The organism is Reichenbachiella sp. MALMAid0571, from assembly GCF_040151475.1.
Taxonomy (GTDB): Bacteria; Bacteroidota; Bacteroidia; order Cytophagales; family Cyclobacteriaceae; genus CAXBNB01.
Window position 1 is genome coordinate 1 of record NZ_JBDKWG010000132.1, and the last position, 115,343, is coordinate 115,343.

92 protein-coding genes and 2 pseudogenes (1 of these 94 running past the window's edge) are annotated in these 115,343 nt (G+C 38.9%); 77 read left to right on the forward strand and 17 right to left on the reverse strand.

What is annotated here, in order from left to right:
• Positions 1–243: 243 nt before the first annotated feature.
• Entirely contained in the window at positions 244–1,323 is a 1,080-nt protein-coding gene (locus tag AAOP42_RS12135; RefSeq protein ID WP_349528789.1) for a metallophosphoesterase, read from the reverse strand.
• A gap of 41 nt (positions 1,324–1,364) precedes the next feature.
• Positions 1,365–3,611, reverse strand: a complete 2,247-nt coding sequence (locus AAOP42_RS12140; protein ID WP_349528790.1) for a GH92 family glycosyl hydrolase — start codon at positions 3,609–3,611, stop codon at positions 1,365–1,367.
• Positions 3,612–3,803: 192 nt separating this feature from the next.
• Between AAOP42_RS12140 and AAOP42_RS12145 the strand changes: the two are divergent.
• A pseudogene (locus AAOP42_RS12145) lies at positions 3,804–5,251 on the forward strand (sulfatase).
• Here AAOP42_RS12145 and AAOP42_RS12150 read toward each other — a convergent pair.
• Positions 5,243–6,124, reverse strand: coding sequence for a PfkB family carbohydrate kinase (locus AAOP42_RS12150; RefSeq protein ID WP_349528791.1), 882 nt, complete (start codon positions 6,122–6,124; stop codon positions 5,243–5,245). The pseudogene AAOP42_RS12145 and the gene AAOP42_RS12150 overlap by 9 nt on opposite strands.
• Positions 6,125–6,280: 156 nt before the next feature.
• Between AAOP42_RS12150 and AAOP42_RS12155 the strand changes: the two genes are divergently transcribed.
• The 10 genes from AAOP42_RS12155 to AAOP42_RS12200 all read left to right on the forward strand — a co-directional run bounded on the left by AAOP42_RS12155 (position 6,281) and on the right by AAOP42_RS12200 (position 18,372).
• Complete coding sequence (locus AAOP42_RS12155) at positions 6,281–7,303, forward strand: LacI family DNA-binding transcriptional regulator (RefSeq protein WP_349528792.1); 1,023 nt, start codon at positions 6,281–6,283, stop codon at positions 7,301–7,303.
• 300 nt (positions 7,304–7,603) lie between these two features.
• Positions 7,604–8,542 (forward strand): class II fructose-bisphosphate aldolase, encoded by a 939-nt coding sequence (locus AAOP42_RS12160; RefSeq protein ID WP_349528793.1) that lies wholly within the window; start codon positions 7,604–7,606, stop codon positions 8,540–8,542.
• A 146-nt stretch (positions 8,543–8,688) separates the two neighbouring features.
• The gene (iolB, locus tag AAOP42_RS12165) at positions 8,689–9,558 is read left to right on the forward strand and encodes a 5-deoxy-glucuronate isomerase (RefSeq protein ID WP_349528794.1); all 870 of its coding nucleotides are present in this window, start codon (positions 8,689–8,691) and stop codon (positions 9,556–9,558) included.
• Between the two features lie 9 nt (positions 9,559–9,567).
• The gene (iolC, locus tag AAOP42_RS12170) at positions 9,568–10,593 is read left to right on the forward strand and encodes a 5-dehydro-2-deoxygluconokinase (RefSeq protein ID WP_349528795.1); all 1,026 of its coding nucleotides are present in this window, start codon (positions 9,568–9,570) and stop codon (positions 10,591–10,593) included.
• Positions 10,594–10,595: 2 nt separating this feature from the next.
• A complete protein-coding gene (iolD, locus tag AAOP42_RS12175) occupies positions 10,596–12,473 on the forward strand; it encodes a 3D-(3,5/4)-trihydroxycyclohexane-1,2-dione acylhydrolase (decyclizing) (protein WP_349528796.1) in 1,878 nt (625 codons plus the stop codon).
• 12 nt (positions 12,474–12,485) lie between these two features.
• Positions 12,486–13,961, forward strand: a complete 1,476-nt coding sequence (locus AAOP42_RS12180; protein ID WP_349528797.1) for a CoA-acylating methylmalonate-semialdehyde dehydrogenase — start codon at positions 12,486–12,488, stop codon at positions 13,959–13,961.
• A gap of 34 nt (positions 13,962–13,995) precedes the next feature.
• Complete coding sequence (locus AAOP42_RS12185; protein WP_349528798.1) at positions 13,996–14,895, forward strand: TIM barrel protein; 900 nt, start codon at positions 13,996–13,998, stop codon at positions 14,893–14,895.
• Between the two features lie 40 nt (positions 14,896–14,935).
• Positions 14,936–15,970 (forward strand): inositol 2-dehydrogenase, encoded by a 1,035-nt coding sequence (gene iolG, locus AAOP42_RS12190; RefSeq protein WP_349528799.1) that lies wholly within the window; start codon positions 14,936–14,938, stop codon positions 15,968–15,970.
• A gap of 144 nt (positions 15,971–16,114) precedes the next feature.
• The gene (locus tag AAOP42_RS12195) at positions 16,115–17,689 is read left to right on the forward strand and encodes a solute:sodium symporter family transporter (protein ID WP_349528800.1); all 1,575 of its coding nucleotides are present in this window, start codon (positions 16,115–16,117) and stop codon (positions 17,687–17,689) included.
• Positions 17,690–17,733: 44 nt separating this feature from the next.
• The gene (locus AAOP42_RS12200; RefSeq protein ID WP_349528801.1) at positions 17,734–18,372 is read left to right on the forward strand and encodes an HAD family hydrolase; all 639 of its coding nucleotides are present in this window, start codon (positions 17,734–17,736) and stop codon (positions 18,370–18,372) included.
• A 123-nt stretch (positions 18,373–18,495) separates the two neighbouring features.
• Here the strand turns inward: AAOP42_RS12200 and AAOP42_RS12205 are convergent, their stop codons facing one another.
• Both AAOP42_RS12205 and AAOP42_RS12210 read right to left on the reverse strand, forming a co-directional pair.
• Positions 18,496–18,732 carry a hypothetical protein gene (locus AAOP42_RS12205; protein WP_349528802.1) on the reverse strand — a complete coding sequence of 79 codons (237 nt, stop codon included), beginning with the start codon at positions 18,730–18,732 and terminating at the stop codon, positions 18,496–18,498.
• Positions 18,733–19,097: 365 nt separating this feature from the next.
• Positions 19,098–19,946, reverse strand: a complete 849-nt coding sequence (locus AAOP42_RS12210) for a MurR/RpiR family transcriptional regulator (protein ID WP_349528803.1) — start codon at positions 19,944–19,946, stop codon at positions 19,098–19,100.
• Between the two features lie 152 nt (positions 19,947–20,098).
• Here AAOP42_RS12210 and AAOP42_RS12215 point away from each other — a divergent pair, with 152 nt between their 5' ends.
• From AAOP42_RS12215 to AAOP42_RS12265, 11 genes are all read left to right on the forward strand, one after another.
• Positions 20,099–21,586 (forward strand): amino acid permease, encoded by a 1,488-nt coding sequence (locus AAOP42_RS12215; protein ID WP_349528804.1) that lies wholly within the window; start codon positions 20,099–20,101, stop codon positions 21,584–21,586.
• A gap of 50 nt (positions 21,587–21,636) precedes the next feature.
• Complete coding sequence (locus AAOP42_RS12220; protein WP_349528805.1) at positions 21,637–23,010, forward strand: glutamine synthetase family protein; 1,374 nt, start codon at positions 21,637–21,639, stop codon at positions 23,008–23,010.
• Positions 23,011–23,019: 9 nt separating this feature from the next.
• Positions 23,020–24,408 (forward strand): aldehyde dehydrogenase family protein, encoded by a 1,389-nt coding sequence (locus AAOP42_RS12225; protein ID WP_349528806.1) that lies wholly within the window; start codon positions 23,020–23,022, stop codon positions 24,406–24,408.
• A gap of 79 nt (positions 24,409–24,487) precedes the next feature.
• Complete coding sequence (locus AAOP42_RS12230) at positions 24,488–24,835, forward strand: four helix bundle protein (protein ID WP_349528807.1); 348 nt, start codon at positions 24,488–24,490, stop codon at positions 24,833–24,835.
• 62 nt (positions 24,836–24,897) lie between these two features.
• Positions 24,898–26,070: an iron-containing alcohol dehydrogenase gene (locus AAOP42_RS12235; protein WP_349528808.1), complete on the forward strand. Its 1,173-nt coding sequence runs from the start codon at positions 24,898–24,900 to the stop codon at positions 26,068–26,070.
• A 57-nt stretch (positions 26,071–26,127) separates the two neighbouring features.
• Positions 26,128–26,925 (forward strand): type 1 glutamine amidotransferase, encoded by a 798-nt coding sequence (locus tag AAOP42_RS12240; protein ID WP_349528809.1) that lies wholly within the window; start codon positions 26,128–26,130, stop codon positions 26,923–26,925.
• 45 nt (positions 26,926–26,970) lie between these two features.
• Complete coding sequence (locus AAOP42_RS12245) at positions 26,971–28,665, forward strand: hypothetical protein (protein ID WP_349528810.1); 1,695 nt, start codon at positions 26,971–26,973, stop codon at positions 28,663–28,665.
• A complete protein-coding gene (locus AAOP42_RS12250; RefSeq protein ID WP_349528811.1) occupies positions 28,652–29,134 on the forward strand; it encodes a hypothetical protein in 483 nt (160 codons plus the stop codon). The genes AAOP42_RS12245 and AAOP42_RS12250 overlap by 14 nt, the downstream gene beginning before the upstream one ends.
• Positions 29,135–29,341: 207 nt before the next feature.
• Positions 29,342–30,415, forward strand: a complete 1,074-nt coding sequence (locus AAOP42_RS12255) for an alkaline phosphatase family protein (RefSeq protein WP_349528812.1) — start codon at positions 29,342–29,344, stop codon at positions 30,413–30,415.
• Positions 30,416–30,459: 44 nt separating this feature from the next.
• On the forward strand, positions 30,460–32,148 hold the full coding sequence (locus AAOP42_RS12260; RefSeq protein WP_349528813.1) for an alkaline phosphatase family protein: 1,689 nt from the start codon (positions 30,460–30,462) through the stop codon (positions 32,146–32,148).
• Between the two features lie 403 nt (positions 32,149–32,551).
• Complete coding sequence (locus AAOP42_RS12265; RefSeq protein WP_349528814.1) at positions 32,552–32,944, forward strand: hypothetical protein; 393 nt, start codon at positions 32,552–32,554, stop codon at positions 32,942–32,944.
• A gap of 240 nt (positions 32,945–33,184) precedes the next feature.
• Here AAOP42_RS12265 and pbfA (AAOP42_RS12270) read toward each other — a convergent pair whose 3' ends face one another.
• Positions 33,185–34,534: a (R)-1-hydroxy-2-aminoethylphosphonate ammonia-lyase gene (gene pbfA / locus AAOP42_RS12270; protein ID WP_349528815.1), complete on the reverse strand. Its 1,350-nt coding sequence runs from the start codon at positions 34,532–34,534 to the stop codon at positions 33,185–33,187.
• A gap of 178 nt (positions 34,535–34,712) precedes the next feature.
• Between pbfA (AAOP42_RS12270) and pbfA (AAOP42_RS12275) the strand changes: the two genes are divergently transcribed.
• The 12 genes from pbfA (AAOP42_RS12275) (at position 34,713) to AAOP42_RS12330 (ending at position 56,463) form a co-directional block, all read left to right on the forward strand.
• Positions 34,713–36,065: a (R)-1-hydroxy-2-aminoethylphosphonate ammonia-lyase gene (pbfA, locus tag AAOP42_RS12275; protein WP_349528816.1), complete on the forward strand. Its 1,353-nt coding sequence runs from the start codon at positions 34,713–34,715 to the stop codon at positions 36,063–36,065.
• A gap of 80 nt (positions 36,066–36,145) precedes the next feature.
• Complete coding sequence (locus AAOP42_RS12280) at positions 36,146–37,219, forward strand: zinc-binding dehydrogenase (RefSeq protein ID WP_349528817.1); 1,074 nt, start codon at positions 36,146–36,148, stop codon at positions 37,217–37,219.
• Positions 37,220–37,226: 7 nt separating this feature from the next.
• Positions 37,227–38,474: an MFS transporter gene (locus tag AAOP42_RS12285; RefSeq protein WP_349528818.1), complete on the forward strand. Its 1,248-nt coding sequence runs from the start codon at positions 37,227–37,229 to the stop codon at positions 38,472–38,474.
• A 213-nt stretch (positions 38,475–38,687) separates the two neighbouring features.
• A complete protein-coding gene (locus AAOP42_RS12290; protein ID WP_349528819.1) occupies positions 38,688–39,260 on the forward strand; it encodes an RNA polymerase sigma factor in 573 nt (190 codons plus the stop codon).
• A gap of 419 nt (positions 39,261–39,679) precedes the next feature.
• Positions 39,680–40,723 (forward strand): FecR family protein, encoded by a 1,044-nt coding sequence (locus AAOP42_RS12295; protein WP_349528820.1) that lies wholly within the window; start codon positions 39,680–39,682, stop codon positions 40,721–40,723.
• A 152-nt stretch (positions 40,724–40,875) separates the two neighbouring features.
• Positions 40,876–44,475 carry a SusC/RagA family TonB-linked outer membrane protein gene (locus AAOP42_RS12300; RefSeq protein ID WP_349528821.1) on the forward strand — a complete coding sequence of 1,200 codons (3,600 nt, stop codon included), beginning with the start codon at positions 40,876–40,878 and terminating at the stop codon, positions 44,473–44,475.
• Positions 44,476–44,487: 12 nt separating this feature from the next.
• The gene (locus AAOP42_RS12305; RefSeq protein WP_349528822.1) at positions 44,488–46,008 is read left to right on the forward strand and encodes a SusD/RagB family nutrient-binding outer membrane lipoprotein; all 1,521 of its coding nucleotides are present in this window, start codon (positions 44,488–44,490) and stop codon (positions 46,006–46,008) included.
• An 18-nt stretch (positions 46,009–46,026) separates the two neighbouring features.
• Positions 46,027–49,326, forward strand: a complete 3,300-nt coding sequence (locus AAOP42_RS12310; protein WP_349528823.1) for a LamG-like jellyroll fold domain-containing protein — start codon at positions 46,027–46,029, stop codon at positions 49,324–49,326.
• A 39-nt stretch (positions 49,327–49,365) separates the two neighbouring features.
• Positions 49,366–49,854, forward strand: coding sequence for a hypothetical protein (locus tag AAOP42_RS12315; protein ID WP_349528824.1), 489 nt, complete (start codon positions 49,366–49,368; stop codon positions 49,852–49,854).
• Positions 49,855–50,165: 311 nt separating this feature from the next.
• Entirely contained in the window at positions 50,166–53,192 is a 3,027-nt protein-coding gene (locus AAOP42_RS12320) for an alpha-mannosidase (RefSeq protein ID WP_349528825.1), read from the forward strand.
• A gap of 136 nt (positions 53,193–53,328) precedes the next feature.
• Positions 53,329–55,125, forward strand: coding sequence for a sodium:solute symporter family transporter (locus tag AAOP42_RS12325; RefSeq protein ID WP_349528826.1), 1,797 nt, complete (start codon positions 53,329–53,331; stop codon positions 55,123–55,125).
• Positions 55,126–55,191: 66 nt separating this feature from the next.
• A complete protein-coding gene (locus AAOP42_RS12330; RefSeq protein ID WP_349528827.1) occupies positions 55,192–56,463 on the forward strand; it encodes a metallophosphoesterase in 1,272 nt (423 codons plus the stop codon).
• A gap of 16 nt (positions 56,464–56,479) precedes the next feature.
• Here the strand turns inward: AAOP42_RS12330 and AAOP42_RS12335 are convergent, their stop codons facing one another.
• Positions 56,480–57,451 carry a metallophosphoesterase family protein gene (locus AAOP42_RS12335; RefSeq protein WP_349528828.1) on the reverse strand — a complete coding sequence of 324 codons (972 nt, stop codon included), beginning with the start codon at positions 57,449–57,451 and terminating at the stop codon, positions 56,480–56,482.
• 182 nt (positions 57,452–57,633) lie between these two features.
• Between AAOP42_RS12335 and AAOP42_RS12340 the strand changes: the two genes are divergently transcribed.
• A complete protein-coding gene (locus tag AAOP42_RS12340) occupies positions 57,634–58,551 on the forward strand; it encodes a hypothetical protein (RefSeq protein WP_349528829.1) in 918 nt (305 codons plus the stop codon).
• 89 nt (positions 58,552–58,640) lie between these two features.
• Here the strand turns inward: AAOP42_RS12340 and phnY are convergent, their stop codons facing one another.
• Both phnY and phnA read right to left on the reverse strand, forming a co-directional pair.
• Positions 58,641–60,080: a phosphonoacetaldehyde dehydrogenase gene (gene phnY, locus AAOP42_RS12345; RefSeq protein WP_349528830.1), complete on the reverse strand. Its 1,440-nt coding sequence runs from the start codon at positions 60,078–60,080 to the stop codon at positions 58,641–58,643.
• A 7-nt stretch (positions 60,081–60,087) separates the two neighbouring features.
• Positions 60,088–61,305, reverse strand: a complete 1,218-nt coding sequence (gene phnA, locus AAOP42_RS12350; RefSeq protein ID WP_349528831.1) for a phosphonoacetate hydrolase — start codon at positions 61,303–61,305, stop codon at positions 60,088–60,090.
• Positions 61,306–61,514: 209 nt separating this feature from the next.
• On the opposite strand from phnA, the gene AAOP42_RS12355 reads away from it, so the two are divergent.
• Entirely contained in the window at positions 61,515–62,096 is a 582-nt protein-coding gene (locus AAOP42_RS12355) for a helix-turn-helix domain-containing protein (RefSeq protein ID WP_349528833.1), read from the forward strand.
• A 74-nt stretch (positions 62,097–62,170) separates the two neighbouring features.
• Here AAOP42_RS12355 and phnW read toward each other — a convergent pair whose 3' ends face one another.
• A complete protein-coding gene (gene phnW / locus AAOP42_RS12360; protein ID WP_349528834.1) occupies positions 62,171–63,283 on the reverse strand; it encodes a 2-aminoethylphosphonate--pyruvate transaminase in 1,113 nt (370 codons plus the stop codon).
• Positions 63,284–63,436: 153 nt separating this feature from the next.
• Between phnW and AAOP42_RS12365 the strand changes: the two genes are divergently transcribed.
• The 23 genes from AAOP42_RS12365 to AAOP42_RS12475 all read left to right on the forward strand — a co-directional run bounded on the left by AAOP42_RS12365 (position 63,437) and on the right by AAOP42_RS12475 (position 92,632).
• Positions 63,437–64,729, forward strand: coding sequence for an MFS transporter (locus tag AAOP42_RS12365; RefSeq protein WP_349528835.1), 1,293 nt, complete (start codon positions 63,437–63,439; stop codon positions 64,727–64,729).
• Between the two features lie 198 nt (positions 64,730–64,927).
• On the forward strand, positions 64,928–65,773 hold the full coding sequence (locus tag AAOP42_RS12370) for a histidinol-phosphatase (protein WP_349528836.1): 846 nt from the start codon (positions 64,928–64,930) through the stop codon (positions 65,771–65,773).
• Positions 65,774–65,864: 91 nt separating this feature from the next.
• On the forward strand, positions 65,865–67,406 hold the full coding sequence (locus AAOP42_RS12375; RefSeq protein ID WP_349528837.1) for a LamG-like jellyroll fold domain-containing protein: 1,542 nt from the start codon (positions 65,865–65,867) through the stop codon (positions 67,404–67,406).
• 6 nt (positions 67,407–67,412) lie between these two features.
• Complete coding sequence (locus tag AAOP42_RS12380) at positions 67,413–68,351, forward strand: endonuclease/exonuclease/phosphatase family protein (protein ID WP_349528838.1); 939 nt, start codon at positions 67,413–67,415, stop codon at positions 68,349–68,351.
• A 60-nt stretch (positions 68,352–68,411) separates the two neighbouring features.
• Positions 68,412–69,317 (forward strand): EamA family transporter, encoded by a 906-nt coding sequence (locus tag AAOP42_RS12385; RefSeq protein ID WP_349528839.1) that lies wholly within the window; start codon positions 68,412–68,414, stop codon positions 69,315–69,317.
• Positions 69,318–69,489: 172 nt separating this feature from the next.
• The gene (locus AAOP42_RS12390) at positions 69,490–70,284 is read left to right on the forward strand and encodes a thymidylate synthase (RefSeq protein WP_349528840.1); all 795 of its coding nucleotides are present in this window, start codon (positions 69,490–69,492) and stop codon (positions 70,282–70,284) included.
• Between the two features lie 127 nt (positions 70,285–70,411).
• Positions 70,412–71,086 (forward strand): L-serine ammonia-lyase, iron-sulfur-dependent subunit beta, encoded by a 675-nt coding sequence (gene sdaAB, locus AAOP42_RS12395; protein ID WP_349528841.1) that lies wholly within the window; start codon positions 70,412–70,414, stop codon positions 71,084–71,086.
• 8 nt (positions 71,087–71,094) lie between these two features.
• Positions 71,095–72,552 carry a TolC family protein gene (locus tag AAOP42_RS12400; protein ID WP_349528842.1) on the forward strand — a complete coding sequence of 486 codons (1,458 nt, stop codon included), beginning with the start codon at positions 71,095–71,097 and terminating at the stop codon, positions 72,550–72,552.
• 4 nt (positions 72,553–72,556) lie between these two features.
• Positions 72,557–73,888, forward strand: coding sequence for an efflux RND transporter periplasmic adaptor subunit (locus AAOP42_RS12405; RefSeq protein ID WP_349528843.1), 1,332 nt, complete (start codon positions 72,557–72,559; stop codon positions 73,886–73,888).
• Between the two features lie 79 nt (positions 73,889–73,967).
• Positions 73,968–75,077, forward strand: a complete 1,110-nt coding sequence (locus AAOP42_RS12410) for an acyltransferase family protein (RefSeq protein ID WP_349528844.1) — start codon at positions 73,968–73,970, stop codon at positions 75,075–75,077.
• Between the two features lie 68 nt (positions 75,078–75,145).
• A complete protein-coding gene (locus tag AAOP42_RS12415) occupies positions 75,146–75,634 on the forward strand; it encodes a hypothetical protein (RefSeq protein ID WP_349528845.1) in 489 nt (162 codons plus the stop codon).
• 336 nt (positions 75,635–75,970) lie between these two features.
• The gene (locus AAOP42_RS12420; RefSeq protein WP_349528846.1) at positions 75,971–77,149 is read left to right on the forward strand and encodes a hypothetical protein; all 1,179 of its coding nucleotides are present in this window, start codon (positions 75,971–75,973) and stop codon (positions 77,147–77,149) included.
• A gap of 314 nt (positions 77,150–77,463) precedes the next feature.
• Positions 77,464–78,249 carry a phytanoyl-CoA dioxygenase family protein gene (locus AAOP42_RS12425; protein WP_349528847.1) on the forward strand — a complete coding sequence of 262 codons (786 nt, stop codon included), beginning with the start codon at positions 77,464–77,466 and terminating at the stop codon, positions 78,247–78,249.
• 384 nt (positions 78,250–78,633) lie between these two features.
• On the forward strand, positions 78,634–78,909 hold the full coding sequence (locus AAOP42_RS12430; RefSeq protein ID WP_349528848.1) for a hypothetical protein: 276 nt from the start codon (positions 78,634–78,636) through the stop codon (positions 78,907–78,909).
• A gap of 163 nt (positions 78,910–79,072) precedes the next feature.
• The gene (locus AAOP42_RS12435) at positions 79,073–80,458 is read left to right on the forward strand and encodes a TolB-like translocation protein (RefSeq protein WP_349528849.1); all 1,386 of its coding nucleotides are present in this window, start codon (positions 79,073–79,075) and stop codon (positions 80,456–80,458) included.
• A gap of 54 nt (positions 80,459–80,512) precedes the next feature.
• On the forward strand, positions 80,513–81,247 hold the full coding sequence (locus tag AAOP42_RS12440; RefSeq protein WP_349528850.1) for a DUF1961 family protein: 735 nt from the start codon (positions 80,513–80,515) through the stop codon (positions 81,245–81,247).
• Between the two features lie 13 nt (positions 81,248–81,260).
• Positions 81,261–82,634, forward strand: coding sequence for a sulfatase-like hydrolase/transferase (locus AAOP42_RS12445; protein WP_349528851.1), 1,374 nt, complete (start codon positions 81,261–81,263; stop codon positions 82,632–82,634).
• Between the two features lie 182 nt (positions 82,635–82,816).
• Positions 82,817–84,175 (forward strand): sulfatase, encoded by a 1,359-nt coding sequence (locus AAOP42_RS12450; RefSeq protein WP_349528852.1) that lies wholly within the window; start codon positions 82,817–82,819, stop codon positions 84,173–84,175.
• Positions 84,176–84,199: 24 nt separating this feature from the next.
• Entirely contained in the window at positions 84,200–85,732 is a 1,533-nt protein-coding gene (locus AAOP42_RS12455) for a sulfatase family protein (RefSeq protein ID WP_349528853.1), read from the forward strand.
• Positions 85,733–85,767: 35 nt separating this feature from the next.
• A complete protein-coding gene (locus tag AAOP42_RS12460; protein WP_349528854.1) occupies positions 85,768–86,976 on the forward strand; it encodes an FG-GAP repeat domain-containing protein in 1,209 nt (402 codons plus the stop codon).
• 10 nt (positions 86,977–86,986) lie between these two features.
• Positions 86,987–88,381 carry a sulfatase family protein gene (locus AAOP42_RS12465; RefSeq protein ID WP_349528855.1) on the forward strand — a complete coding sequence of 465 codons (1,395 nt, stop codon included), beginning with the start codon at positions 86,987–86,989 and terminating at the stop codon, positions 88,379–88,381.
• A gap of 10 nt (positions 88,382–88,391) precedes the next feature.
• Positions 88,392–91,001 carry a DUF4962 domain-containing protein gene (locus tag AAOP42_RS12470; RefSeq protein WP_349528856.1) on the forward strand — a complete coding sequence of 870 codons (2,610 nt, stop codon included), beginning with the start codon at positions 88,392–88,394 and terminating at the stop codon, positions 90,999–91,001.
• Positions 91,002–91,045: 44 nt separating this feature from the next.
• The gene (locus AAOP42_RS12475; RefSeq protein WP_349528857.1) at positions 91,046–92,632 is read left to right on the forward strand and encodes a sulfatase family protein; all 1,587 of its coding nucleotides are present in this window, start codon (positions 91,046–91,048) and stop codon (positions 92,630–92,632) included.
• A 107-nt stretch (positions 92,633–92,739) separates the two neighbouring features.
• Here the strand turns inward: AAOP42_RS12475 and AAOP42_RS12480 are convergent, their stop codons facing one another.
• The 4 genes from AAOP42_RS12480 to AAOP42_RS12495 all read right to left on the reverse strand — a co-directional run bounded on the left by AAOP42_RS12480 (position 92,740) and on the right by AAOP42_RS12495 (position 96,480).
• Complete coding sequence (locus AAOP42_RS12480) at positions 92,740–93,609, reverse strand: 5-oxoprolinase subunit C family protein (RefSeq protein ID WP_349528858.1); 870 nt, start codon at positions 93,607–93,609, stop codon at positions 92,740–92,742.
• A complete protein-coding gene (gene pxpB, locus AAOP42_RS12485) occupies positions 93,606–94,328 on the reverse strand; it encodes a 5-oxoprolinase subunit PxpB (protein WP_349528859.1) in 723 nt (240 codons plus the stop codon). Before pxpB ends, AAOP42_RS12480 begins: the two co-directional genes overlap by 4 nt.
• Before the next feature lies 1 nt (position 94,329).
• Positions 94,330–95,064: a 5-oxoprolinase subunit PxpA gene (pxpA, locus tag AAOP42_RS12490; protein WP_349528860.1), complete on the reverse strand. Its 735-nt coding sequence runs from the start codon at positions 95,062–95,064 to the stop codon at positions 94,330–94,332.
• 480 nt (positions 95,065–95,544) lie between these two features.
• Positions 95,545–96,480, reverse strand: coding sequence for an FKBP-type peptidyl-prolyl cis-trans isomerase (locus AAOP42_RS12495; protein WP_349528861.1), 936 nt, complete (start codon positions 96,478–96,480; stop codon positions 95,545–95,547).
• A gap of 110 nt (positions 96,481–96,590) precedes the next feature.
• Here AAOP42_RS12495 and mnmE point away from each other — a divergent pair, with 110 nt between their 5' ends.
• From mnmE to AAOP42_RS12545, 10 genes and pseudogenes are all read left to right on the forward strand, one after another.
• A complete protein-coding gene (gene mnmE, locus AAOP42_RS12500; RefSeq protein ID WP_349528862.1) occupies positions 96,591–98,000 on the forward strand; it encodes a tRNA uridine-5-carboxymethylaminomethyl(34) synthesis GTPase MnmE in 1,410 nt (469 codons plus the stop codon).
• Positions 98,001–98,019: 19 nt separating this feature from the next.
• Positions 98,020–98,427 (forward strand): nucleotidyltransferase substrate binding protein, encoded by a 408-nt coding sequence (locus tag AAOP42_RS12505; protein ID WP_349528863.1) that lies wholly within the window; start codon positions 98,020–98,022, stop codon positions 98,425–98,427.
• Entirely contained in the window at positions 98,427–98,741 is a 315-nt protein-coding gene (locus tag AAOP42_RS12510; RefSeq protein WP_349528864.1) for a nucleotidyltransferase domain-containing protein, read from the forward strand. The genes AAOP42_RS12505 and AAOP42_RS12510 overlap by 1 nt, the downstream gene beginning before the upstream one ends.
• 157 nt (positions 98,742–98,898) lie before the next feature.
• Positions 98,899–99,066 (forward strand): annotated as a pseudogene (locus AAOP42_RS12515) (hypothetical protein); the annotation flags it as partial.
• Between the two features lie 21 nt (positions 99,067–99,087).
• Positions 99,088–100,674, forward strand: a complete 1,587-nt coding sequence (locus AAOP42_RS12520; protein ID WP_349528865.1) for a DUF1186 domain-containing protein — start codon at positions 99,088–99,090, stop codon at positions 100,672–100,674.
• A gap of 267 nt (positions 100,675–100,941) precedes the next feature.
• Positions 100,942–101,241, forward strand: a complete 300-nt coding sequence (locus tag AAOP42_RS12525) for a helix-turn-helix domain-containing protein (RefSeq protein ID WP_349528866.1) — start codon at positions 100,942–100,944, stop codon at positions 101,239–101,241.
• A gap of 1 nt (position 101,242) precedes the next feature.
• Entirely contained in the window at positions 101,243–101,452 is a 210-nt protein-coding gene (locus tag AAOP42_RS12530; RefSeq protein ID WP_349528867.1) for a hypothetical protein, read from the forward strand.
• Positions 101,453–101,580: 128 nt separating this feature from the next.
• Positions 101,581–102,387, forward strand: coding sequence for a type IV toxin-antitoxin system AbiEi family antitoxin domain-containing protein (locus tag AAOP42_RS12535; RefSeq protein WP_349528868.1), 807 nt, complete (start codon positions 101,581–101,583; stop codon positions 102,385–102,387).
• Positions 102,384–103,178 (forward strand): nucleotidyl transferase AbiEii/AbiGii toxin family protein, encoded by a 795-nt coding sequence (locus tag AAOP42_RS12540; protein WP_349528869.1) that lies wholly within the window; start codon positions 102,384–102,386, stop codon positions 103,176–103,178. Before AAOP42_RS12535 ends, AAOP42_RS12540 begins: the two co-directional genes overlap by 4 nt.
• On the forward strand, positions 103,175–103,432 hold the full coding sequence (locus tag AAOP42_RS12545; RefSeq protein WP_349528870.1) for a restriction endonuclease subunit S: 258 nt from the start codon (positions 103,175–103,177) through the stop codon (positions 103,430–103,432). Before AAOP42_RS12540 ends, AAOP42_RS12545 begins: the two co-directional genes overlap by 4 nt.
• A 65-nt stretch (positions 103,433–103,497) precedes the next feature.
• On the opposite strand, the gene AAOP42_RS12550 is transcribed toward AAOP42_RS12545, so the two are convergent.
• Positions 103,498–104,439 carry a carbohydrate-binding family 9-like protein gene (locus tag AAOP42_RS12550; RefSeq protein WP_349528871.1) on the reverse strand — a complete coding sequence of 314 codons (942 nt, stop codon included), beginning with the start codon at positions 104,437–104,439 and terminating at the stop codon, positions 103,498–103,500.
• A gap of 235 nt (positions 104,440–104,674) precedes the next feature.
• On the opposite strand from AAOP42_RS12550, the gene AAOP42_RS12555 reads away from it, so the two are divergent.
• The 5 genes from AAOP42_RS12555 (at position 104,675) to AAOP42_RS12575 (ending at position 108,596) form a co-directional block, all read left to right on the forward strand.
• Positions 104,675–105,373, forward strand: coding sequence for a response regulator transcription factor (locus AAOP42_RS12555; RefSeq protein WP_349528872.1), 699 nt, complete (start codon positions 104,675–104,677; stop codon positions 105,371–105,373).
• Positions 105,360–106,736: a sensor histidine kinase gene (locus AAOP42_RS12560; RefSeq protein ID WP_349528873.1), complete on the forward strand. Its 1,377-nt coding sequence runs from the start codon at positions 105,360–105,362 to the stop codon at positions 106,734–106,736. Before AAOP42_RS12555 ends, AAOP42_RS12560 begins: the two co-directional genes overlap by 14 nt.
• 78 nt (positions 106,737–106,814) lie before the next feature.
• On the forward strand, positions 106,815–107,321 hold the full coding sequence (locus AAOP42_RS12565; RefSeq protein ID WP_349528874.1) for a hypothetical protein: 507 nt from the start codon (positions 106,815–106,817) through the stop codon (positions 107,319–107,321).
• Positions 107,322–107,328: 7 nt separating this feature from the next.
• On the forward strand, positions 107,329–107,796 hold the full coding sequence (locus tag AAOP42_RS12570; protein WP_349528875.1) for a hypothetical protein: 468 nt from the start codon (positions 107,329–107,331) through the stop codon (positions 107,794–107,796).
• A 2-nt stretch (positions 107,797–107,798) separates the two neighbouring features.
• On the forward strand, positions 107,799–108,596 hold the full coding sequence (locus tag AAOP42_RS12575; RefSeq protein ID WP_349528876.1) for a YoaK family protein: 798 nt from the start codon (positions 107,799–107,801) through the stop codon (positions 108,594–108,596).
• Positions 108,597–108,690: 94 nt separating this feature from the next.
• Here the strand turns inward: AAOP42_RS12575 and AAOP42_RS12580 are convergent, their stop codons facing one another.
• Both AAOP42_RS12580 and AAOP42_RS12585 read right to left on the reverse strand, forming a co-directional pair.
• Positions 108,691–109,779: a Gfo/Idh/MocA family protein gene (locus AAOP42_RS12580; protein ID WP_349528877.1), complete on the reverse strand. Its 1,089-nt coding sequence runs from the start codon at positions 109,777–109,779 to the stop codon at positions 108,691–108,693.
• Positions 109,780–109,858: 79 nt separating this feature from the next.
• On the reverse strand, positions 109,859–111,853 hold the full coding sequence (locus AAOP42_RS12585; protein ID WP_349528878.1) for an acetoacetate--CoA ligase: 1,995 nt from the start codon (positions 111,851–111,853) through the stop codon (positions 109,859–109,861).
• A gap of 297 nt (positions 111,854–112,150) precedes the next feature.
• Between AAOP42_RS12585 and AAOP42_RS12590 the strand changes: the two genes are divergently transcribed.
• From AAOP42_RS12590 to AAOP42_RS12600, 3 genes are all read left to right on the forward strand, one after another.
• Positions 112,151–112,756, forward strand: coding sequence for an RNA polymerase sigma factor (locus tag AAOP42_RS12590; RefSeq protein ID WP_349528879.1), 606 nt, complete (start codon positions 112,151–112,153; stop codon positions 112,754–112,756).
• 103 nt (positions 112,757–112,859) lie between these two features.
• On the forward strand, positions 112,860–113,912 hold the full coding sequence (locus AAOP42_RS12595) for a FecR family protein (RefSeq protein ID WP_349528880.1): 1,053 nt from the start codon (positions 112,860–112,862) through the stop codon (positions 113,910–113,912).
• Between the two features lie 124 nt (positions 113,913–114,036).
• Positions 114,037–115,343 carry the 5' portion of a SusC/RagA family TonB-linked outer membrane protein gene (locus AAOP42_RS12600; RefSeq protein WP_349528881.1) on the forward strand. 400 nt of this gene lie beyond the right edge of the window, so only the first 1,307 of its 1,707 coding nucleotides appear in the window; the start codon lies at positions 114,037–114,039; its stop codon lies off the right edge, out of view.

The window sequence follows — 115,343 nt, forward strand, 5'->3', positions numbered from 1 at the left end:
CCCATCAGTATTTTCAGATTTCATGTTGTCCGATGCACTTGGTTTTGGATTGGGACTTGGAATGAGAAACCTGCAACCAACCTACACCGGCAGAGTGATCCTGAAACTAAACAACAACTTCGGAGGCCGCAACTACAGACAGAAAAGCGCATACAGATACAGATAATTGGTAGTCATTTTGAAACATTACAACCAGCTTGGGCATGGGCGGCTATTTAATAGTCGTCCATGTTTTTTTGATTTTTAGTCCAATACAAAAGTGAATTCATTGTAAGCTTCCTTGTTCCATGCCAGGTGTTTGGTGCTGGGGGAAATAGCAAAAAAAGGAGAGAATGTTCGTACTTTTACTGTTTTTCCGTCAGGAAGAAATTCCAAAATCCTCAACCATCCATCACCACCGTTTCCATGCCAGCCACCACCCATAGCCTGAGCATTGAAAGTCACCTGATTCACTTTTTTGCCTCCGGTATTTTTGTCTGTTCTAAATCCGACATGTTCTTTAAAATTATCAGCTCCACCGATGTGACCAGAAAATACCATCTGTACATTTTTTGAAGGCTGTACCAATTTCTCCCAAATGGCTTTCCCGTAGTTACCGTCTGTTATAGGGTAGTTTTCTTTTTCTATGTGTTGGTTTTTTGAGTTGAGGTAAGAGTGAGTAAGTACTGCGACAGTGTGGTCTTTGTACGTCTCTTTTTTTACTACATTCTGAGCCCAATAGATCACAGTGTCTCTCGGGGCAAACTCCAGATTCATGAATAGGAATTTACGGTTGTGAGGAGAAATAAATTCAAAAGCAGCGTTTTGGAGTGTTGGTTTGCCTTCCTTGTTTTTTCCTGCTTCCTTTAAGATCTTGACGTTGGAGAGGTTTCTATGGGCAGGAAAGTATTCGTTATAGTTCGAACTTCTGTTTTCTACGCTTTTATATCCAAAATCATGATTGCCTGCAGCCAAGATATATGGCACTTTGTTGTCCAGTCTTTCAAATGCCCTTGATACGGCAATCCACTGACTTCTGCTTGGCTCATTGCCATTCACATTGTCAGGCACTAAAAGTTCATTTTGTTCCACCAGATCACCCGTACACAGCACCATTTCAATATTCAATCGATCAAGGTTGTCTTCAATCCATCCTGTCATCAATTCGAAAATTCCCTGGTTTCTGCCAAATTTCACGTACGATTGTGGGTCGGGTAGCATGATCATAGTCCATGAATCGGGATTGGAAAGAGCAAGAGGGGTATATTTTTCCTGTGCTTTTGCCGGACTTAGAACTTGCAGGCTAAATACAATAGCGAGACTTAGGTATTTTAAAAAATTCATAATTCGTTGGTTAGAAAGTGTGAGATTTTTTTCCGTAATCCTTATGGCTTGTTTTTCAATTCAAAATTGAAGATACCGCCTTTTGTGATTTCCTGATGTGAAATAAAATATTTGTTCCACGGTTTTCCATTGCGTATCATTTTATCAATATATATATCTTTAGTATCAGACTTTTTTGTATTGATCACTAGCTTTTCTCCATTATAATAGTCAGAATCAAGGTGTATGGTCACTTTGTCGAATATGGGAGAAGTGATGGCAAAATCCATATTTCCCGGACAGACAGGGTAGATGCCAATCATGCTGAATACTGCCCATGTGGACAATGTACCACAGTCGTCATTGCCAGGGATGCCATCAGGGCTGTTTTTGTAATAGGTGTTGATTAGCTTTCTAACTTGCTGTTGGGTTCGCCATTCCTCCCCTTTTACATAGTTGAACAAATAAGGGTAGTTGATATCGGGTTCGTTGGCCATATCGAAGTGCTTGTCGTCAAAAATCTTTTGAAGCGTATTGACAAATACTTTGTTGCCACCCATGAGCTTTTTTATGCCGTTGATATCGTGCGGTACGTAAAGCGTATATTGCCAGGCATTGCCCTCATGAAAGCCTGGTGATGGAGCAAAATTTTCTCCTTGTTTAGGATCAAAAGTTGGTAGAAAAGTACCATCAGCTAATTTTGGACGGATCATATTGAATTCCTTATCAAAATACTCCTTGTATCTCAAAGACTGATTGAAGAAACGAGAGTAATCGTCTTTTTTACCTAAGGCATTAGCAAACTGAGCCAGATTCCAATCTGCTATATAATACTCCAGCGCATGGGATACGGAGTTGTCAAATTCTTTCATCAGAGGTACATACCCTTTGGACAAGTAGTCATCATTGTCCGGACGTAGTTTGTTGTCTTTTCCGGTTGCCGTAGCTGATTTAAACATCGCTTCATAGGCCATTTTATGGTCAAAATCCCTTAACCCCCTGAAGTAAGTATCTACAATTACGGGGATAGATGGGTCGCCTTCCATTACGTGAGTTTCTTTGCTGTTAAGTTCCCATTTAGGAAGCCAACCACTTTCTTTGTACATGTCTATGAGTGAGTTGACCATGTCTAACTGTTGTTTTGGATAAACCAGAGACATAAATGGGTGAACATTTCTATAGGTGTCCCAAAGAGAAAATACAGTATATCTTTCTCTACTTTTTACTTGTCCTATGTCGTAAGATTCCATTTTTGGATATTGTCCATTTACATCGCTGATCACATTGGGGTGAAGGTTGATGTGGTAGAGTGAGGTGTAAAAAATGATTTTCTGTTCGTCAGTTCCACCTTCTACTTCTATTTTAGATAGTGCTTTTGTCCATGATTCTTTTGCTTGACTAAGTATTTTATCAAAATCAAAACCTGGCATTTCAACTTTCAAATTCTCACGGGCATTGTCAATACTCACATAAGAAACTCCTATTTTCACCAGTACCTCTTCATTGTCTTTTGTGTCGAATGAAAGCCAGGCACCTACCTTATCTCCTGCTATTGGAGCTGAGTATCCTTCATAGTATTTGATTTTTCCGCTGGTAGCTGACCAACTGGCTTCTGCCTGCATTTCGGGCATTTGTTTCCAAACCCCACTTGATTTGAACGGTTTGCTAAATTTTGCTACAAAATAAACAGGACGCTCCGATCCATCATTGTAGCAAAAGCTCCCCGTCATTCGCCAGCCTTCCACCTCTGTTTCGTTCACTATGTCGATGCTGCCACCCACTTCGTTGGTTAGTGCATCACCAAGATTAATGAGAATATTTGACTTTCCTTCTGGAAAAACAAACCGTGAAAGTCCTACACGTTGAGAGGCCGTTGCTTCAGTTTTTATCTTATATTTTGAAAGGAAATTAGAATAATAGCCTGGAGAGGCGGTTTCATTTTCATAAGCAGAGCCATATTTTGTAATGTCAGCCTCAACTTTACCAGTGGTAGGCATCAGTAAAATAGTGCCAAGTTCCGGACAACCAACACCACTCAGATTGACATGGGAAAATCCGGTGAAATAGCTGTTTTCATAAGCATATGGAGTGGACCACCATCGGGCGTCTTTGTCAAAAATATTTTCTTTCGAACCAGTTACGTTGAAAGGTGCCACTGAAACCAGACCCTGAGGTACGACAGCACCCGGATTAGTCGCTCCAAAATTGGAACTTCCGATAAAAGGGTTAACATAATCTATCGGGGATTGTGCGAGGCTTTTAAAAATAAAGGCTACTGCTGTCAGACAGCATAGAAAATATTTATTCATCTTAGTGGATTAAATTCTGTAATGAAGCGAAGTTAATGGCTTTTGTTTTGCTCGTGAATTTTTGAGGGCTGAAATGTTTGCTTAATCTGTGGTTTCTGTCTGATGCATTTCTCTGGGAACATTCTTCTTATAGAATGGCAAACAAGCAAACTTGAGTCGATTTTATTATTTGCTTTTTGTTACATTAGTAAAATGAATATTAACATAATAAAATCTTTCGTAATCCTATCCCTATTGTTTGTTTTGGGTTGCACCAGTCATCGCCCACCCAATATCGTCTTTATCTTGGTGGATGACCTAGGTTGGAACGACCTTGGATGTTATGGCAGTACGTTTTATGAAACACCCAATCTGGATAAAATGGCATCTCAGGGAATGATGTTCACAGATGCTTACGCTTCTTGTCCCGTTTGCTCTCCTACACGTGCTTCTATCATGACAGGAAAATATCCTTCAAGGTTGAATATTACTGACTGGATTCCCGGGCAGAATCCAAAAAACACGAAACTAATTGGTCCACAAGATTTGGATGAACTTCCTTTGGAAGAATTGACTATTGCCGAGAGACTAAAGGAAAACGGGTACAAGACTTTTTTTGCCGGTAAATGGCATTTGGGAGACGAGGGCTTCTTTCCTGAAGATCAGGGTTTTGATATCAATAAAGGGGGACACCACAAAGGATTTCCCCCCGGTGGGTATTATTCTCCATATAAAAACCCGAAATTAGAAGATGGGCCTGAAGGGGAGTATCTTCCAGATCGTCTGACCAATGAGTCAATTCAATTTATGAAAGAAAATAAGAAAAATCCGTTTTTGTTATACCTTTCTTATTACACAGTTCATACTCCTATTCAAGCCAGTAAAAGGCATTTGGAAGAGTTTAAGAAAAAAGCGAGTGAATTGTTGGATGAAGATGCTCCCAAAATGCTTGATGAACATGAAGGAAGCACGGTTTCTGAACAGTACAATCCAAGTTACGCCTCTATGGTATATGCAATGGATGAAAATGTTGGCAGGTTGTTGGATCAAATAGAAAATCTTCTGATAATACAATTGTGATATTTACGAGTGATAATGGAGGGTTATCTACTTTAGGTAAAAATAGAAAAGCACCGACATCTGTGAAGCCTTTGAGAGCAGGGAAGGGGTGGTGCTACGAAGGAGGTATCCGTGTGCCACTTATTGTCAAAGCTCCGGAAAGTATGGCGATTAATGGAACGAATAATGTGCCTGTAATCAGTAATGACTTTTATCCAACAATATTGGAGTTGGTAGGGATACCTTTGCTGCCTGATCAGATTTTGGATGGATTAAGTATTGTACCATTATTAGAAGGAGAAGAAGGGATAGAAAGGGAAGCGATATTCTGGCATTATCCTCATTATCATGGAAGCACATGGACTCCAGGGGCAGCTATTAGAGTAGGAGATTGGAAGCTGATCGAATTCTACCACTACGATAAGACAGAATTGTACAACCTGAAAGATGATTTGGGTGAAACCAAAGACCTCTCAGAGAAATATCCGGATAAAGTAAAAGAATTAAAAAGCAGACTAAAACAAATGCAAGTCGAAACCAATGCTCAGTTTCCGATTTCTAATCCCGATTATGTTGATGAAACAGTTTCGGAATTATTTTAGTACTTCATTTCCTTCAACCAATTCCAATACTTCTTGTTCAGTATTGCTAAAAGGGCCAAAAGATTGAATTTTCAGAGTTGCCATAGCTGCTGCAAAACGGCCGGATTCGTCTATAGAAGCACCTTGCCCTCGCTTGTATAGGTAGCCTGCCATGTAGGTATCTCCGCATCCTGTAGCATCTATCACTTGGTTGGGTGTATAAGCAGGAATATCATAAAAAGTATTTTCAGCATAGATGATCGAACCATGACTTCCCAAAGTTATAATTACCTCTTTTACTCCCAAATCAGCCAGTGCATAAGCCGCTTCCTTATAGTCTTTTTTACCTGATATAATAGCAGTCTCTTTCTCATTTGCTTTTAAGGTGTGAACAAATTGGAGTCCCTTTTTTTTGTCAACCCAATCAGAATATTTCACTTTTTGATTTTCTGTATAGCGCAGGAAACCTTGAATATCAAGAGATATTTTACCGTTTTCTGCTAGTTTTTCAATCAATTCGAGTGTAATATCGTCATTCAGCAAGGGTCCCAAATGGATGTAGTCTGCAGAGGTACCTGGTACATTATTAGTGGTAAACGGAGTAGCTTTTGCCAACACATTTTGTTCCCGATTGTCCTGATTTATTTCATATATATTTTCAAAAAAGACGGAATGCTCACTAGGCAGACACACGATTTTGATGCCTTCTTTTTCAAGGCCTTCTACTACACTTTTTTCTTTTTCGCCCACTGCGGTCAACAGCTTAAAGTCTCCGTTCAATTGGTTCAACGCCTTACTGAAATAAAAAGCCGTTCCTCCTGGCATATACCTTTCCGAACCAACTGTTACGACCCTATCTTTTGTAATATGGCCAATCGTACAAATTTTTGACATTATCTCTCTTTATGTATTACAGCTCGCAAAGTTACGGAAACGAATCTTTTAATATTTAGTTAATCTTAAAATAATAAAAGAAACCAAAAGAGTTTTCAAAGTAAAATTTTTGATGAATGGTTTTTCTATATTTACCGCCTTCTTAAAGAAAGCCCTATGTCAGGATCAGTGACCATTATAGATTTAGCCAGAGAGTTAAAAATCTCTCCTTCCACTGTGTCAAGGGCTCTGAGGGACCATCCTGCCATCAAAGACCAGACTAAAGTAATGGTGCAGGAATTGGCAAAAAAGTTAGGCTATCAACCAAATGCCCTGGCATTAAGCTTACTCTACCGCAAGACCAATAACATAGGAATCATTGTACCGGAAATTACGAGCTACTTTTTTTCAAGTATTATATGTGGCATTCAGGATGTTTTAGATCCGGAAGGACAGCATGCAGTAATCAGCCAGTCTAACGAATCCTATGAGACCGAGAAAAGGGGGATTGATACGCTGCTATCGTCAAGAGTTGATGGTTTTTTGATCTCCAGTACTTTTGATACTACTGATTATTCTCATTTTGAAAAGCTTCGCCAAAACAATATACCACTCGTGGTATTTGACAGGGACTGTGAAGGACTTCAGGCAGACAAAGTTCTTGTCGATGATTACGATGGTGCTTGTCAGGCAGTAGAGCATCTTATCAGCATGGGATGCAAGAGAATTGCTCACATTGCCGGACCTAAAAATCTATCTATAGCCGAGCATCGCAAAAACGGATACATTGACACTTTGAAGAAACATAATATTGAGATTGATGAGGACCTCATTGTACAGAGTCAGTTTTTTCAAATGGAAGATGGAATAGAGCCAGCTAAACGATTGTTAAAATTGAAAGAAAAACCGGATGCAATTTTTGCTGTAAATGACGGGATAGCAATAGGTACATTATCTGTTTTGAGAGAAAGCAATATCAGAGTTCCAGAAGAAATAGCTGTAATAGGTTTTGACAATGATCCTTTCTCTTCTTTTTCATATCCATCTCTTTCTACTATTGACCAGCCTACTTATGAGATGGGAATGCTGGCGGCACGGATTTTACTCAAAGCCATAAGCAGCCCCGATGAGGAGAGAGAATTTCGTCATGAGGTTTTAAAGCCAGAATTGGTAGTTCGGGATTCATCCCGAAGAAAATAAAGATAATTTTTATTGGATTCCTTTTTGCCTAAGTCTCTGGTGTTTTAAAGTTGAAATTCATCGTAGATCAAACAATACATCAACTTGCAATTCAGATGAATTAACTTCTTTTCTACTGTATTTTTAATGCCTCTCAAAATGCAAACCTTTGCAGGAATGGATTGCAAACCTTTGCATTAAATTATCCTTCAAAGCACGCTGTAAATCCACTTTTTACTTTCAAATTTATAATTCCAAAAGGTAAAAAATATAGAATTGTCTGGCGGAATGAGTCGATGAAAAAGACTATAAACTGATACAATGAAAGTCACTACAGATCAACTATTTCAAACCTGTTACGGGAAGTATGCCATAGCGGCTGTCAATGTTTTTACTATGGAACAGGTACTGGGATTGTTTGCTGCAGCACAGGAAAGTAAATCTCCTTTTATTGTTCAGACTACCCCGGTAGCAAGAAATTATGCCAATGCAGAGATGCTGTTGGCTATGATTGATGCGGCATCAAAAATCTATCCCGATACTGTGTTTGCTGTGCACTTAGATCATGGTGTAGAAGACCATGCATTTGATGCTATTAGGTCTGGGCAATATACCTCTGTAATGATAGATGCTTCTCACGAAGATTTTGAAAGCAATATTTCCAGAACCATTAAAGTAGTAGAGAAGGCACATGAAGCCAACATTAGCGTAGAAGCAGAACTCGGCGTGTTGAGTGGAGTAGAAGACGATATTTCCATTGAAGATAAATACGCAAAATACACCAATCCCGATGATGTAGTAGAGTTTGTAGAGCGAACCGGTTGTGACAGTCTGGCCATAGCAGTTGGAACCTCGCATGGGGCTTATAAATTTTCAGGAGGTCAGGGCTTGCAGTTTGATATTTTAAAAGAAATCAGGCAAAAACTAGAGGGTTTTCCTTTGGTGCTTCATGGAGGTTCTACAGTAAACCACAAAGAAATAGAAGCCATCAATTCTTACGGAGGCAAACTGAATAACTCGGCTCAGGGAGTTGACCCTGAGCAACTAAAGGAGTCCATTCAATATGGTATTTGCAAAGTAAATATTGCTACCGATACCAGATTGATCTGGACCAGAGTACATAGAGAATTTTTCAATAACTACCCTGATAAGTTTGATCCCATAGTACCAGGTAAAGTCTATATAGATGAGCAAAAAGACTTCTTGATGGAGAAGTTTGAATTATTGGGTTCTGCACGAAAAAACAGTGACTTTTTATAGTCATATAACAATATATGTCAATTCATAATTGACTATTAAAATCTTTTGTTGACTAAAGACTATTGACCGCTGGCTCTTTGGCCAGAAACCAGCGGTCAGGTCTTTTATTCAAAAGAAAAGTTGCAATCGAATAAAAATTAAGATTTATGAAAAGAGATAAAAAATACCCATTGTTGGTAAAAGGAAACTCAGGCTTTGGAATATATCAGGAAGTATTGGCAAAAGATGCCGAATGGCAATATTTGAATTTCAATGCCCGACTGATGAAAAAGGGAGAAGTGTGGAAAGGATATACTGGAGACAATGAATACGGGATTATTCTTTTATCTGGAAATTATTCGGTAAAAACAGATAAAGGCAGTTGGAAAACAGTAAACGGTAGAGAAAGTGTATTTACTGGTATTGCCCATACTTTGTACTTGTCACGTCATACAGAGTTTGAACTTACAGCAGAAAGTGAGGTATTGGATATTGCCTGTGGATGGTCTGAAGCCGATCAGGATTTTCCTGCAAGGTTTAAAACTCCTGATGAAGTAGCCATTGAAATCCGCGGAGGTGACAATGCCACCCGTCAGATCAATTCCCTGATAGAGCCGGGTTTTGGATGTCAAAGATTGGTTTCTGTTGAGGTATATACTCCCTCTGGAAACTGGAGTTCATTTCCTGCTCATAAGCATGATGAGCGGATTTTGGATGAAAACGGCAAGGTGAGAGAAGCACGATTAGAAGAGACTTATTTTTATAAAACGGATAAACCACAGGGCTATGCCATACAGCAAATCTATTCACAAGACAGGAGTTTGGATGAATTGGCAGTAGCACGCAATAATGACTTAGTGATGATTCCTAGTGGGTATCATCCTGTAGCAGCAGGTCATGGATACAATATTTACTATCTGAATTTTTTAACTGGAAGTGATCAATCTCTGGCAGCTACTGATGACCCTGATCATAAATGGATTTATGATTCATGGATGGGGAAAGATCCAAGAATTCCTATGGTTACAGCAAATTAAAACACGAAAATGCAAACAAGTAGCAATAATAATATTGTCGATGTAATTACTATGGGAAGATCATCTATTGATCTTTATTCCCAAAATGTTGGAGCCGAATTTGAAGATATAAAGGGCTTTGACGCTTATGTCGGAGGATCTCCATTGAATATAGCAGTAGGGTGTAGCAGATTGGGTATGAATGCCGCTTTGCTCACCGCAGTAGGTGAAGATAAGATTGGAGATTTTATTCTTTCTTTTTTAAGAAAGGAACACGTCAATGTGGATTACATCCCTAAGTTGCAAAATGCCAGAACCAGTGCCGTTGTGTTGGGCATCCAACCACCTGATAAATTTCCTTTAGTTTTTTACCGTGACAACTGTGCTGATAATAAAATAACAGTTGATCATGTGGACAAAGCCAATATTGCAGGCAGTCGTTTGCTCGAAATATCAGGAACTGCACTAAATGTAGAACCAACTCGTAGTGCGGTATTCCATGCTGTAGAATTGGCAAACAAGCATAAAGTTCCGGTATTACTTGACCTTGATTTTAGAGCTGATCAATGGCAGGATGTAAGGTCTTTTGGTCTGATGACCAGATCTATTCTGCCTAAAACCACCATTGCTATTGGTACGGAAGAAGAAATACTGGCTACCATGCTTCACTCCAGTGATCAGGTGACTATTAAAGACCAGCAAATTTCAGCACCTGAAATTAAAGGAGATTTACCATTAGCAATAGAGGAGATACTTTCATTGGGAGTGAAAACCCTTATTGTGAAAAGTGGAGCTGATGGCGTGACCATTCACAATGCGGATGGCACAGCTCAAAAAGTGCCTGGCTTTCCTGTTGAAGTACTCAATGTTCTTGGTGCTGGAGATGCATTCGCAAGTGGATTTATTTATGGTTACCTGCAAGGATGGGATTTATATAAGGCTTGCCGTATGGGCAATGCAAGTGGAGCACAGGTTGTGCTTCAGCCGGGATGCGCAAACTTTATGCCTTCTCTGGAAGAGTCAATGAAATTTATAGAAAACAGAGGAGGGTTTTAACTATGTCAACTATCAAACTTACTGTAGCTCAGGCTGTCATCAAATTTCTCAACAACCAATATGTAGAAAGAGATGGTGCTGAGAATAAATTCTTTGCCGGATGCTTTGGGATATTCGGACATGGCAATGTGGCTGGTCTGGGACAGGCCATTCAACAACAAAACGATCTGAAATATTACCAGTGCAGAAACGAGCAATCGATGGTGCATACAGCTGCTGCTTATACCAAAATGAAAAATAGAATGAGTGCATTGGTATGTACTACTTCTATAGGGCCAGGAGCGACTAACATGCTCACTGCAGCAGCCGGAGCTACTATCAACAGATTGCCGGTGCTATTACTTCCCGGTGATATTTTTGCCAAAAGAAATGTTTCTCCTGTATTGCAACAACTGGAATCAGGCGCATCGCAGGATATATCAGTAAATGATTGCTTTAAGCCTGTTTCCAAGTATTGGGATAGAATCAACAGGCCAGAACAATTGATTTATTCTTTGCCTGAGGTAATGAGGATTTTGACATCTCCATCAGATACCGGAGCAGCAACACTTGCACTACCGCAGGATGTACAGGCTGAATCTTTCGATTTTCCGGAACAATTATTTCAAAAGAAGGTATGGAAAATTCAACGTACACGTCCGGATAGTTCATTGCTTTCTGAAGCGATAAAATTGATCAAAAGCAGCAAAAAACCATTGATTGTTGCTGGTGGAGGAGCACACTATAGCGAGTCTTTAGGTGTATTGAAAACATTTGTTGACACTACTCACATCCCGGTTGCGGAAACATTTGCAGGAAAAGGAGCTTTGAGATATGATGATCCCCATAATTTGGGGGCAGTAGGTGCTACTGGTACTCCAGGTGCTGTTGAAATTTCAAAAGAAGCAGATGTAGTGATTGGCATAGGGACGAGGTTTAGTGATTTTACTACTGCTTCTAAAACGGCATTTCAAAACCCAAATGTCAAATTCATAAACATTAATGTCTCAGAATTTGACTCAGCCAAACACAATGGATTGATGCTTCAGGGAGATGCCAAGGTGATACTGGAAGAACTATTAGAATCTCTTAGAGACTTTCAGGTGCCCAAAGAATATCAGGATGAAGTAAAGAATTACAATCTGTCTTGGGACTCAAAAGTTTCGGAGATTTATGGTAAAAGGCATAAAGAATTGATGAGTCAGGGAGAAATCATTGGCTCAGTAAATGATTTTTCAGACGAAAACGACGTGGTGGTTTGTGCTGCGGGGAGTTTGCCTGGTGATCTTCACAAACTTTGGAGAACAAAGAGTAGCAAAGGTTTCCATCTTGAATACGGATACTCTTGTATGGGATATGAAATAGCTGGTGGATTTGGAGCTAAAATGGCAGACCCAGATAGGGAAATATATGTAATGGTGGGAGATGGGAGTTATTTAATGTTGGCTCAGGAAATCGTTACTTCCATTCAGGAGAGCTACAAATTAACAATTGTACTTATTAATAATGATGGGTACAAAAGCATTGGATCACTATCAAGGTCGCTGGGAAGCCAGGGCTATGGTACCCGATTTGTAGAGCGAAATGAAGGACAAGTAGTGACTGATTCGGTAAATGGGCAGGTGGTAAAGACATTGCCTGTTGATTTGGCTGCCAATGCAAGAAGCCTTGGTGCTCATGTCATAGAATGCAACAATTTTGACGAATTGCAGGCTGGACTGAAAGAGGCAAAAAATATAGACAAAACAACCGTGATCTATACCGAATGTGACCGGTACGAAGGAGTGGATGGATATTCATGGTGGGAAGTGCCAGTAGCTGAATGCTCGGAAATGGAAACGGTACAAGAGGCCTATAAGGATTATAGTGAAAATAAGAAAAAACAAAAATTGTATTATTAATAAGCCGGAATAATGAGTGTATTAGAAAATTATATTAGTAATAAGTGGGTAGCAAGTAAAAGCCAGTCGTCGATTGGAGTGATAAACCCAGCGAATCAGGAAGAACTGGCGCAAGTTCCTTATGGAAGTGGTACTGCTGTAGATATAGATGTTGCTGTTCAGGCAGGTGTGAAGGCTTATAATGAGTGGAAAGATGTGCCTGTGATGCAACGTGTTCAGCCCCTTTACAAATTGAAAAGATTGCTGGAAGAAAACCTGGACGATATAGCAGAAACCATTACGCTTGAGTCCGGCAAAACGTTGGCAGAATCCAAGGGAGAATTGCAGCGTGCCATTGAAAATGTAGAGACCGCCTGTGGAGCACCAATGCTCATGCAAAGTGAGTTTTCTGAAAATATAGCGAGGGGAGTTGATGAATTTATGATCAGACAACCGTTAGGTGTGACTGCTTGTATAGCTCCTTTCAACTTCCCTAGTATGATCACTTTTTGGTTCTTGCCTTATGCCATTGCTTGCGGCAATAGCATGATCGTAAAACCTTCGGAAAAAGTGCCGTTGACTATGATTAAAATCTTTAAGTTGATAGACCAGATTGGTTTACCAGAAGGTTTGGTTAATATGGTACATGGAGGAAAAGAGTCAGTAGATGCCTTGTTGGAGCATCCGGATGTAAAGGCTATAAGCTTTGTAGGTAGTACAGGGGTGGCCAGGTACATTTATTCCAAAGGGACACAGTATGGAAAAAGGGTTCAGGCGCAAGGTGGAGCTAAAAATCCTGTGATTGTACTTCCTGATGCTGACGTGGAAATGGCATCAAAAATTATTTCTGATAGTGTCTATGGATGTGCAGGCCAGAGGTGTTTGGCAGCTTCTACCATCGTAACGGTAGGGGATCAAAACAATGAAATCAAAGATGCATTGTACGAAAGTTCTAAAGCTAAGATTACAGGTTTTGGACTTGACGAAAAGGTAGAAATGGGGCCTGTTATTACCAAAGACAGTAAGGATAGAATCAATTACCTGATACAAAAGGGAGTTGACGAAGGTGCCAATATATTACTTGATGGTCGAGATGCTAAAATATCAGGTTTTGAGAATGGAAACTTTATTGCTCCAACCATATTGGAGAATGTTAACCTGAATGGTGAAGTCATTGAAACGGAAATATTTGGACCTGTGATGAGTTTGCTACACATGAATACTATTGATGATGCAATTGCATTTGTAAACAATGGCAAATACGGAAACTCCGCTTGTCTTTTTACCAACAATGGAGCTAACGCCAGAAAATTCAGAAATCAGGCTATGGCAGGAAATATTGGAATCAACATCGGAGTAGCTGCTCCTATGGCTCAATTTCCGTTTAGCGGTTGGAAAGACAGCTTCTTCGGAGATCTACACGGACAAGGAAGGCATGCCATCGAATTTTTCACACAAACCAAAGTGGTAATAGAAAGATGGCCTAAAGAATGGTCAAGGAAATTCTAAACAACTTAACCTTATTTATAAACAAACAATTTCAATGATAAAAATTGCAAATGCACCGTGTTCCTGGGGTGTCCTGGAATTCGATTTGGATGGGAAAACAGCCGGATACGAACAAGTACTTGATGAGATCAGGGAAACAGGCTATGAAGGCACTGAGCTTGGTGACTGGGGATTTATGCCGACTAAACCTCATTTATTGTCTAAAGACATTTCTGATAGAAATCTTGAGTTGTTAGGGGCTTTTGTTCCTGTGGCTTTGGTTGATAGGAAAAATCATCTTGCAGGTATAGCTGAAGCCCTAAAGATTGCAGGATTGATGTACTATGCAGGGTACGAAGGGGCTAGAATAGTATTGGCTGATGACAATGGCTCTGTTGAGCAAAGAGCTAAAAACGCAGGAAGAATTACAGGCTCTATGGGGCTTACCGAAGAACAGTGGAAAGTTTTTGCTGAAGGTGCCAACCAAATTGCTTTTGCAGTGAAGGAAGCTTTTGGTTTTCAAACTGTTTTTCACCATCACTGTGCAGGTTATGTGGAAACCCCGGAAGAAGTAGAAATGTTATTGCAACATACAGACAAAGATTTATTAGGCCTGTGTCTGGACACTGGTCATTATCAGTTTGGTGGTGGAGACCCATTACAAGCACTCAAAAAGTATAAGGAAAGAATCTGGTATGTGCATTTCAAGGATTTTGATCCGGCTATTGCTGAACTGGCACAAAAGAATGATTGGGACTACTTTAAATCAGTTCAGGAAGGTGTCTTTTGTGAATTGGGTAAGGGTGCAGTTGATTTCAAAGGCGTATTAAAGGAGCTTAACAATCAAAATTATTCGGGTTGGGTAGTAGTAGAGCAAGATGTACTTCCTGGTATGGGTAATCCTAAAAATTGTGCACAAGCCAATCGTGATTACCTTAAAACAATTGGTTTATAAGAGTCGATTTATACTTAACTGATAAAAAATAAGAATTAAAATGAACAAAATAAATGTAGGCATCATTGGAGTAGGACGAATGGGACGAATCCATTTGGACAACCTTGTATTGAAATTCCCGGAAGTAAATGTTGTGGCAATTTCAGATGTTTTAGAATCTTCTAAGTCTCTGGCTGAACAATATAACGTTCCGAACTTTTATACAGACTATAGGGATTTGATAAGCAATCCTGATGTTGAAGCTGTGGTGATATGCTCTCCTACGGACAGGCATGCTGAAAACATTCTGGCTGCTGTAACAGCCGGAAAGCAGGTTTTTTGTGAAAAACCAATGGATCTTTCACTTGAAACGGTTCAGGAACTGGAAGATATTATCGAAGCGTCAGGAGTGAAATTTATGCTCGGTTTCAACCGTAGGTTCGATCCTAATTTCAAAAAAATTAAATCGTTGATAAATGAAGGAAAAGTAGGAGAACCACACATTGTGAAGATTACCAGCCGTGATCCTGCACCACCTCCGGTATCTTATATCAAAAGTTCAGGAGGCATGTTTGTTGACATGACCATACATGATTTCGATATGGCCAGATTTATGGCGGGTAGTGAAGTAAAGCAGGTTTTTGCAGTTGGTAAAAATCTGGTTGATCCGGAAATTGGCAAGGCTGGTGATATCGACACTGCTGTGATCACACTTACTTTTGAAAACGGATGTATTGCTACCATCGACAACAGCCGGCAAGCAGTATATGGCTATGATCAGCGAGTGGAAGTATTCGGATCGGCAGGCATGGCCGGTACAACCAACAATACTCCGGATAATCATTATTATTATGATAAAAATGGGCAATCCGGGCCTCTTCCACTGAACTTTTTCATGGACAGGTACATTGATTCTTATTATAATGAAATGAGAGAGTTTATTGATTGTCTCAATAAGAATGAAAAACCTAATGTGGGAGCAAAGGATGGAATGGTATCTTTGGCTATTGGTATAGCTGCCAATATTTCCATGAAAGAAAACCGGGTAGTGGCATTGGAAGAAATCACTGAAAAGAATGTTTCAGTAAGCAGTTGAAAATGCACAACCACAATTTGTTTTCAATATGTTTAATGAGAATATGAATTAAACCGATATATTTATGACTGTCAACCTATTGAGGGTTGACAGTTTGTTTTTTCGGGAAACCGAAAATATTTGACTTAACTAAATCAACTATACATGTACACTTTTTTGACCTTTTTGGCTTTTACAGCTTTTGTAGCCATCTATTCATGGTATCGACTTAAAAATGAAAAATTAGATTCTCAGGATGGTTATTTTTTGGGAGGAAGAAGTCTTACAGGAGTGGTTATAGCTGGTTCTATGCTACTTACCAATATCTCAACCGAACACCTGATCGGAATGAATGGATCTTCCTATAAGAACGGATTTATTATAATAGGTTGGGAAGTCACATCCGCTTTAGCACTTGTTGGTGCGGCTATTTATTTTGTTCCCAAATACCTGAAGATGGGATTGACCACTATTCCTCAGTATTTGGAAAACAGGTTTGACGGCTTTACCCGTACATTAGTAGCTTTGTTTCTTATAGTATCTTTTGTAGTAACATTGCTACCTATAGTGTTATATACTGGTGCCATTAATTTAGAGAGCATTTTTAACATCTCTGAAGTTTTGGGAGTGTCAAAATCCGAGGGAATGTGGTTTACCGTTTTGGCTGTCGGGATCATAGGTTCTGTATATGCAATATTTGGAGGACTCAAGGCTGTTGCGGTATCTGATACCATCAATGGCTATGGGTTGTTGATTGGCGGAATGGCAGTTCCGGTATTGGCTTTGATCAGTATAGGAGATGGCAATATATTCACAGGGCTTTCTACTGTTTATAAGGCAGTGCCGGAAAAATTCAACGTCGTTGGAGCAAAAGATTCTGTTATGCCTTTTGAGACACTTTTCACAGGATTGATAATTAATCAGATTTACTTCTGGTGTATGAACCAGACCATCATTCAACGGGCATTAGGTGCAAAAAATCTGGTTGAAGCTCAGAAGGGACTTTTATACACAGGGGTGTTAAAAATACTGGTTCCTTTGATCATTATTCTTCCTGGTGTGATTGGATTCTATTACTTTGGTGACAGTATGTATGCTACACAGGATATGGTGTATCCAGAGCTTATCAAAAAAGTTCTTCCTACCTGGTTTATAGGCTTTTTTGCCGCAGTAGTGATGGGAGCGGTTCTCAGTACATTCAATAGTGTGCTCAACAGTGCAGCCACCATATTTAGTGTTGATGTGTACAAAAGGCATATCAAGCCGGATGTAAAAGATCATAAACTGGTGATGATTGGAAAATGGACATCAACTATATTGGCTGTGTTCGCCATTATGGTAGCACCTATGGTGGCCAATGCTCCTGATGGCTTGTATCAGTTGCTCCAGCAACTTAATGGAATATTTTTCATTCCTGTAGCCTCTATTATGTTGGCTGGTTTTTTCATTCCCAGAATATCGGCTGCTGGTGCCAAAGCCGCATTGGTGGTTGGGTTGGTTTTTTATATCATGTGCACTTTTATATTACAAGTGGATATGCACTTTATTCATATATGGGGTATTGAGTTTTTACTAAATATGGCTGTGATGTTTGGAGTATCTCATTTTTATCCAAACGTCAAAGACCTTCATACAGGTGAAATTGATTTACTAGACATGACACATTGGAAATATGCCAGGCATTTGTCCATCATTCTATGCATTGTAACCATCCTGATTTATATATTTTTGGGAGTTTAACCGAAGAAATGCGACCATAGATCGTTGAAGTATTTAAGACAGTTATGACTCATTTTCCAAAGCCGTCGATCACGGACAATACTATTTTAGTTTTTGATAAAGACGGAGTTATTTTTCATTCCGAAGATTTTAAGTTTGAGTATTTTTTTGATTTGTTTCAAGAATTTAGTGAACATCAAGAGCAGATTAAGTCTTATTTGGTAGGATCTGGTGGTACACCAAGAAAAGCAAGGTTTCAAACAATATGTAGCGATATCATCCAGATGAATGATGCGGATGACTTTGTAGAAGAGCTTATGCAGAAATCTTTTACCGAAATGGATCCTGAAATACTAAATGTTGATTTTGTAGAAGGTGCGAGAGAATTTATTGTGGAGCATAGTGAGAACAAGAAATTCGTATGTTCCGGTTCTTCTCAAAATGAGGTAAACCTTCACTTGAAAAGGCACAATCTCGATAATTTGTTTGTTGAGTTACATGGGGGAGTGAAAAGAAAATCAGATGTGCTGCTCAGTATTAAGAATAGATTTGGAACAGACATGGTATTTTTTGGAGACACCATGGTTGACTATAATGCTTCCCTGGAAGCTCAAGTACCATTTGTTGGGTTAAGGACATCCAAATACCATGATCCTTTTTCGGAATTGGGTGTCTGCAAAATCTATAGTTTTAGCGAGTTATAAGTGTAGCCTGAATAAAAAAACTCACCCATAATTCCTTATTTGCAGGGTTTACGGGTGAGTTCTGTTAAACAATTATAGTTAATTGAATTCTTGTACTTTTTTGAAGTTCAACTCAAAGAGACATTATGCAGTCTTTTTTCCCTGATTCTTACCATCCATCCACTTTCCACCTTTCACTTGGCCTAAATACGTGACAATTTTACTCTTCTCGTATTGTTTAATTGCCATTTCAATTTCAGGCATGCTATTTCTTCTTAACTTGATAGGTGAATTAGAATCTTTATTCCTTAATTCTATATAAAATCCCTCTTTTAATTCCACTTTTTTGGTCGGTGGTCTTCCTTTTTTGTTCTGTTGCATCTGTTGATTTTATCTGTACTACTTATTCCTATTACCTGTTAATAGAACTATTTTCTTGTCTTTATATTTCCTGCAAACTTACATAAAATATAAAAAAGCATTTTTTAAGCAACATAACACTCTTATTATGCTCGATTTTTTGTATCTGATTATCTGATAGTTATAATTTACTTAAAAAAAGCATGCACAATCAATGTGCGTAAGAGTGAAAACGGCTGTTAGCCTTATTTGTTCTAAAAAATCCGTGGAAAAGGTAATCAAAATATGCTTGTAAAAAAAATGATTTCTTTGGTAAGTACCATCTTATGGTTTCACATGGTTGCTTTGAGCAGAGGAAATACTCCAATTAACGGCATCAATGGCCTTTAAAGCAATTGGTTTTTTTCTGAAATAAGTTTTCCAAAACTTTCCCGACGTTTGAGTTGCTTGCGTCCCTTACTGCCTATTTTTTTTGTGGTTTGAGCCATTATTTCTTCCAATACTACCATCATGGAAGCATTAGAGTCCCATCCCGATGGAGATCCAGTGTAAACGGGAATAACGATATCCGCATAAGCTTTGGATGGTGAACCCCACGTGTCAGTAGCCAATATTATTTTCGTTCCTTTTTCTTTCACCGCTTTACACAATTCAAAGATTGAGGTATCATATCGTCTGATGTCTGTGATAAAAAGAAGTGTTTTTTTTCCGGCATTAATATAGATGTCTGCTAAAGCCCCTTCATAAGAGATAAATTCGTACACCTCTGGTCTAATCGTTTTAAGGTGTCGGGCAAAAAGAGTTGCTAAAGTTCCGGTAAGTCTTCCACCTATGCACCAAAGTCCTAATGTTTCATCAGCCAGAAGAGATGAAGCCTTTTCCAGAGTTTCTGGTTTTATGTTAGCAAAAGTAGCTTGTATGTTTTTGATGGTTTGTTGATAGGTATGTTCTTCCTGTGGTGCTTGTTTAGATTTACTCATTCGTGCCAAGGGACTGGCACCTTGTTCCTGAGTAAGTTCTAGTAATATATTTTTTCTGAATTCAGGAAAACCGGAATATCCCATATTCAATACCATGCGCTGTATGGTTGGTATGGATATTTCCACGTTCTCAGATATTTCTGATAGGTTACCTACAGCGGAAAATGGAAAATCGGAAAGCAGGTAGCTGGCAATTCTTTTTTCAGATTTGGTTCCTGAAACTAAGATTTTATTGATTTTTTCAAAACAGCTCATGTAGTGGAATATTTTTATTTCATGAAATTATGAAAAAAAAATATCATTTACAATTAAAAATGAAAAATAAATGTAATTTTATCTTTTCTCGTGAGTGAGTTTAGAAACAAATAAACAATCGGGTATTTTTATTATCAACTGAAACTTTATCTATGAGCAATCAGGTGAAAGGAGTGTCCTACAAAAAAATGGACAAGTCGTATTTTGAATCACGTGAGTTAAAACGCCACGCAGGAGTTTGGTCGCTTTGGGCATTAGGGGTAGGTGCTGTGATTTCAGGGCACTTTTCAGGTTGGAATTTGGGTTTGGCATCAGGAGGCTGGGGCGGTATGTTTATAGCCACAGTTATCATTGCGATAATGTATATAGGACTAACACAAAGTGTGGCGGAAATGTCTCCGGCACTTCCACACACAGGAGGAGCATATTCCTTTGCTCGTTCGGCTATGGGGCCCTGGGGTGGATTTTTTACTGGTTTGGTGGAGAATCTGGAATTTGTGTTGACACCTGCTGTTATTGTCTTTTTTATCAGTTCTTATATGAGTGGAATCTTCGATACCGGCCCGAATAGTTTGCCCTATTGGTGGTTCGGATTCTATACTTTTTTCACTATTCTAAACATAGCAGGTGTTGAGTTGTCTTTTCGTCTTACTGTTGTAGTGACCATTCTTGCTTTGTTATGTTTGGTCGTATTTTGGATTTCTTCAATAGGTAATATTGATTTTTTTACGAATGCACTGAATATTAAAGCAGGAGCATCAGGTAAAGCAGAGTTGTTGAATGGAGGTAATGGCGATTTTTTACCTATGGGTATTGTAGGAGCTTTGGGTGCTATGCCATTTGCAGTTTGGTTGTTTCTAGCCATAGAACAATTGCCCTTGGCAGCTGAGGAATCAGTAGATCCAAAAAAGGACATGCCTAAAGGATTGACTTATGGTATGGTTACATTGATTATTTCTGCTTTTATGATTTTGTGGTTAAACTCTTCAATACCACTTGGGGCATTTGCTCTGTCTCAATCAGGAGAACCACTATTAGATGGGTTTAAGGAATTATTTGGAAGTAGTATAGCCAAAGGATTGACTTTGGTGGCAGTCATTGGTCTTATTGCTTCTTTTCATACTATCATTTTTGCTTTTGGACGGCAGATATATTCTTTGTCAAGAGCCGGGTATTTCCCGACATTTCTATCAGTAACACATAGCAAACGTAAAACGCCATACATGGCTTTAATAGCTGGTTCGGTTATTGGTTTTGGTGTTTTGATGTTGACGAGATTTTTGTCCGGAGCAGAGGAAAGTGGTGTTTTTATAGGTGGGGCACTACTCAATATGGCTGTTTTTAGTGCAATGCTATCCTATGTATTGCAGTGCGCTTCATTCCTGCTTTTGAGGATAAAAAGACCGGATTTGGAGCGTCCCTATATTAGTCCGATGGGTAAAGGAGGTGCCTGGCTTACTATTGTTATCGCCTTGGTTACTATCTATTTCCAATTACAGGATTCATCTTACCGGGTTGCTGTTTTTAGTGCTATTGCTTATTTAATTGTTGGTTTGTTATATTTTGCAATACAAGGACGCCATCGTTTGATTCTGTCACCCGAAGAAGAGTTTGCAATGAACCAGAACTCAAACGGTTGACATTAAAGTGTAGTTAATAGTACCTGAAAACATTCAAAACAATAAATGCTATGAAGCCCGAAAATCTCAGTGACATTCAGAGTGCAAGAAAATTTATAGAAGACAATCAGATTGAAAATATAAAACTGGCAGTAACCGATAGTGATGGGGTATTGCGAGGTAAGTATGTTCAGAAGAAAAAGTTTGAGTCAGCTTTGGAAAACGGATTCGGTTTTTGTGATGTGATATTTGGATGGGATTCGAACGATGAGCTATATGGTAAAGATTCATATACGGGTTGGAAGACTGCTTTTCCTGATGCATGGGCTCAAATTGATCCTACAAGTGCCAGAATGCTTCCGACGGAAGACAATCAATCCATTTTGTTTTTAGCTGATTTTTCTGGAGGCACGGCAGAAGGAGTTTGCCCCAGGTCAATTTTGAAAAAAGTATTGGCCAGATTGAACAAACATGGATATACTGCTACTGCTTCTTCTGAGTTTGAGTTTTTCGTGTTTGACGAAACACCTGAGAGCATCAGAGAGAAGGGGTATAAAAATCTAAAAACTATCACTCCGGGGAATTTTGGATATTCTGTCCTTAGAAATTCTACTCATGCAGATTTATACCATCAGATTATGGAGATGGCAGAAGCTATGGATATGCCGATTGAAGGGTTGCATACTGAAACAGGCCCAGGGGTAATAGAGGCGGCACTTGAGCATTGTAATGCCCTTAAAGCCGCAGATAATGCAGTTTTATTCAAGACTTTCATTAAAGTATTGGCTCAACAAAACGACCTGATGGCAACCTTTATGGCCAAATGGTCTGCGAGTTATCCCGGACAGTCAGGCCATTTGCACATGTCACTGAAAAACAGCGATGGTTCTAGTGCATTTTATGATGAAAAAAATCCTCATAGCATGTCCGATGAAATGCGTTGGTTTATTGGTGGTCAACAACAGTTGATGCCACAAATATTGGCAATGGTGGCATCTACTTGCAATAGCTATACACGTTTGATCCCAGGATTCTGGGCTCCAACGGTAGCGTCTTGGGGAATTGATAATCGTACTTGTGCCATTCGAGCAATTCCCGGTACTCCAAAATCTCAAAGGGTGGAATACCGGATTAGTGCGGCAGATATCAACCCATACCTTGCTCTGGCTGCTTCTTTGGGTTCGGGTTTGTGGGGTATTGAAAATAAAATAGAACCAACAGAACCCGTAGAAGGAAACGCTTACGAAAAACAATATGCAAAAGACCTTTTGTTGCCTACCACGTTGACCAATGCTGCTATGGCATTGAAGGCGTCTGATGCCGCCAGAGATTTATTTGGAGATCAGTTCGTTGAGCATTTTGCTTATACCAGAGAGTGGGAAGACCAACAACAAAGAAAAGCCATTACAGATTGGCAATTGAATAGATATTTTGAAATTATATAAGTGAATAACATGTCCAAAGTTCAAACCATAACACCTATCGACGGTTCTCTTTATTATTCATGTGAGGAACATGGATTAAAGGATGTCGATAGTGCCATTGCTCTGGCCAGGCCAGCTTTCCAGGAATGGTCAAAGTTGCCATTAAAATCGAGATTGAAATACGTTTCTGATTTTGTGGATGCAATAGAAAAAGATAAACAAGAGATTGCAAATGAAATTACCTGGCAGATGGGAAGACCATTGAGTCAGTCGCCTTGGGAAATCAATGGATTTGTCGAGCGGGCAAGGTATATGATGGGAATTGCAGAAACGGCTTTGAATCCCTACATGCCTGAAGAAAAAGATGGCTTTGAAAGATGGATCGAGCACATACCGCTTGGAGTAGTGGCTGTATTGAGTCCATGGAACTACCCTTTCCTTACATCTGTCAATGCCATAGTTCCGGCATTGGTGGCAGGAAATGCTGTCATTCTAAAACACTCATTCCAAACTCCTTTGGTTGCAGAAAGATATCTCAAAGCAGCTAAAACAGCCGGTTTACCTGAAGGCGTATTTCAGATATTGCACCTTAATCATCATAATACCGCAGCACTAATTGGTCATCAGCAAATTGATGGAGTCTTTTTTACAGGATCTGTAGAAGGTGGTAAAGCTGTTCAGAAGTCTTTGACAGACAAATTTATTCCATGTGGGCTGGAACTGGGAGGAAAAGACCCTGCCTATGTACGTGCGGATGCCAATTTGGACTATGCCGTCAACAACCTGGTGGATGGTTCTTTTTTCAATAGTGGCCAGTCATGTTGTGGGATTGAGAGAATCTATGTACACGATAGTCTGTTTGATAAATTTGTCGATGGATTTACTGAGTTGACTAAAAAGTATGTACTGGGAAACCCGTTGGATGCAGCTACAAATATAGGGCCTATGGTGAAAACCAGTGCAGCTGACTATGTACGCAAGCAAATAGAAGATGCTGTAAAAGGTGGTGCAAAGGCTCTGATCGATGAGTCGCTGTTCAAAGCATCAAAAAAAGGAACGGCATACCTTGCTCCTCAGGTATTGATAGATGTAAATCACAGTATGGATGTGATGAGTGAAGAATCGTTTGGTCCGGTAGTAGGCATCATGAAGGTGAGTAATGATGAAGAAGCTATTCGTTTGATGAATGATTCCAAATATGGTTTGACGGCTTCTCTCTGGACAGAAGATGTGGAAAGTGCTCGGACAGTTGGAAAGGCTATAGAAACAGGTACACTTTTCATGAACCGATGTGACTATTTGGATCCGGCTTTGGCCTGGACTGGTGTAAAAAATACAGGAAGGGGCATTACACTTTCAGCTTTGGGCTACCAACAAGTAACCCATGCCAAATCATATCATTTAAGAACTAAAAAGTAAGCAAATCGGAAACAGTGGACAGTAATTAGTGGTCAGGAATTTCTAAGACTAATAAAATCAGTTTATAAAATTTGAAACGTTGGCGATACAAAAATTTGAAGATATAATAGCTTGGAAAAAAGCTCAAGATTTGGCAGTTGAAGTATATGCTTTATTTAGCAAATCAAAGGATTATGGTTTTAGAGATCAAATTTGTAGAGCTAGCGTTTCTATCTCCAATAATATAGCAGAAGGTTTTGATAGGAGCAGTCATGCTGATTTTAAACGATTTCTTTATATAGCATTGGCATCTTGCAGTGAAGTGAAATCAATGCTCTATTTAGCAGAAAGATTGGATTACGTGAACAGCGAAAAGGCAACTGTTTTAAAAGATAAGTGTACTGAGACTTCAAAAATAATTACAGGATTTATAAAAGCATTAAACTAATTACTGACAACTGATCACTAAACACTGATCACTAAAACACTGCCCCCTAATTTAATTAAAAAATGAAAACACAAAGTACAAACTGGAATTTTCCTACAACCGTTTGGTTTGGTAATGGTCGAATCAATGAACTGGTTCAAGCCTGTGAAAAGTTAAATGTTAAAAATCCACTTTTTGTCACTGACGAAGGGCTGGTTAATTTGGATATTGTTAAAATCGCTACTGAGGTATTAAAATCAGGAGAAGTCAAATTTAACATCTATAGCGATGTGCAGGGAAACCCAACCGGAAAAAACGTAACCGAGGGTGTAGAATTTTATAAAGCGCACAATCACGATAGTGTGATAGCATTTGGAGGTGGGTCTGCATTGGATGCAGCCAAGACCATAGCTTTTATGTCCGGTCAGACCCGTTCTCTTTGGGATTTTGAAGACATTGGTGATAATTGGTCACGAGCGGATGTGAATGGTATTGCTCCAATAATTGCCATTCCAACTACATCGGGAACAGGTTCGGAAGTAGGACGTGCAGCGGTTATATTAGATGAAGAAGCTCATTCTAAAAAAATAATCTTTCATCCGGGCATGTTGCCAAACCTGATCATATCAGATCCGGAACTGACTGTTGGCTTGCCTCCTCACATTACAGCCTGGACGGGTATTGATGCTATGGTTCATGCCTTGGAAGCATATTGTGCTCCCGTATACCATCCAATGGCTGAGGGCATAGCGATAGAGGCGATTCGTATGATTGCCAAATATTTACCCATTGCCTTTGCTGACGGTAAAAACTTAGAAGCCAGAGGCCAAATGCTAACAGCCTCTTCTATGGGTGCTGTAGCTTTTCAAAAAGGATTGGGATCGATACATTCGGTTGCACACCAATTGGGTGCTCTTTACAACATTCAACATGGTCTGGCAAATTCAATTTTATTGCCTTATGGCATCAAGCAAAATGCTTCTGCCATTGAAGAGAAAATGGTACACTTGTGTATTGTACTTGGATTGGGAAATCCCGGAACCGATACGTTTATCCAATACATACTTGATCTTAGAAAGCAATTCAATATCCCTAATACGCTGAGTGAGGTTAATATTGATGGCAAAATGGCAGTTGAAATAGGAAAGAAAGCATTTCTAGATCCTTCTACTCCTACAAATGCAAAACCCGTTACGGCGCAAGATTTACAGTATTTGTTTACTGCGGCTTTGGTCGGAGATTTGGGAGCATTGTAAGATACATTTTGTGCTCATTGTATTTGGATTGATGAGCCATGATCAAATTATAAAATTATGCATCTACTTGTAGTAGAAGGAAATAAACGGGAATTATGGAGTAAACGAGAAGCCAGTGGGGGAGTGCCTTACCACAAGCGTTTTGAGGTAATGCTGAAAATCCTATGCCCTGAAGCAAAAGTGGATGTGGCTTTTCCTGCGGATGAAAATGCTCTTTTGCCTTCTTTAAAGACCATAAAGGAATACGATGGAGTCTTATGGACAGGGAGTTCATTGTACGTCAATGACCCCTCGCCATCAGTCGCCCGTCAGTTGACTTTTGCGGAAGATGTATTCAAAAGTGGCGTGCCCTTTTATGGCAGTTGTTGGGGACTTCAAATCGCAGCAGTAGTCGCTGGTGGCACAGTAGGTACTTGTGAAAAGGGTAGGGAGTTTGGTGTTACCAGCCCGATCAGCCTTACCACAGATGGTGTCAATTATGATGGTTTTAAAGGTAGGATTGGAGAATTTAATGCACTCTGTATCCATTTGGATGAAGTAATCAAACTTCCTGAGAATGCAACAATTTTGGCAAGTAATGCCCACTCCAAAGTACAAGCTTTGAAGATCAATTATAAAAATTCTGAGTTTTTTGGAGTACAATATCATCCCGAGTTTATGATCTCAGATTTGACATTTATTGCAAGGTATATGTCAAAAATACTAATTAAAGAAGGGGTGTTTGATAAGGAAGAAGCATTGGAAAATTTTGTTTTCAAACTTGAGAAACCAGGTGAACTGCCTGAGTGCGTTTCAAATTATTTAATACACACGCAAGAAGTAAAGTGCTGGCTGGATTATTGTGTGAAACGTTAACTTGTGTGTGTTTTTTTAACCAACATAATTTAAAAACCTTTGTTCATGTGGACTTTATTGAGTAGAAAAATCCTGGTATTGGTTGTCTTATTTTTTTCTTTTTTAGCGGGGTATTGTGGAGGTGGCTCGAATAAAAAAAGTCATGAAATAAATGTCTATTGCAATCAAAACAATGACCTATATCAATTACTGGTCTCAAATGGTTTGCAATGCAGACAATTCTCGGAAGTGGCGACTGCCATTTCCGAGACCAACAAAAACGGGATTTTACTAATCCTAGCAAAGGATTACCCTTCTGGAAAAACAGTGCTGCCTAAAGATTTTTACAAAACAGTAAAAGAAAAGAAACTGAAGGTGTATCTAGAATTTCCGGATCAATTGGAAGCAGATGCCACGGGAGAAATTAAGCCTACCGAAAAAGAACGTCTGGTTACAACTTCGGATTTCTTTGGAAACGATCTGGCCTTAATGACTATTATGGATGCTGGATTGTTTTCCTATGTTGATGTGCCGGAAAGAACCAGCCACATCAGGGGTGCTAGTGTTGCGGGTTTTGACAAAGCCGTTTACGGGCTGGATAATACCCCGAATTTCCCGATACTATTTAATGAAGGACAAGTGCTTGTCTCAACCACTAAATTAAGTGATTTCAACAAAAGCCGCTATTCACCTCTAAGTGCCTGGCAAAAAACAATTGGAAGTATTTTATCTTTTATATCAGTAGAGGTAGAAGTTGAGAAGATGAAATGGGAACCAATTGTAAAACCAACTTACGAGGCATCTGCTTCACTTCCTGAAAATGCTTATAGATTGGCGGTGGAAAAAGGAGCGGAATGGTATATTAAAAGTCGCTTTCTCATCCATCCTGAATGGAAAGATCATTGGAAGGCTATTGATACACTAAAACTTCCTGTTGGGCCTCCAATGGATTTAAGCTTACCTTCAGGTGATGGTTCACTTGGTGTGTTGGAAGGGCATTATTCATACATCAATCCAGATGGCAGCCAGCCATATAGGTATTGGCTGAGGGCAGATTGTGTGGCAGAAACTGCCATGACTTTTGCAATGGCAGACAACATCAAAGGAAATGCTCAAAGCAGGAAAATCACGAGAAATCTCATGGATTTTTTATTTAATACCGATGTTTTCAAAACGCCAGACAGTAAGAATCCTAAAATGTCTTCTTATGGTTTGATTGGATGGGCTGGCACACATCCCTACAGATACTATGGGGATGACAATGCGCGTGTACTGTTAGGGTCTGTTTTGGCAGCTCAATATTCAGGAAATGGTAAATGGGATAAGCAAATTCTTGAATTGATCCTGGCAAACTTCAGGACTTCCGGTGAAACAGGTTTTCGCAGCAATGCCCTAAATGGTTGGGATATAGATGAGAAAACCTGGCAAACATTGATGAAGGGACAATTGGTAAACCCTGCTCCTCATTTTGAGTCTTGGTTGTGGGCTACTTATATATGGCTTTATGATAAAACCGGATACAAACCTCTGTTAGAGAAAGCTAAACGAGGTATTAGAATTACGATGGATAACTATCCCGACAACTGGATATGGACCAATGGCATCCAACAGGAACGTGCCAGAATGATCCTGCCTTTGGCGTGGTTGGTTCGTGCCGAAGATACTGCCGAACACCGGAAATGGTTGAGCACTATCTGTGATGCACTTTTAAAGAATCAGGTGGAATCGGGGGCATTGAGAGAAGAACTTGGGGGAGAATAACAAAGGGAAATATGGTGCACCTAAATCGAATGAAAACTACGGACATAATGAAGCACCAGTAATCCATACCAATGGCGATCCGGTTGCTGATATGTTATACACCAGCAATTTTGCATTTTTTGCATTGAACGAAGCAGCACAGGCTACTAAAAATCCTAAATACATAGAAGCAGTTGACAAACTTGCTGATTTTATGGTAAGGATTCAAAGTGCCTCTACCGGACGGGCAGATTTGGATGGGTGTTGGTTCCGGGCTTTTGACTATGAAAACTGGGAATATTATGGCTCCAATGCGGATCACGGTTGGGGTGCATGGGGTACACTTACCGGTTGGACTCAGAGTTTTATCACAACTACCCTGGCTCTGAAACTTAAAAATACCAGTTATTGGGAAGCCACCAGACAATCTGGTGTTGGAAACGATATAGAAACAGTGTGGCAGCAAATGTTGCCAGGGGTTGGGTATTAAATGTTAAAGTGAAGAGAGTTTAAGCTACAACTGGTTAATTTGCCATATTTATTTACATATATTCAAAAAATGTAGATAAATATGAAAAATGGTACAGTATTGGTTAGTAAAAGTGATATCATTTTTAAGTTGAAATGTGGCTTTTATTGGGAAGATGCAATACAGGGTATGGAGGTTATATTTATTAAGAAAACAAATATTTTGACAATGAAGAAAATACTCTTGGTTGTGGGATTACTGATCAGTACGATTGGTTTCGCACAAAAAACAGAAAACGTAATATTGATTACACTTGATGGCCTTAGGTGGCAGGAAGTGTTCACAGGTGCAGATTCATTGCTTGTTGATGATTCTGGATATGTTGAAAACCCTGACGAACTTGTTGCTGAGTTTTGGGATACTGATCCTGCAAAGCGACGAGAAATGTTGATGCCTTTCTTCTGGAGTACAGTGGCTGAGAAGGGTCAGTTGTATGGAAATAGAAAATATGGTAATAAGGTAGATTGCTCCAATAAAATGTGGTTTTCTTATCCAGGGTATAGTGAAATACTTTGCGGATATCCGGATGATGTAAATATTACAAGTAACAGCAAAATCAACAATCCTAATGTCACATTTTTGGAATATTTGAACAATACAAAAAACTACAAAGGTAAAGTTTCTGCATTTGGTTCTTGGGACGTATTTCCGTATATCATCAATGAAGAAAGAAGTGGGATATATGTAAATGCAGGGTTTAAGAAAGCAAAGAAAGATTTGACAGAAAGAGAGCTGTTTTTAAATAAAATACAAGATGAAATCAGAGGGCCATGGGGTGGCGTAAGATTGGATGTTTTTACCCATCACTATGCTATGGAAGAATTGAAAAAGAACAAACCCAGGGTGTTGTATATTTCTTATGGCGAAACGGATGATTATGCACACGACGGTGAATATGATCAATATTTGAAATCTGCTCATCAGACAGATGCCTACATCAAAGAAATGTGGGAATACCTGCAATCGGACGAGCAGTATAAAAACAAAACAACATTAGTGGTAACTACAGATCATGGAAGGGGAACTCAGCCAAAATCGACCTGGAAGCATCATGGAGATGAAATAGAAGGAGCTGGTCAAATCTGGGTTGCTGTGATCGGGCCTGATTCTCCATCTTTGGGTGAATTGAAGTCAGATGGACAGGTGTACCAAAATCAAGTAGCTGCTACTGTGGTGTCTGTTCTGGGAGAAAAATACAATCAACCGAAAGCAGGAAAACCTATTTCAGGTGCTATTAAATAGCAATACGTTTTTACAAATGATTTTCAAAATAGATACAAAATAGAATGTTTAGAATAAAGCAAAAAGCGGCTCTCTTTGGGGCAATATGTTTGATGATTTTTGCATGTAGCCCTGTTCAAAATCAGTCATCAGGTCTAAGGGGAAAAAGGGTAATAGTAATAGGTGTAGATGCTATGAGTCCTGACGGAATTAACAACGCTTCTACACCAGTTATGGACATGATGATGAGGGAGGGTGCATATACGTTGAATGGCAGGGGAGTACTGCCTACATCGAGTAGTACCAATTGGAAATCTATGGTTTCCGGTACAGGTCCCGAACATCATGGGGTCACTTCCAACAATTGGGAAAAAGACGACTTTACTTTACCTCCTGTAAATACTGGAACAGAAGATTTTCAGCCTACTATATTTGGGATTGCCAGACAGCAAAGGCCTGAATTGAAAATTGGTGCTGCATACAACTGGAGAGGATTTGGGAGGCTGATTGAACGAAGTGCGTTAGACTATGATATATATGAGGCTACTGGGAAAGAGGAGATCGATGAGAATGAAACTACCCAACTGGCAGTGGATTACATCAAAAATGAAAAACCGGATTTTTTGTTTGTGCATTTAGACCATGTAGATCATGCAGGGCATCATGACGGGCACAAAACGGCTGAATTTTATGAAGCGGTATCAAAAGCTGACAAATTGATTGGGCAAATTGTTCAAGCTACTAAAGATGCAGGTGTTTTTGACGAAACCATTTTTATAGTATCGGCTGATCATGGCGGTATAGGATATGGTCATGGAGGTGAAACCCTCGATGAAATTGAAATACCATTTATACTATACGGAAATGGTATCAAGAAAAACTACCTGATCAAACATCAGGTAATGACGTATGATAATGCAGCTACAGTGGCTTATATCTTAGGAGTTAAGCCTCCATATACTTGGATTGGAAGACCTGTGAAGAGTGCATTTGTAGGTGAGCCAGAACCAGATATGGGAGATAAGAAACCTTTGATTGCATCGCCGGTAATCTATCCTAAACCTGAGCTGTTTGATCCGGCTGGTGGGCTTTATGTTGACAAGGACGCTACTGTAAAAATAGAGAGTAAAGTAAAAGGTGCAGAAATAAGGTACACGTTGAATGGCAGCACACCAACCAGTCAATCTAACTTGTACTCAAAAGAATTTAAACTTGATAAAAGTGCTGTGGTACTGGCCAAAGCTTTTTACACCGGTACTGACGGGTCACAAGAAAGCAATGCGACCAAAGCGTATTTCAGGGTGGTGAAAAGCGGAGGTAAGAATGGTGTCAACTACAGCTACTATGAAGGCAGTGGTTGGTCATTTATACCAGTGATTTCGAGTTTGAAAGCCAAAAAATCAGGTAAGAAATTTGAATTTAGAATTGATGACATCAATGACAGAGGAGACCAGTTTGTAATCAGATTTGTATCTTATATCCAAATCGATAAGGATGGGTCTTATAAATTTTACACCAACTCTGATGATGGCAGTAAGTTGTACATTAACGATGAACTTGTTGTTGACAATGACGGAGACCATGGTACTATTGAAAGAGCAGGAAGTATCGATTTGAAGAAAGGACTTCATAAAATTACGGTTGATTATTTGAATGCAGGAGGTGGCGCATGGCTCGATGCTTTTTACAAAGGACCTGGTATTCCAAAGCAAATTATTCCTGCTGATAAATTGTTTTTGAAAGCTTCAAAATAAGAAGTATTGCTTCAAAAAAGAGGTGGTTGTCTTTTGTCTTTTAGTTGAAACATAGAAAAACTGGGGCATGAGATTTCTGCCTCCGCAGAAATGACGAAAACCGATTATGAGTGCGTCATACCTGCGGAGGCAGGTATCCCATAAAGAAAGAATAGCCTCTTTTTATAAGTCGTATTGACAATTAAAGCTAAGTTTCAAAGAGGTTGAAAAGTGGCACTCCAAATTTCCCCTTTCCCCGCTCAAAAAAGTATCTTTGGTGTGTTCTATTGCTCACGATCTGTGAGGACAGTTGGAAGTGGTACTATTGGAATGGGTTACTCATTACGCCGAAATGGCCAAATGCGTGCCTGTGAGAGTGATTAATTAATTTAAGTTTGAGGCTAGACGAGAAATTGACTAAAATATGACAAGAAAAATTATTATTGCTTTATTGTTGGTTTCATCCTTTGTTTCATTGATGTATGAAATTTTGGATAAATCTTATCTTTATAGTTATTCTAGGTTTTTTGGCTTGTTTTCTACTATACTTATTTTAGTAATATGGAAATTGAAAGTTGAGTTGCTTAATTATGTAATTTTTATTTCTCTTTCTCTGGGAGCTTTTAGTTTATTGACTTTTCTTCCATATAATTTAGTTTATGGGTTTGAAGGATCATTTGGATTTTTGAATGGAGAAGTTGAGATTCAAATATTACCATGTATTCTACTTGTTTCAATGATTGTAGCGGAGAGGAAGTCGATTAGCATTAAATTAAATAAAAATATCGACTTGTTGAAAAAGTGGTATAATAATTAACGGTTTGCCCCCCCCAAAGCACGTGTTTAGCCATTTCGACGTAACACGCAAGACGGATTAGAATTAATTCGAACCAACAAAACACTCTTTATGAGATTTCTGCCTCCGCAGAAATGACGAAAACCGATTGTGAGTGCGTCATACCTGCGGAGGCAGGTATCCCATAAAGAAAGAATAGCGTCCTTTTTGTAAGCCGAGGGGAAAATTAAAACGTATGACTTCAACTCGGCTTGAAAACCACTACCCGATTTTCTCCAAAGCATTTTTTAAAGAATCAATAACCAAATCACAATCGTCTTTTGTGATCACCAATGATGGCCTCATGGTGATAATATTCCCTTCTATGATTTTAAAGGCCACTCCCTGTTCCAGGCAGTCGTACATGATTTGTTCGGCTTCTTCTACGGCTCTTTCTTTGGTTTTCCTGTCCTTTACTAGATCAACCCCAATGTGAAAACCCTTTCCTGCTATATTTCCAATCAATGGATAAATTTCCTTTAACTCCTGAAGTCTGTCCATCAGATAGTCACCTAATGTTTCGGCATTCTGTACCAATTGATGTTTTTCAATGTATTCTATTTCGGCAAGACCAGCTACAGAGCACAACGGATTTTTTTCATGCGTAAAATGCCCAATAGATCTATGTTGCAATACGTTGTATTTCTCTTTGGTGGCAATGCCTGCAAATGGTACCAGGCCACCTCCCAATGATTTCCCCATGACCAACACATCAGGAGTGACAAAATGCTCTGAGGCAAACATTTTTCCTGTTCTTCCAAAACCTTCAATGATCTCATCGAAAATTAGTAGGATGTTGTATTGTTCGCATAGGTGTTGAATTTCTTGCCAATATTCGCCTGAAGGCACTACAGGAGTGGCTGAAATAGGCTCGGCTATTATGGTAGCAACATCAGGGTTTCGGTGTAAGATGTTTTTTATTTGTCTTATGTATTCTTGATTGGCAGCTTCTTGATCTGTGAATCCCCATGGGTTTCTGTAGTAATTGGGAAACTCAACATGAAATGCCCCTGGCACCATTGGTCCTTGCCCAACGGTAAAATGCTCCTCTCCTCCAACACTGGATGCTTGGAACCCAGTGCCATGGTAAGAGTCCCAGTAGGAAATGGTTTTCCATTTGCCAGTAACTTGCTTGGCGAGCATGACAGCCATCTCTATGGCTTCAGATCCTCCCGGACAAAACAATACCCTGTCCAATCCTTCAGGAGTGATTTCGGTTATCTTTTTAGCGAGTTTAATGGCAGGGATGTTCGTGTACCTTCTAGGCGTGAAAGCAAGGCTCATGTCTAATTGCGCTTTGACAGCATCAATAATATCTGGGTTGCTGAAACCGGCATTGTGTACCCCATTGCCATGTAAATCCAAGTATTTTTTACCATTTAAATCAACTATGTAAGCACCTTCGGTTTTAGACAGAACGTTCATTACAGGAGTTGACAAAGCTTGATGAAGAAAATATTTGGCATCTTCTTCAATCCAATTTTTGGTTTCCTGATCTAAGTTCTCATGGTATTTCTTTCTATTTTCCGTAGAATTGTTATCTCCTTGTTCTTTAGATATTAGCTTTTTCATCTTTTATAATGGTTATGGCTTTATACTCTTATTGTCATTTTTTTATGAGGGTAAAAATATAATATTAGTCAAATATATAGGCAATTATATTTAACATTTGTAAAATTACAGTTTAGATTTGTTTGATAAAATACAGATTATATAGCGTAATTTGAGGTAATAAAAATAGTGTTTAAGGATGGATAAAGACAAACTAAGATCGGAAGGTGATATCAATATAACTGGGAGCCGGCTTGACTACTGGGAATCAAATATTGATGAAGAGACCAACAAATTGTTGGAGATGGATAATAAGTACTTTCTGCACCAGTCTCTTTCTACTCCATGTCTCAATGTAATGGAATCTTGCAAAGGATCAATGATTACCGACACGCAAGGCAGAACCTACCTCGATTTTCATGGCAACAATGTACATCAGGTAGGCTTTGGGAATGAGGCAGTGATCAAAGCCATTACCAAGCAAATGGAAGAACTCCCGTTTTGCACCAGAAGATACACCAATAAGCCAGCCATTGAGTTGGCCAAAAAATTAACGGAATTAGCTCCCGGAGATCTTAACAGGGTATTGTTTGCTCCAAGTGGTTCGATAGCTATAGGTATGGCTTTGAAACTCGCTCGATTCAAAACAGGCAGGTTTAAGACCATTTCCATGTGGGATTCTTTTCATGGAGCTTCATTGGATGCGATATCGGTAGGAGGAGAAGCTGTTTTCAGGAGTGAGATAGGGCCTCTTTTGCCCGGTACTGAGCATGTACCGCCACCGGATGCACAAAACTGCCCATGGGATTGTGCCGGAGAGTGTAAGTTGAAATGTGCCGATTATATAGAATATGTCTTAGAGAAAGAAGGCGATGTGGGTGCCGTGATAGCAGAAACAGTACGGTCAACCCCATTTATTCCGCCAAAGGAATATTGGCAAAAAGTGAGAGCAGCCTGTGACCGTCACGGCGCACTTTTGATATTGGATGAAATACCCCATTGCCTGGGGCGTACAGGTGCAATGTTTACCGTAGAAAACTATGGAATTGTTCCTGATATGCTGGTCATAGGAAAAGGATTAGGTGGTGGTATCTTCCCATTGGCAGCACTCATAGCCAGAGAAGACCTCAATGTGATGCAAGACAGAGCATTGGGTCATTATACTCATGAAAAAAGTCCGGTGGCTTGTGCAGCTGCACTGGCTGCAATAAAATACGTAGAGGATGAGAACATTATTGATCATGTAAAAAAAATAGGTGAGTATGCTTTGGAAGGGTTGAAAAAACTGAAAAGTAAGTACAAGCTGATAAAAGATGTAAGGGGAATTGGTCTGTTGATAGGAGTGGAATTGTCTGATATGAACGGGAAAAAGGCTGTGGATGAAGCAGAAAAAATGATGTATATGGCACTGGAAAGGGGAATGAATTTTAAGTTGACTATGGGAAATATCCTTACACTTAGTCCTGCTCTGACCATTAGTTTTGAAGAAATGGATCAGGCTCTGAATATTTTGGACAGTTGCTTTGAAGAAATTTCTGAAAAGAGAGCGTAATTCTTATTTATCAAAAAGATAACATTAAAGTCACTTGTAAAAATATTCAACTTCCTATTCTTGTAAAATAAATAGACCTGATGCCTGAACAAAACTCTATTTCTGCCCATTTCCAACTCTTCGAAAAAACCGGTGAACCCTTTTTATTTGAAAACAAAGAATTTCGACAAAAATTAGAACCGGGAGAAGTACTGGTCAAAATTTTATTGTCAACAATTTGTGGGTCAGACTTACATACGATTGAAGGCAAAAGAAAGGAAGATACCCCCTGCATATTGGGACATGAAGCGGTAGGTGAAATTATCGCTGTTAATTCACGAGATGGTTTTGAGATAGGAGATCGTGTGACCTGGACAATAGCAGACAGTTGTGGCAAGTGCCCTGCATGTACCGAATACGGACTTCCTGAAAAATGCAGCGAACTGTTTAAATACGGGCATGCTTCCATACACAAAGGAAGTGGATTGAATGGATGTTATGCTACACATATTCATATTAGAAGGGGTACACATCTGGTGAAAGTACCGGATGTGGTCAGCAATCAGGCCGTGGCTTCTGCAAATTGTGCATTGGCTACTATGGTCAACGCTATCTCTAAAGTGTCTAAACAACCTAAAAGAGTGGTCATACAAGGTGGGGGGGTGTTGGGAATATATGCCTGTGCTCTTTTGAAAGAAATGGGAGTTCCACAGATTTTTTGTCTGGAAGTAAAAGAAGAACGTTTTGAGCTCATAGAGCAATTTGGTGCCATAGCTGTAGATGCCAGAGAAGCAGAGAAAGCAACTCAATATATTTTGGATCAGGTTGGTGATGGAGTTGATGCCGTTTTCGAAGTAGCTGGCATCAGGCAATTGATCCCGCAAGGTCTGGCATTGCTTCGTCCCGGTGGAGATTATATTTTGGTAGGCTTGGTACATCCGGACTCTGAATTGGGTATTACTGCAGAGCAAATCATAAGAAAATGCATTACAATAACAGGAGTGCATAATTATGCTCCATGGCATTTGGATGAATCGGTTGCATTTTTAGAACGAAACCATAACAATTTCCCATTTGATGCTTTAGTGAGTCCGCCTTATAAATTGGAAAAACTAAGTCAGGCTGTACATGAAGCCCAACAGCAAAAGTGGGCTCGGGTATCTGTAAAGCCATAAGATTTTGATGGATAAATTACATACACAAGGTTTAGATTTTAGAAAAGCCCAGTGGCAGATGCTCTTTGCTGTTATGTTTTGTTACCTGTTTTTCTATACAGGCAGGCAAAATTTTGGTTGGGCAATTATGGGAATCAGTGAAGAATTCAATGTCACCAAGCAAGACATAGGTTGGGCAGGTGCTGGTATGCTTTGGGCGTATGGTATTGGTCAATTCATTAATGGAAATCTGGCAGATAAGTTTGGTGCCCGGCGCATGATGGTTTTGGGCGGAGTGTTGTCATTCGTAATGAACTGGGCAACCAGCCTGGCAACCAGTTATATCATGGTGCTGATTTTTTGGACATTGAATGGTTTTTGTCAATCTCTTGGGTGGGCTCCAGGAAGTAAGCTGGTGGCCAACTGGTGGGGAGGTAGTGAAAGAGGCAAAGCCTTTGGATTTTATGTATTTGCAGCAGGTTGTTCATCTATATTGATTTATTTGTTGTCAATAGTAATGTTGGATGTCTATGATTTGGATTGGAGGTGGATTTTTAGAATTCCTGTATTGCTACTCTTGTTGGGATGTACAGTTTTTTATCTGGTAGTAAGAGATAAACCCCAAGACCGTGGATTTCCACCATTACCGGAAGACAATTCCGTTGATTCAAACAAATCAAAAGAGGAAGGTTTTTTTCAGCGTTATATAAAAGTACTTAGAAACAAGAAATTTATTTTGGCCTGTCTTTCAATAGGTTTTCAAAATATGGCACGCTATGGGCTTTTGGTTTGGGTGCCGCTTTATTATTTAGGAACAAAAATCAACCAATCTTCTAATGTCTGGATTGCTTTGGCCCTACCGATCGGGATGGCACTTGGTACCATATTTTTCGGACAACTGTCAGATCGGTTTTTCAAATCAAACAGATCCAAACCAATAGCCATATCTATGGCTTTGGCAGGACTCACGGTATTGTTGGTTTATGTTATTCCCAAGGACAATGTAATGGGTGGATTGATATTGATGTTTTTTGCAGGCTTTTTAGTGTATGGTCCTCAGTCTTGTTACTGGCCATTAAGTCCTGATTTGTTAGGAATTAAACGTTCAGGTACAGGTGTGGGAGTTATGAATACATTCGCTTATGCCTTTGCCGGAGCTGGAGAGCCATTCATTGGCTATATGGCAGATACCACAGGGCAGGAAAACATTGTTTTCATGGTGACAGCCATTGTCTGTTTTTTGAGTGCTACGATCATATTATTTGTAAGACGTTGATTCTAATCTGGTTGAAGTCTTCTGAGTTTACTATTGTACTTTTTACTAATGTGGGAATAGTATTTATATAAAAATCATTTAAATTGGGAGGAAAAATTGGAATGACTAAAACTTAAACTTTACTTAAAGTTCTCGTAAACTCTTTGAGTGTTATAAAAATTAACTTTACATAAACACTTTAAAAAAAACACGATTAAAAAAAGTAATAGCAGAATGCAAAAAACCTTGATGTCATCGAATAGCAATGGAGAATATGCAGGGATTGTTGAAAAAATAAAGCAAGACGATCTTAAGGCATTTGGTGAACTCTATGATGGGTTTTATAGCAGAGTGATGGGGTTTGCATTTAAGTTTTTGAAATCCAGAGAATTGGCAGAAGAAGTTGTCCACGATGCTTTTATGAAAGTATGGGAACACCGAAAAAAACTGGATTCTAATTTATCCATCAATGCTTTTTTGTTTAAGATCACACATAACCTGATGCTTAATTCTCTTCGGGTGAAGGTAGAGCAACCTAAATATTTTCAAACCATTCAGGAATCCGATGTTGTTTCTAACAAAACGGAAATTGACGTGCATTTAAATGAAATTGAGATGAGCCTGACAGGTGCTATAGAAGCATTGCCAGTGAAACGCAGACAAATCTTCATGTTAAGTAAGTTGGAAGGATATTCCAATAAGGAGATTGCCGATGAACTAAACATTTCTACAAATACTGTTGCAGGCCAATTAAGAAAAGCCACTAAAACCCTAAAGGCTACTATAAAGTTTGCTGCAACTATATAGAGTCGTCTATAAAGTACGATCCACGCTTTACTATATTGGTAAAGCTGTTTAAAACAGTAAGCTTTAAGAATCCTGAAAGGCTTCTCAAAGCACATTATAGACAGACTTTATATAGCAATCTCAGTATCATTTTAAGTAACAAATAATTAAGGTAAGTTTAGTCAATATCAACTAAAGTTGATATTTTTTTTCAATTCCATCTATCTGAAAATAAGTTGGTTATAATTATTTTATGAAAAATATAATTCATAGATAACCATTTCTTTCCTTTTTTGTGTACTACCCATAAGGCATGTAATACACGAACATTAAAATATGATAATATGCAAGGGTTTAGTAGAATTTGGTTGCTTCAACTTCAACATGTACACCTTGCTTTTGGATTGATTGGAATCAATTCAAAATAGACTCCAAATATTATGGATAAAGAGATAATAGATAAATTTTTAAGAAACGAATGCACTCAGGAAGAAGAGCAGATGGTATATGAATACCTCTTAAATTCTGATGATGAGGAAAGTATTCTGATGATTTCACAAAGTGTTTGGAATAATCCGGAAGAATCTGCTGAAATAGCAGGTAGTAAAACACGCCTGTTTCAAGAGATCGTAGATGATATTAGAAATGAACGGGAAGTGCCAGTTGTTTCAATTAATCAAAATGTAGAATCAGTTAAATCTCCTGAAAAGAGAGTCAGAGTAAGTAAAAAATGGTTAAGTGTTGCTGCAGTGGTGTTGATAGCCTTAGGTATTTCATATACACTTTTTGACTTAAATCCACCTGTAGAAGTTCCTGTAGCAGCTACATCGAATATAGAAAAAGTCAACTCTTCAGGACATAGATCTAAAATTGTGATGAGAGATGGGACAAAAATATTTTTGAACGCTGAAAGTAAAATCAGCTATTCGGACGAAAAATATGGTGTGGAACTCAGAGAAATTTATTTGGAAGGAGAGGCTTATTTTGAAGTAGCTAAAAATGCTGATATACCTTTCATAGTAAAGACCAAAAAGTTATCGACTACCGCTCTTGGTACCGCTTTTAATGTCAGGGCATTCAATGATGAGAATAGTTCACAAGTATCTCTTGCAGAAGGAAAAGTAAAAGTTTCGAGGATAGACGGTGATACACCAAATTCAGATGAAAATATTTTCCTGATGCCGGATGAGGAAATTCAATTGAATGAAGATAATTTGATCAAAAGAAAATTCGATACTGACAGAGTATTGTCATGGAAAGACGGCATCATCTACTTTAAAGAAACCGGTTTCACTGATGCAGTAAGGGTTCTTGAAAGATGGTACAATGTCAAATTTGAAATAAACAACATCAAAGACATTTCCAGCCTAAAAGGTACAGGAACATTTAAAAATGAAAGCCTGGAAAATGTATTGAAAGCACTGAGTTACTCACTTCAATTTAAATATACTATAGATGATAATACTGTAAACATAAATTTCTAATTAATGATACATAAAAGAAAAAATACCGAATAATAAAAAACCCCGAATATAAGATATCCGGGGCTGAGACTATTCCTGAACGTACATCCGTCAAAATGAGAGTTCGGGAATATTGAATTGCAAAACTTTGTTTCACAAAACCTTACAAAGGTATGAAAATTAAACTTGTACGATTAATAACTATGGCCATAAAACTATCAACTTATGGTTTGATGATCCAGGTGTTCTTTTTGAGCATGGTTTATGCCAACGACATAAACGCCCAATATAGCAGCGCTCAGGAGACGATGATCAACGTTACCGTTGAAGACAACTCTATCTTGGAGACTTTCGAGATAATTGAAACCAAAACCAATTTTAAGTTTTATTATAAAAAGGGTGTTTTGGATAAAGATGTCAGAATGACTCTGGATGAGTCAGGTTCAAGGAAAGTTTCCGATATTTTATTGGAAATCTCGAAAAGAGCCAAGCTTAAATTCAAACAAATTAATAATGTAATTGCGGTTTCTAAGATGGAACCATCTGACTCGGCAGATGATGCTGACAGATTAAAAATAATAGTAAAAGCTGATATCGAAATATCAGGAACTATTACTGACGCAGACAATGGAGATACATTGCCTGGAGCTACTGTGCAGGTCAAGGGCACACAAATTGGTACTGTATCTGACATCAATGGCAATTTCAAATTGAGTGTACCGGATGATGCCCTCACCCTTGTAGTGAGCTATATAGGTTATGATGAAACTGAAATAGCCATTGCAGGAAATACAGGTCAGGTTTTCAATATTAAACTCAATGCTTCAGCTGAGTCTTTGGATGAAGTAGTGGTTACGGCACTAGGTATCGAAAGAGAAAAACAATCTCTTGGTTATGCTGTTCAGGAAATTGATGGCGACAATTTAAATCAGGCAAGGGAAAGTAATTTTACAAATGGTTTGTCAGGTAAGGTTGCCGGATTAAATGTACAATCAAATGCTGGTGTGGGGAGTTCTACTCGCCTTATCCTTAGAGGTGAATCTTCTTTGGGGATCAATGGTAACCAACCATTATTTGTGGTTGATGGTGTACCTATTAGTAATGAAATCAGCAATTACACCTCAGCAGATTATGGAAATGCAGCTTCGGAAATCAATCCGGCGGATGTGGAAAGTGTCAATGTCTTGAAAGGGCCGGGTGCAGCTGCACTGTATGGTTCCAGGGCCGCTAATGGTGTTATTGTAATCACTACCAAGTCAGGTAAGAAAAATAGAGGAATTGGGGTTTCAGTAAATACTTCTTTTACTTCAGAAGATGTGTTGAGGCTTCCTAAGTTCCAGAATGAATTTGGTGGAGGTAACAACGGATTGTTTGAAGGTTCCAATTTTGGGTATTCTGCTGGGATTTATCCCAATGGAGTACAAGATGGATATGACGAAAGTTGGGGCCCTAGGTTAGATTTTGGACCAAATCGTGCCCAATTCAACTCACCAACTACAGGAGGTTACCGAGGTGGAGATGTGCATTTGAGTGATCGTGGGCATGTAATTCCTACACCATGGGTATCTCAACCTAATAATGTAAATGACTTTTTTGAAACAGGGAATACAGTATTTACCAACGTAGCTGTTACGGGAGGTAGTGATGGTGGGTCTTTCAGAGCATCTTATACCCGTACTGATCAAAAAGGCATAGTTCCCAACAATGATTTACAAAGAAATACTTTCGCAATTAACACCAGCTATAAGCTTACCGATAAGTTTACAGCGGCAGTTAAGATGAGTTACATCAAGACAGAAAGTACCAACCGGCCGGATCAGGGGTACGGTAGAAATACTCCAATGTATTTTATATTGTGGATGACTCGTCAGACAAATATGAATAGCCTGAGAGACTACTGGCAGCCGGGATTAGAAGGTGTACAACAGTTTCAGTACAACTATGGAGAAAACCATAACAATCCTTTCTTCTATCAGTATGAAAATACAAGTGCACAAAACAAAGACAGGGTACTCGGAAATGTTTCGTTGACTTATGACTTTACAGATAATTTAAGTCTGACAGTACGTACGGGTACAGATTTTTACAACGACAATAGACCGACCAGAAATGCCGTAAGTACAGTCAATGTACCAGATGGTTCATATCGTGAGGTAAACATCTTTTTTGAAGAGAGAAATACAGACATGTTATTGTCTTATGATTTCAAGGCAGTGGGTGATTTTGGGATTAAAATATCCGCAGGGGCTAATAGAATGGAACAAAAGGGAAATTCTACTAATAGTTTTGCTCCATCACTTCTTTCTCCCGGTATTTATAGCTTAAGCAATGCAGGATCGGCTTTGGTAGTTGGTCAATCAAGGTTTAAGAAAAAAATAAATAGTGTGTATGGTTTGGCACAGTTTGATTATCAAAACAAGTTATTTATGGATGTCACCGCCAGAAACGACTGGTCAAGTACATTGCCAGCAGGAAACAATTCTTATTTTTATCCTTCGGTTTCTACTAGTGCTTTGTTCAATGAAATATTTGAATTGCCATCCTTCATCAATTTGGTTAAGTTGCGTGCAGGATGGGCTGAAGTAGGAAAAGACACAGGGCCTTATCAGTTGTATAACGCATACAATACACAGAATCCATTTGGAAGCACACCTGTTTTATCAGAAACCTCAGGACTTAAAAACCCGGGACTCAAACCGGAATCAATTAATACCTATGAGTTAGGGTTGGAGTTGTCATTTCTTGAGGATAGAGTCGGCTTAGATTTTACCTATTATGACATTCGCTCTCGTGACCAGGTAATTAATATTCCTTTATCCAGTACATCCGGTTATAGTTCCAGAGCAATCAACGCCGGGGAAATTAAAAACCAGGGTATTGAGGTAATGTTGAGAGGAACACCGCTTAAGTTGGCCAATGGGTTTAAATGGAATATAAATGTGAATTTTGCCAGAAACAGGAGTTCTGTGGTTGAGTTGACAGAAGGGATCAGTGCCATTGTTCAATCTGCTCCGGGTGAGGATGCTACTTTGGAAGCAAGAATTGGTGAAAGAATGGGTGCACTTTATGGTCCTGGCTTTGAAAGGGTTCAAAGTGGCCCTATGAAGGGTGAAATCATTATTTCTTCCAATGGCGACCCCCTTAAGACAACCAGCCCTATTTATTTAGGAAATTTCAATTCTGACTGGACTGCAGGTATTACCAATGAGTTCACTTACAAAGGCTTTTATGCCAGAGCATTATTTGATATTCGTCAGGGAGGAATATTTATTTCCAGATTTTACAACAAAGCAATGGGAGCTGGCCAGTTGGAAGAAACTGCTATCGAAAGAGGTGCAAGAGCTCCGGGTACAGAATACGATGGTTTATATTATCACGCAGGTGCTGCAGACAATGGAGATGGTACTTACAGTCAAAACCTTATAAGTACTGATGGTACAGCCAGTGAAGGAATATATGGTACAACTGCCAGAAACTTCTACAAAAGATACCATGACCACAATTCAGAATCTCAGGTATTCGATGCTTCTTATGTTAAGTTGAGAGAAGTAGCCATTGGCTACAACTTGCCAAATAGCCTGATGGGTAATTTGCCCTTTAGAGATGTCCGAATTTCCATATCAGGGAGAAATCTGAAACTTTGGACGGATAACCCTCATATTGATCCGGAAGGAGCTGTAGCAACTACAGGTGGAGGGTTGATTCCCGGATTTGAAAACATGAGTTTGCCATCTACCAGGAGTTGGGGTGTGAATATCAATTTTAGGCTTTAAAAGATACCAATCATGAAAAAAGTAATAAATAAATCAATATTTGTTCTGTTGGTATTTCAACTAGTATCAACAAGTTGTACCGATGGATTTGAAGAGATAAATACCAATCCAAATCAAACGGAAGTAGTGACTAATCCCGGACTATTGTTGCCCGGTGTGATTAGGAGTAGTATGGATGATTATTTCACAGGCTCTTGGAGACGGGGAAATGTAGTTGCTGATTATATGGCAAATCAATTCGTTAGCGCATTTGATTGGACACCAAATGAAGCAACAGAATATTTTCTTTGGTCATTCTATGATAGACTTAGAGACCTGCAAGGTGTAGCTGATATTGCTGAAACCCAGGGGTTGAAAAACTTTCAGGGTGTAGCATTGGTTTTAAAATCGTTTTTCTTTCAGAACCTGACGGATATTTATGGTGATGTACCTTATTCTGAAGCTGTAAAAGCAAAAAGTGAAGGGATCAACTATCCGAAATACGATACTCAGGAAGCAATATATGCTGGTATCTTGAGTGATTTGGAGTTGGCAAATACCTTGCTTTCTACAAGTAATGGGGCGATTACCGGAGATATCCTGTTCAATGGTGATGTCACTAAATGGAAAAAGTTTGCCAATTCCTTGAGATTAAGGTGTTTGTTGAGAATTTCTGACAGAAAAGATCCTTCATCAGCAATGCAACAAATAGTAGGCGATCCGGTAACCTATCCGATTTTTGAGGACAATGACGATCAGGCTGCTTTACAATACCTGAATGAATTAGGAAATGAGTATCCGAGGTTTAGGTCTGCAGTGGGTCAATATGTTACATCTACACATGCTTCTAAAACCATGGTTGATCTCCTCACAGCTATGGACGATCCAAGATTGTATGTATTTGCTCTCCCTACTGCAAGCACAGCAGGAAGTGCTAATCCGGAGTATGTAGGAGTACCAAATGGCATTGCTGATGAAAGTTTATATAATGGTGGCGAAGCAAATCAATCCATAGCGGGATTGTTGTGGGCTCCTTATGATTACGACCCTGATCTTGCTTCTCCTACTGCAGCACAAAGCCTTATGATGACATATGCTGAATTACAGTTGATCTTGGCTGAAGCTGCAGAAAGAGGATTTATCACCGGAGATGCCGAAGCATATTATATCAGTGGTATTCAGGCGCATTTTGACTATTATGCGAGTAGAATTCCGGATAACTTCACATTCCCTACTGTAGCAGATGTTCAACCTGACCCTTCTTACTTTACACAGGCTGATGTAGTATATAGTGGTACTCAGGAGGAGAAACTGGAGAAAATAGCACTTCAGAAATGGTTGGCATTGTTTAACAACGGTTATGAAGGCTGGTTTGAATGGAGAAGAACAGGTGTGCCGAATATTGTACCCGGGCCGGCAAGTCTTGGATTCGTACCTGTGAGACATTTATATCCGCTTACTGAGCAAGGGCTGAACAAAGCCAATTATGATGCAGCAGTCGCAAGACAAGGTGCAGATAATACTCAGACCAAGGTTTGGTGGGACGTAGATTAATCATTAAAATTTTGAATTATGAAAAATAAAATATTTATAGTTGGTAGCATTATTATGCTACTGACACAGATAAGTTTTGCTCAGGCTCCTATTGTCTATCTTCCTTTAGATAGTGATTTGAACGATGAAAGTGGTAATGATCTCCATGCAACCAACGGAGGAACTGCAGATGCCGAATTTGTGAATGATGGAGAAAGAGGAAGTGTGGCTTTCTTTCCTAAGGCATCTCATGCGCAATTGCCACTAGACCCAAAGCTTGATTTTGGCACGTCTGATTTTTCTTTTGCTTTTTGGGTAAAAATAGATAATGCTACCCTTGATACTGAGAGTGATCCTGCAATCATCAGTAACAAAGATTGGGGAGACGGAACCAATACAGGGTTTGTTCTGGCTTTGGATGGAGCAGGTGTTGTAGGAGAACATCAGTGGACGGTAAATGTTGCGGATGATGATGCATTAAATGACAGATTGGATTGGGATGCTGATGACAATGCCACTCCTAATTTGGTTGACAATACCTGGCATTTTGTAGCAGTCGTTTTTGATAGAAGTGGTGCAAATATGATGAATGTTTATTTTGATGGAGAGTTGAAACAAACGGATGCGGCGCAGGATTCTAAGGACTTGTCTTTGCTTCCTGGTAATTTGTCAGATCCTACTTTGCCTTTTACTATTATGAATGATGGTACAGGTAATTACAATCAATCCCGTGATTTCGAAGCATCTTTAGATGATATCTTGATATACGACAGGGTGATTACTGCCGATGAAGTGGCGGATTTACATGCTAATGGTTATTCCATAGATCCAGCATTGGGAGCATCTGTTTACCTGCCATTTGATAGTGATTTGAATGATGTTAGTGGTAATGATCTTCATGCAACCAATGGGGGAACTGCCGATGCTGAGTTTGTGAGTGATGCAGTAAGAGGAGATGTAGCTTTCTTTCCAAAGGCATCCCATGCGCAATTGCCACTAGACCCAAAGCTTGATTTTGGCACGTCTGATTTTTCTTTTGCTTTTTGGGTGAAAATAGATAATGCTACCCTTGATACTGAGAGTGATCCTGCAATCATCAGTAACAAAGATTGGGGTAGTGGGGAAAATACTGGTTTTGTGTTGGCTTTGGATGGAGCAGGTGTTGTTGGTAAGCACCAATGGACGGTAAATGTTGCGGATGATGATGCTTTAAATGACAGATTGGATTGGGATGCTGATGACAATGCCACTCCTAATTTGGTTGACAATACCTGGCATTTTGTAGCAGTGGTTTTTGATAGGAGTGGTTCAAATACAATGAATGTTTATTTTGATGGAGAATTAAAACAAACGGATGCGGCGCAGGATTCTAAGGACTTGTCTTTGCTTCCTGGTAATTTGTCAGATCCTACTTTGCCTTTTACCATTATGAATGATGCAACAGGCGCATACAATCAATCCCGTGACTTTGAGGCATGGATAGACGACTTACGCATTTGGTCTGGTAAGGCACTTAGTGCCACTGAGGTAATGGATACATATAATTTTGTAGCAGATGATGGAGGAATTGATATGGTATTTGGTGCTGATGTCTATCTCCCTTTGGATGAAAACTTAAATGATGAAAGTGGAAACGACTTGCATGCCATCAATGGTGGAACACAAGATGTTGTTTTTGTCAATGATACTGAACGTGGTTTAGTGGCTGATTTTCCATTGGCATCACATGCTAAACTTCCACTCGATGACAAATTGGATTTTGGAGTAGAAGATTTTTCTTTTGCTTTTTGGGTAAAAGTTGATGCTGCTACTTTGGCAACTGCTAGTGATCCTGCGATCATCAGTAACAAAGATTGGGGTGGTGGAGAAAATACAGGTTTTGTCGTTGCATTGGATGGAGCAGGAGTTGTAGGAGAACATCAGTGGACGGTAAATGTTGCAGATGATGATGCCTTAAATGACAGGTTGGATTGGGATGCAGACGACAATGATACGCCTAACTTGGTGGATAATGCCTGGCATTTTATAGCAGTTGTTTTTGATAGAAGTGGTGCAAATATGATGAATGTTTATTTTGATGGTAAGTTGAAACAAAGTGACCCTGATCAGGATTCAAAAGATTTATCATTGTTGCCAGGAAATCTCTCAGATCCTACTTTACCTTTTACTATCATGAATGATGCCACTGGTGCTTACAATCAATCTCGTGATTTTTCTGCCAGGCTTGATGATGTTAGAATCTGGAAAGGAAAGGCTCTTACTGCCACTGAAGTGCTTGAAATTTATAGCCCTTATGATAAGAGCTATGAAGCGAGTGTATTCTTGCCATTTAATAATAATTTAGAGGACTTCAGTGGTAATGAATTGAATGCAACAGATGTAGGTGTGGTTTCTACAGAATTTGTAGTAGATGCTGAAAGGGGTGACGTGGCTTTCTTTCCAAAAACAGCATTTGCTCAGCTTCCCTTAGATCCAAAATTGGAATTTGGTACTGATGATTTTTCAGTTGCTTTTTGGGTGAAAATAGATGATGCAACTCTTGATACTGATAGTGATCCTGCAATAATGGGAAACAAAAATTGGGATGGAGGAAGCAATCCGGGATTTGTGATTGCCTTGGACGGTGCTACTATAGCTGGGAGTAACCGTTGGACAGTAAATGCGGCAGATGATCATGCCAATAATGCAAGGAATGATTGGGAATCAAAAGATAATGGTGATACAGAACTGGTGGATAATACCTGGCATTTTGTAGCCGTTTCGTTTGACCGGGATGCTACATTGAATGTTTATTTTGATGGGGAATTGAAACAAATTGACCAGACTGACAGATCAAAGAACCTTACGATTTTGCCGGGTAATATTCATGATCCTAATTTACATTTTAATATTATGCAAGATGGTTCTGGCATTTATAATGATCCTCGTGAGTTTGCAGCATGGCTGGATAATGTGCGTATCTGGAACAGGGTCATTACACCTACAGAAGTGATGACTATTTTCACACAAGATACAGGAAACGGAGCTACAGTAAACGAAGGGTCAGAAGTAATTGTATTGAATATAGAAGAATTAGAAAAACAACCATTTAGTGTATATCCTAATCCTATTAGAAATGGATGGTCCAGATTCAATTTTAGTTTGGATCAACCTTCACAAGTGAACCTTGTAATTTACAATCAATCAGGGATGGTTGTGGAAAACCGTGTGAATGAGAATTTACCTTCAGGAAACCATACCATCGAATGGAATGCTTCCGGCAATCAGTCTGGTATGTATTACTACAGATTGCAGGGGGCTAATATTCAGCAGTCTGGTAAGATTATTCTTGTCAGATAATTGGCGGTTGTTTATTTAATTAATTTAAATTTCGAAGAAATGAAAAACTTAAAAATTATATTTCAATTGATCATGCTGGTATGCATTTCGGCACTTACCGGATGTGGAGAGGATGTTGATGATGGGAAAATAGAGATTACACTGGTAGATTCTCAATTGGCAGCAGTAGCTATGAGAGGCACCTGGGGGCAGGCATCTAATGCTGTACTACCCGCAGGCACTACTGAAGGTGTGCTGGATAAACTTTCATTGAGGTTTACCATTACCGATGATTATGAGCCAGATACATTTGTAGCATCAGGAGAGGTTGCCATGGACTATTTGTTCAAGCCCGGGAGTGGCACATGGAAATGGGTCGATGGATCAACTACTCAGATAGAGCTGGTGGGTGTTTCACCTGTTACACTAATTAATGTAGCAGAAGATGGCCAAAGTTTCAGGTTGACTTTTACTTACAATGGTGAAGAAGAAGGTAGAACGTCTGGAATCGGTGAGTACAGCGTAACGTTGACTAAAATTGCACCTTAACTTATTGATTTTTAAAGGTAATCTTAATAGATAGCAAAATTCTCCTGTTCACTTGCTCTTTAAATAACAGAGCTTAGAGACAGGAGAATTTTTGTTTAAGTTCAGTAGTTGACTCTGTTACATTACTGAGATAAAAAATGCATAGGTATTCAAAATTCAACAACACTCATTCAGTTTTAATATGGATGAGATGCAAAGCTTTGCATAAAATAACCAGAGCAAAACATGAGGTTATGCGCCTAAAATGACAATATTCGTAAGCCTGAATATTGATTCTATCCTTAAAAACAAATATAACTGTAGGGCATATTATGAGAAAACATTCAACACTTACACTTAGCCGGATTGAAGCTTTTCTGGAAAAGCTGACAAAAGCATATTATAAAAGCCCCGTAGATTTTAAATTGAGCTATTTTAAATCTGCTGAACCCACCACATTTGAAGAGCAGAAAAAAGCCACATATAAACCCATAGCAGTTGGAGAAAATTGGGGCAGCAACTTTGACTGTGCCTGGTTTAAGCTTACTGGTACAATTCCAGAATCGTTTAAAGGCCATGAAGTTGTGGCTTTGATCAATCTGGGAGGAGAAGTATGTATTTATGACCATGAAGGTAAGGCTATTCAGGGGCTTACAAACAAGAGAATAGGGAATGAGTTTGATGAAGCTGAGATTAAACGAAGGGTTTACCTGACTGATAAAGCCAATGGGAATGAAGAGATCAATTTATTGATGGATGCTGGTGCCAACAACATTATGGGAGTATCAGAGCTCAATGGAGTAATCATAGCAGATGGCACAGTCAACCAGGCGGAGATGGCCATATTTGATAGAAATAAGTGGCAGCTTTTTTTAGATTATGATTTACTGTTTAAGTTTCAGGCTCTGCTTGAAGAAAAGTCAAGACATAAAAAAACAATTATATATGCGCTGAATGAAGTCATCAATTTGTATGGTGATGGCAGTGATGAAAATGTTCAGTCTTGCCGGGAAGTATTAGCAGTTGAATTGAAGAAAAGAGCTAATGCTTCAGCTATGAAAGTAAGTGCCATAGGGCATGCTCATATTGATATTGCCTGGTTGTGGCCGTTGCGTGAGACAGTAAGGAAAACAGCGAGATCATTTTCTACAGCATTGAAAATGATGGAGGAATATCCGGAATATAAATTTGGAGCAAGCCAACCTCATTTGTATCAAATGGTGAAGGACAATCATCCTGAATTGTTTGAAAGGATAAAAGAAGCTGTAAAGCAAGGTAGATGGGAGTGTCAGGGAGGTATGTGGGTAGAGGCTGATTGCAATGTGAGTGGTGGGGAGTCCTTGGTAAGACAGCTTCTCTATGGTAAGAAATTTTTCAAAGAGGAATTTGATCAGGATGTGGATAATTTATGGCTTCCGGATGTATTTGGTTACAGTGCTGCTTTGCCCCAGATGCTGATTAAATCTGGTATCAATTTCTTTATGACTCAAAAGATATCCTGGAATCAATTTAATAGATTTCCACATCATACTTTTATATGGGAGGGGTTAGACGGTACGGAGATTTTCTCTCATTTTTTATGCAACGATACTTACAATTCCAATTGCGCTCCTGATAATATCAAGATGTTTGAAACTGCCAATCAGGATGCTGACCGAACAGAGCATTCTTTGCTGCTTTATGGTGTAGGCGATGGAGGAGGGGGTCCTGACCGCAAGCATATCGAACGGCTTAGACGAATGGCGGATTTGGAAGACATGCCCAAGGTCGAGATGGAATTTGCAAGAGATTTTTTCCAAAAAATAAAAGCCACTGCCAAAGACCTCCAAAAATGGAATGGAGAACTGTATTTGGAGTATCACAGAGGTACGCTCACTACTCAGGCTTTAGTGAAGAAGAAGAATAGAAAACTGGAGATTTTGATTAGAGAAGTAGAGTTCTTGTTTTCTATGTTTGGAATGGAAATCTATCCGCAGGATCAACTGGAAAGGTTATGGAAAGTGATATTATTGAATCAGTTTCATGACATTATTCCCGGATCCTCTATCAATAGAGTTTATAAAGAGTGTCATGAAGAATATGATGCAGCGAGATTGGAATTGTTGGATTTGCTCAAAGAAGGAGAATCCAGACTACTGGCAAATGCTGAAAGTCATGACCTGGAAGGCAAAAATGGACTACTGGTTTACAATAGCCTGAGTTGGGACAGAGAAGAAATTGTGGAAATTCCCGAAGGAATCACAAAGGTAAAAGTTCCTTCTTTAGGGTATGCTGTTGTACACGATCCTGTTGACCTGTTTGCTGATTTAAGCGTTACCGACTGTCAGTTGGAGAATGATTTGATTCGGGTAGTACTCAATGATCAGGGCTATGTTGAGTCAATATATGATAAGGAATTTGACAGGGAAATCCTACAGGAAGGTCAATTGGCTAATGTTTTCAAACTATATGAAGACCAACCAATTACCTATGAGGCATGGGATGTTGATATTTATTATGAAGAAATCCCGCCAGTGTTGCCGAAGCTTGTGTCGAAGCATGTAATGGAGCATGGAAAACTTAGGGCATCCATTGCCATTAAGTTTAAGGGAGAAAAATTCGAATTGGATCAGATCATAAGCCTGTCGGAGGGGTCTAAACGCATTGATTTTCATACCACAGTAGATTGGAATGAAGATCAGAAAATGCTTAGAGTGGATTTTCCTGTAAAGATCAAATCTCAACAAGCTACTTTCGAAATTCAATATGGCCATGTAAAACGAAATACCCATAGCAATACAAGCTGGGATATGGCTCAATTTGAGGTAGTAGCTCATAAATGGGCCGACTTATCACAACCCAATTATGGTGTGGCATTGATCAACGATTGCAAGTATGGGCACAAAATAAAAGACAATATCATTAGTCTCAATTTGTTACGTTCGCCAAAATCGCCAGATGCTGAGGCAGATATGCATGTTCATGAATTTAGCTATGCCCTTTTTCCACATACAGGTGATCATATAGAAGGAAAAGTGGTGCAAGAGGCATACCAATTTAACTTTCCAATGAGGGTATTACCCTTTTCAGGTAAATTGGGTGGAGGAGATTCAGATTATTCCGGAATTAGGTTGAGTAAAGAAAATGTGATTATTGAGTCATTGAAAAAGGCAGAATACTCTGATAGCCTCATACTAAGGTTGTATGAATCCTCCGGGATAGATACGGATTTGGAGTTGACCTGTGCCGAGAATATTGACAAGGTCTGGATAACTAATTTAATGGAAGAAGATGAAAAGGTTATTGATGTTCAGAATGATACATTGAAATTACACTTTAATCCATTTGAGATCAATACATTGAAACTAAAATTCAAATGATTTTACGGGTACTAAAAGAAAATACAAAACACTAGTATAAATTTTCTGAAGAGGATAAAGTAAATGACTCCTATTTGAACTTTTATGCGTCCGGAAATTTCCGGATATACTATTCACTATACAAAAACTATACATTATGCATATCATTGATTACTCTATTGTTGCAGTTTATTTATTGAGTATTGTTCTGGTAGGGGTTTACCTCAAAGGGAAGGCGTCATCAGGTATTGAATCCTATTTTTTAGGAAGTAGAAATATACCCTGGTGGGCTCTGGGAGCCTCAGGAATGGCTTCCAATACAGACATTGCCGGCACTATGATTGGTGTGGCATTGGTGTATGCGTTAGGTACGGCTGGTTTTTTTATTGAGATCAGGGGAGGAGTAGTTTTGGTATTGGCATTTTTTATGATTTTTATGGGAAAATGGAACCGGCGATCACAAGTAATGACCACTGCCGAATGGATGAAATACAGGTTTGGTTCCGGGAAACAAGGGGATACAGCCAGGCTGTTGAGTGCTATATCAAATATATTTTTCACCATTGCTATGGTGAGTTATTTTGCAATAGGTGCAGGTAAGTTTGCTGGTGAGTTTTTAGGAATAGATTGGAAACTGGCCGCTATAATTATGGCAGGTTTGGCAATGATTTATACAGTGGCCAGTGGGTTGTATGGAGTAGTCTGGACGGATGTCTTTCAGGGCATTCTCATATTCGGAGCTATTTTATTTGTATGTTTTAAAGCGATTACACTGGTTACGCTTCCCGATGTATTTTCAACTTCTGTCCCGTTGGCAGACGGTACTTTTCAAACTATTCAAATGAAACTGTCGGATTGGTCGAGGATTACACCACCAGCAACATTGGATTTGCCCGGAGTTTATTCTATGTATAATTTGTTTGGTTTGGCCATTACTTTTTATTTATTCAAAATTGTATTGGAAGGTAGTAGCGGAGGAAATGGCTATATGGTTCAGCGTTACTTAGCATCCAAAAGTGATAAAGAGGCAGGCTTGTTGACACTGCTGTGGACGCTTCTTTTGGCATTCAGATGGCCCTTAGTGATTTCGTTTGCCATGCTTGGCATCCACTATGGTATGAGCAATACAGTCATAGCTGATCCGGAACTTGTACTCCCGACGGTGTTGCAAAATTATTTGCCTATTGGTCTTAAAGGGCTTTTAATAGCAGCATTTATGGCTGCAGCTATGTCCACTTTTGACTCCACGGTCAATGCTGGGGCGGCATTCTGGGTAAGAGATCTCTATCAGGCTTTCATCAACCCTGACGCTTCTGAAAAGAAATTGATCGTGCAAAGCAGGGTAGGGTCTGTTGCAATAGTGGTATTAGGACTGCTGTTTAGTTTTACTGTATCCAATATCAATGACATTTGGGGCTGGATTTCTATGGGTATCAGTGCAGGATTATTTGTTCCTCAGATTTTGAGGTGGTACTGGGCTAGATTCAATGGATATGGATATGCCATTGGTACTTTTACAGGTGTAGTGGTTGCAGTCCTTTTGCGATTGATTGGTGGTGAAATTCCAGAATATTACTTCTTTATCATAGCGAGTGTAAGTTCTTTGCTGGGTTGTGTAATAGGTACCTATATGACTGCTGAAACGGATAGGGCAGTGTTGGAAAATTTTTACCGGACTACCAGGCCTTTTGGTCTTTGGGGTTCTATTAAAAATATTTTTCCTGAGAGTGTAAAACTACAAATCCAAAAAGAAAACAATAGAGATATAGTTTCTACAGTAATAGCCATGGTTTGGCAATTGTCATTGTTTTTGTCAGGAATGATGCTTGTATTGGGGCATTGGGGAAAATTCGGGATTCTGATGCTGGTATTTGCAGCTACTTCGGTACTGCTTTATTTCAATTGGTACAAGCATCTGGACAATGAAGTAAAGACTGAAGATAGTATGGGCTAACTGAGTTTTTCTAACATAAATAAGACCGACAAGTTTGTGTTAATTTAAAATCAAAAAGTAGAAGAAATGAAATCTTATGTTAAAGGTATTTTGTACAGTGCTGTATTATTTTACGCTTTTGCGGGGTGTAAATCATCTTCTAAAGAAAATAACCATAAGGAAAAAACAAAGGTTACTTTACAAAGAATGCCTTATCTGCAGAGTGCTTTGGCTGACAGTATTAGTATTTTGTGGAGAACCAATCTGGGGTCTGAGTGTTTGGTAAAATACCAACTGAAACAAGGGGGAGGTTGGCAGCAACAGGCAGGAGTCATTCTTTCGAAGAATGATTTGGTTCAGGAAAATATTGTAACGATAAAGGGACTGGAAAGAGGGCAAGTGTATGCTTATAGTATATATACCGATGGGATGCAACTTGCTTCGAATAAGGATTTGCAATTTCGAACAGCACTTGCAAGTACAGATTCAGTATTTACATTTTTTGCCGCCGGAGATATTGGTGAGTCTGTAGAAGATGGAGGCACACCGGACAAACTTGCCAAGACTATGTGGGAACGAAATTCTGCCTATGATTTAGGCTTGCTGTTGGGAGATATTATCTACCCGATTGGAGAAAGTGCAGGTTATGACATCCATTTGTTTCCGTATTTTAAAGATGTATTTTCCAGAACTACTGTCTGGCCTATTCCAGGTAATCACGATTGGGGTAGCGATATAGAAACCAATTATGCTGAACAATGGAAATTGCCGGGCAATGAGCACTATTACAGTTTCGATCAGGGTAATGTACATTTTATAGGATTGGATAGTAAAAAAGGGGAGTTTTATGAATACGAAAAACAGAAATCCTGGCTGGAAGATGACCTGAAAAAAGCTCAGCAAAACTATGATTGGATCGTGGTGTTTTTGCATCATAATGGCAAATCCTGTACTTACAAAGACGATTATGATGCGGTAGTAAGTTTATATCCTCTATTCGATCAATACAATGTGGATTTGGTGTTGAATGGACATGCCCATACTTATGAGCGTCTGAAGCCTATGAACGGAAAAGGTAAGGTGGCTAATCAGCAAAAGAATCATGACTTGTACCAGGATACAGAAGGCTTTATCAGTATTACAGCTGGTAGTGGAGGGAAATTACGAGGTGTTGGTTCTGATCCTACAGCTTATACTCCCGATCCGTCAAACTGTAAATACCTGGATTTGGTTGCATTTTATAATCATACCTGGGCTTATCTGGAAATTGCTGTAAATGGAAAGATACTTGATGCCAAAACCATTAGTGTGCAAAATGGAGAAGTTTTGGATTCTTTTGTAATAAAAAAGAGTAAGTGATCAGATGAGGTTTACCTTAAAACCTCATCTTAAAGTCCGATATTTTTGGAACAATAGGGTCGTTAGCGGCAGTAACAGGGCCGTTCATTTCTTTTGGCCCCATACCTACAAATTCTGTTTTACTTCCTTCGATAGTTAGATAACCCTTTGGGTTGATTTCTACAAATGTGAATAAAGGGTCTTTGTAGGGAATAGTATATTTTATCCAGGGGTACTTTTCATCGATTTCCTTGCTGTACCTGATATGCTGATAATCACCACCTACCCATCGATAGGAAGCACTATTTATTTGTACATAATAGATGTCATGGATCTGAGTCATATAGTCCGTATGGTGGTGACCGCAGATGCTGGCTACTATTTTGTTGAATCCGGCATCTTTGTTGGCATCTTCCAGTATTTTTCTTATTTCCTTTTGATTGTCCACACCGCCATCTTCATTTTCCAAAGTTTGGTGTGAAAATACAAATGTGGTGAGGCTTGTATTTTTCAGGTCATTCTTCAACCATTCCTGTTGTTCTTTGTCGATGTATCTGTTGTAACCCGACCAGGGCTTTGGATTGGGGTCATTGCCATCCAGCACTACAAAGTGATACCCGGATTTGTCAAAAGAATAATACCTGGATTTCATTCCCCAAAAGTCCATTGCTTGCTGTCGGGTAAAACCACCATCTGTATCATGATTGCCCAGTAAATGGTATTTTGACCCTTTGAACTGCTCCCAAACATCCAAAAATGGTTGATTGTAATCGTAAGGCCGGCAAAAGTCTCCCAATTGCATGATGAATTCCATTTTTCTGCTGGTGGATTCGTCAATAAAGGCTTGCAAACGCTCCACTCCGTCGTGCATGATGTCTTGATGCACATCCGCAATCAAACCAAACTTCAACTTTTCTTTTTTTACAGAGCTATGCCCACTAAGTTGCCAGGGTAGCACATAAGTAGCACTTGCAAGAGTAGTATTTTTAATGAAAGACCTTCTTTTCATGTTTTCAGTAGAATTTGATTGGATAGTAACTAATCTATCAGAAAGATAAAACTATTAAAATTATTGCTAACATATCGTTAAATTTTTAATCTATTAATAATGATTAATTAATGAGGAAAATCCGTGTCAATGACCATTCATAAGGATCTTCGTACAAGAAAATATTTGAAAGCAAGCAGCACATGGGACAAGTAAGAGAACAAGCTAATGAGTTCCTCAATTTGATAAACAAGTTGAGGTTTAAAGGGCATAAGATGAATGAGATTGCAGCGATATTGCAGTTGCATTCTCCCGTCTTATCCAGTATGTACAAAACAGTATTTCCAGCCATAATCAATCCAAAACCGAGTTTAAATACAGAAGAAGCAATACTAGAAGCAGCTTTTGATTTGGTGAACAATCTTTCCAAAGACAAGACAACAAGAAAACTTCAGGGTTATATAAATATCCTGAAATCTATTCCTGAAGAGAAGGGGGTAATAGAATCAGGAAAAGATATTTTTAGTCCTTATAAAAATGCAATTGCTGCCTCGTATGAATCAATGTGCAAATCTTTTACTGGTTTGTTTGAGTGCTATACGCATTCTGCTAACTCTCCTGAAATAAAGAAAGAACCATTTTTGATCAGGAACAATAGCTACAAAAAAACAATCGAAGTAAGAAAGGGAAATCAGATGACCGAACATTCATTTGAAGGTTTTATGTTTTTAGGAGGCAGTCATTTTATAAGCATTCATTTGATTGATTCGAAAGAAAGTATTCAGGAAACAGGATTGATCCATTTAACTCTGCCATTCACGAGATCTTTCGTCATATTACAAGGAATCTATATGAATCTGTCAATTGCTAAAATGCCGGTGGCAAGAAGAATTGTACTTAGAAAAGTGGGTGAGGAATGCAGTATCGATGAATTCAATGAAATCCCAACACATTATTACCAAACTAGCATGGATTCTCCGGGTATAAGTAGAGAAATAATGGATTATTTGAGCAATGCTAATGATATAGTACAGTGTATGCAATTGCCATATCCAACATTTCAGGAGAAAGACTTGTCTAGTGAAAAGGCTTTCATAGAGCAAATGCAAGTGGCTCTATAATTTTTGAATTAATAAAATGGCAACCGTGATTAATAGGTTGCCATTTTAGAGAAAGAGTATATAAATTGGATTCTACTTCAATTTCATTATTATGGGGTAGCCCAGGGCAAAGAATAGGTTTTGACATAAGTGTAAGCTTTCATTGCTTCTATCACTCCTTCTTTATAACCCAGCCCTGAGTCTTTCACTCCACCGAAAGGAGTCCATTCCAGGCGGTAACTCGGAGCTTCGTTTACATTTACTGTACCTGTTTCCAGTTCAGTTATCACTCTCTGAATGGATGGCCAGTGGTTACTCACTACAGCACCTGACAAACCATAAGGTGTTTCATTGGCAATATCAATTGCTTCGTCTAAGGTTTTAAACCTTAATATTGGAGCAACAGGCCCGAAGGTTTCTTTTGCTACCACTTCAAAGCTATTGTCCACATAATCAAGAACGGTTGGAGAATACACCGCACCCTCTCTTTTATTTCCGATCAGACATTTTGCTCCGTTTTTAATGGCATCATTCACTCTGTTTTCCATTTCAATGGCAGCATCTTCATGGATTACTGTTCCCATGTCGTTGTTTGGATTGTATGGATCACCGTAAGTAATTTTGGACACTGCATCTGTTAGCTTTTTAGCATACTCATCAGCTATGGATTCATGAACCAATATTCTGCGAATGGCAGTACACCGTTGTGCTGAATTCTTGAATGTTCCGTTAATGGTTATTTCTACTGCCTCGTCGATATCAGCATCTTCCAATATCAGCATGGCAGAACTTCCTCCTAATTCAAGCACCACCTTTTTGTATCCTGAATTTCGTGCAATCAATTTACCGATTGTACTGCTTCCTGTAAATGACACCAGACTAATTCTATCGTCTGTTACCAATTTGTTGGCAACTTCTGTCACAGGGCCATTTACTACATTAAGCGCATGTGGTGGAAGTCCACAATCCAGAGCTAACTTGGCCAGATAATACGCTGACAATGGAGTTCTTTCCGAAGGTTTTAGTATTACAGTATTGTTGGTGGCAATAGCAGGAGCTATCTTGTGTATCACCTGATTCATCGGGTGGTTAAACGGGGTAATTGCCGAAATTAATTTCAAAGGCTCCCTTGTGGTATAAATTCTTCTGTTTTTACCATTTTTTGATACATCACAAGGGAATACCTGCGAATCGTCATCTAGTGCTTTGATAGCAGAAAACCTCAATACATCAGCTACCCTGCTAGCTTCGTAACGAGTGTCTTTCAAACTTAAACCAGCTTCATCAGTAATCATTCTACTGATTTCATCCACTCTTGCATCAACTGCGTCAGCCATTTTGTTCAATATAGCCTGTCTTTCGTATCGGGTGAGGGTGAGCTTGGTATTGTAAGTATCTTCTATTACCTGATCTACCTTGTCAGGAGAAATGGAAGAAACACGGCCTACTTTTTTCTTTGTGAAAGGATTGAATACATCTATCCATTCACCAGACTTTATTTCCTGGCCACCAATGATGCTGCCAAATTCTATAATTGAATCGTTTGCCATGATGTAATTAATCTACTGTTCCGTTGAACAAAAAGTCATAAATGTTGAAATTCCTTGCTTTGCCAGAAGCTAATTTGGCTGTGTATTCTGGATTCAGCTTTCTGTTCAAAATCATAGGTACTACACTTTCATGCAGTCCTCCATGAGATCTCAAACCACTCTTTACTTTATCCAGGTCATGCCAGTCTTTTGAGCGGCCTATTACGGTGTGTTCGTCAGAAAGTACTACCAACTCTCCAATACGATCGCTTGGTAAATTGAATTTTTCAACGGCTTCCTGATTAGACAGTACATATTCTATACCTTCCAGGCCAGACAATACTTCTTTAGCAGAAGCAATATCTTCATTTGCCAAATACACTGTGCCATAAGAACCTAACGCACCGTGGTGTACCACATAAGGATCGGTAATAGGAAGAATCACACGTGATTTGATGCCTGCATCAGCCAGTATAGTTTCTATAAATTGAACTTTAGGGCTTCCGTCTGGGTTGGTTTTTGCACTCATGCCATGATCGGCTGTTACTGCTATAATCGCTCCCAGCTTGTCTAATTCACCGATCCAGTGATCGATATTTGCCAGAAATTCGATTGCTTCCGGGTCATTTGGTGCATATTTATGCTGTACAAAATCTGTTGTAGTTAAGTACAGTAGGTCAAAATGTTCTTGGCTGAGAAGCTTTGCTCCGGCTTCTATACAGTACACAGAGATATTGGGGTCGTAGATAGTTGGATTTGGCTTGCCCATCAATTCGATCACATTTTCGATACCATTTTCTTCAATAGTGGCTTGCACAGAAAACTCGGCAGAAAAGCAAATGCCTTCAGAAAGGTCTTTGCTCAACATCTTTCTCAATTTGTCTTTGGTGGTGACTACAGCCACTTTTTTACCAGCTTTAGCGAATGCTGAAAATATAGTCTCTGCGGTCATATATTTCGGATCATTCATCATTACTTCCTCATCAAGTGCTTTGTCGTAGTAGAAATTACCACAAATTCCGTTTATGTCTGGAGTAACACCCGTGGCTATTGCCATGTTGTTTGGGTTGGTGAATGATGGTATTACAGAATTTACAAAGCCTAAAGAGCCATCTTTAATAAATCTTTGGAGGTTTGGCATTCTGTCTTTTGCCGCTTCATAATAGTCGTAAGAAGTGCCATCCATACAAATAGCAACCACTGGTTTGTTTTTGGTGTTGTAGTTTTTACCGTTTACTTTGATCATGTCTTAGTTTCTTATGGAATTGTAATATTTGTCAAAATTAAGAAATTATATTAACTATTAGTAAATATATTTAATAAATATTCAATTTAACATCGGCAACATCACACAAGTGTTATTAAATTGTCACTGGTTTGTTAAAAGAGTCAGGTTTAGTGTGTTTTTTTAACCTGATGATTGCAATTTTTGAAGTTTCAACTAAAAAATAGATAATGGTAAAAGATGACATCTTAAGCAATATTGGAAAGAAGATAAAAGAGGAAAGGAAAAACAAAAATTTGAATTTGCAAGAGGTGGCTTCACGCAGCAATATTACCGCAGGTTTGTTGTCTAAAATAGAAAACTTCAGAGCAGTACCTTCCTTGCCAGTATTGTTAAATATTTCAAAGGCCCTCGACGTGAACATGGCTGATCTTGTTGAAAATGTAGTCAGCAACAAGGAAGTGTCTTATTTGTTAGTGAAAAAGGATGAAGGGAGTATAGAGGAAAGAGAAGATTCCGAAGGACTGACTTATGAGTCCTTGATTCATCAGGATCTTTCGGATATCAACTTTAGAGCAAATATTGTACGTGTAAGGCCTGATTGCTATAGAGAACCAATAGCAACGGATGCTATGGAACTTATCTACGTCATCAGTGGTACAGTGACGTATGGTTTTGATAATGAAGAGGTAGTACTGGAAGAAGGAGATACTTTCTATTTCGATGGTAGTTTTCCCCATTCGGTTAAGAATAATGATAAAACTCAGGCTGTTCTTTTTAAGGTTTACTTTTTCGTTTTAGGAAAAGCATAAAAAAAGTAAGGTGCTATAGAATTTCTTGTTTCTAATAGCACCTTACTTTTTAAATTCTTATTGTATGAAATATTTTACCAGAATACTATTTCCTGCATGTTTTTGATCAAACTGCGCATGTCGTCAGGATATATATGTCCTATGTTCCCGATTCTGAAAGTATCTGCCACAGAGACTTTTCCCGGATAAATCACAAATCCTCTTTCCTTTAAGGTATAATATAGTTGATTGAAATTGTATGTGGGGCTACCAGGGCTTATAAATGAAGTGATTATCGGTGATTGCATTTCCTCCGAAAGCAGACATTTAACTCCTATTTCTTTCATTCCATTTACTAGTATAGAATGGTTTTCAGAATATCTCTGGTATCGTTTTTCTATCCCACCTTCTTCTTCCAATTCTATCATGGCCTGCATAAATGCCCTCACGGTATGAGTAGGAGAAGTAAACCGCCATTTGCCATGTCCATCCTCCATTGTTTTCCATTGGTCATACAGGTCGAGTGACAATGATCTTGCAAAACCCTTGGTTTTTTCCAGCTCTTCTTTTTTGGCTATTACAAAACCAAACCCCGGAACTCCCTGAATGCATTTATTGGCACTACTTATTAAAAAGTCTATCCCTATTTTTTGCAAGTCAATAGGAATGCCTCCAAAACTACTCATCGCATCAACGATATATACTTTTTTATGAGACTTTACTATTTTACCAATTTCTTCGATTGGGTTGAGCATTCCTGTTGTAGTCTCACAATGAACTACCGTGACATGAGTGATTGCAGGATCAGATTTTAATGTTGATTCCAACAATTCCAAATCTGGTTGTTTTACTTCACCACTGTCATGAACAATAGTTTCAATCTTGAGTCGGTTTGAAATTTGTGCCAGTCTTTTACCATAAGCACCATTTGCGAGTACCAGTAACTTACCATTTGGAGGCAATACACTTCCAATTGCTGCTTCTACGCTGAAAGTTCCACTTCCCTGCATCAGTACAGAAGTATATTCACCAGAATCTGATGCAAGTTTTATCAACCCTGTACGGATTTTTTCTACTACCCCAAGGTTGTAGTCTTCATCCCAGGTGCACCAATCCCGAAGCATTACAGCTTTCACAGATTTGGAAGTACTTAATGGGCCTGGAGTCAATAAAAAATATGGATTATCAGGAATATTATCGTTGTTCATGATTTCTTAACATTCATTTTTTATACATTATGCTACTGGCTGTAAAACTATTTATATATTTACTTATATGAAAATTTTATACACAAATATTGATTTATATTACAATATATAATTTATGTTTGACAAATAATAAACTTATAAACAATAATAATTTTGATTGATAAGACTTTAAAACATTGGCGCTTCAGGGTTTTTACTCTGACATGGCTGGCTTATGCGGGTTTTTATTTTTGCAGGAAAAACTTTAGCGTGACCATGCCAATCATCATAGATGAATTAGGCTATACTAAAAATGATATGGCAATTGTGCTCACGATATACAGTTTTACCTATATGGTAGGACAGTTTATTAGTGGATACATGTCTGACAGGTTGGGACCAAGATTGATTGTTACGATCGGGCTTTCTATTGCGGTTGTTGCAAATTTCACTATGGGAATGACTGGTAGTTTATTGGCATTTGCCTTTTTAATGGGTGCTAATGGGTTTGGACAATCTACCGGCTGGTCCGGGTTGATAAAAAATATGACTCCCTGGTACATGCCCAATGAAAGGGGGGTTGTAATGTCATGGTGGAGTACGTGTTATGTAATAGGAGCTTTTTTAGCTACTATTTTCGCTACCTATTGGGCTACTAACGAATATATATTTGCAGAGCTGGGATGGAAAAGGGCTTATATAATGCCAGCATTAGTATTGGCAGTTATTACCATTTTATATGGTTTATTTGTCAGAAACAGGCCTCCGGATGTTGGCTTACCTGTTTTGGTAAAGGAAGCAGGAGAGAATAATGCTACTCAAACGAAAAGTGAACAGTATGATATTATTAAAGGGTTGATTGTGAAAAGCGAGCTTTGGATTGCAGCGTTTATCTATTTCGTATTGAAATTGACCAGATATGTCTTTCTGTTTTGGCTTCCTATGTATATGGTGGAGGCACTGGATTATTCCAATCAGGATTCTGGTTACCTGTCATCTGTGTATGAACTGGTCGGTTTTTTTGGGGTTATAGCTGCGGGATATATTTCTGATCACTTGATGAAATCCAAAAGATTTCCGGTAGTTGCTGTTATGTTGTTTTTAATGGCAATTTTATGTTTTGTTCAGCCCATCATTGCTACCTGGGGGATGTTGGCAATTGGTATCAATATTGGCCTTATTGGGATAATGACCTATGGACCTGACTCCATATTATGCGGGGCAACTGCTATGGATATCGGTGGAAAGAAAGGAGCAGCTACAGCTGCTGGTATTATCAATGGAGTAGGGTCAGCAGGCCAGTTGCTTTCACCGTTTATAGCAGCTTATTTTTCAGAAACACTTGGATGGAATGCCTTGTTTTATGGTTTTGTGGTTCTTGCTGTGATAGGAGGTTTTTTAGCTGTAAGCAAATGGAAATTTGCTACACATGTTGAAGTAAATGAGGAGCTGATAATAAAGGAATAGTTTTTGTTAGAGTCGCCTGTTATTAACCCGACGGGTTTTAAATATGATAAATTCAGATGTTTGCAGGATCAAATTCCCCTCCTTGGAGGGGATAGGGTGGGTTTTATAAGAAACACAAATTTTTAGAATCATAAACAATACCCGTCGGTTTAATAACTTTGAAAAATATTTCCTTGTAATATTTATCAACATAACAACATGATTTGGAGCAATTATCATGGACATAGCCACTATTGTGATGGAAAAGGCGCAATAGAAGAATATATACAAGAAGCCCTGAAGCAGGGAATGGAAACCATTGGCATATCATCACATGCTCCATTGCCTTTTGAAACCCTCTGGGCAATGCCGCAGGAGAGAATCAATGAATATATCAATGAGATAGTTTTGCTCAAAAAAAAATATGAAGGAATCATTCAGGTTTATACAGGGTTGGAAGTTGATTTTATCCCGGATATGATCGGGCCGGAACATGATTCCATCAAGCAGCTATTGCTTGATTATAATGTTGGTTCTGTGCACTATGTTGACCAGTTTCCCGATGGCACTCATTTTGAAGCAGACGGAAGCCGTCAGGGTTTTGTCAAAGCAATTGATGAGATTTTTGAAGGCAATATTCAGAAGTTGGTTAAGCGTTATTTTGAGTTGGTTCGGATGATGCTTAAAACCTCAACTCCGACGATACTTGGACATTTAGATAAAATTAAAATCCAAAATACTGATGGTGTTTTGTTTGATGAAAATGCCGCATGGTATAGGGATGAAATGATGCATACACTTGAGGTCTTGTCAGCAAGTGGTATTATCATGGAGGTAAATACACGGGGTTTGTATAAAAAGAAATGTGATGCAACTTATCCATCGCTATGGGTGTTGAAAGAAGCTTTTAAGTTGGGCATACCTGTGACGATCAATTCAGATGCCCATCATCCTCGTGAACTTACAGGTAATTTCGAGTATGCAGCATCAGAAGTAAAAGCAGCCGGCTATAGAGTGACAAGTCACCTTTGGAATGGCAAGTGGGAAGAGAAACCTTTGGGTTGATATTTAAAAAAGCATTGTGATTCCAATCATTCAATTTTCGAAAACGATGAAAAAGAGTCTTATTATTTTACTTGTTCTCCTAAATATCTTTATGTCAGATATTTTTTCGAAAACAAATGGAGATAATCCTATCATTCATTTGGGCATGGAATCAATTGAAACAACTGGTATTTTAGTTTTTGGAATAGATTCTTTAGTAGAAGGGATATCAGGAAAATCCCGGTTTTTTAAAGAGGAAAGTTATCTTCAAATAGAACATCAAGAGTCACTTTCTGCTTTATGGAATGGCAATGATTTTTCAGTGGAAGTATGGGTGCAGACCAAAGCGAAGAATGAAGACTATCCTGTCATTGCATCCAACAAAGACTGGAATTCGGGAGAAATCAAAGACTTCACTACCAATTCCAGTTTTGGAATTAGCCGTACCAGTGGTTCAAACAAGGGATGGGCTATAGTTTGTCAACCTGACGGAAGCTGGGCGTGGAATATTGGGGATGGAAAAAACAGGTTGGACTATCGGCCAACTTCACCACGTCAGCAAATAAATGATGGGGAATGGCATCAGATTGTTTTTTCCATTGATAGAGCAGCAAAAGAAGGACGTATGTATTTCGATGGTAGAAATGTGGCTATATATAATCTTGGAAATATCAGTGACTTTAACAGTATGCTGGCTGTTTGCCTGGGCAATGATGCCAATGGTAACAATAACAAGCCTTCATTTGAAGGAGCAATAGATGAGTTTAGTGTCTATGATATTGTGGTAAGTAGTGAGGAAGTGGCAAGAAAATATAAGCAGTTTGTTCTGGCTGCAAAGCTTCCGGAGTTGTCAGATAAAAGAATAGACAAATTGAATTTGATGGCGTGGAACATTTGGCATGGAGGACGGAGGCATGGCAGGGAAATAGGCCCTCAGCAAGTGATTGATTTCATCAAAGATACGGATACAGATATAGTGATGATGCAGGAAACCTATGGCTCTGGCGCATTGATCGCTGATGCTTTAGGGTACTACTTTTACCTGGCTAGTACCAATATTTCGGTCATCAGTAAATACCCAATATTAAAAACCCGGACAGTATATGATGCCTTTAGGTGTGGGGTCACAACTATAGCATTGAGCAAGGGACAAACAATCAATCTGGCAAGTTTGTGGATACATTATTTGCCAGCCTGGAGATCAGACAGTAATAAACCGGATGCCACTGCAGAGAAATTAATACTTGGAGAAGGCGAAACCCGTCATAAAGAGATCAATGAAATCGTTGCTATTTTAGATCCTTATATCAAAGATGCCAATACAGTTCCTTTTATCATTGGTGGTGATTTCAATAGCCCTACACATAAAGATTGGACAGAAGAGACTTCACAATGGCACAATGGATTAGTTGTAGAATGGCCTGTGAGCAAAGTAATGATGGAGGCTGGTTTTAGAGATTCGTTTAGAGAAATCAGATCAGATGTGAACTATGCATCATCCACCATGACTGCCAAACAATTGACATACCACATCGACTATATTTATTACAAAGGAAAGAGTGTAAAAGCCATTGACTCGGATATGCATTTCAAATACAAGGGTATATGGCCTAGCGATCATCCGGCTGTCACTTCGACTTTATTACTGAAATAGCAAAATATGAACATAGAGCACATAAAAAACTTTTTTGTGAGTATTGTGAAAACCATTCTGTTATTGACGATGGTTTTATTGGTGATTTCATTTCGGGGTAAACTTAACCCACCTGACGAGTCAAAGAAAATCAAAGTGATTTCGTACAACATTTGGAATGGCTTTGATTGGGGACAAGACAAACAGCGCCAAGAGAATATGGTCTCATGGGTTAATTCTCAAAAACCTGATGTACTAGCTCTTCAGGAACTATGTGGTTATACCTTGGAAAAACTTCGGGAAGACGCAAAGAAATGGGGACATTCTTATGCAGAGATTCTTAAAACTACCGGATATCCTGTTGGGATCACTTCCAACCAACCCATAGAAATCAAAGAGAGGATTTTGGACAACATGCATCACGGTGTGTTGCATTGCAAAATCTCCGGGATCGATTTTATTGTAGTACATTTTTCGCCTTTTAGTTTTGAAAAAAGACGAGAGGAGACAAAGATAGTACTAGGCAAACTTGCAGAAATTGCGCAATCACAGGATAAATATGTTGTTTTGGGAGATTTTAATGCGGTATCTCCTTTTGATGCTGATTTGTATAAAGACAAACCTGATTTACTGAAATCTCTTAGAGAGTCTGAAGTGGAGCATGATCACGTACGCAATTTATTTCATGACCAGCTCGAATTTGGAGTGTTGTCTGAGTTTCTGAGTTTTCCTCTGATTGATGTGACACAGAAATACACATCAGGCTGGGACGAACGGGTCAGTTGCCCTACGCAGGTTTTTGAAGAGCAAAGTGGACAGGGGAGAAATGATAACTCCAAGCGCATCGACTATATCCTGACTTCACCGTTTATTGCAGACCATTGTTATAGTGCCCAAGTGTTGAATAAGGAAGCAACATATTATTTGTCCGATCACTATCCTGTCATGGCAGAATTTGAGTTTTGATGTATGATTATACCGACCTTTTGTAGAAAAAATGGCTAAACTGGCGAATTGTCATAAACTATGACCGTAACCTCTATATTGTTGATCATAGTTTCTGCTTGTATGCATGCCTGGTGGAATTTGCGCAGCAAGCGATCACCGTCTGTAGCTTTCTTTTTTGTGGCCATGAGTGCAGGTTCGATAGCTTTAATTCCTGTTTTGGTTTATCATGGTGATATTTTGCTTTCAATACCAATTGATATTTTGCTACTGCTTCTGGTATCAAGTGTCTTCCAGTTTGTTTATATATCTGGTTTGGCAAAAGCATATCAAACCGGAGGAATGTCCATAGTTTATCCGGTAGTTCGGGCCTTACCCGTACTTTTGGTTCCTGTCTGTAATTTGATCATGGGAAAAGGGTATCAAATCGGTTGGTTGGGTTTGTCCGGTATGGTGATTATAGGGGTAAGTTGTATTATTATTCCTATGAAAGATTTTAAAGACTTTCGGTTTGAGAATTACCAGAATCGTCAGACCTTTTTTGCTCTTATTTCTGCTATCGGAACATGTGGGTATTCAATTATAGATGATCAGGCCATTCGCACAATGGAACAATCAGTTCAATTGAATCTCAGCAAAACGAGTAGTTCGACCATCTTTTGGGTGCTCCAATCTGTTCTGTCCACCGCATGGCTTGGCCTGTATTTGTTGTTTTCTAAGAATGAAAAGGACAACCTACGGCATCTGATTAAAGGCTTTAACTGGCATCCCGTTTACACCGGAATAATCTTATCCGTTAGTTATGGATTGATCTTACTGTCCATGCCTTATGTGACCAATGTCAGTTATGTTGTGGCTTTTCGCCAACTCAGTATCCCGATAGGAGCGGCACTGGGTATATTTGTTTTACGAGAAACGCTTTATTTTCCAAAATTGGTTGCCCTGATTTGCATCTTTTTGGGTTTGATTATGGTAAGTATTGGTTAATCTCTGTCAGAGTATTTGGATTAATTTGATCAGAATTGAGTGTCTAACCCTTTTAAGCTTACTTGCTAATCGATCTATTATCTTTTGTTTCTTAAATATTTCGTCTTTGGTAGTTTATAGGTTAAGCAGTAATTTTGTTATTCATTAATAACTATAAACATTTCCTGAAAATATGATCCAATACCACCAACTCATGCAACGCATTTTGGACGAAGGTGTCCACAAAGAAGACAGAACAGGTACCGGTACTATTTCAGTTTTTGGTCATCAGATGCGGTTCGATTTGAGCGAAGGGTTTCCGTTGGTTACAACCAAGAAACTTCACCTCCGATCTATCATTCATGAATTGCTTTGGTTTCTGAAAGGGGACAGCAATATTAGTTATCTTAAGGAAAATGGGGTATCAATTTGGGATGAATGGGCAGATGAAAATGGAGAGTTGGGGCCTGTGTATGGTGTACAATGGAGGAGTTGGCCAACATCATCAGGTGAAAAAATAGATCAGATTTCTCAGTTGATTCACGACATCAAAAGCAACCCTGATTCCAGGCGACTTATTGTAAGTGCTTGGAATGTAGCTGATATAAAAAATATGGCTTTGCCTCCATGTCATGCATTTTTTCAGTTTTATGTAGCCAATGGCAAACTTTCCTGCCAGCTTTACCAGCGTAGTGCTGATGTTTTTCTTGGTGTACCTTTTAATATTGCCTCTTACGCCTTGCTTACCATGATGGTAGCTCAGGTTTGTGGTCTGGAAGCCGGAGATTTTGTGCATACACTGGGTGATGCCCACTTATATTCCAACCACTTGGATCAGACAAAACTTCAACTGTCAAGAGAGGTGAGAACAAAGCCTACTTTGAAAATAAACCCGGAAGTATCAGATATTTTTGGATTTAAGTATGAAGATTTCTCATTGGAAAGTTATGACCCACATCCTCATATTAAGGCTGCTGTAGCCGTATAACCCTATTTTTATTGTTATAGAATATTTGAAATGAAATTATTTCAAATAATTTGTAACATTCGAAGCTAAATTACGACTAAGTTAATGAGCATTCCAATAGTGCTAAAACTCTCACAATCTAAACTAAATGGAAAAAAGTAGTGTATTTGATATGATCGGACCGATTATGATTGGCCCGTCAAGTTCACATACTGCCGGAGTGGTAAGGATAGGAAGAGTAGGACATAGGCTGTTGGGAGGAATCCCTGATAAAGCCGAGATCACATTTTACAATTCATTTGCACGTACCTATCAGGGGCATGGGAGTGACAGGGCTATTATAGCTGGCTTACTCGATTTCAAAACCGATGACATTCGCATCAAAACATCGTTTGATCATGCCAAAGAAATGGGAATGAAATATACATTCAAATCCGTTGGTAATGCATCTACCAGACATCCTAACACAGTGAAATTGAATTTATTCAAAGGAGATAAATCCGTAGAGATGGTTGGTGAAAGTCGGGGAGGTGGTGTCATTAAAGTATCAGAAGTTAATGGATTTAATGCGAGCTTCTCAGCAAATTCCCATACCTTGATTATTTTGGCGGATGATTCTCCGGGTAGCATAGCTTTTGTATCGGATGTTATCTCACATGATGATTGCAATATCGCCACCATGACAGTGTCCAGAAAAGGTAAAAATGACATGGCATGCCAGATATTAGAAATGGATTCAGGATTAAAACCGATTACACTGGAATACTTGCGAAATATAAAATGGATTCATCAAATAATTTATATTCCTGATATAGATAAATAGGTCAGATAATGTTCAAAAAACTCAAAAACAAACTACTCACACCACTTCTTATTGCTATAGTTCAATTTGGCGCATACAGCCAGGATAATGTATATTCATTGGATGAATGTATCAAGATAGCATTTGAGAACAACCTGAATGTACAAAGGAGTAAACTGGATCAACAAAACTCTGAAATAAACCTCACTCAGGCAAGAATGTCGAGACTCCCTGACCTGAACCTTGGTGGGAGCTATGGCAGCAACTGGGGTCGATCTATTGACCCAACTACCAATACTTTTTTGACAAGAAAAATCAATGCAGCCGGATTAAGTGGTCAAAGTAATGTTACGCTTTATTCGGGGTTTCAACTGACCAATACCATCAAGCAAAGTATTATTGACCTGCAAGCAGGAAGAAAAGATCTGGAGAAAACGAAAAATGATGTAGCACTTTCTGTAGCCAATCTTTACCTGAATGTGATTTTCAATGAGGAACTTCAAAGGAATGCTGAGGTGCAGCTAAACTCTACAAACGAACAACTGGACAGGACAAAGAAATTGGTAGATGCGGGGGCATTGCCTGTTACAAATCTGTTAGACCTTCAGGCGCAGCAAGCCACCAACGATCTGAACCTGATCAATGCAGAAAACAATTACAATCTGGCCCTACTGCAACTCAAGCAGGCACTGTTGATTGCTGCCAATGATCCTTTTGAAATAGAAGTGCCGGAGATTGATGTAGAGTCATTGGATTTAGTCAATTTTGATCCCAATGAAATTTATCAATTGGCAGAAAAAAATCAGCCCGAAATCAATGGCGCAGAATTAAGAATTAGAAGTGCTGAGATTGGAATGAAGATTTCCAAAAGTGCTTACTATCCCACATTGTCATTTAGAGGTAGTTTTAGCACCAACTACTCAGGAGCAGCCAATCGTCCACGATCATTTTACGATGGTTCTACAATCATAGATACTCCCATAGGATTTCTTGAGTCAGACCCGAATGAGTTGGTCTTGGCTCCAATAGAATACCTGAATGAAGTACGTACGGATCCTGATTTTACAGTACCGGAACAGTTTAAGGAGAATCTTAGCAAGTATTTGGGCTTGAGCCTGTCAATACCTGTGTTTAACAAATGGAGAACAAAATCTTCGGTGCAAAGGGCTATTATTTCCAGAAAAATGGCTGAAATTAATGCAGAAGAAGTAAAATATTCGCTGAGGCAAACTATTGAAACAGCTTACAATAATTTTTTGTCTGCTTCAAAATCTTACAATGCTTCTCAAAAACAGGTAAAAGCCCTGGAGGAGTCTTTTCGTGTAATAGAAAGTCAATACAATTTGGGAGCCGTAAATTTTGTTGACTATCAGGTTTCGGTCAACAATTTGTTTATGGCCAGGTCGGACTTGTTGAGAGCGAAATACGATTATATTTTCAAAAGTAAAGTACTGGATTTCTACATGGGTAAACCCCTATCATTCTAAAGTTATGGCAAAAAAGAAAAAGAACAACAAACTATTGTACATACTTGTTGGCGTCATTTTGGTGCTGATTGTTGTAGCATTTATTGGTAAAAAGAAGGGGTGGATTGGGAAAGGTGAAGAGAAAGAAGTGGTACTGGGAAAGCCGAAAAAAACAGATATAACGGAGAAAGTGAGCGCATCAGGAATGATACAGCCGGTAGTAGAAGTAAAGATAAGCCCTGAAGTACCCGGAGAGATCATAGATCTGTTTGTCGAAGAAGGTGATTCAGTAGTTATCGGGCAGCCATTGATCAATTTGAAACCGGACAATCTCATCTCTGCAATGGAGAGGGTAGAAGCATCTCTTAATCAGCAAAAAGCTCAACTGGCAAATGCCAGATCAGGATTGTATAGGGCTGAAGCTCAATATGCAAGGGTAGAACTGGAATATAACAGGCAAAAAAAGTTATTCGATGTTAAAGCAATATCGGAGGCAGATTTTCAATTGGCTGAGGCCAATTATAAAATTGCCAAACAAGACCTGAACTCAGCCAAGCAGAGTGTGATAGCTGCCGAATATACAGTACAAAGTGCTGAGGCGACTGTTAAAGAAGCTAAAGAAAACCTGAGCTTTACCAGGATTAAAGCTCCAATGACCGGGACAGTCTCTAAATTGGATGTTGAAAAAGGCGAACGGGTGGTTGGTACTTCTCAGATGGCAGGTACAGAGATGCTCCGTATTGCGGATTTAAATCAGATGGAGGTACGTGTAGATGTCAATGAGAATGATATTGTGCGGGTGAATCTGGGAGATACAACTATTATAGATGTGGATTCTTATGCTTATCTGGATAAGAAATTTACGGGTGTGGTGACAGCTATTGCCAATACTGCCAATATGAAAGCTTCGGCAGATGCAGTGACAGAATTTGAAGTAAAAATACGGATATTGAATGAATCTTTTAAAGACTTAAAGCAGGGATTCAGAAGTCCGTTTCGTCCCGGGATGACAGCCAGTGTAGATATTATCACAGAAACCAAAAAGGATGTTATGTCAGTGCCATTGGGAGCGGTTACTACCAGGATACCAAATAAAAAAGAGGGTAAAGAAGGCGATGAGAAAGCTGTAAAGAAAGACAAGGAACTACAGGAAGTAGTATTTGTGAATGAGGATGGTAAAGTGAAAATGATAGAAGTAAAAACCGGAATCAGCGATTTTGAAAACATTGAAATACTTGCTGGAATAGAAGGAGATGAAGATATTGTAACAGGTCCTTTCCTTGAAATTTCAAAAAACCTGAAAGAAGGGGATGCCATCAAACAAGAGGAAAAACCTAATAAGGAGGACAAAGAATAAAGTTGTTTGATTGAGATAGATTCTTCTATCTTAAATTAATTCATTTCATTATATTGCGTTTTTAAAATAAAGCAATAAAATGAAAGAAAAAAGTAGGCGTTTACTTTCGATAGATGCCCTTAGGGGTTTTGATATGTTTTTTATTTCCGGTGGAGGTACATTTTTGTACCTGATCAATGGAAAGACAGGATGGGCTTGGGTGGATGCCATAGCCGATCAAATGAAGCACCCAGCCTGGGATGGCTTTACATTTTACGATTTCATTTTTCCCCTTTTTCTTTTCATATCCGGAGTTTCATTGAGCTTTTCTTTAAGTAAAAACCTTACATCAGGGGCTTCTAACAAGGAGCTGTACAAAAAAGCCTTTAAAAGAATGATGATCCTGATCGTACTCGGGATTGTATACAAAAACGCTCCGTTACCGTTGTTTGATCCTTCCAATATCAGGTTTGGAAGTGTCCTTGGTCGAATCGGTATCGCTACTTTTGTTACCACCATCATTTGTCTGAATAACTCACAAAAGCAACGACTACTCTGGGCAGGAGGAATATTGCTCAGCTATTATGCAGCCCTTTATCTTATCCCTGTACCCGATTACGGTATGGGTGACTTGTCTTTTGAAGGCAATCTGGTTGGCTGGCTGGACAGAACCATTATGCCCGGAAGGCTAAAGCAAGATGGCATCTATGATGAATTGGCTTTCCTTACCCAGTTTCCGGCATTGTGCCTCACTATATTAGGCGCTTGGGCAGGGGATATATTGCGCTCTCAAAGTACTGAAAGCAATAAAAAACTATCTCATCTTATCCTGATAGGAGTGTCAGGGATAGCCTTGGGACTTATATGGAGTTTGCATTTTCCGATCAACAAACACCTTTGGACAAGTTCATTTATTTTGTTGACGGGAGGAATGGGATTTTTGATTCTGACGCTCTTTTACTGGATCATAGATGTGATGGGCTATTCGAAATGGGCATTCTTTTTCAAAGTAATTGGAATGAACTCATTGGTGATATACTTTGCTTACTCATTCATCAATTTCAATTACACCTCCCAAAAAATTTTCGGCGGATTGTTGAGTGTTTTTGATGAAAAATGGCATGAAATATTGGTGTCTCTTGGAGCGACGGGGTTGGTATGGCTGTTCCTTTACATCCTCTATCGCAATAAGCTGTTTGTGAAGATTTAGCTTAGGGAGTAAGGGGTTTCAATTGTTTCCAATCAGACCATTCACAATTAAGTCATTAAATTGGAAACATGAAAAATTATACACTTTCACTTTTTTTGGTTCTTGTTTGCCTTCATGCATCAGGGCAAGAAAAGGAGACACCAAGAGTGTCTCTAAATTCAAATGAAATCAATCTGAGTAAAACCTATATAAATCCAGTCAATATTGACTCTATAAGAGTGGATAAGGTAGGAAAGATGAGAGGTATGCATCTATATAGCAATGATTTAGTGTTTTTGTCTCTGGAAGAGGTTTTGGAAACCCATACTGAAATTTCTATGAGTGATTCTCTCCTATTTCGTATTAACGGGAAAGTGGTCGGTGAAATAGAAAATTTAAGAATTGACCAGTCATTCTTTATTTATATTGAGATCGAAGAAACTGAAGATGTCGGGTATTTGTCAAATAAATACAATGGTTTGAAAATAGTCAATATTGAACTTGAGAAGGAAGAAAGAAAACCGAAAATACATATTAGAGGGTATTATGACATTCTTGGGAAATTGGAAGGTATCTGAGGGTATTTATCCAAAGTTATCTCTAGTCACCTCTAGTCTTAGCGTCTCGCTGAGACTTTTCCCAACGGATGCTTTTGATTACTTTTTGGTCTTAGCGAGACGCTAAAACCAGAAGAGATCCTTCCTGTGTCGTGCCAATTTGCTTAGTCTGACGGCTATTGTGGGAACGTAAACCAAGAGATGAAAAAAATGAAAAATATGTATGGTCAAGAGCATCATTAGTCACTTCACAAATACCTGTTTCAAAAACAGAATTAATCCATTAAATTTGATAATGACATTAGATAAATAATGCAGATGCGCATTATGCAATCTTTATCATCCATAACTTCAATAATGAGTAAAATTTCTCTGCTTTTTTTATTAGGTCTCTCAGGATATTGTTCATATGCCCAAACTCGATATTATCACGTTGATTCAGCAGAATTTCACTTAAAACCTTCTGATGAGAAAGTAATATCTGATTGTGTGTTTTATAAGGACTCGACAAACATTGAGATACATACATGGTTTCATTATGATCCTTATATGCTCATTTCTGATTCGGCATATTTTGTAAATGGCATATTGTTCAAAGAGCAGAATTTATATGGGAAATCCGCAAATGAAATGAGTAAAACCAAATTAATTTATCATGATGATACGGTTTTTGTAACAACCAAAGGACTCCATGGTTCTTACAGTTATTCAGCAATTAAGATGTCAGGTTTTGATAGTATGAATTATCCTAATTCTGATATGAAACTATTTGGTTGGTCAATAGTTAAGAGTCATTCTGGTCAAATTACAGATTCAATCTATCATCAAGATGATCAAATGAGAATATATAAGCAGTTTCATAACAATGGTCAAATAGGACGTCATGAGTATATAGAAAATGGAGAGGTAAAGACATTTCTATATAAAGAAAATGGGAGAAGAATAAAAGGAAAAAACAGAATATGGAATCAATATGTGAATTATCCTGACTCTGCAGATGTCAAATATTACTCACCAGATAACCAAGAGTTTTTTGGATGTTACGCTGAAGGCGATACAGCGATTGTTAAAATGCTAACATGGACTTATTATAGACCATATCAGTTAATTGGTGATTCTTCCTACTATACAAATGATGGTCTAATAAGGGAACAAGAGCTTTATTGGTTCGATCTTGAAAAAATTGTATCTGACAAATTTATTTATCATGGTGATACGGTTGACCGTGAGTCAAATGGAAGAAATAGTAAGTATTTCTCTCAATACATTAAGACAGTAAATTGTCAAGATCAGTATTCAGTATATGGAGATAAAACAGGTTACAAGTTGTTTGGTTGGTCAATAACAATACATGATGAAGGATACGTAATGGATTCTACTTATTATGAGAATGATACACGTAGAATATTCAAAGAATATTATGACAATGGTCAACTGAAACTCTATCTAAATCTTTATGATAGTATTAAAACGAAGGTGGAATACAAGAGAAATGGTAAATTAAGGGCTAGATATTTTGATGGTCTTTTTGAATAGCATGACTTAATAGTTGTAGTTTTTGTGACTTTTTAAACTGGTAACAAAAGATAAATAAATTGAGGGCTGAATTGAAATTCTAAAGTTCATCCGATTCAGGTAAGTCTGTCAAGTAGAATTTAAATATCGCTCTTGGCTCGTAGGTTAGGAAAGCAAGGTGCTTTTCATTCCCTACGTTTTTTATCAAGGGGCTCAGAAGAACATTTTATATTTCTAACCAATTGAACATTTCGAGCAACAAAAAACAAGTGAATCATAATAAAATGAATATCAATATGATCTTTTTTGTGCCTTGTGTTATAGATTAAAGCATCATGAATAGACTAGCAGATATCAATGACAAGAACTTTCAAAAGGAGCTAAGAGGGGATTTTGTGCGAGATGGGTTCATCTTTTTTCCAGGTTTTTTGAATGAACAAGAGATTAAGTTAGTTCAAACGAAGGTGACTGAATTCATTGATAAGAAAGTTGCTGGAATGCCGGAAAAGGAAGTGTACTATGAAGACAAGAATGATAAGAGTACATTGAAACAATTGCAGAAACTCTTTGACCATGATGCGTTTTTCTTTGACATGATGTTTGGCAGCAGGTTTGAAAAACTGGCATCTATTTTACTGGACGATCAAGTGCATGGGAAAAACATCCAGTATTTCAATAAGCCTCCAAAGATTGGCAAGCCAACCCCAGCACATCAGGACGGTTATTATTTCATGCTGCAACCTAATGAAGCCGTGACCATGTGGATGGCATTAGAGCGGGTAGATGAAGAAAATGGTTGTGTGAGGTATGTAAAAGGCTCGCACAGGTATGGCATGAGAGACCATGGAAAAACCAAAACTTTGGGATTTTCTCAAGGGATTACGGATTTTGGATGTCCCAATGATGTGGAGAATGAGGTGTTTTTTCCGATGCAAGATGGAGACTTGCTGGTACATCATTCATTGACCATTCATCGAGCCGATGGAAATTCAAGTGAGAACAGGTCAAGGAAGGCCATGGGCTTCATTTACTATGCTGATAAGGCCCAAGAAAATAAAAAAGCCCATGAAGAATATGCCAAGCAATTGGAAGAGGAGCTTAAGCAAACGGCCAAAATATAGTTTGAACGCCAATGTTTGCCTCGCTAAGATCAGTGATCAGCGGAGATCCTTCACTAAGTTCAGGATGACAAGGAGAGTTTGGAGCTTAATATCGACTTTTACAGCTGTAGCCTGATTATTTCTTGCGCTGCTTCCTTGTCACACTGAGCGCCCGCCTGCCGGCGAGGCAGGTAGCGAAGTGTCTCAATTTGACAATTGTTGTCGTCAAACGGTAATTAAGATGAAAAGTAGTTTTTGCGTATTCCATCTTACAATCAAGGACTGAGAATATCTGCTATGACGTCTCACTCAGATCAGATAAGCCCAAATTATCATTTCACCATTTTCTAAGGAAAAACCAACTCCATTCGCTATATTTAAATGATCAACTAAACAACCTAATTCATGACAGGAGGAGCAGGATTTGCACGAGACTCAAGAAGTAATCAGGAGAAAAATCTTCGTTACTTAGATAAGTTCAGTGCTGGCCACTTCAAAAAAACCTATTATAAAACCACAAAAGTAAAGCGCTACAGACACAAAGAGACGACACCAGAACAACTAAAAGAGATCAAGGATTCTATGAGAACAGAAGCAAGACAATTTCGGCAAAAGTCCGGAATGCTCTTAATAGCCGTGATTATTTTAACCACCATTAGTATGTTACTGATTTTTATATAGGTAAGTATCAAACCAGACCGCAATGATAGAGAAGCACTTTTCCTTATACCCTTAATTCATTCCATTTACTCCTTCACACATCTACCTCCGCAAATGATACAATAGTACCTTTAGGACTCATCCAACTCAAATTAGATTTGTTTTATATTAAACTTACAAACACTTGAAAAGAAGGGAATTTATAGGAAAGACGTCAACAGGATTGGGAGCGGTATTGTTGGCACCAGGTATCATGGCATTTCAGTTCGGGAAAGAAAAGAAACGTTCGTTTAAAATCAGGCAATACAGGCAGGGCAGGTTTTTAGCTCCGGTACAGTGTGTCACACCTGACGATGGGTTTTACCTCCATACGTTCTACGACGTATGCCCACTTAGTCCAAGTCAGCAATACCTGGCGGTGACTAAGTTTCCTTACCAGCAGAAAACTCCCATGTGGGGTGATGAATCAGAGATTTGTGTGATCGACCTGCACAACGAAACCATAGAGACGGTATATAGAACCAAAGGATGGTCATTCCAGTTAGGAGCCAACGTGCAGTGGGGCAATAGCGGTGATCGTTATCTGTATGCCAATGACATCATCGATGAGAAACCGGTATGTGTAAGGATTGACCTGCAAACGGACGAAGTGAAGGCTTATTCCGGAGCTAAGTACGACCTTTCACCAGACGATAAATACATCATTAGTCCTAATCTACTGACCATGAATATCCACCAATACGGCTATGCTGTGCCGGACAGGGTACACGGAAAACCGAGTGTATTCACAATGGAGGATATGCCCAAAGAGGGGCTTTGGAGAACCAACCTGGATACCAACGAAACAGAGCTGTTGGTTGCTATGCCGGAATTCGTAGCAAAGGTAGAAGGACCGGTAGAAGACAAGGAATACTATAAGAGAAGTGTCAATTACCTGTTTCACTCTAAGTACAACAAGCAGAATACCAAGATCATGCAGGTGTTCAGGGGGTTGATCGATAATGAAGGCAGGGATGCGTCACTTTTTACCATGGATACTGAGGGAGGTAATCTTAAACAATGTCTGAGTAGAAACCACTGGAATCAAAAAGCCAGGTTCGGAGGAGGAGGAAACCATCCCAATTGGCATCCTGATGGTGAGCACATCATTATGAATTGCATACCAAACTGGCTGGGTTATGAGAATATGATGTTTTGCCAGTTTAAACATGATGGATCTGATTTTAAAATACTGTCCGAAGAGCATCTTGGCAGTGGACACCCAAGTATAAATGCAGATTCTACCTATCTTTTGGCAGATACCTATCCCAAACAACAATGGATCTCTTCACCTAAAGGTGAAATACCCATTCGTTTGATTGATTTAAAAGACAATCATGAACAGATGATTTGTTCTATAGGCACCAATGTAGGTAATGATTGGAAAGCCTATAAAAAAGGGGAAACAGGTAGCCATTACAAACTCGATCCGCATCCTGTCTGGAGCAGAGACTATAAGAAAGTGGTATTTAATGGTGCTCCAGAAGGCAGGAGACAGGTATATTTGGCTGATTTATCAGGTTTAGTTTGAAGATTGGATTCTCAATGTGAGAGTTCGTATTTTTAGGATGAAATAAAAAAACACATGAAACTAAAACTAATTGGTTTAGCCATATCGATTCAATTGATTTTGACCACTGTTATGTATGCGGGTGACACTAATGAAAAAGGAAAACTCTTGTACCAAAACAAACTGTCAAAGGAAAGGGATATCAAGGATTGGAAATTGGAAGGGCCCGCCAATATAGAGTTTAAAGAAGGTTGGATGCACATGTATTCACCTAATGAAGAAGGCCATCATGTGCTTTGGTGTCCGGAGAATTTTCCGGGAAGTTTTATTGCTGAATGGGAGTTGCAAAATATTGAGCCGGATGCCGGGCTTTGCATTGTTTTTTTTGCTGCGAAAGGAGCTAATGGGGAAGATATATTTGACCCTTTACTGAAAAAAAGGGATGGAGTGTTCAGCGGCTACACCAAAAGCGATTTGAACAATTACCATATTTCTTACTATGCAAACGGAAAAGACAACCGGGCAAGGGAAGTTGCGCATCTTAGAAAAAATGCAGGTTTCAATAAAGTTCAGGTAGGAGAGATAGGAATTCCGGCAAATTCTACTGAGATATTCAAAATGAAGCTTATAAAAAACAACAACAAGATACAGATGTTTGCCAATGGAAGGAAAATCATAGATTGGGTTGATGATGGTAAGGAATATGGGCCAGTATTAGATGGAGGAAAAATAGGGTTGAGGCAAATGAAATGGACACATTTCAGGTATAGGAACTTCAAGGTTTGGGAATTGGTAAATTCAAAGAAATAAAACGTGTATGTCAATGAAATTTCAAAAGGTATTTAAAAGATCGGTACTATATTTAACCATGTTTCCAGCATTGTTTCTGGTGATGGTGAATGTTCAGGCTGCACCTAAAACCAAACCTAATGTCATCGTTATATATACTGACGATCAGGGTTCAATCGACCTAAATATTTATGGAGCGAAGGATTTGCAAACGCCTAATATGGATGCGTTGGTACAAGATGGTGTGCGTTTTACACAGTTTTATGGAGCACCAGTTTGTTCTCCTTCCAGAGCAGGTTTGCTCACAGGAAAAACACCTCAAAGAGCCGGAGTACCCGGAAATATTCCATCTGTACCTGAGACTACCAGAGGACTAAAGTCAGAACAATACACTATGGCGGAAATGTTTAAAGATGCTGGCTACAAAACCGCCCACATTGGCAAATGGCATCTGGGGGATCAGTCGGGAATGCTACCGAATGACCAGGGGTTTGACTATTCATTTGGCCATCATGTAGGTTGCATCGACAATTTCTCACATTTCTATTATTGGAGAGGGCCAAACCGTCATGACTTGTACCGAAACGGGAAAGAAGTTTTTTACAACGGGCAGTTTTTTCCTGATTTGATGGTCAAAGAGGCTTCAGCGTTTTTGGAAGAAAACAAAGACAACCCTTTTTTTATTTATTATGCCCTCAATACCCCGCATTATCCTTACCAAGGGACACCCGAATGGCTCAAATATTACCAGGACAAAGGAGTTGCCTATCCCCGTGATTTGTATGCAGCATTTTTATCCACTCAGGATGACAAGATTGGAGAATTGATCAGTAAATTGAAAGCACTGAATCTGTATGAAAATACCATCATCGTTTTCCAATCAGATAATGGATATTCGACTGAAGAACGGGCGCATTTTGGAGGAGGTAATGCAGGTTCTTATCGTGGAGCAAAGTCTTGTCTTTTTGAAGGAGGATACAGAGTTCCGGCTGCTATTACCTGGCCGGCAAAGCTTCCAAAGAATCAAATCAGAGATCAGTTTGCAGTCAATGCCGATTGGATGCCGACTTTGGCAGAGTTGTGTGATATAAACTTAGATACTAAAGACTTAGATGGTAAAAGCCTTATGCCTGTCATTAATGATGAACAAGCCAAAAGTCAGCATAATGAAATATTCTCCTGGCAACATGGCAAACAATGGGCTACAAGAAACGGAAAATGGAAACTTTTGGGTAACCCCGTGGACAAAACCAACAAAGCACCGTTGACCGATGATGATAAAATTTTTCTGGTGAATCTGGAAATAGATCCCGGAGAAATGAACAACCTGGCTTCAAATCATCCCGATTTGGTACAGAAGCTTACCAAGCAATATGAAGAGTGGTTGAAAGTAAATACTCAGGACTAAATAACAGACCTAAAAAGAATGAAATGATAAGTGAATAAATTAGCTGAAAGTTCAACTGGAAAATACATTGCTCATTTAATATGATAAAAACTAAACTATACTTCATCCAAATAGTATGCATCGTCTTTTGCTTGTCACAATTTGCTTGTCAGCCGAGAGTGCAGCAGAAACCAAACGTGCTCATGATCTGTATCGATGACCTGAACGACTGGATTGGTTGTATGGGTGAGAATGCTTCTGCTATTACACCTAATATAGACAGGTTAGCATCACAAGGAACATTGTTCACCAATGCCCATTGCCAGACTGCACTTTGTGGGCCTTCCCGTGCTTCCATCATGTCCGGACTCAGGCCTTCTACTTCAGGAGTTTATGGACAAATCAAAGACAATGATGTCAGAACTGCCTCAAGTGCTATGGAAGGCATTAAATTTTTACCGGAATATTTTGGAATGAATGGTTACAAAACCATGGGAATAGGCAAAATTTTTCATGGTCATGCTCCTGATGGAGTTTTTCAGCAATCAGGTGGAAGAGAAGGCGGTTTTGGTCCAAAACCGGAAGGAAAAAAACGGTTTCATTGGGATAATCAGGGAACCTCAACGGATTGGGGGGCATTTCCCGATGCAGATGAAAAAATGCCTGATTACAATTCAGCACATTGGGCAATGGACAGGTTGAACGAAAAGCATGACAAACCATTTTTTCTTACAGTAGGTTTCGTCAGGCCGCATGTACCCTGGTATGTTCCTCAAAAATGGTTCGACATGCATCCTTTGGATCAGATTCAACTTCCTCCTTACAAAAAGGATGATAAAGATGACCTTCCTGAAATGGCATTAAAAGTTGATGAATTAGCTATGATGCCTACTACGGATTGGGCAATTGAAACCAACCAATGGAAAGACATAGTGCAAGCCTATCTTGCAAGCACCACTTTTGTGGATTACTATGTTGGTGAAGTCTTAAAGGCACTTGAAAACAGTCCCTATAAGGACAATACCATAGTAGTGCTTTGGTCAGATCATGGCTATCGTTTGGGAGAAAAGGGGACATTTGCCAAGCATTGTATGTGGCAGGAAGGTACCAATGTTCCTTTGATTGTGAAAACGCCAAGCGGTGTGGGAGGGTCGAAAAACAACAATCCGGTAGAGTTGCTCGATATTTACCCAACCTTACTGGATCTATGTGGTTTACCTCCAAATTCCAGTAATGAAGGGACGAGTTTAAAATCTTTGCTTGACAACTCTAAAAGCAAATGGAAAGATGCTGCGGTTACTACTTTTGGCCGAAACAACCATGCGGTGGTAACTGAAGAATACAGGTATATCAGGTATGAAAACGGTGCTGAAGAATTGTACGACAGGGCGGTTGACCCCAATGAATGGGATAACCTTGCAAACAAGCCGGAAACAGGGGGAATTAAATTAATGCTCCAAAAATATTTACCAAAAACCAATGCATTGTGGTCTCCAAAATCCTCAATGAAACACAATCCATATTTTATTAAAAACATGGCTGAAAATTCAGCTTCGAAATAAAGCTATACAGAACCAGATACTATTATGAATAGATTTCACTACGGATTCATTGCAATTTTTCTCCTTTTCCTATTTAGTTGTTCTCCTGATAAAAAGGAAGCAGCACCTGACAAACCAAACATCATCTACATTCTGGCAGATGATCTCGGGTATGGAGATGTATCGGCGTACAATCCCCAATCCAAAATCAAAACCCCGAATATTGACCAATTGGCATCCGAAGGAATGCGATTTACTGACGCACATTCACCTTCTTCGGTGTGTACTCCTACCAGGTACGGTATTTTGACAGGGCGGTATTGCTGGAGAACGAAATTGCCACAAGGTGTACTTAGGGGATATGGTAAAGCCCTGATAGAAAAGGACAGGGAAACAATAGCTTCGCTTTTGAAGGAAAACGGATATACCACTGGTGTGATTGGCAAATGGCATCTGGGAGTAGATTGGGTGGTGAAAGAAGAATTTAAAGACTCACTTCAAAACGGAAAGGCAGATTGGAATGAATTTGGAATGATGACCCAAATGGATGAAAACTGGGTGGATTTTTCTCAAAAACCAACTGATGGGCCATTGAATCATGGTTTTGATTACAGTTACATTTTACCCGCTTCATTGGACATGCAACCCTACTGCTATTTGGAAAATGATGTATTGACCGAGTTGCCTACAGAGCATACCCCAGGAAATGAACTCAATTCAGCATCCTATGCCACCGGGGCATTTTGGCGTCCGGGTAAAATCACCAAAAGCTTTGATTTTTATGATGTCCTTCCCAATTTCATCAGGCAGGCCAAAACATTTGTAGAATCTCATGCCAAAGACAAGAAACCATTTTTTCTTTACCTGCCTCTCGCTGCTCCGCACTCACCCTGGGTGCCGACGGAAAACTACAACGGAAAATCAGGGGCAGGCGAATACGGAGACTTTGTACAAATGGTGGATGATCAGGTGGGCAGTTTCCTGAAAACCATCGATCAAAGCGGTATTTCAGACAATACCATTGTTGTGTTTACCAGTGATAACGGGCCGTTTTGGAAACCTGATTTCATAGAAAGATTCAACCACCGTGCTGCTGCTAACTATAGAGGAATGAAGGCTGATATACATGAAGGTGGGCACAGGATACCGTTTATGGTGCGTTGGCCGGGAAAAATACAGCCCGGCAGTCAAAGCAATTTCACTACAACCTTGACCAATCTGATGGCCACAACTGCCGATGTACTTGGAGTGAAATTGAAAGTCAACTCAGGAGAAGATAGCCAAAGTATTTTGCCGATTTTAATGAATGATAAATCTAAAATAACTGAAGCCATGCCTGTGGTTCACCATTCTTCGAAGGGCTTTTTTGCCATAAGAAAAGGAGATTGGAAATTGATGGAGAGACAGGGTTCAGGAGGGTTTTCTGAACCTGTTATTATTGAGCCAAAAGAAGATGAACCCATTGGTCAATTGTACAACTTGAAAGACGATCCATCGGAAACCAATAACCTTTATGCAGATAAAACGGAGATCGTAATGGAATTAATATCCGAATTGGACAAGATCAGGAATAGATGATATTTGATGGCTTATCTCACATTAAATTAAAAAATATGGCAAAAGGTTTATTCACAATACTGACACTTCTGAGTTTCAATATTGCCTTTGGACAAAATTGGGCTCAACATACCATTGATGCTTCTTCAAACGGGGCTGATGGAGTGAAATTAGCGGATATAAATAAGGATGGTTTATTAGACATTACTACCGGATGGGAAGAAGGTGGTATTACTAAGCTGTACCTTAATCCCGGTAAAGGCAAAGTAAAGGATGAATGGCCGTCTGTGGTAGTCGGAGAAACGCCAAAGGTAGAAGATGCCGTATTTGCAGACATGAACAATGATGGATATTTAGATATTGTCAGCTGTACAGAAAATAAGTCTGAAAAGATATTTGTTCATTTTGCCCCAAAGAAGGACTTTTTGAATCCTAAAAAATGGAAACAAAGTGTATTGTCTGCTTCTGAAGGAGTTACGATGTGGATGTATGCTGAGCCAATACAATTGGATGGAAAGTATGGAACAGACCTGATAGCAGCCGGAAAGGGAGAAAATTCACAATTGGGATGGTTTGAAGCCCCTGAAAAGAGCAATGACCTGAATGGCTGGAAGTGGCATCCCATATCACCAATGGGTTGGGTAATGTCGATCGTAGTTCGGGATATGGATGGAGATGATGATATGGACGTAGTGGTTACGGACAGAAGGGCAGAACTTCAAGGCTGTCGGTGGTTGGAAAATCCTGGAACAGGTGAGCGACAAAAACAGGAATGGGCTAATCATTTTATTGGTGGAAAAGAACTTGAAGTGATGTTTATAGATATGGCGGATTTGGATAATGATGGTATGGAAGAAATAATCTTAACAGAACGCACAAATCAAACTATCAGGATTTATAAAAGGACAGACAAATCAGGATTGGAATGGACAGAACAAATCATCGATGTGCCTTCTACCACTGGTAATTGCAAATCCGTGAGTATTGGAGATATCAATGGTGATGGTGTGAAGGACTTTGTGCTGAGTACCAATACAGATAATGAAGAGAAAGTAGGATTGACCTGGTTGGATGGGAAAAAGATTGAGAATGTTTCAGGAATTGATTTTCAACCAATATCAGGTGTACATCGATCAAAGTTTGACAAAGTTGAACTTCTGGATATTGATGCAGATGGAGATTTGGATGTACTGATCTGTGAAGAGAATTTTGGAGAAAAAAGTGAAGGTTTGGGTGTGGTGTGGTATGAAAATAATATAAAGTAAAATATGAGATATGAAAAACACGTGGATTTTAACTCTGGTTATATTTATAATAACTTTATTTTCCTGTAATCAACCCATCAAAGCAGAAAAGAAACCAAATATAGTTTTTATTCTGGCAGACGATTGCAGCTATTGGGATTTGGGTACATATGGTAGTAAAGACGCCATTACCCCAAACATCGACAAATTGGCCAATCAGGGCATGAAATTTACCAAATGCTATCAGTCAGCCCCCATGTGTTCACCTACCAGACACAACCTTTATACTGGTTTGTATCCGGTAAAAACAGGGGCATATCCTAACCATACAATGGCCAATGAAGGTACTAAAAGTATCGTGCATCATTTGAAACCTCTGGGCTACAGGGTAGCACTTGCCGGGAAAACCCATATAAGCCCTCAGGAGGTGTTTCCTTTCGAATACCTCAAAGGTGTGAATAATGAGGATTTTTCAGATGTCGACAAGTTTATTCACGATGCAAAATCAAAAGACCAACCATTTTGCCTATTTGTCTGTTCCAAAGAGCCACATACACCATGGGATAAAGGGGATCCAGGCTTGTTTCCGCCGGATAAATTGACTTTGCCTCCGTTTTTTGTAGATACTCCGGATACTCGTGAAAATTTTTCCCGCTATATGGCTGAAATTAATTACCTCGATGGCCAGGTTGGTGAAGTATTGGAAATGCTTGAAGAGCAGGGTTTAACAGAAAATACACTAGTGATTTTCTCTAGCGAACAGGGCAATAGTTTTCCATTTGCTAAGTGGACTTGTTATGATGTAGGAGTGCATTCGGCTTTTATTGCCAGGTGGCCTGGAAAAATAAAGCCCGGTTTAGTCTCGGATGCCATTATCGAATATTCGGATGTGGTACCCACATTCGTGGAAGTGGCTGGAGGAGATCCAATTAAAAATCTTGATGGAAAAAGTTTGATGAATCTATTTCAGGGAAAAACAGATATGCATAAAGATTATGCATACAGTTTGCAAACCACACGGGGGATTAACAACGGGAGTGAATATTATGGTATTCGATCGGTAGTATCAAACCAATATCGGTACATTTTGAACCTGACACCAGAAGTACCTTTCAAGAATAATATTACAGAAAAAGAGTCATGGTTCGATTCATGGAAGAAGGTTGGGAAATCAAATGAAATGGCTGCAACACTAGTTGAAAATTATCAATACCGTCCTGCTATAGAATTGTACGATGTACAAAATGACCCTTTCAATATGGATAATCTTGCTGATAATTCAGAGTATAAAGCCATAATCGATGAAATGCATGGCAAACTGATGGATTGGATGAAAGCATGTGGCGATAAGGGCCAGCAAACAGAAATGGAAGCAATGTTGCACATGCCAAAGTGGGTTAAAAAAGAGAAATTAAAAGACAAGTAAATATCGCAATATGAAAAAACATTTATGCTTTAATTTTATACTATTGCTGTTCTTGCTTTCTTGTGAGAAAAAAACTGAAGTGTCATTGGAAGTTTCTTCCGGTGAGATTGAAGTAAATGCCAAAGTGATCTATCCAAAGTCCAGGGAATGGCCTGCACCGTCGGGAGGGGTAGCTGTGCAGTTTAATCCACCAAGTTTACTCTGGCCTGTTGAAAAAAAGGCAGATTACAGTGTGAGGATGTCTCAGAGTGCTGATTTTTCAACAAAAGTAATTGAAGCATCAGGCCTACCTTATGCCATGTACAATCCGCATCAGAAACTTTCCGCAGGTGCCTGGTATTGGCAATACAAATCCGGTAATGGTGAATGGACTGAATTGAATACTTTTAATATTGATGATAATTCTAAAGAATTTGTAACTCCGGAAGCCTCGTTGCTTCTTTCTATGATTCCTGACGAGAGCCCAAGAGTATATGCCTGGAAATCACAATTGAAAAATTTGAGGGAAAGAGCCAAAGACTATGAAGAAACGAAAGATATTTTAGATCATGCTGAAAAAATATTAACACTTCCATTGATAGAAGAGAAGGAAGTACTTCCAAAATTTAAAGGAAGAAATAAGCGAGAGTCCAGAAGAATAGCGATAGATGCAAGCCGGCCGGTTTGTGACAGAGTGCAACATATAGTATCTACTTTAGCTCAGGCGTATTTGTTGTCCAATGACAAAAAGTATGCTGAAACCGGGGTGAAATGGATCATGTCTTTAACTAACTGGGATCCGGAAGGTCCCAGTATAGTTTCTGATTTTGGTGATAGTGGTATCATGCATGCCATGGCTGTAGGGTACGACACTTTCAATGAATTGCTTTCCAAATTTCAAAAAGAAAAATTATTGAAGGCAATTGCTGCAAGAGGTGCTCATTTTTACAATGAATGGCCAAATTATCTTGAATCCAGACTGCTTTCCAATCACGTTTGGCAACATATGTTGGAAAGGTTTTTTCAGACAGCTCTTGGAGTAAAAGGAGATTTACCAATAGCCAATGAATGGTTGACTTATGTGTATGAAATATGGCTGGCTCGATCTCCCGTACTCGGGCATAAAGATGGCTCATGGTCTAATGGTATTAGTTATTTTAGAATGAATACACTCACCATGTTGAGCATCACTTCTACTCTTAAGGAAATCACCGGCGTTGATTTTTTAAGAGATGAATGGTATTACAACAACCCCGAGTGGATGATATATGCCTGGCCACCTAATGCATCTGCTGATGGTTTTGCCAATGATGCATACAAATTGGGCAATGAAGAGTTTCCCAAACAAACCAACGATCCGGTTTTTACCGCTTATGTTGATTTAAATTCAAGATTGACAGGCAATCCTTATGCTGCCTGGTATGCCGATCAGCGTATTGAAGGAACTAATAAGAAGCTTACTGATGATCCAAGTTTGAAATGGTTTTATATTCAAAGAGGATTAGAATTGAGCAGACCAAAACCTGCAACAATTTTTGATCTTCCCCAATCCAGGGTTTTCAGAGAAGTAGGTGTGGCTTATTTAAATACTGATTTGGCCAATACTCCATCCAACCTGATGTTGGCAATGAAAAGTAGTCCTTATGGGTCTTACAGCCATACTCATGCTGAGCACAACTGTTTCAATCTGTTTTATGCTGGAAAACCTCTGTTTTCTAATACAGGCTATAGGCCTGCCATGGGCGATCCTCATTATTTGGCTGATTTCAAAAATACTCGTGGACATAATGGTATTCTGATCAATGGCATGGGACAGCCGTTTGGATCGGAAGCTTACGGATGGATACCACGGTTTATTAATGGAGATCAAATTTCCTATGTAGTGGGTGATGCAACTCAAGCGTACGATGCATCAGATGCCGAAGAGTTGAAAGATGAAGGAAATCCTGTGCAAAATAACAAAGATGCAGGTTTAAAACGGTTTAGAAGACACATTCTGATGCTAAAACCCTCGCTTGTGCTGATTTATGATGATCTGGAAACAGAGAGCCCTTCTGATTTTACTTTCCTTCTTCATAATAGGAATAACCTGGAACTAAAAGAAAACAAACTGACTGTAGCAAACAAATATGCAAAAGCAGTATCTACATTGTTTGCTTCGACTGAAGTTGATCAGGAATTGAGTAGAGACTTCCTAAGTCCACCCGTTAATTGGAGAAGGAAAAAAAATCCTGATGGAAGTATGTTCGAGTTTGAAAACCATTTTCATTACAGGGCTGCCAATAAGACGAAAACTAATAAAATGCGGTTTTTTGCTGTGATCCAGATAGAACCAAAAAATGGAGTTTCATCATTACAACCGGTAGAAGTCTCTGAGAATGAAAATGTATTTAAGGTTGGGGACTGGAGTATTGAAGCCGAATTGAATACAGAAAAAGCGGCTACATTGAAAGTAGCCAAGGCTGATGGATCAGTTACCTTTTGTTCCAATGGAATTCTCGGCTTAGAAGGAAAGGAATACGGAACAATAACTGGAAGCTCTAAATTATTAGAAATGATTGAAGGCAAACCTGTTTTCCAGGAAGTAGTTGACGAATTACCAGAATCAATTGCCAATGTATTGGCAGTCAATAAAAAATAACCCGTAGAGGTACCACATAAAAACAAAACGAAAATATGAAATCTATGAATTACAGATTTTTACACGGTGTAATACTAGCCATCATAGCATTAACGGTTATCAGTTGTAATCAACCAACTAAGTCGGTAGAAACTGTTAAACAACCTAACATCCTTTTTGCCATTGCGGATGATCAATCTTATCCTCATGCAGGGGTGTATGGCTTTGCAGAAATATCTACGCCTGCATTTGATCAGGTGGCCAATAGCGGTGTATTGTTCAGCAATGCATTCGTTGGGGCTCCCCAGTGTAGCCCTTCCAGAGCGGCGATACTTACTGGAAAAAATATCTGGCAAATAGAAGAGGCAGGCACCCATGCCAGTAACTTTCCTAAGAAATTTCAGGTATTCACAGATTTGCTGGAAACTGTTGGATACCAATTGGGATTTACTGGAAAACCCTGGGGGCCTGGAAATTATAAAATAACCGGCTGGACGAGAAATCCTGTTGGACCGGAATATAATGAAAAGGTACTTGAAGCAGTGCCGGCAAGTGGTATTCATTCAACGGATTATTTCGGAAACTTTGTTGATTTCTTGGAAAAGAAACCAACAGACAAACCTTTCTTCTTCTGGTACGGAGGACACGAGCCACATAGAGTTTATGAAGCTGGTTCAGGTGTGAAATCAGGAAAGTCTGTTGCCAATGTAATGGTACCTGCATTCTTGCCTGATGACTCTGTGACCAGAAATGATGTGTTGGATTATGCTTTTGAAATCGAATATTTTGATTCTCATTTAGGTAAGATGCTCAATTTGCTTAAAGAAAGGGGAGAGTTAGAAAATACTCTTGTAGTAGTTACGGCCGATAATGGTATGCCATTTCCTTATGCCAAAGCCAATTTGCAGGAATTTGGTACGCATGTACCACTGGCTATTTCATGGCCTGCGGGAATCAGGAAAACCAAGAAAACGGATGAGTTAGTAGCTATGATTGATCTGGCTCCAACCTTTCTGGAAATAGCAGGGGTAAAAGATGCTCCTGAGATGACGGGCAGAAGCATTACGTCTATTCTGTATTCAAAAGAAACAACAAAATCTAACAGAGATTTTGTATTAACGGGCAGAGAGCGGCATACCCATGCAAGACCTGATAATTTGGGCTATCCTGCCAGGGCGTTCAGAACCAAGGATTATTTATTTGTAAAAAACTACAAACCAGACCGTTGGCCAATTGGTGATCCTGTACCAGTAACAAAAGAAAATGATGAGAGAAATGCTGTTGAAGGGTTTTCAAAGTTATATCCGGGATATCTTGACATTGACGGATCACCTTCTAAAACTTTTATGATGGAAAATAAGGATCAGGAAAGTGTGAAAAACCTTTTTCAAAATGCTTTTGAAAAGCGACCTGCCGAACAACTCTATGATATTAAAAATGATCCATATTGTGTGAATGATTTGTCAGGAAATGCTGAATATGACGAAATCAGAAAGGATCTCAGCCAAAGGCTCGATGCTGAGCTAAAAAAACAGGGAGATCTGCGTATGTTTGGAAGTCAGATATATGACAGTTATCCAAGATACTCTACTACAAGGAATTTTCCGGGATTCAATAAACGAGGAGAGTACAACCCGGAGTTTAAGGATTGAAAATTAACCTGAATTACCACGGAAAACCCGCAACCGTCAATAAAGGAGCTTTTTCAGGGTAGTGATGATGGGAAGCGACGCGAGAGTCTCTATGAATTAAGAGGTTATCACGACTGTCTTCCTTCAGGCAGGGTTTTCAGTGTAAATTTTATCTGATCGCCCGGTTTTTTTTGTGCCAGTATATTGATACCCATTTCGGTTACTTGCAAAATCCTTGGATAACCTCCGGTGGTTTGGCAATCTTTCATAAGGACTACCGGATCACCTGAAGGGGGGAGTTGGACTGTTCCAGGCATTACTGTGGAGGTCAGGATACTGCCCGAATGACTATAGCTCAATACACCTTTCAAACGATAACCCATTCTGTTGCTGTCCCGAGTGATTTCGAATGTTTCGGAAAGGAGTTTTTCGTTCATCAGGTGGTATTCTGGTCCTGGAACTACGTCAACCGTATTTTCTTCAAATAAAAGATTACTTGGTTTTATTCTGGAATTTTGATGAAAAATCGGAGTGCTATTATTTTGGTAGTACAACTTCATTCCCTTTTTTAAAACAGGAAGGCCAAGCTGGGCTTTTTCATAAGCAGAACAACTTCCGAAATGTGCCGGGACATCAAAACCATTTTGAATGCAGAGATAAGTCCTGCATCCGTATTTTAATTTACCAAAAGACAACACATCTCCGGAGTTGATGGTTACGATGGTGTTTGTCTTCAGTAATTTCCCATCAATTCGGGCGGAAAGATCAGCACCAGTAATGACAATGTTTGCTTTGTCCTGAAAAAGGAGCTGGGGCCCCATCATCGTGATTTCCAACACAGGTGCATTGGAGTCATTGTCCAACAGGTTGTTTCCCAAGTCAGCACTCAACTGATCCATACAGCCACTAACAGGAATGCCAAAAGAACGGAATCTGGTTCTGCCTCTGTCTTGTACAGTGGTGTATAGCCCGGGAGATAGTACTTCTATGACACTCATAAGATCTCAACTTTTGGCGCATAATTTCCTTGCTCTATCTCTTGATTAATTTGATCATAAGTCAGTTGGTCGATAGGATCAAACTTAAGCGTATCTCCGGGTCTTACAAAGCAGGGACGGGTTTTACTACTGTCAAAAAGAGGTATGGGCGTACCTCCAATTATGTTCCATCCTCCAGGACTGTCTATAGGGTAGATGCCGGTTTGAGACCCGCCTATTCCTACTGATCCTTTTGTTATTCTCAAACGTGGAGATTCTCTTCTTGGGCAGTGTAATTTGCTGTTTAATCCACCCAAATAAAGAAAGCCGGGGAGAAATCCAATAAAGTGTACTCTGTAGGGTTGTGAACTGTGTATGTCAATGATTTCTTGTTTTGATACTTTTAAAGTATTGGAAATTTCTTGTAAATCAATTCCAAATTGCTCTTCATAACAAACCGGAATGATCCATCTTTTGTTATCAGATTGGTTTGAAATTCTGGAATCATAAAAAAAATTTAACTTTTTAGTTGTTGATTGGAAATCCTTCAATTCGTTGAAAAACAATGTCAATGAAGCATAAGTGGGAACTATTTCTATAAGACCTGCCGGAGGACGTTTTTCTATTGCAGACTGAAAAGCAATAATGTCGGTAAGGATATCTTCACTGATTGATTGTGGCCATTCAATTAAAAGTGCGGCTGTACCAAACCTTCGATATGTCAGTGAGAAATTCTTCAAATTAAGCTATGTTGTGTGAATTGGAATTTAGTTTTTGATGAATAAATTTTACAATCTCAACTGCTTTAGGGTTGTCTCCATGGATGCAAATAGTATTGGCTTCCAGATGTAGTTGCTTGCCAGTAATGCTCTCTATTCGTTGCTGTGTTATGATGCTACAAACCTGCTCGTATATGTCTTCTTTGTTTTCCAATACTGATCCTGCGATGGATCGGTTTACAAGTTGCAGGTTGTCATTATAAGCCCGGTCTGCAAAGGCTTCAAATATGACTTTTATTCCCCTATCCAATGCCAAATTTGCTATTATTGATTTATAGGGAGCATAGAGGAACAAGTTATCGTCAAAACTATTGATAGCGTTTAAAACTGCTTCTGCTGTACTTTTGTCCTTGGCGGCTTCATTATACAAAGCACCATGTGGCTTGATATGATGGAGTTTACTGCCGGAAGATTCGGCTATAATTTTCAGTGCCTTGATTTGGTTTTCTATAGTGGTGGTCAAATCCTCTGATGATATTTTCATTGCGTGCCTGCCAAAGTTCTTTTTATCCGGGTAGGAGGGGTGAGCACCGATTTTTACATCATACTTCAATGTCAAATCTACTGTAGATTTCATGATTGCAGTATCTCCTGCATGGCCACCACAAGCAATATTGCAGGAGTTGATGTAAGGCATGATAGCCTCCTCATTTCCCATGCCTTCTCCCATATCGCAATTAATGTCTATGGTTTTCATTTCAATTTTAGAAGTTGAACTTAATTGTGTTTACCTAAAAATAAAGTTATCACAAAATGATAAGCTTGTGTGGTTCAACTTGTGAAAAAATGAAGAGATTGTATTAGAAATATTCAGCAGTTGTCGGGCTTATCCCGGCATCTCTTGGGAAAAGCATAAAGAGCTTTTTCTCGAACAGGTTCCAGAAAGCCTCTCTATAAGGTGCTTTGAGAAGCCTTTCAGGATTCTTAAAGCTTGCCTTTTGAAGAGCTTTACCAATCTCTGAAAGCTTAGTAAAGCACAGATTTATTCTGGCATCTGTTGGGAAAACAACTACTTCGTTTTTTTAGATGAGGGCGGAATAAATCCTATAGCCGTAAACCTAACGGTTTCTGTCATTTCGACGAAGGAGAAATCTTCTTGAAAGTTTGCAATAAGCAAAGAAGATTTTCTTAAGTCGGGATGAAAACTGGAATTATTCATCCATAAAAAGTGACTGCTTTAATCAACCGAAACCAACTCTACCTCATACAATACGGGAGTGTAAGGAACTACCTTGGTCGTAATGATATTATCGTCTAAAAACTCCTCACGCAAAGAGGTAGGAATCACCTGAATACTGGCACCAAATGCTATTTCAGAAGGCATGATCAACAGGGCTTTATCTCCTTCTTTCATTTTCAAGATGCCTTGCCTCAACCCTTCTACCAGTCTTCCTTCATTTAGTTTCACCTTCAAAGGGCTCAGAGCTTCCGTTTTTTCTATGACAGTTCCGTCAAGGTATTTTCTTGTGAAATAAAATTCTACTTCACTGTATCCTGTTGGGGAGTCGCCGCTTCCCGATTCGATGGTTTTGAAATACAAACCTGATGTGTAAGATTCAACACCCTCGATTTGGTTTGCTGTTATGTAGTTGTCGATGGAATCAATTTCTATCTCATACATTTCATCTTCTGTTTTGAAATCTACCAGTTCCATTTCCACAATGAAGTTTTCGAACGAACTAAAGACATCTCCAAAACTATAGCTGTCGAAAGCCAGATATGAAGGGAGGTAAAATCTGTTCTTCTCACCTTTTTTTAATAAATCTACTCCATAATTAAAGCCGTTTGGCATGATGCTCGTCCAGGCAAATTTGAACTTTGTCAAAGTCTCTGTGTTTGACTCTACTACGTTTCCATCAAGTGTTTTCATATCATATTTTATGAAAACCACATCCCCCAATTCCGGGATGGTTCCGTTTGCGTTTTCTACTAATTCTTCATAATAAATACCCGTGGATGATCTTTTTGCTGTGATGTTGTTGTCTTTCAAATATGCCATTATCTCCTGGTCATCCCTCTTCACTTGTTTTTCATACTCGCTTTCCTCTAAACAAGAAAACAGGGAAATTGATGCTACTGCGAGTACACTTAAAACTCTTTCGCTCTTCTTCATGATCTTTTTATTTTACTAGTTAAAAATGTTAATAAATTCTTATCCTTAGGACACAGGTATTTTCTAATTGGTTGGAATTTTCGACTCATTAGAAAATATTTTATAGCCTAATGGTCAAAGTATTATTCAGCCACCGTATTGTCTGCTATCTTTGTGGCATGGAGATGAATGATACTATAGTGGCGTTGGCAACAGCTCCCGGTGTAGGGGCGATTGCGGTAATCCGACTGTCGGGTGCAGGTTGTATTCAAGTGGTAAATGAAGTATTTAAAGGTGCTGACCTTACTGCTCAAAAGTCGCATACCGTGCATTTTGGAAACATCATGGACGGTGATACTATGATAGATGAGGTGTTGGCTACAGTTTTTGTAGCTCCCAATTCTTTTACCAAAGAAAATAGTGTAGAAATCTCCTGTCATGGTTCTCAATACATCATCAATCGTATCATTCAATTGCTGGTAGTAAAAGGTGCCCGGCTTGCCAATCCCGGTGAGTTTACCCAACGGGCTTATTTGAATGGCCGATTTGATTTGGCGCAAGCCGAAGCAGTGGCTGATTTGATTGCTTCCGAAAATGAAGCTGCCCATACTACTGCTCTCAACCAAATGCGTGGAGGCATTTCGGGTGAAATCAAAACACTTCGGGAAAAACTCGTGCATTTTGCTTCAATGATCGAACTGGAACTGGATTTTTCTGAAGAAGATGTAGAATTTGCCAGCAGGGATGAACTTAAGCAACTGATCATGAATATAGACAAGGTACTTGTAAAATTGATTGACAGTTTTCAGCTTGGTAATGTGATTAAAAATGGTGTTCCTGTAGTGATCGTAGGAAAACCGAACGCAGGGAAATCTACACTTCTCAATGCGTTGCTTGAAGATGAAAAGGCCATTGTGTCGGACATTCCGGGTACGACGAGGGACATCATAGAAGATGAGCTCAATATTCGAGGTGTCAAATTTCGATTTATAGATACTGCAGGTTTGCGGGAAACCAAAGATCAGATAGAAGCCATAGGAGTGGAGCGGGCTGAACGAAAAATGGATGAATCAGCCCTTATTATGTATTTGTTTGACCTTTCAACAGAAAGCCTGGATATTATTCAGCAACAAGAAGCCCGTTTGATAGAAAAGAACAAACCCTATATTCTGGTTGGGAATAAAGTGGACAAAGTAGAAGCGGAGCATGAGCAGCTGAAATCGAACAAACACTATGTGTCGATTGCTGCTAAACAACTGATTGGAATTGACAGATTAAAAGAATTGATCTGGGACAAAAGCCAAATGGATAACTTTAAGCCTGGTAATGTAGTAGTCACCAACATTCGCCACTACCAAAGCCTGGTCAATACACAGCACTCCCTGCACGACGTAGTGAGAGGTATTGACAACCAGATCACCAATGACTTCCTCGCTCAGGATATCCGTCATGCACTGCATTACCTCGGAAGCATCACAGGGCAAATTACAACGGATGATTTGCTAGCGAATATTTTCAGTAAGTTTTGCATCGGGAAGTGATTGTTTCTAATTTTAGGATATGGGAGATCAGGATATTCGATGGAAACAACGCTTTGATAGTTTTAGCAAAGCGTTAAGACAACTAAAAGATGGGGTAGATTTAGCTGAGAGCAGGTCACTTTCCAGACTTGAAGAACAAGGGCTTATTCAGGGATTTGAATTTACCCATGAGTTGGCCTGGAAAACTTTGAAAGACTTTATAGAAAGTAAAGGCAATACAGTTCTTTATGGTTCTAAAGATGTGACCAGAAAGGCATACCAGTTAGAACTGATTGAAGATGGAGAAAGCTGGATGCAAATGATCGAAAGCAGGAATTTGTCATCTCACACCTATAATGAGGAAACAGCAGAGAAAATTGTATCTGAAATCCTTACTAAATACTACAACCTGTTTTCTTCACTTGAAGTCAAAATGAACGAATTGTAATGGAGAAAAACTGTATCCACGGTTTGTCCTCAGACCAAAACAATGTTGTTGAAGCCGTCTTTGCAAACTATCCTGAAATAGAAGAAGCTATTCTTTATGGCTCAAGAGCAAAGGGCACTCATCGCAATGGTAGTGATGTTGATTTGACTTTATTGGGAGAAAATATAAGTCTCACTACACTTCTTGGAGTATTGGGTGCGTTAGACGACTCCAGCCTTCCTTATATATTTGATGTTTCTATTTATGATAAAATAGACAACCCTGATTTGATTGAGCATATTGATAGGGTGGGGGTCAGTGTTTACAAAAGATAGAAAGGTTAATGACAAACAAAAAACAATATGAGACATGATTTGATTAATTGGAAGCAGTTTTTTTATTTGGGGAGTAGTGATAATTCTATTAACAATTTACTATTATATCAGGTCATTATTTTGAAAACTCTCAACATTATATATAGTGAGAGGTATTGACAACCAAATCACCAATGACTTCCTCGCACAGGACATCCGCCATGCACTGCATTACCTTGGAAGCATCACAGGGCAAATCACAACGGATGATTTGCTAGCGAATATTTTCAGTAAGTTTTGCATCGGGGAAGTGATATTTGGGTCGTTTACAGACATAATTTTATGATTAATCAATTTATATAGCTTAATGAGCACAGAAATTAGAAAATACAAAGTAGAAGATGATGCCTTGTTTTTTGATAAGATGAACGATGTAACCCCTCAATTACGGGTTCAGTTCGAAAAATGCTACGATTGGGCACTAACAGGGGGAAAAGTAGAGCGAAAAAAAATTGAAAAGCAAATTAAAGCCTTTCCTAATAGTCCCACACTGAAAAATTATTTAGCGGTATGGTATTCCGTAAACGGGCAAGCAGAAAAATCCAATGAAGTGAACAGAAGGATTGTCGCCGAACATCCAGATTACCTGTTTGGAAAAGTGAACCTTGGGTTTGAATACTTTCAGAAAGGACAATATGAAAAAATCCCTGAGGTGATGGGACAAGATATGGAGCTTGCTTCTTTGTACCCTAATAGAGAGGTGTTTCATATTTCAGAGGTGTCTGCTTTTCTAAAAATGACCATTAGGTATTTTTCAGTAACTGGAAATATGGACAAAGCCGAGTCTGACTTTAAACTTATGTCAGATTTGGATCCAAACTCGAAAATCACCTTGGAAACAGAACGGTATTTGATGATGGTTCGAATGAAAAATTTTACTGAGAGGATGGAAAAGGAGAATGCAAAAAAGATGAAAGTGAAAACGAAGTTGGAGAAAATAGGTTCGTCAGTGCAGGTAGAGCCACCTACATTTCACCATAGTCAAATCAACGAACTCTACAGCAATGGGCTTTATATTGAAGAAGATACTATTTTAGAAATTTTGTCACTGCCTCGTGAAACTCTGGTGCAAGACCTTCACTTGGTATTAAAGGACAGTATTGATCGGTATGAATACTTTAATCGGATGATTGAGGAGGATGATTGGGATGATGAGTTGATGTTCTTTGTGATCCATGCCATATTTCTGCTTGGAGAACTAAAATCTACAGAAAGCTTGACTGAGGTACTACACGTATTGAGACAAAACAATGCATATCTTAGGCTGTACTTGGGTGATTTTTTAACTGAATTTCTTTGGGAGCCAATTTATAAAATCGCAGAAGGACAATTGGATGAATTGGCGTCATTTGCTTGTGAACCAGGTATAGATACTTATGCGAAATCAGAGATATCAACAGTCATTGAACAAGTAGTATATCATAGTCCAGATAAGAAGGAAGAGGCTGTTGAGTGGTTTAGAAAAGTACTGACTTTCTATACGCAAAGCGATATAGAAGATAATGTGATAGATAGTGACCTGATTGGGTTAATGATATGTAATGTTATCCATGTTGAGGCAGAAGAGTTGTTGCCCGAAATGGAAATGCTTTTCAAACTTGGTTACGTAAGCACTGGCATTTGTGGTAATTATGATGAAATCGAAAGGGATATTAAAATGCCGTCAAAGTATAGCCATAAAATGGAGGTTTTAGGTATTGTAGATCGATATGACCAGATTACATCTACCTGGTCGGGGTACAATCCCATAGAAGATTATGCTGAGTCAGATTATGCTGAGTCAGATCATGATTCTTACCCTAAATCTTTTCCTGTAGTCAACGAGCCTAAAATCGGTAGGAATGACCCTTGTCCTTGTGGCAGTGGTAAGAAATATAAAAAGTGCTGCTTGTAAAGTTTGATAAATTCAGAGCATGCCACAATTACTTATAACCAGTCGCTCAAACATCTACTGACCTATATATATAAATCACTAATATGAAAACTTCCTGAACGATGTGGTGAATAGTATAGACAACTAAATCACAACCGATGATTTGCTTGCGAATATTTTCAAAGTTTAATATCGGGAAGTAAGCCTATTCGAATCATCTCGTATGTTTTTTGTGTTATTACTATATTAAATACATAAAACGTATATCTGTACTTATTATAGTACATTATGAAAAAGGAAAAGAAGCAAATACTATTTCCCAAACATCAAAAAATACTGGAACAACTTGGCGAAAATATCAAGTTGGCAAGGAAAAGACGCAAGCTAACCGCTCTTCAAGTGGCAGAACGGGCAGGTATTGCCAGAAATACATTGTATCTACTTGAAAAGGGAACGCCAAGTGTATCCATGGGTGCATTGTTCAATGTGTTGCGTGTGCTTGGGCTACACGAAGATTTCCTAAAACTAGCCGCAGATGATGAATTGGGAAGGAAGTTGCAGGATTTAGATTTGCTGGGAGCCAAGTAAGATGGGAACAAGTAAAACAGATGTATTCGTTTATGCACATTGGGTAGGAATGCCTGATCCAAAATTGATTGGACTACTTTCTGCTCATCAGGGGAAAGATTTTATTTTAAAGGGGTTCGATGTTATGAGCTCTTGGAAGTGCTCAACATTAGCACTGGTATCCTCCAACCTTAGAGACAAAGGCATCTACTCCACTAAAAATTTTATATGAATATGACGATATCGTAGAGATGCTGAGGAGGAATAAGGTTTGATGGTTTCTAACAAGCCAAAATACTTTGAAATGCAAGAATAAAGTTTTAGTTTGCAAAAGGGTACGGAATTCATACACTTTTGCACATGATGACTAAGGAGCTTACATACAATTACCTCGAAGACTTTGTAAACGAAATCAGAGCAAAAGGAAGATATATCTTCTCACTGAGTGAGGTGAAAAGTGAGTTTCAACTCTCAGAGCAAGCGATCAAAAAGAGTCTCTCCAGACTTAAATCAAAACACCGTATTGCCAGAATAGGCAAAGGATTCTATGCCATAATTACGCCTGAGTACGCCTCATTTGGTATGCTGCCTCCTCATCTATTCATTGACGACATGATGAAGGAATTGAATAAAAAATATTATGTAGGTGTGCTTTCTGCTGCTGCTCTTTATGGGGCTGGACACCAACAACCAATGGAATATTTTGTAATTACAGAAAAGCCAGCCTTAAGAGATATTGAGATCGAAAAGTTGAAGATCAACTTTCTAACCAAGATAGAATGGTTTTCGGAAGATATCGTAGAAAAGAAAACTGATGCCGGGTACATTCAAGTTTCATCCCCAGAGCTTACAGCTCTTGATCTCATCTACTATCCACAATTTGGGCTGAATCGTGTATCCACAATCCTTTTAGAGTTAGTTGAAGAAATGAAGGCATCAGCATTAACCAAAACTGCCAGGACATATCCGCAAACAGCAGCGTTGCAAAGACTAGGATATTTACTCGATAGAGCAATGCAGGAAGATAAGTTGAGTGAAGCACTATTTAAAGTACTCCAAACAAAAAAATACTATTCCGTAGCATTGGCATCAGACAAGGATAGAAAGGGTGAAACTGATTCGAAATGGAAAGTGATTGTCAATACAACGATTGAAGCAGACCTATGATACCGAGACGATACATAGAAGAATGGAAAGCTATCGCCCCATGGCCAGACAATGCTCAGATTGAGCAGGATTTGGTTATAGAGCGAGCATTGATAGCACTGTTTTCAGATGACCTAATCCGGGAATCACTGGCCTTTAGAGGAGGTACTGCACTGCACAAATTATACATGAAACCACAAGCCAGGTATTCGGAAGACATAGACCTGGTGCAGATTTCAGATGGGCCTATCAAACCCATACTGGAAAGAATCAGAGAAGTACTAAAATTTCTGGGAACGAAACGAGCAGTCAAACAGAATATCAATAACAACACCATAGCCTATCGCTTCGAATCAGAGATCCCTCCCGTCATCAACCTACGATTGAAGATCGAGATCAATTGCCGGGAACATTTTACAGTACTAGGGCTAAAAGAGTTTCACCACACCATGAATAGCGGCTGGTTTTCGGGTGAGTGTACCATCATGACTTATGAGCTTGAAGAATTACTGGGCACCAAACTAAGAGCTCTTTATCAACGCAGAAAAGGCAGGGACTTATTTGATTTATACCAGGCGTTGAACCTACATCAACTGGACACAGACAAACTCATTCAGTGCTATCAGGAATACATGCAGTTTGTTGTTGACAAACCACCTACACAAAAGCAATTCCTGCTCAATATGGATGAAAAGATGAAGGACAAAGAGTTCAATGCAGACATCATGGCTTTATTAAGACCAGGAATCAAGTATGATAATGAACAAGCTTATGAGGTTGTTAGAACGGAGTTAATTGAGAAGTTGAAATGAGCAAGGAGTTCGTGAAATATGAATTGCCCAAAGGGTGGGTTTGGACGACTATTGGTGAACTTGGTGTGGTTATGAGTGGTGGTACTCCATCCACAAGAGAAAGGAGATATTGGAGCGGTAATATTCCATGGATATCTCCAGCGGATTTAACTGGATACAAAGAAAAATATATAGAGAAGGGGAATAAAAGTATTACTCAAGACGGACTTGATGAGCCATCTACTAAACTAGTCCCTAAGGGTAGGGACTGCTGATATTTATAGACATTGATATAACTTAAAATCCACCTTCTTAGAGGGTGAATTCTTTAACCATTTTATTATTTCTTTAAACTACTTACATCTGCCTTTGAAAAATTAATGTAAGTAAAGCATTCTGGTACATGAGAATCCCAGATGCCATGAGGGCTCCATGCCCATCCACCCGAATCTTTTGCAGGTTCGGCTTCTTTGTATTGGTTGAATCTTGAGAAATCCATTCTCCAAATATCTTTGGCTTGAGGTGGAACACTTCGATTGTCTCCCTTTGCCAGAATAGCGAGACTAGACCAGGGTAGTGCAAGTTCTACTGTCCAGCCTCGATCTCTATCCTTGTCATTGTTGACAGTTCCATCTACAGAAACGGCAGTTTTCAGGCCTTCAAGATCCCAGTTCCAAAATCCAATTCTGGGCCCTCTGGGATGAGACCTATAGCCCACGCCATTGAACATTCTTCTTCCGGGTTCATTGAGCCCTAAATTTTTCATAGTGTCATATCCACCCTTTTTGTAAGCTTCCTCCCAAAGGAAAAAAACTTCATAAATAGTACCATAGGAATTAATTTCAAACTCGTAGTAACCATCCTGCCCTGCTATAAATAGTTCTACATCATTATTTTGATAGATCAATCCATCTCGTTTTGTTATAGAGGCTTGCAGATTGGGTTCCTCTATCCAATACGCTATATAAAGATATTCATCATCCCACAGCACAGCAGCTTGCGTATCGTGAATGGTTTCTGCTCCGGAAATCAGATCTCTGAAGTTGGGTGACTTTGGAGCTAATTTCCATTCTTTTTCTTCCAGTTTTCCATCAATTGTAGGTGTATTTGCTATTCTGTATGCATCATAATTTGGGATTTCAAATTGATCGCAAGGACTCTGAGGAAGCTTTGTAGATTGCTTTTGTTTACCCTCATGTCTGATTGGCTTATTCGTTTCTAAGGAGGAGGTGCCAAAAGTAAAGAGTGTAATTAGCAGGACATGAGAAAAGATATTGTACATGATATTTTTTTAAATGGTTGAGTCCTTTTTGTAAAAAGATACTATTCTGGAAATATATAAACATTTCCGGAATATTTACATGCTTGAATGGATAAGCCTAAGGTTGTGTCTTTGATTAAAATTCTAATGATATTCTAATAATGTAATTCATTCTGAGAAGGCTGTTTATTTTAATTTTGCGTTTTTTATTTCTATAAGTTGTAGAAAACATCATAGACTCAAACTTAATATTTCGATGAAGATTTTACTTGTTGAAGATGATTTTCAAGTGTGTTCTTTTATCAACAAAGGCCTTACGGAAAATGGATTTGAGGTTAGCGTAGCAATGACAGGAGATACGGGACTTCAAATCGCAAAACAGTCAAACTTCGATCTGATAATCCTTGATATAATGCTCCCGGACATGAGTGGTTTGGATGTATGTCAACAAGTTCGAAAAATCAATAGTCAGATTCCAATATTGTTTTTAACAGCACTAGGAAGTGCAGAGAATATTGTTTTGGGATTAGAGACAGGTGCTGACGACTATTTGGTCAAACCTTTCAAGTTTATAGAACTAATTGCACGGGTAAAAACGCTTCTGCGAAGAGCTGATAATCATGGCTTGCCTAAAGCGAATGAAGAATTGTACGTGTTTTCTGATATTGAGATCAATGATCAATCCAAAATAGTAAAGCGGAACGGACAGAACATATCTCTTACATCCACTGAATATCGGCTATTACTTATGTTTATGAAAAATGCTACGAAAGTACTTTCAAGGACGAGTATTCTGGATGAAGTATGGGGCATTACGTTTGACATGGGCACCAATGTAGTAGATGTGTATGTTAACTATTTGCGAAAGAAATTGGACAAATATGGAACGGCTAAGCTCATACATACTGTGATAGGTATGGGCTATGTCTTAAAGGAGTCAAATGAAAATTCATAATAAGATCATATATTTGGTAGTCAGTATTTTTCTGATTTATACTTTTCTGTTTGGAGGATTCATCTATTACTCTATTGCTAATTATGCCTATACGGATTTTTACAAGCGATTGGAAATTAGAGCAGTGACCGCTGCAAAAATAAAACTGGAACATCCCACAGAAGTGAGTAGCATCAAGGAACTGCATCAGGAGTATCTGGAAAAACTACCCCACCAGAAGGAATATTTCTTTGAAGTGAATGAGATGGGTGCAATAGACAGTGAATTAGTGCCATTAGAAATTCGAGGAGCATTTATAAAAGAAGTAATACAGCAAGGATCAGCTATTCACAATCATCAGAACCTTTTCTACTCAGGAATACACTATGTTTCTACAGAAAATAAAGAGTATGTAGTGGTGATCTCTGCAGAAAATTATTTCAACAGTCATCATATCGCTTATTTAAAGAATCTTTTATTTACATCACTTATCTATACTATCATTCTCATTCCGATTATATCTGTAGTGTTTTCCAGAACACTTGTTCATCCTATCAACAACATTATTAAAGAAGTAAAAAAAATAAGTTCTGAAAACCTTCACCTCAGGTTGATGATGCCAAATCAAAATGATTCTTTAAGCAGATTGACTATGACCTTCAATGATATGTTGGATAGGTTAGAGACATCTTTTGAAACCCAAAAAAACTTTATAAGTAATGCCTCACATGAACTCAATACCCCCTTGACTTCCATCATTGGTCAGGCGGATGTGGCATTGACGAAGCTCCGTACATCAGATGAGTATATCGAAACCATCAAAATAATATTAGGAGAAGCTGAAAAATTAGAGCAAAAAACCAAAGCCCTTCTATTCATGGCTCAGACAGGGTACAATGGAAAAAGTTTGAAATTTGAGATTGTAAGAACTGACCAGCTTGTCTTGGATGCAAAGCAGACCGTTGAGAAAATAGATAGAGATTCCAAAGTTTGTCTGGATTTTAGTCTTTTACCTGAGATACCGGAAAAACTCAAAATCAACGGCAATGGACAATTACTTCATTTAGCACTTTGTAATATTATGCTCAATGCATTTAAGTATTCGGATGGACAACCAATCAATGTAGCTTTGGGAGTTAATGGCAAAAAGGTGATCATTATTATAAAGGATAAAGGTATAGGTATCCCTGAAGATGAAATTAAATACATTTACGATCCCTTTTTTCGCGCTTCAAACACAAAAAACTATGAAGGTTATGGTATTGGGCTGCCGCTGGCTCGAAATATCATTAAAATTCACAATGGACAGTTGAATGTGCAGTCTGTTCAAAATGAAGGTACCACAGTACGTATTGACCTTCCTATTTTTAATGGCAAATTCTAATGACATCTTAATCTCAATTTAAACACTCTCTAATCCCACTGCAGATACTTTTGAATTATCAAAAAAATACAGAGGGATATGCACAAAACTATTTTAATTCCAATTGACTTTTCGGTAAAGTCACTTAACCTTTTAAGGTCAACTTTAGAAAAGGAATCAGAAGAACCCGTCAATATAGTATTGTCTTGCGGGCATTTTCTGGGTACTTCCATTACAGAACTCTTATTCTTTTCCAAAGAAAAACTGCTGGACGAGCTAATAAATCCGGAATTCAAAGCATCTCTTGAGGTGATTTATAGCAAATACAATTCTCAAATCTCAAATTTTAGTATTGAGATATTTACAGGAAATAGTGTAGCAGGGTTCATCAATTTTCTGGAAGGTAATCGAATAAACAGAGTGTATATAAATCCTGACTACACTCCAAAATTTAAAAATAAAAACAGCTTTGATTTGATGCCATATATAAAAAAAAGCAGGGCTTTGGTTTATCATGTACAGTGGGCTGGAGCCAGTCGTAATCACGTTGTAAGCAAGTCTGAGACGGTAGCAGATATTTTTTTCAGAGAAATGGTTAAATCGTAGATTGTCTATGAAATCCAGCTTCATATCAATTGTCCCTATCATCACTTTTTCAGGTTTATTTCTATTTATGATATCCAATGATAAAAGTCCTGAATTGAAACTCATTGGAAAATGGGAGGAAGTCTCGTGGGAATATGAAAAAGTTGATAAACCAGAAAAGAATAGGGAAGGTTGGATAGAAGAAATAGATGATCAGGTTCAAAAAGAAATGTATAGCCATTTGTTCATCCATGAGGCCGAATTATGGAATTTCTTAACGAATAAAAACCTTTTGCTATTTAAGAATGAAAATAAGCATGATTCTTTGAGATGGAAGTTAAAGGGAAGAGGTAATGTGCTGGAACTACAGCATAATAATTTGGAAACCGAACAATATATAATACATGACCTCACTCCAGATGAACTAGTACTGCATTTTAATTCAGACTTGCAGGTTAGAGGGATAGTAAAAATGATATTTAAAAGGATAGATTAAATATGTTAAAAAATAAACATGATAAGAGGTCGATAAGTGACAACATTAAGTTAGGGTCACTTACTGCATTTTCGGCAGGTATGGTTAATGTAACATCTGTAGTCATATTCTTTTCGTTTACTTCTAATGTGACTGGCCATTATGCTATACTAGCCCATGAGTTGTCCAAAGGAAATTGGTATCAGGCAGCTATTGTATTGGCTTGGATTTTTCTGTTCTTTTTTGGAAACTTCATTTCCAATATTTTGATTATTAATATGCAGGGGAGTCGCAAATATTTGGGGCATGCTCTTCCTCTTATACTTGAAATAATATGTCTTCTAATGGTGGGTACTTATCTTGAATATCAATATGCAGAAACTCTCCAGGAAACGGAAGCCCTGGTAGCACTTATGCTTTTTGCAATGGGCCTCCAAAATGGATTGACAGCCAGCATCTCGAACTCTGCTGTCAAAACGACACATTTGACTGGACTCACTACAGACTTAGGTATTCTTTTTTCACTTTTCACGAAAAAAATTCATAGAGAAGATAAAGAATTGACCAACAAGGCACAATTGCTTTTAGCTATTCTCTTTTCTTATCTCATAGGGGGAATTTTTGCAGGGCTGGTATTTTTAGAAATCCAAAATACGGTATTCTACATTGTTAGTGCTGTTTTAGGAATTATTCTGATATATGACTATCACGCTATCAGATTTCCGGGAGTACTCATAGTAGAGCACTTATACCTTAGAAGACGATCAAAGAAAGTAGAAGGCGTACAAGAAAATATTGATGACCGACGTAAAAGTGCATAAGGACTTTTTTGAGGGCTCAAGATAATGTTGTTATATTCAATGTAGTCTTTGTGAATTATTCTGACTGCAATGACAGAATCCTGTTTTTTGAAAACTATACCTTCACCTCTCTACCCATAGAAGCAGATTTGTAGATAGCTTCTACTACTCGAATGTCTCTTAAACCTTCTTCTCCGGGTACGATCATAGGTTTGTTGTTGAAGATAGACTCTGCATCTTCATCCATTTGTTTTTGCTGTTGCATTTTGATGGGGTAGTCAATGATCGTACCATCAGACATACTTCCTTTGTTGCCTTTATAGCCTGAATGTGGCTCCATTTTGACCCATCCTTTTTCATAAAAGATTTGAAGGTAGTTCATGCTTACACCATAGCTGGATTGGCAAGATGCCCTTGCACCACTAGGAAACTCTAGTTGATACATCATTGTCTCTTCTACTTCGTGGTAGATTTCCGGGCGGGTGGTAGAAGCCTGAGCTATCACGGATATAGGTTCTTCTCCGGTAGCCAATCGGGCACCTTGTATAGCATATACTCCCATATCACCCATCACTCCTCCACCCATATTTTTCTTTTGTTTCCAGTGATCTGTTCTTCTTTCAATATATCCGGCTGCTGAGGTGAGCATTTTGATTTTTCCAAATGGTTGCTCTTTAGCTACTTTCATGTAAGCCTGAATGTTGGGATCATGTTGACACCTGTACCCGATGGCCAACTTTACCTTATTGTCTGCGCAGGATTTGATCATGGCTTCACAATCTGCTACAGATGGAGCCATTGGTTTTTCACACCAGATGTGTTTGCCTGTATTGGCACCTCTTACGGTGTATTCCCGGTGCATAGACGGAGGCAGTACTACATATATCACATCAATGTCAGGATTGTTGGCTATGTCATCATAGTTTTCGTAGTTATAGACATTTTTGTCTTTGATGCCATACTTTTCCTGCCATATTGGAATTTTTTCAGGACTACCTGTTACGATTCCTTTCAATTCGCACTTCTCGGTCAATTGAAGTGCCGGAGCGAGTAAGTCTGTGTTGTAATATCCCAGTCCAACCAAGGCAACTCCCAATTTGTCTTTCTTTTTGCGGGTAGCACCCAAAAGTACATTGGGAGCAAATACTACAGAGGAAGAAATGATTCCTGCTTTCTGAATAAAGTCTCGTCTGTTATTTTTCATGGTGCATAGTTTTTATAGTGTGATTATAATTTGGGGATGAAAAATTACTGATTTATGCTGATAATTGTGTAATTGATTATCAATTTCCATGAGTTTTGAAAAACCGTTTTCTAAATCCTGTTGAATAGTTGATAAAGAAAGTCATGGCTTCAGGGTTTCGAACAGCATCAGGATTAACACTTTTCGAGATGTCCATTCCCATCAAAGTCTTTTTTACAGGTATCTCCATTTTTTTACCACTGAGCGTATATGGAATGCCCTTTACCTGAATGATTCTATCCGGTACATGGCGGGGAGAGCATTCTTTTTTGAGGGATTCAATAATCGTTTTTTTTATGTCTTTTAGTTTTATTCCTTTTTCCAAAACCACAAACAATGGCATGATGTCATCCCCATTTTCTTTTTCTATGTCCACGATAAGGCTGTCCAGAATTCCGGGTATTTTGTCCAATACAGCATAAATTTCTGCTGTACCAATTCTGATTCCTTTCCTGTTTAAAGTGGCATCAGACCTTCCCTGGATCATCAGACTCCCATTGTCATAGATGTTGATCCAGTCACCATGACACCATTTGTTTTCAAATTTTTCAAAGTAACTTGATTTGTAGCGGGCATTATTTGGATCATTCCAGAAATAGATGGGCATAGATGGCATGGGCTTTTCAATCACCATTTCACCGAGGCTATTGGTAATTGCATTGCCATTTTCATCATAGGCATACAGTGCGCATCCCAGAGCCCGGCATTGGATGGCACCTTTATACACAGGTTCGGTTGGACACCCCCCAACAAAAGCTGTACAGACGTCTGTACCTCCACTCATGGAGCAGAGCCACACATTCTGAGATACATGCTGATATACCCACTCGAATGTTTCAGGAGGAAGTGGTGCTCCGGTCGATCCTATGGAACGAAGTGATGAAAGGTCGTATTTTTTTCCAGGAGATAGCTCTCTTTTCATGCATGCTGTTAAATAAGGTGCGCTGGTTCCAAAGTGATGGATTGGCAATTCCTCTGCAAGTTGCCACAGGCTGTTTAAGCTGTGGTAAGCGGGGCTGCCATCGTACAGCACGGGTACAGCACCTGCCAGCATGCTGGTCTGAAGGAAATTCCACATCATCCAACCAGTGGTGGTAAACCAAAAAAAGTTCTCACCGGGTTTTACATCATTGTGAAAATGCATGTATTTCAAATGTTCTAATAAAACACCTCCGTGCGAGTGGGTAATGGCTTTGGGTTTGCCTGTAGTGCCGGAAGAATAGAGTACCCATATCGGATGATTGAATTCTACGGGGGTAAATTCCAGATCAGAAGTTTTATCGGAAATGGTTTCATCCCAAGGTATTGCTTCATTCAGTGGAAAAGTATCTTTTTGGTCGTTTGTATTTTTAATAAGAACTACCTTAATGATACTACCAATTCCTTGCTGGATTTGGTTGATTTCTGCTGTTCTGTCATTTTGTTTTCCATTGTATTGATAGCCATTCACCGCAAAAAGCAGCTTAGGTTTCACTTGCTCAAACCGATCTATAACGGTATTCACTCCAAAGTCAGGAGAGCAGCAAGTCCAGGTAGCACCTATGGAGTTGACAGCCAGGAAGGCAATGATTGTCTCAGGAATATTGGATAAGTACCCGGCAACACAGTCACCTTTGGAAATGCCATTTTTCAGGAGAAATTGTTGGACACTGCACACTTTCTGTTCCAATTCCTCCCATTTTATTGAGGTGAGGGAATTGGATTCATTTTTGAAATGAAGAGCGGTTTCTCCTTCTTTTTTATTTCGAAAGATGTGTTCGGCATAATTGAGGGTTGCACCTTCAAACCACCTGGATCCCGGCATTTTTGATGAAGAAAGTACAGAAGTGTACTTAGTATGGGATTTGATATTGAAGTATTGCCACAGACATTCCCAAAACAACTCAATATTATCTACCGACCACTTCCAGAGGTGTTGATAATTGTCAAAGGACAATCCTTTGTGAGTATTCAGCCACTTTTCGAAAGATTTTAAATTCGATTGTTCAATGAAACTGGCATCAGGTGCCCAGAGTATTTGTTGAGAGGTTGTCATTTATCATAAAGGTAATAAATGCCAATGATAGATTATAGATGTATAATTCAAATTAGTACAAAAAGCAAAGCCGGAATTGTGAAACAATTCCGGCTATTTTAGAACCAAATCACTGAGAGTACAACTATCGCCAAACAATTGCGCACTCGATTCGGGTCAATCAATGATCAACTATAATCATATTCAAAGATAGATAATTCTATTGTCATTTAGGTGAAATACTACTTGAATGAGCCTCGGCAGACTTTTGATAAAATATGGAAAAAATAGATACCTTTATGAAAAAAAGTATCTGCATTGATAGAAAGGAGTGTACATAGTACTGATGAATCTAATCCCTTGAAGAAAGGTGAAAAGACCTCAGATAAGCTGATTTGGCATTCTTTTAAAGAAGGAAACCGCAAGGCGTTTCAATTTATCTACGATCAAAATTTTGAAATTCTATTACAGTACGGCTTGAAAATAGTACCCGATCAGAGTTTTGTAGAAGACCAGATACAGGATTTTTTCATATATCTATGGAAGAAAAAAGAGAATCTTGAGATTAAAAAATCCATTACCATTTACTTAATATGGTCATTGAGAAACAGAATTATCAAAGCCATTAAATCTGAGAAAATGATGACCTCAGATGATGGATTGGGTATCATTCCGGAAAATTCTGATTCAGAAGACCGACTCACTCCGGACGAACTAAAAAGTGCGGTTGATTCTCTGCCGGTTAAACAACGTGAAGCTATTTATTTAAAATACTATCAAAATCTGGATGGGGAGGAAATTTCAAACATTATGGATATCACTCTCGGTACTACTTACAACCTCCTCTCACGTGCACTTTTCAATTTGAGAAAACATCTTCCTAACCTGTCATTGGCATTACTCACCCTTCGTTTATTAGACTGAACTTTAGCTGTTTTTTTAGATTTACTTAAGAAAAAAAATATTTTTTCTCCTTTAGGGTATTAGGTTTTTGGAACAAAGGACTCTAGTAGGTAAAAATAGAAAATTGGAACACCGAAAGATATTGTCTGTTCAGAGTTTAGTAGCTAATCCTGATTTCAGGAAAATGGTTTTGAATTCAAAACATAATGGCAGGTTAGTTAATCAACTCAATTCAGAATTTCAGGGCTATGATCTAAATGACTTAGAAGCAGCTAGCCAAATAGTACTTTCTTTAGAGAAAAATGCGAGGTTGGATGGAGGTGCCAATAAGGCTAAAATATGGTCTGACATTATTAAATCAGCAGATCAGTTCGACAGGGAAACTCAAAATGCTCAAGGTACATTAAAGGTAGTAAAGAAGCCGGTCACATGGAAAATCTATTTGAAATATGCTGCGGTGTTTGCCGGAATACTGATGGTTGTGTCCTGGAGTATATTTTCAAATCTATCTGAGCAGCCTGTTCAGCAACAAAATCTTGCGGTAGTCAAGTCCAATCCTTCAGGACAGAAGTCCAGGATTCAACTGTCGGATGGAAGTGTAGTGCATTTGAATGCGGAGAGTGAGTTGCAATATGTAGAAGGGTTTAGTGAAAATGAAAGAAAAATTTACCTGAAAGGGGAGGCTTATTTCGAAGTGGCAAAAGATGCTAACAGGCCTTTTACAGTAGTATCTAACAATATTTCTGTAACTGCATTGGGTACGGAATTCAATGTCAATGCTTTTAGTAATAATATAGAAGTAGCACTTCTGGAAGGAAGCATTATGATCAACGATTTGAATGGTAGTGATGAAGTGAAGCTGGAACCAATGCAAGTCGTTCGGTTTGATAGTAAATCCGGTAAATTGAATATGATTGATGTGAATGCAGCTGACCTGGCTCTGTGGAGAAACCGGGTGATTTATTTTGACAATACCCCAATTGATGATGCTGTAAAAATACTTTCCAGATGGTATGCTGTAGATATTGATATAATAAATGCCTCTTCCAAAGAATTAACTTTTTCAGGAAAATTCAGTAACCGCTCTTTGGAATTGCTACTAAAAAACCTGAGTTACACGCTGGATTTTAAATACACTATAGATAAAAATAGAGTCATTTTAGATTTTAACAAATAAGCCTATGAAAAAACAAAAATAGTACTGGGTACTACAAGAGCCTGTATGCTGCACTTTATCGCCAAAATATTGAGTGCCGGATATATGGGTCAATCAATGATTTTTCAACTATAAACATGTTCAAATGAAAATTAAAACTTTACAAACACTTGTAAAATTGAGTAAACTCACATTTTATATATTATGCAGTATCTGCCTCAGTTTAACGTCACTTCTGGCGGAAGAAGGCAAAGCTCAGGTAAAGAGCGTGAAAGAGGTTCAGATCAACATACACCTGAGTCAGGTAAGTCTATCCAAAGCACTTAAAACTATTGAGGAAAGGACTGATTTCAATTTTATTGTAAGCAAGGAAAAAATAAACCTTAATCAAAAAATAAATTTAGCGCATAAGAGTGGTAGCGTGGAGGAAATATTACTTGATATTTCCAAACAGGCAAATGTTCGGTTTCAGCAGATCAATGAAAATATTGATATTAGAAAAATTGATTTGAAAGAATCAAAAACACTGAATTTGGTTGAAGTGATGCAGGATGTAGAAGTGAGTGGTAAAATTACCGATGAAAATGGAGAAGGTTTACCCGGGGCTTCTGTAGTTGTAAAAGGAACCTCTTCAGGAACTACAACTGATATTGACGGCAATTATAAATTGACAGCTCCGGAATCTGCTATTTTGACCATCTCCTTTGTGGGTTATTCTACTCAGGAAGTTGCAATAGGGGCTAAAAGTGTAATTGATATACAAATGCAGTTGGATGCAGCGCAGTTGGAGGAAGTGGTAGTTGTGGGATATGGTACAGTGCAGAAGAAAGATTTAACGGGGGCAGTTACATCAGTAAAAGGAGATGATATGGAAAAAACTCCTGCAAATACCTTCGTTCAATCATTGCAAGGAAGATCAGCAGGCGTTGATATCAAAGCCGCCTCAAATGCCCCAGGTGGAGGCATCAGGATAAGGATTAGAGGCACAAACTCCATCAATGCTTCCAGCGACCCGTTGTATGTGATTGATGGCTTTCCCATCGACAATGTGAGTACCACACCCCAAGGAGCAGGAAATTCCGCACAGTCAGCCAACCCCCTATCCTCAATCAGTCCAAGCGAAATTGCTTCTATCGAAGTGCTTAAAGATGCATCCGCCACAGCAATCTATGGGGCAAGAGGTGCCAATGGAGTAGTTATCATCACTACAAAACGTGGGGAACAAGGTAAGGCCCAGATAAACTTCGACTATTCTCTGGACATTGCTTCGGTAAGAAAGAAGTTGGATTTGGCCAACGCAGAAGAATTGGCAATATTAAATAACGAGTGGGCTACCAACAATGGACAACCTCTTATTTATGATGGCATCAACAAGCCGTTACCGGAAGAACTCGGTGAAGGTACTGACTGGCAGGATGAAATTTTCAGAACAGCCTTAACACATACCTACAA

Excerpts from the sequence above, each read along its gene's own strand:
- AAOP42_RS12440 (WP_349528850.1), top strand. The coding sequence starts at position 80,513 with ATGAAACTAAAACTAATTGGTTTAGCCATATCGATTCAATTGATTTTG.
- AAOP42_RS12370 (WP_349528836.1), top strand. The coding sequence starts at position 64,928 with ATGATTTGGAGCAATTATCATGGACATAGCCACTATTGTGATGGAAAA.
- iolB (WP_349528794.1), top strand. The coding sequence starts at position 8,689 with ATGAAAAGAGATAAAAAATACCCATTGTTGGTAAAAGGAAACTCAGGC.
- AAOP42_RS12575 (WP_349528876.1), top strand. The coding sequence starts at position 107,799 with ATGTTAAAAAATAAACATGATAAGAGGTCGATAAGTGACAACATTAAG.
- phnW (WP_349528834.1), bottom strand. The coding sequence starts at position 63,283 with ATGAACAACGATAATATTCCTGATAATCCATATTTTTTATTGACTCCA.
- iolC (WP_349528795.1), top strand. The coding sequence starts at position 9,568 with ATGCAAACAAGTAGCAATAATAATATTGTCGATGTAATTACTATGGGA.
- AAOP42_RS12245 (WP_349528810.1), top strand. The coding sequence starts at position 26,971 with ATGTGGACTTTATTGAGTAGAAAAATCCTGGTATTGGTTGTCTTATTT.
- AAOP42_RS12480 (WP_349528858.1), bottom strand. The coding sequence starts at position 93,609 with ATGAGTGTCATAGAAGTACTATCTCCCGGGCTATACACCACTGTACAA.
- AAOP42_RS12300 (WP_349528821.1), top strand. The coding sequence starts at position 40,876 with ATGAAAATTAAACTTGTACGATTAATAACTATGGCCATAAAACTATCA.
- AAOP42_RS12200 (WP_349528801.1), top strand. The coding sequence starts at position 17,734 with ATGACTCATTTTCCAAAGCCGTCGATCACGGACAATACTATTTTAGTT.
- AAOP42_RS12330 (WP_349528827.1), top strand. The coding sequence starts at position 55,192 with ATGAAATCTTATGTTAAAGGTATTTTGTACAGTGCTGTATTATTTTAC.
- AAOP42_RS12555 (WP_349528872.1), top strand. The coding sequence starts at position 104,675 with ATGAAGATTTTACTTGTTGAAGATGATTTTCAAGTGTGTTCTTTTATC.
- AAOP42_RS12240 (WP_349528809.1), top strand. The coding sequence starts at position 26,128 with ATGCATCTACTTGTAGTAGAAGGAAATAAACGGGAATTATGGAGTAAA.
- AAOP42_RS12460 (WP_349528854.1), top strand. The coding sequence starts at position 85,768 with ATGGCAAAAGGTTTATTCACAATACTGACACTTCTGAGTTTCAATATT.
- AAOP42_RS12385 (WP_349528839.1), top strand. The coding sequence starts at position 68,412 with ATGACCGTAACCTCTATATTGTTGATCATAGTTTCTGCTTGTATGCAT.
- AAOP42_RS12475 (WP_349528857.1), top strand. The coding sequence starts at position 91,046 with ATGAATTACAGATTTTTACACGGTGTAATACTAGCCATCATAGCATTA.
- AAOP42_RS12580 (WP_349528877.1), bottom strand. The coding sequence starts at position 109,779 with ATGAAAAATAACAGACGAGACTTTATTCAGAAAGCAGGAATCATTTCT.
- AAOP42_RS12410 (WP_349528844.1), top strand. The coding sequence starts at position 73,968 with ATGAAAGAAAAAAGTAGGCGTTTACTTTCGATAGATGCCCTTAGGGGT.
- AAOP42_RS12155 (WP_349528792.1), top strand. The coding sequence starts at position 6,281 with ATGTCAGGATCAGTGACCATTATAGATTTAGCCAGAGAGTTAAAAATC.
- AAOP42_RS12260 (WP_349528813.1), top strand. The coding sequence starts at position 30,460 with ATGTTTAGAATAAAGCAAAAAGCGGCTCTCTTTGGGGCAATATGTTTG.
- AAOP42_RS12455 (WP_349528853.1), top strand. The coding sequence starts at position 84,200 with ATGAATAGATTTCACTACGGATTCATTGCAATTTTTCTCCTTTTCCTA.
- AAOP42_RS12295 (WP_349528820.1), top strand. The coding sequence starts at position 39,680 with ATGGATAAAGAGATAATAGATAAATTTTTAAGAAACGAATGCACTCAG.
- AAOP42_RS12310 (WP_349528823.1), top strand. The coding sequence starts at position 46,027 with ATGAAAAATAAAATATTTATAGTTGGTAGCATTATTATGCTACTGACA.
- AAOP42_RS12205 (WP_349528802.1), bottom strand. The coding sequence starts at position 18,732 with ATGCAACAGAACAAAAAAGGAAGACCACCGACCAAAAAAGTGGAATTA.
- mnmE (WP_349528862.1), top strand. The coding sequence starts at position 96,591 with ATGGTCAAAGTATTATTCAGCCACCGTATTGTCTGCTATCTTTGTGGC.
- AAOP42_RS12520 (WP_349528865.1), top strand. The coding sequence starts at position 99,088 with ATGAGCACAGAAATTAGAAAATACAAAGTAGAAGATGATGCCTTGTTT.
- AAOP42_RS12430 (WP_349528848.1), top strand. The coding sequence starts at position 78,634 with ATGACAGGAGGAGCAGGATTTGCACGAGACTCAAGAAGTAATCAGGAG.
- AAOP42_RS12540 (WP_349528869.1), top strand. The coding sequence starts at position 102,384 with ATGATACCGAGACGATACATAGAAGAATGGAAAGCTATCGCCCCATGG.
- AAOP42_RS12355 (WP_349528833.1), top strand. The coding sequence starts at position 61,515 with ATGGTAAAAGATGACATCTTAAGCAATATTGGAAAGAAGATAAAAGAG.
- AAOP42_RS12135 (WP_349528789.1), bottom strand. The coding sequence starts at position 1,323 with ATGAATTTTTTAAAATACCTAAGTCTCGCTATTGTATTTAGCCTGCAA.
- AAOP42_RS12265 (WP_349528814.1), top strand. The coding sequence starts at position 32,552 with ATGACAAGAAAAATTATTATTGCTTTATTGTTGGTTTCATCCTTTGTT.
- AAOP42_RS12285 (WP_349528818.1), top strand. The coding sequence starts at position 37,227 with ATGGATAAATTACATACACAAGGTTTAGATTTTAGAAAAGCCCAGTGG.
- AAOP42_RS12535 (WP_349528868.1), top strand. The coding sequence starts at position 101,581 with ATGATGACTAAGGAGCTTACATACAATTACCTCGAAGACTTTGTAAAC.
- AAOP42_RS12510 (WP_349528864.1), top strand. The coding sequence starts at position 98,427 with ATGGAGAAAAACTGTATCCACGGTTTGTCCTCAGACCAAAACAATGTT.
- iolG (WP_349528799.1), top strand. The coding sequence starts at position 14,936 with ATGAACAAAATAAATGTAGGCATCATTGGAGTAGGACGAATGGGACGA.
- AAOP42_RS12280 (WP_349528817.1), top strand. The coding sequence starts at position 36,146 with ATGCCTGAACAAAACTCTATTTCTGCCCATTTCCAACTCTTCGAAAAA.
- pbfA (WP_349528815.1), bottom strand. The coding sequence starts at position 34,534 with ATGAAAAAGCTAATATCTAAAGAACAAGGAGATAACAATTCTACGGAA.
- AAOP42_RS12405 (WP_349528843.1), top strand. The coding sequence starts at position 72,557 with ATGGCAAAAAAGAAAAAGAACAACAAACTATTGTACATACTTGTTGGC.
- AAOP42_RS12210 (WP_349528803.1), bottom strand. The coding sequence starts at position 19,946 with ATGAGCTGTTTTGAAAAAATCAATAAAATCTTAGTTTCAGGAACCAAA.
- AAOP42_RS12220 (WP_349528805.1), top strand. The coding sequence starts at position 21,637 with ATGAAGCCCGAAAATCTCAGTGACATTCAGAGTGCAAGAAAATTTATA.
- AAOP42_RS12305 (WP_349528822.1), top strand. The coding sequence starts at position 44,488 with ATGAAAAAAGTAATAAATAAATCAATATTTGTTCTGTTGGTATTTCAA.
- AAOP42_RS12315 (WP_349528824.1), top strand. The coding sequence starts at position 49,366 with ATGAAAAACTTAAAAATTATATTTCAATTGATCATGCTGGTATGCATT.
- AAOP42_RS12570 (WP_349528875.1), top strand. The coding sequence starts at position 107,329 with ATGAAATCCAGCTTCATATCAATTGTCCCTATCATCACTTTTTCAGGT.
- AAOP42_RS12335 (WP_349528828.1), bottom strand. The coding sequence starts at position 57,451 with ATGAAAAGAAGGTCTTTCATTAAAAATACTACTCTTGCAAGTGCTACT.
- AAOP42_RS12450 (WP_349528852.1), top strand. The coding sequence starts at position 82,817 with ATGATCTGTATCGATGACCTGAACGACTGGATTGGTTGTATGGGTGAG.
- AAOP42_RS12585 (WP_349528878.1), bottom strand. The coding sequence starts at position 111,853 with ATGACAACCTCTCAACAAATACTCTGGGCACCTGATGCCAGTTTCATT.
- AAOP42_RS12140 (WP_349528790.1), bottom strand. The coding sequence starts at position 3,611 with ATGAATAAATATTTTCTATGCTGTCTGACAGCAGTAGCCTTTATTTTT.
- AAOP42_RS12375 (WP_349528837.1), top strand. The coding sequence starts at position 65,865 with ATGTCAGATATTTTTTCGAAAACAAATGGAGATAATCCTATCATTCAT.
- AAOP42_RS12225 (WP_349528806.1), top strand. The coding sequence starts at position 23,020 with ATGTCCAAAGTTCAAACCATAACACCTATCGACGGTTCTCTTTATTAT.
- AAOP42_RS12470 (WP_349528856.1), top strand. The coding sequence starts at position 88,392 with ATGAAAAAACATTTATGCTTTAATTTTATACTATTGCTGTTCTTGCTT.
- AAOP42_RS12180 (WP_349528797.1), top strand. The coding sequence starts at position 12,486 with ATGAGTGTATTAGAAAATTATATTAGTAATAAGTGGGTAGCAAGTAAA.
- AAOP42_RS12530 (WP_349528867.1), top strand. The coding sequence starts at position 101,243 with ATGGGAACAAGTAAAACAGATGTATTCGTTTATGCACATTGGGTAGGA.
- AAOP42_RS12150 (WP_349528791.1), bottom strand. The coding sequence starts at position 6,124 with ATGTCAAAAATTTGTACGATTGGCCATATTACAAAAGATAGGGTCGTA.
- AAOP42_RS12415 (WP_349528845.1), top strand. The coding sequence starts at position 75,146 with ATGAAAAATTATACACTTTCACTTTTTTTGGTTCTTGTTTGCCTTCAT.
- AAOP42_RS12235 (WP_349528808.1), top strand. The coding sequence starts at position 24,898 with ATGAAAACACAAAGTACAAACTGGAATTTTCCTACAACCGTTTGGTTT.
- AAOP42_RS12525 (WP_349528866.1), top strand. The coding sequence starts at position 100,942 with ATGAAAAAGGAAAAGAAGCAAATACTATTTCCCAAACATCAAAAAATA.
- AAOP42_RS12560 (WP_349528873.1), top strand. The coding sequence starts at position 105,360 with ATGAAAATTCATAATAAGATCATATATTTGGTAGTCAGTATTTTTCTG.
- AAOP42_RS12290 (WP_349528819.1), top strand. The coding sequence starts at position 38,688 with ATGCAAAAAACCTTGATGTCATCGAATAGCAATGGAGAATATGCAGGG.
- AAOP42_RS12390 (WP_349528840.1), top strand. The coding sequence starts at position 69,490 with ATGATCCAATACCACCAACTCATGCAACGCATTTTGGACGAAGGTGTC.
- AAOP42_RS12550 (WP_349528871.1), bottom strand. The coding sequence starts at position 104,439 with ATGTACAATATCTTTTCTCATGTCCTGCTAATTACACTCTTTACTTTT.
- AAOP42_RS12195 (WP_349528800.1), top strand. The coding sequence starts at position 16,115 with ATGTACACTTTTTTGACCTTTTTGGCTTTTACAGCTTTTGTAGCCATC.
- phnA (WP_349528831.1), bottom strand. The coding sequence starts at position 61,305 with ATGATCAAAGTAAACGGTAAAAACTACAACACCAAAAACAAACCAGTG.
- AAOP42_RS12545 (WP_349528870.1), top strand. The coding sequence starts at position 103,175 with ATGAGCAAGGAGTTCGTGAAATATGAATTGCCCAAAGGGTGGGTTTGG.
- AAOP42_RS12215 (WP_349528804.1), top strand. The coding sequence starts at position 20,099 with ATGAGCAATCAGGTGAAAGGAGTGTCCTACAAAAAAATGGACAAGTCG.
- AAOP42_RS12185 (WP_349528798.1), top strand. The coding sequence starts at position 13,996 with ATGATAAAAATTGCAAATGCACCGTGTTCCTGGGGTGTCCTGGAATTC.
- pbfA (WP_349528816.1), top strand. The coding sequence starts at position 34,713 with ATGGATAAAGACAAACTAAGATCGGAAGGTGATATCAATATAACTGGG.
- AAOP42_RS12160 (WP_349528793.1), top strand. The coding sequence starts at position 7,604 with ATGAAAGTCACTACAGATCAACTATTTCAAACCTGTTACGGGAAGTAT.
- pxpA (WP_349528860.1), bottom strand. The coding sequence starts at position 95,064 with ATGAAAACCATAGACATTAATTGCGATATGGGAGAAGGCATGGGAAAT.
- AAOP42_RS12320 (WP_349528825.1), top strand. The coding sequence starts at position 50,166 with ATGAGAAAACATTCAACACTTACACTTAGCCGGATTGAAGCTTTTCTG.
- iolD (WP_349528796.1), top strand. The coding sequence starts at position 10,596 with ATGTCAACTATCAAACTTACTGTAGCTCAGGCTGTCATCAAATTTCTC.
- AAOP42_RS12340 (WP_349528829.1), top strand. The coding sequence starts at position 57,634 with ATGGGACAAGTAAGAGAACAAGCTAATGAGTTCCTCAATTTGATAAAC.
- AAOP42_RS12495 (WP_349528861.1), bottom strand. The coding sequence starts at position 96,480 with ATGAAGAAGAGCGAAAGAGTTTTAAGTGTACTCGCAGTAGCATCAATT.
- AAOP42_RS12400 (WP_349528842.1), top strand. The coding sequence starts at position 71,095 with ATGTTCAAAAAACTCAAAAACAAACTACTCACACCACTTCTTATTGCT.
- AAOP42_RS12380 (WP_349528838.1), top strand. The coding sequence starts at position 67,413 with ATGAACATAGAGCACATAAAAAACTTTTTTGTGAGTATTGTGAAAACC.
- AAOP42_RS12255 (WP_349528812.1), top strand. The coding sequence starts at position 29,342 with ATGAAGAAAATACTCTTGGTTGTGGGATTACTGATCAGTACGATTGGT.
- AAOP42_RS12425 (WP_349528847.1), top strand. The coding sequence starts at position 77,464 with ATGAATAGACTAGCAGATATCAATGACAAGAACTTTCAAAAGGAGCTA.
- AAOP42_RS12445 (WP_349528851.1), top strand. The coding sequence starts at position 81,261 with ATGAAATTTCAAAAGGTATTTAAAAGATCGGTACTATATTTAACCATG.
- phnY (WP_349528830.1), bottom strand. The coding sequence starts at position 60,080 with ATGGCAAACGATTCAATTATAGAATTTGGCAGCATCATTGGTGGCCAG.
- AAOP42_RS12565 (WP_349528874.1), top strand. The coding sequence starts at position 106,815 with ATGCACAAAACTATTTTAATTCCAATTGACTTTTCGGTAAAGTCACTT.
- AAOP42_RS12325 (WP_349528826.1), top strand. The coding sequence starts at position 53,329 with ATGCATATCATTGATTACTCTATTGTTGCAGTTTATTTATTGAGTATT.
- AAOP42_RS12420 (WP_349528846.1), top strand. The coding sequence starts at position 75,971 with ATGAGTAAAATTTCTCTGCTTTTTTTATTAGGTCTCTCAGGATATTGT.
- AAOP42_RS12465 (WP_349528855.1), top strand. The coding sequence starts at position 86,987 with ATGAAAAACACGTGGATTTTAACTCTGGTTATATTTATAATAACTTTA.
- AAOP42_RS12505 (WP_349528863.1), top strand. The coding sequence starts at position 98,020 with ATGGGAGATCAGGATATTCGATGGAAACAACGCTTTGATAGTTTTAGC.
- sdaAB (WP_349528841.1), top strand. The coding sequence starts at position 70,412 with ATGGAAAAAAGTAGTGTATTTGATATGATCGGACCGATTATGATTGGC.